We start from the raw sequence: 105,058 nt of genomic DNA, 5'->3' as shown, positions 1-105,058 counted from the left end.
CGACTACCGGCAGGAAGCCGCGCGCAGCGTGGCGCGCTTTCGCCATGACGGCCCGCTCCGGATCCTGCAGAGCCTCTACCCCGAAGGCGATGCCGTCTGCCACAACGTGCTGGTGCATCCGCCGGGCGGACTGGTCGGCGGCGACACGCTCGACATCGAGATCGATGCGGCCGATGGGAGCCACGGCCTCGTGACCACGCCCGGCGCCTCGCGCTTCTACCGCTCCGAGGGCGAGCTCGCATTGCAGCGCACGCGCATCCGGCTCGCACCGGGTGCGCGGCTCGAATGGCTGCCGCTCGAGGCGATCTGCTACAGCGGCTGCCAGGCCGAGAACCGGCTCGTCATCGAGGCCGCGCCCGGTGCCGAGATGATCGGCTGGGACGTGACCGCCCTCGGCCTGCCCAACGCCGGCCAGCCGTTCGAACGCGGCAGCTACCTGCAGCACATCGAAGTGCCCGGCGTGTGGCTCGAGCGTGGCCGAATCGACGCGGCCGACCAGCGGCTGCTGCAAAGCCCGCTGGGCTTCGGCGGCCACCGCTGCATCGCGTCGCTGTTCTTCGTCGCGGGCAAGCCGGCCGACCGCGCGCGGCGCGAGGCGCTGCTGGCGCTCGCACGCGCCGCCATCGACGCCGGCGGCCTGCAGGAGAGCGCGGGCGCGACAAGCCCGCATGCCGAAGTCGTGGTGCTGCGCGTGCTCGCGCCGGTGGTCGAGCCCGCCATGCAGCTGCTGCGGCAGGTGTGGCAGGCATGGCGCGCCGAACTCTGGCGCCTGCCCGCCAGCTCGCCGCGCATCTGGAGCACTTGAAGACGCCCCCCCCGAAGCGCCTGCGGCTGGCTATGCCGCCTTGGGCTCGGGGATGATCGCGGTCAACGCAAAGTCGATGAGGTGCAGCCAGGTCGCTTCGAGCCGCATGATGCTGTGGTGGTCGGAACCCGGCACCGTCTGCACGCAGACCGGCGTGGGCCAGGCCGCGATCAGTTTCTGCGAGCGCTCGGGCAGCACGACGTCGTCGCGTTCCGCCAGCAGGACCTGTGTCTTGGCCGCCACCTCCTTGCAGTGCGAGAGCGAGTTGAAGCGGTTGCGCAGCAGCAGCGACAGCGGCACCAGCGGAAAGCGCCGCTTGGCCACCTCGAGGATCGAGTCGTACGGCGTGACCAGCTGCAGGCTCGCGAACTGGTCCTGGTGCGCGACGAGCTGGATCGCCACGCCGGTGCCGAGGCTGCGCCCCACCACATGCAGCCGCACGCCCGGGAAGGCCTTGTGCAGGTGCCGGGCGAACTGCACCGCGTCGGCGACCGATGCGATCTCCGACGGATGGCCTTGGGAATCAGCCACGCCGCGGTAGTTGACCGCCGCAAAACCGAAGCCTTCGGGCAGCCAGTGCAGCGCCTGCGCGGTCGCGCGCACGTCTTCGCCGCGGCCCGCGAAATAGATGAACAGGTCCTTCAGCGCAGCCTCGCCCTGCGGGTGATAGACGTAGCCGCGGACCATGCCCCCGGGCACGGTGTGTGAATAGGTCGAGAACGCGTCCGACAAATGGACCACCGGGAGCTTGCGGGCGTGAAAGAGGATGTGCCCCTGCCGCGTGGCAAGCAGCGTCCAGTAGGCCGCGATGGCGCCCAGGGTAGCGGCCGAGGCCGAGAGTGCGATGCGGAAGGCTTTTTGGCGTGACAACAAGGGGGGTTTGCTCCAGAGATGCAGGGGGGGGCGCCGCCTACTTGCGGCAATCGCCACCGACCGACACCGTGCCGTCCTTGCACTCCGTCAGGATCGCTTCGTCGTTCGACGGCGATGGCGCAGCCGCTGGTGTCGACGCAGCCGCTACCGATGCACTTTCGCGCTGGTAGACGATCTTCTTGCTGCCGAGTTCGCAGCTGCCGACCACCTGGCCGGGGGCCTGCGCATCGGAATCGAGGGTGACGACCGAGAAGCGCGCCACGCCGGCCGCGGCGATCTTCGATTCGATCTGCGCGCGCAGCGCTTCGCAGCCTTCAGCGCCGTGGGCCGCGCCCGCGAAGGCGAACGCGAGTGCGAGGGAAATCGTCCAGGGTTTCATGATGGGAATGCCTCGTGGCGAACGGTTCTCACGCGGAGAGTCTAGCCCGCTCGCCGCCCGCTTTGCTGCCGGACACATCCCCGTACACCTGCCGGAAAGCGCGGCAATCCGCGCCCGGCGCCTCGATTCATTCGCAGGCGTTCCGGCCGGCCGGCGACTGACGCAGCCGATTGAGGAAGACGAGCTGCACCTTCGCGGTTTCGCTGCCCTGCGATGCGGCGCGCAGCATCCAGCTGCGCGCTTCGCAGCGGTTCGCGCGGATGCCCGGGCCATACAGCGTGGCGCCGGTGAGCAGCACCATGCCGAGCATCTCCTGCGCCTCGGCGTGGCCTTCGCCTGCCGCCTGGCGCAGTTCGCGGAGCATGGCCGTGTAGTCGCGCGCCGCCTGCGCCTCGAGCGCGAGTTGGAAGCGCTGCTCGGCATGCAGCACGACGACATCGCGCCCCGCCGGCTGCGCCGCGGACGTTGCCACGGCGCACAGCGCGGCGGAAAAAAGAAGAGGTATGCGCCAGCGCAGCGAGCGGCTTGCGATGCCGGAGATTCGGGATGCCATCGATGAGCTCCATTGTTGTGTTGTTGCAATGGCTTGCATCGTGGCAGCAGGCGCGCGCCGCGGGAAACTGGATTTCGCGCAGCCGGCCTCAGCCTCCGCCTGAGCCCATTGCGCTAACATCGCGTCCGCGGTTGCAAGCCGCGCCCGGACCCGCGGGAAGGGTGGAACCCACTTGCTTCATCTGCTTGCTGACCAGTCAGCGCCTTTGTGCAGCCGGATTGCGGGTCGTCGGCGCTTCATGCACGGAGGTTCATGTGAAACGCATTCCCGCACGGCCCGACATCGGCCATCTCAAGAAGCAAGCCAAGCAACTGCTTGCCGCCTTGCGCCAGGGCGACCCCGCCGCCTTCTCCCGCTTCCGCGGCGCATTGCCCGTCGCCGCCCGAAGAGACGACGCAGCCATTTCCGCACTCGGCCTGCGCCTGCACGACGCACAGTCGTGCCTGGCGCGCGAGTACGGCTTCGCGTCGTGGGCGGACCTGCAGGGCTTCGTGCAGGCCCGCGCCGCAGTGGCGAACGACCCCGCCCGCGCGGTGCTGCTGTGGCTGCGCACGGCCTATGCGGGCGAGATCGCGGGCGGCAACAACCTGGCCCGGCCGGCCGTGGCCGCACGGCTCGTCGACGAAAGCCCTGACCTGGTGCGCAGCAGCGATCCGTGGCTCGCCTGCACCGTCGGCAATGCCGAACTGCTGCGCGAGACGATCGCGCGCGACTCCGGCTGGGTCCGGCGGGCCGGCGGCCCGCTTGCGCTGCCGCCGCTCCATGCGGTGGCGTTCTCCAGCCTCTTGCAGTTGCCGCGCTTCCGGGACGGCCTGCGCACCTGCGCCAAGCTGCTGCTCGACGCCGGCGCCGATCCGAACCAGTCCATCGGCAGCCGCTGGCCGCCCGCCTCGCTCGCGGCACCGGCCGAAGGCATCCGGCTGTCGGCGCTGTACGGCGCGGCCGGGCTGAACCGCGACGCGGAAATCACGCGGCTGCTGCTCGAGGCCGGCGCCGATCCGAACGACGGCGAATCGCTCTACCACTCGCTCGAGGAACCCGCATGCACGCGCCTGCTGCTCGCGGCGGGCGCGCGCGTGGCCGGCACCAACGCGCTCTATCGCGTGCTCGACCTCGACCGTCTCGAATCGCTGCAACTGCTGCTCGCCCATGGCGCCGACCCGAACGAAGCGGCGCCGGGCGCACCGACCAGCGACTGGGGACGCCCCCTGCTGTGGGCGCTGCGGCGGCGGCGCTCGGCCGCGCACATAGAGGCGCTGCTCGACGCCGGCGCCGACCCCTCGGCGCGCACGCCCGAGGGCGTCGATGCGCGCACGCTCGCGCTGCGCTTCGGCCTCACCGACGTGGCGCGGCTGCTCGCGGAACGCGCGGGCGGCGATGCGCCGCTGCCGCCCGACGAGCAGTTCGTCGCGGCCTGCGCGCGCGGCGATGCGGCGACGGCACGGCGCCTGCAGGCGCAGCATCCGCAGTGGCCCGCCAGCCTCTCGCCCGCGCAGCTGCGCCTGCTGCCCGAACTGGCCGCCCAGCCCGGCTGCGGCGCGGCGGTTCAGTGCATGGTCGAACTCGGCTGGCCGATCGCCACCCCGGGCGGCGACTGGGAGGGCTCGGCGCTCAACCAGGCGGTGTTCCGCGGCGATGCGGCGCTCACGCGCTTCCTGCTCGCGCATGGCGCCAGCTGGACCGAGCGGCACGGCTTCGGCGACGACGCGAGCGGCTCGCTGTCATGGGCCTCGATCAACCGGCCGACCGACGACGGCGACTGGGCCGGCTGCGCCGAGGCGATGGTCGCGCATGGCCTGCCCGCTGCGCAGCCCGATCCCGGCGGCTCGGACGGCGTGATCATGGACGGGCGGCTCAAGTGGTTCTCGGACGAGGTGACCGAGGTGCTGCTCGCGGGGCGCTAGCAGCCGAGGGGGCGCTAGCAGCAGCGCCCCTTGCCCGCGCCGTACCGCGCCTCGAGCCGTTCGCGAAAGAACTCCTCGTAGCTCATCGGCGGCCGGTCCGGATGGGTGGCCGCCATGTGGCTCAGGTAGGCGTCGTAGTCGGGCAGGCCGACCATGAGCCGCAGCGACTGCTTGAGCGAGCGCGCGAAATAGCGTCCCGCTTCCGGCAAGGCCAGCCCCATGGCATTGCCCCTCAGCGCGCCGCAGGTGCGGCGAAGGGCTCGAACGGCGTTTCCTGCGCGGTCGGCCGGTGGGCCGCGCGCGCCGCGAGGCAGGCCTTGATGCTGTAGACCAGCACGCTGAGCACCACGAACATGAAGAGCGCGCAGAGCGCGGCGTCGAGCCGGTCGTTGAAGACGATGCGCGCCATGGCCTCGGGCGTCTTCGCGGGCGCGACCAGCACGCCGTTGGCCAGACCTTCCGTGTACTTCGCGGCATGCGAGAGGAAGCCGATCTTCGGGTCGGGCGAGAAGATCTTCTGCCACCCCGCCGTGAGCGTGCAGGCCAGCAGCCACACGGCCGGCGCGATCGCCACCCACGCATAGCGCTCGCGCTTCATGCGGAACAGCACCACCACGCCGAGCAGCAGCGCCACCGCGGCCAGCATCTGGTTCGAGATGCCGAACAGCGGCCACAGCGTGTTGATGCCGCCGAGCGGATCGACCACGCCCTGGTAGAGAAAGTAGCCCCAGGCCGCCACGCACAGCGCGGTGGCGAACAGGTTGGCCGGCAGCGAGTCGGTGCGCTTGAGCGCGGGCACGAAGCTGCCGAGCAGGTCCTGCAGCATGAAGCGGCCCGCGCGGGTTCCGGCGTCCACCGCGGTGAGGATGAAGAGCGCCTCGAACAGGATCGCGAAGTGGTACCAGAAGGCCATCATGGCCTGGCCGCCGATCACCTGGTGCAGGATGTGCGCCATGCCCACGGCCAGTGTCGGCGCGCCGCCCGCGCGGCCGAGGATCGTGGTCTCGCCCACGTCCTTCGCGGTCTGCACCAGCATCTCGGGCGTGACGACGAAGCCCCAGCTCGAGATCGTCTGCGCCGCCTGCTCGACGGTGCTGCCCACGAGCGCCACGGGGCTGTTCATCGCAAAGTAGATGCCGGGCTCGATGCACGAGGCCGCCACCAACGCCATCACCGCGACGAACGATTCGGCCAGCATGCCGCCATAGCCGATGAAGCGCGCATGCCGCTCGTTGTCGAGCATCTTGGGCGTGGTGCCCGAGGAGATCAGCGCATGGAAGCCCGACACCGCGCCGCAGGCGATGGTGATGAACAGGAACGGGAACAGGCTGCCCGACCACACCGGCCCGCCGCCGTCGGCGAACTGCGTGAGCGGCGGCATCTGCAGCGTCGGCATCACGAACACGATGCCCAGCGCCAGCGCGATGATGGTGCCGATCTTCAGGAAGGTCGACAGGTAGTCGCGCGGCGCGAGCAGCAGCCACACCGGCAGGCTCGCGGCCACGAAGCCGTAGCCCACGAGCATCCAGGTGAGCGCCTTGCCGTCGAAGGTGAAGCGCGCTGCCCAGGCCGGGTCCTGGCTCACGGCCTGGCCGCCGAAGATCGCGAGCATCAGCAGCACGAAGCCGATCAGCGACACCTCGCCGATGCGCCCCGGGCGGATGTAGCGCAGGTACACGCCCATGAAGAGCGCCACCGGCACGGTGGCCGCCACCGTGAAGGCGCCCCACGGCGATTCGGCCAGCGCCTTCACCACGATCAGCGCCAGCACCGCGAGGATGATGATCATGATCATGAAGGTGCCGAACAGCGCGATCATCCCCGGCACCACGCCCATCTCCTGCTTGACGAGGTCGCCGAGCGAGCGCCCGTCGCGGCGCGTCGAGATGAAGAGCACGATGAAGTCCTGCACCGCGCCCGCGAACACCACGCCCGCGAGCACCCACAGAAGCCCCGGCAGGTAGCCCATCTGCGCGGCGAGCACCGGGCCCACCAGCGGACCGGCGCCCGCGATGGCCGCGAAGTGGTGGCCGAACAGCACGTTCTTGTCGGTGGGCACGTAGTCGAGCCCGTCGTTGTGGCGGTGCGCCGGCGTCTTGCGCGTGGCGTCGAGGCCCAGCACCTTGTCGGCGATGAACAGGCTGTAGTAGCGGTAGGCGATCAGGTAGGTGCAGATCGCGGCGGTCACCACCCAGAGGGCGTTGACGCTTTCGCCACGCGTCAGGGCGACGGTGCCCAGCGCGAACGCGCCGACCAACGCCACGGCGAGCCACACCAGGTGGCGGCGGATGCTGTGCATGCGGATGTCTCCTCGGGAATCGAACCCGGGAGTCTTGCCGCAGCGACGCTGCCGCGCATCCGTCGGACCGCGTGGTCCGCCTGCGTGGCTTTACGTAGTGGAAAACACTTAGTCTCGGCGGGCCTCAGCGCACCGTCGACATCACCGTCGCACGGCACCGCGGCTGGTCGCGCGGCGCCAGCAGGTTGCAGTTGTCGAGCGCGCGCTGCTGCATGTCGCTGAGCCGCGGCGCCTGGCCCCGCGGGCCTTCGTCCCACTGGCGGTAGGCCGGCGGGGGCGGAGGGCCCCGACGATCGCGGCGCTCGTATTCGCGCCGCTGCTCCCGCTCGTAGGCGCGCTGCTCCCTGTCATAGGCGTGCTGCTCGCGCCGGTCCTGGCGGCGCCCCTCGCGCTCGCGCTGCGCGCGCCACATGCAGGTGTTGAAGTCCACACCCGAACGGCCGCTCGCGCAGTAGCGGCGGTCGTTCTCGTAGGCCGGGCCGCGCTGCGCAAACGCCGGAAGGATGCCGGCAAGGCCCAAAATCGCAAGGACGAGGTATTTCTTCATGGCAGTTCTCCGCGAGGTTTCGGTGGCACCGTGCAGCATGCCACACGGGTCTGACACACCCTGCGGCTCAGAGCCGGCGCACCTGCACCGGCTGGCGCGACCAGTAGACGCCGTCCATCCGGTCGAGCCGCACTTCGCCGCCCGTCGAGGGCGCATGCACGAACTGGCCATTGCCCACGTAGATCCCAGCGTGCGACGGCGTGGCGGCGCCGAACAGCACCAGATCGCCCGAGCGCATGTCGGACGCAGCCACCGGGCGGCCGAAGCCCGCGAGCCGCGCCACGGTGCGTGGCATCGCCTGGCCCGCGCTGTGGCGGTAGACATAGCCGATCAGCCCGCTGCAATCGAAGCCGCCTTCGGGTGTGTTGCCGCCGTAGCGGTAGGGGGTGCCGACCAGGCCCAGCGCATGGATCGCGACACCGTTCGATTGCTCGGCGGAAAGCGGCGAGGCCGGGTACGCAGCGGACGACGGCGGCCGCGGCGGGCTCGCGCAACCGAGCGCGAGCAGGCAGCAGGCGGTGGCCAGGAGGCGAGGTATCCAGAAGGGCATGGTCGTGCAGGGCTCGTGGACGTGGGCCCGACTGTACTAGGCGCTCGTGGCTAGTTGTCCCCGCCGAAGACGAGCAGCAGGTTGTTCGCCGGCATGGCGTGGCGCTCGCGCAGCACGAGGCCGGCGCGCTGCGCCTCGGCGGCCACGTCGCCGAGCCGCCGCAGGCCCCAGGCCGCATTGCGCGCACGCAGGTCTTCGTCGAACGCGAGGTTGCCCGGCGCGGTCGGGACGTCGTCTTCGAGGTAAGGCCCATAGGTGACCAGAACGCCGCCCGGTCGCAGGTGCCGTGCAGTGCCCTGCATCAGCCCTTCGCATGCGCTCCACGGCGCGATGTGCAGCATGTTCGCGCAGTAGATTGCATCGAAGCGTTCTTCCAGCGGCCAGTGCGGCGCGGTGACGTCGAGCCGCAGCGGCGCACGCAGGTTCGCGAGCCCGGCCGCATCGACCCGCCGCGCGAGCGCTGGCAGCATGCGCGCATCGGCCTCGGTCGGCTGCCACGTCCAGCCGGGCAAGGCGGCCGCGAACCATGCGGCATGCTGGCCGGTGCCGGACGCGATCTCGAGCGCGGTGCCCTCGCTGCCGAGGATGCGCACGAGCACATCGAGGATCGGCTGTTTGTTGCGCTCGGCGGCGGGGCTGGAAGGAAGGTCGTGGGTCATCCGCATCATTCTCCACGCTCGAACCCGCGCGCATGCTCGACCGCGTACTTGATGAGCTCGGCCTGCCCTTCGATGCCGAGGCGCCGCTTGATGCTCTGCCGATGCGCCTCCACCGTGCGCACGCTCAGGCCCAGGTCGCGCGCGATCTGCTTGCTCGATTCGCCGCGACCCAGCGCCGCGAGGATCTCGCTCTCGCGCGGAGTGAGCAGCGGGCGCGGCGCCTGGTTGCGGAACAGCTTCTTCGACACCGCCGGGCTCAAGAAGGTGCCACCGGCCGACACGGCCTCGATGGCGGCGACGATCTCGGCCGCCGGCGCGTCCTTCAGCACGTAGCCGCGCGCGCCCGCCTGCAGCGCCTTCTGCACGTACTCGGGGTTGTCGTACATGCTCAGCATCACGATGTGTGGTGCCGGTTCGCACTGCGCGAGCACCCGCTCGGCGAGCTCGATGCCGTTCATGTCCTTCATGCCGACGTCCATCAGCACCAGGTGAGGCGCGAGCGACGCGAGCTGCGCCAGCGCCTCGGCGGCGCTGCCCGCCTCGCCGATGATCGTGAGGCTCGGGATGGCACCGAGCCGCGCGCGCAGGCCGTCGCGCACCAATGGATGGTCGTCGACCAGGAACAGGCGGATCGGGGCGGCGTCTTTGTTGTTCGTCATGGGCTCTCCGCCTTTGCGCTCGCGGCCGGCACCTCGGCCACGATGGATGTCTGGCCGCGGGCCGAATCGATTTGCAGCGTGCCGCCGATCGATTCCATGCGCTCGCGCATGTTGCGCAGGCCGATGCCGCGCCTCGGATCGAGCTGCATGGCCGCCACGTCGAAGCCGATGCCGTCGTCGCCGATCGCGAGCCGCACGCCGTGCTCGGAGAAGCCCAGCGCGATGTGCACGCGCTTTGCCTGTGCATGCTTGCGCACGTTGGTCAGCGCCTCCTGCGTCACGCGGAACAGCGCGGTCTTGGCCTCTGGCGAGAGCGCGAAGGCCTCGCCCTCGATCATGATCGAGGCGTCGACCGCGCCCTCCTCCGCAAACTCGTCGCCCAGGCGTTCGAGCGCGGCCGGCAGGCCCAGTGTGTCGAGCAGCGCGGGGCGCAGCCGGTGCGAGATGCGGCGCACCTCGCGCAGCGAATCGTTGAGCCGCTGCAGGGCCTTGCCGAGCGCAGGCGGGGCCGGCCGGTGGTCGCGGTCGAGCGCATCGACCGCCGATTCGATCAGCAGCTTGGCCGACACCAGCGTCTGGCTCGTGCCGTCGTGCAGTTCGCGCGCCAGATGCCCGCGCTCTTCTTCCTGCGACTGCACCACGCGCCGCGCAAGCAGCCGCAGCTTGGCCTCGGCCACGCGGTGCTCGCTGAGGTTGAGCAGCAGCCCGGCGGCGCTCACCACGCCGAGGCCGAGCGCCGCAATGCCGGCGATCCAGAGCAACGTGGCCGTCACGTTGGCGCTCACCTGGCGGTCGAGCGCCCGCATGGTCGCATCGATGTCGTCGAGGTACAGCCCGGTGCCGAGCATCCAGTTCCAGCGCGGCAGCGCTGTGACGTAGCCGAGCTTGGCCGTCATCTGCTCGCTCGAAGGCTTGCGCCATTCGTATTCGACATAGCCGCCGCCCGCGCGCGCGCCGGCGATCAGGTCGCGGAGGGTGAAGCGCCCGCGGGCGTCGCGCAGGTCCCAGAGGTTCTGGCCCACGAGTTCGGGTTGGCGCGAATGCATGAGCGAACGGCCCTGCATGTCGTAGACGAAGAAATAGCCGTCATCGCCGTAGTCCAGCGCGGCCAGGCGGCGCAGCGCCTCGTCGCGGGTCGCTTCGTCATCGAGTCCCGCATCGTAGAGCGGCCGCACGGTGCTCACGGCCAGGTCGACGTAGCTGCGCAGTTCGCTGCGCCGCTGGTCCATGTAGCTCTTCTCGATCAGCGCGCGCTCGCGCCGTGCGAGGTCGCGCTCCTGGTGCCGCACCGCCAGCGCGACGAGCACCAGCGCCACCACCAGCGGTGCGACGGCCAGCGCGACGATCTTGGTGCGGAGGTTCATTCACCGCGCCCTCCATGCAGGCTCGTCGGATGCCCCGAGGCCACCCACGCGTCGAGCCCGCCCGTGAGCGGCCATGCGCGCCGCGCACCGCGCGCCAGCAGCACGCGTGCGGCCAGCGCCGCGGACACCTCGTTGGGGCAGTTGCAGTACACCACCACGTCGCGCTGGCCATCGAGCGGCAGGTCGAGCTGGCGCTGCTGCAGCGCCTTGAGCGTGTACGACAGCGCGCCAGGGATGCGGCGCGGATCGACCTTCAGGCCTGCGTCGCCGCGCACGTCGACCACCAGCGGCGGCGCATCGCCCGCGAGCAGCCGGTGCAGCTCGTCCACGCTGATGCGCGGCATGCGGGTGAGGAGAAGCACGGCGCGCCGGCGCCAGTAGCGCAGCACCAGCACCACGGCCAGCGCCCCCACGAGCGCCAGCGTGGCAATGCCGCCGGCCTGCGCGAGCAGGGCCAGCACCTCCTGGATCTGGTCGCGGAAGAACCAGCCCAGGCCGAGGAACACGCCGGTCCAGATCAGCGCGGCACCGGTGTCGTAGCCGATGAAGCGCGCCACCGACATGCCGAGCGCGCCCGCCATCGGCGGTGCCACCACCGAGACGCCGGGCACGAACTTGGCGGCCACGAGCGAGAGGCCGCCCCAGCGCGTGATCAGCGATTCGCCGCGCCGCACGCACGAATCGGGCGAGAGCGAGATGCGGCACAAGAGGCGCATGAAGCGGTAGCCGAAGCGGCGGCCGGCATAGAACCATGCACCGTCGCCGAGCAGGTTGGCCAGCACCGCCGCCAGCACCACGCCCGCGACCGGCACGTCGCCGGCTGCCAGCAGCGCGCCCGACACCACCAGCACCGCGGCCGCGGGCACCGGCAGGCCGAGCCGCGCGGCCAGGCTGGCGACGAACACGACCGCGATCGCGTTCTGCACCAACAGCGACATCAGCTGTGCCATGGCCGCCGCGCGAGCGCGTCGATGCAGTGATCGCTTCTTCTTCGGTGCACGGGGTCGGGGCCTACCGCGGCGCGTCGCCCTTGCGGTAGTCGGCGGTCAGTTCGTCGAGCTTTTGCTTCAGCGCGGGGTCGAGCTTGTAGTCGGCCGCAGCGAGCGTGGCGTCGAGCTGCTCGGGCCGGCTCGCACCGAGCAGCGGTGCGGTGACGAGCGGGTTGGCCATGACCCAGGCCACGGCGAGCGTGGCGAGCGGCACGCCGGCTTCGTCGGCGAGCTTGTGCAGCTGCGTCACGGTGTCGAAGCTGCGCTCGTTCCAGTAGCGGTCCTGGTACATGCCGCCGGCCGTGCCGAGCGTGAAGCGGGTGTTCTCTTCCGGCTTGGCGCCGGGCTTGTACTTGCCGGTGAGCAGGCCGCCGGCCAGCGGGTTGTAGGGAATCACGCCCAGCCCCTCTTCGCCCGCGAGCGGCAGCAACTCGCGCTCGATCTCGCGGAACAGCAGGCTGTAGCGCGGCTGCACCGACACGAAGCGCGTGAACCGGTGCAGGTCGGACTTGCCGAGGGCACGGGCCAGCCGGTAGGCCAGGAAATTCGACACGCCGATGTAGCGCGCGCGGCCCGACTTGACGATCAGGTCGAGCGCCTCGAGGCTCTCTTCGAGCGGCGTCTCGCGGTCGTCCATGTGCAGCTGGTACAGGTCGACGTGGTCCGTCTTGAGCCGCTTCAGCGAGAGGTCGATGGCATCGAGCAGGTGCTTGCGCGAGGCGCCCTGGTCCCAGGGATTGGGGCCGACCTTGTTGACGGCCTTGGTGGCGACCACGAAGCGGCGGCGACCTCCAGGCCCCTGCTTTTCGAGCCAGTTGCCGATGATCTCCTCGGTGCGCCCGGTGGTCTCGACGGTGCCGCCGAGCGGGTAGACGTCCGCGGTGTCGAGAAAGTTGATGCCGCCTTCGGCCGCCTTGTCGAGGATGCGGTGCGACACTGCTTCGTCGGTCTGCAGGCCGAAGGTCATCGTGCCGAGGGCGAGGCGCGAAACGGTCAGGCCGGTGCGGCCGAGGCGGGTGATCGGAAGGGTCATGGCGGAAGCCTCGTTCGCTGAAAGGTGAGACGCGGATGATGACGAGAACGCAAGCCGGGCATCTTAGTCATTGGCTCGAAACCGCGCAGGCGTCGGCCCAATCCGACCACTCTCTCAGGGGCCCACGTCAGGCGAACTGCGCCAGCCCGCCGCCCACCGACCAGTTCTCGGCCGGGGCATCCGCCACGCTCACGAACACATCCTCGGGCCGGATGCCGGGGCGCTCGCCGAGCAACTGCGCGATGCGCTGGTAGAGCGCCTTCTTCTGCTGCGCGGTGCGGGTCGCGAAGACGGTGATGCGGATGTAGACCAGGTCGTCGCTGCGCTCGAAGCCGTAGGCATTGCCTCGCCGGAAGTTGGCAGCCTCGTGCTCCGAAATCGTCATGAACTGGTCGTCGTCGGGCACGTCGAGCGTGTCGCGCAGGGCCATGTAGAGGCTGTCGAAGATCGCTTGGCGGTAGCTCTCGGGCTTGCCGGCGCGCATCGCGATGTGGATCAGTGGCATGGGGTTCCTTCGTCGTTTCGGAGGAACAACCTTAGGACGCAGGCCCCGCCGCGGGAAGCCGCTGGCGCTGATATCAGCAACAATGCTTCGAAATGATGGAACGCCCGCTCGATCTCGATGCCGTGCAGGCATTCGTGCGCATCGCCGAACTCGGCAGCTTCACGCGCGCCGCCGACATGATGGGAACGACCCAGGCCGCCGTGAGCTTGAAGCTGCGCCGGCTCGAGGATCGGCTGGGCTGGCGGCTCGTGGAGCGCACGCCGCGCTATGTGCGGCTTTCGGCGCGGGGCGCGGTCTTTCTCGAGCGCGCACGCGAACTCATGGCGCTGCACGACCGTGCACTGGCCGAGTTCGCGGGCGCGCGGCAGCGGCTCACGATCGGCATCAGCGACCATGTGGCGGGCCCGGAACTGCCGGCGCTGATCGCGCGCATGAACGCACACGATGCGCAGCTGCTCATCGAGATCCGCATCGCTTCGTCGGGCGACCTGCTCCAGGCCTTCGACCGGCGCGAGCTCGACACGGTGATCGTGCGCCTGCATGCGGGCCGCAGCGACGGCGAGCAACTGGCCGAGGAGCGTTTCGGCTGGTTCGCAGCACCGGACTGGAAGCACCGCCCGGGCGAGCCGCTGCCGATCGCCACCATGGCCGAGCCCTGTGGTGTGCGTGCGCTGGCGGCGCAACTGCTCGACGCGGCCGGCGAGCCCTGGACCGAGATCTTCGTCGGCGGCGGCGTCGCGGCGGTGGCCGCGGCCGTGGTGGGCGGCCTCGGCATCGCGGCGCTCGCGCCGCGCATGCTGCCGGACGACGCGGTCGATGTCGGTCCCCGACTCGGACTGCCGCCGCTGCCGCGGTTGCCGGTGCTGCTGCACACCCGAATCAAGGAGGGGCGGCCGCGCGAGGCGCTCGACGCCCTCGCGGCAGGCTTCCGCAGCGCCGTGCGCGATTGAGGCGCCGGCGCACCGGCTGGCCTCGGTCAGCCTTCGCAGGCGACGGCGCGCGCTCGCATGTCTGCCCGCGCGCTGGCCAGCGCCCAGCCGAACACGCCCAGCCCCGCGAGCGCGAGCAGCGCGCCGACCCAGCCGGTCGAGGTCCAGCCCAGGCCGGCCGAAATGGCGACGCCGCCAAGCCAGGCGCCGAGCGCATTGGCCATGTTGAAGGCCGAATGGTTGAGCGCGGCCGCGAGCGTCTGCGCGTCGCCGGCCACGTCCATCAGGCGAATCTGCAGCGCCGGGCCGATGGCGACCACGGTGCCGATCAGGAACACGTTGATCGCGGCGGTCACCACATGGTGCGCCGCGAACGAGAACGTGGCGAGCACCAGTGCCGACCACGCGAGCAGCCCGCCGATGGTGCGCATGAGCGACTTGTCGGCCAGGCGTGCGCCCACGAGGTTGCCCGTGACCATGCCCAGGCCGAACAGCGCCAGCACGAAAGGCACGCCGCCGAGCGGCAGGCCCGCCACCTCGGTCAGCGTGGGCTTGATGTAGCTGAACACTGCAAACATGCCGCCGAAGCCGATGGCGCCGATGCCGAGCGTGAGCCACACCTGCTTGCGCTTGAGCGCGCCGAGCTCGCGCCAGGGGCTGGCGCCGGCGCTCGGTGCAAGGTCGGGGATGTCACGGCGCAGCAGCACCACCGCCACCAGCGCGATCGCGCCGACGAACACGAAGGCGGCGCGCCAGCCGAACAGCTGGCCGAGCCACGCCGCGATCGGCACGCCGACCAGCGTCGCGCCCGTGAGGCCCAGCATCACGAGGCCCACCGCACGCGCCCGCCGCCCTGGCGGCGCGAGCGTGGCGGCCACGAGCGCGGCCACGCCGAAGTAGGTGCCGTGCGGCAGACCGGTCGCGAAGCGCAGCAGGTTGAGCGACAGATAGCCCGGCGCGATCGCGGTCGCGAAGTTGCCGAGGGCGAACACCGCCATCAGCGCGATCAGCAGCGCCCGTCGGCCCCATCCGGCCGCCAGCACCGCGAGCACCGGCGCGCCGACCACGACGCCGAGCGCATATGCGCTGATGACATGCCCGGCCTGCGGAATGCTGACCCCGATGTCGCCTGCAACCTCGGGCAACAGGCCCATGATCACGAACTCGCCGGTGCCGATGGCGAAGCCGCCGACGCCGAGCGCGAGCACGGCGCGCACGAAGCCCGCGGGCGATGCAGCGGAAGGAACGGAAATGTCGGGGGTGTCGGCGCCGTCTGGCGCGGTGGGGGAGGCATTCAAGGCCGGGCTCCTGGGTCGCCCGGCGGCGACGGGCAACGGTCGATTTTAGGGTAAACCCTTAAATCTCGCCGGCTGCGCCTTCAGATTGCCACGAGCTGGCGCACGCCTTGCGCTTCCATGTCCTTGCCGAGACCGCGCGCAATGACTTCGCCGCGTTCCATCACCAGGTAGTCGTCGGCCAGTTCCTGCGCGAAGTCGTAGTACTGCTCGCAGAGCACGATGGCCATGTCGCCGCGGTCGGCCAGCATGCGGATCACGCGGCCGATGTCCTTGATGATGCTGGGCTGGATGCCTTCGGTCGGCTCGTCGAGGATCAGCAGCTTGGGCCGGGGCGCCAGCGCGCGCGCAATCGCCAGTTGCTGCTGCTGCCCGCCCGAAAGGTCACCGCCCCTGCGGTGGATCATCTGCTTGAGCACGGGGAACAGTTCGAACAGTTCCGGCGGAATCGGCGTGCTGCCGCGCTTGTAGGCCAGGCCCATGCGCAGGTTCTCCTCGACCGTGAGCCGCGCGAAGATCTCGCGGCCCTGCGGCACGAAGCCGATGCCGGCGCGGGCCCGTTCGTAGGGCGTGGCCTTGTGGATCGGCCGGCCTTCGAGCGCGATGCTGCCGCTCTTGATCGGCACCAGCCCCATCAGCGACTTGAGCAGCGTGGTCTTGCCCACGCCGTTGCGGCCCAGCAGCACGGTGACCTTGCCGAGCGTGGCCTCGAAGCTCAGGTCGCGCAGGATGTGCGAGCCGCCGTAGTACTGGTGAATGTTTTTGACTATCAGCATGCGTTGGTTTCCTCAGCGGCCCAGATAGACCTCGATCACCCGCTCGTCGGCCTGCACCTCGTCGAGCGTGCCCTGCGCCAGCACCGCGCCGTCGCACAGCACGGTCACGATCTCGGAGATGGTGCGGATGAAGCTCATGTCGTGCTCCACCACCATCAGCGAGTGCTTGCCCTTGAGCGTGAGGAACAGCTCCGCGGTGCGCGCGGTTTCCTCGTCGGTCATGCCGGCCACGGGTTCGTCGAGCAGCAGCAGCTTCGGGTCCTGCATCAGCAGCATGCCGATCTCGAGCCACTGCTTCTGGCCGTGGCTCAGGTTGCCCGCGAGGCGCGACACGCTGTCGGCCAGGTGGATGGTCTGCAGCACCTCGGCGAGCCGGTCGCTCTGCGCCGAATCGAGCCTGAACAGCATCGACGCGCGCACGCCCTTGTCGGTCTTGAGCGCGAGTTCGAGGTTCTCGAACACGGTGAGATGCTCGAACACCGTCGGCTTCTGGAACTTGCGGCCGATGCCCAGTTGGGCGATGTCGGCCTCGCGGTGGCGCAGCAGGTCGATCGTGCTGCCGAAGAAGACCGTGCCCTCGTCGGGCCGCGTCTTGCCGGTGATGATGTCCATCATCGTCGTCTTGCCGGCGCCGTTCGGGCCGATGATGCAGCGCAGTTCGCCCGGCGCGATGTCGAGCGACAGCTTGTTGATCGCCTTGAAGCCGTCGAAGCTCACGCTCACGTCTTCGAGGTAGAGGATGCGGCCGTGCGTCACGTCGACCTCGCCGGGTGTGGCGATGCGGCCGAAGTCGGCGGCGCGGCCGCCCGATTCGGTCTGGCCGGTGGCCACGTGCAGGCCGGCTGCGCGCGCCGCGCGCTCGGCGCCGGCTTCCATCAGGTCGGGCGTCATGCGCGCGCTCCTTTCGCATCCACGGGCAGCGGCACCATCGCGTCGGGCTCGACGCCCTGCTCTGCCGCCACAGCGCGTCGTGCTTGCTGCACGGGCGAGTCCGCTGGCGCCTTCTCCCGCGACAGCCACCTCTTCACCAGCCCGACGATGCCGTTCGGCAGGAACAGCGTCACGGCAATGAACAGCGCGCCGAGAAAGTAGAGCCAGTACTCGGGATACGCCACCGTGAGCCAGCTCTTGGCGCCATTGACGATGAAGGCGCCGATGATCGGGCCGATCAGCGTCGCGCGCCCGCCCACCGCGGCCCAGATCGCGATCTCGATGGAGTTGGCGGCGCTCATCTCGCCCGGGTTGATGATGCCGACCTGCGGCACGTACAGCGCGCCGGCCACGCCGCACATGACGGCCGAGATGACCCAGATCGTGAGCTTGTAGGGCAGCGGGTTGTAGCCCGAGAACATCACGCGCGTCTCAGCGTCGCGGATCGCCTGCAGCACGCGGCCGAACTTGCTGGCGATGAGCCATTTGGCGAACAGGAAGAAGCCCAGCAGCGTGAGGCCCGTGAGTGCGAACAAGGTCATGCGCATCTCCTGCGTGGCGATCGGGATGCCCAGGATGCGCTTGAAGTCGGTAAAACCGTTGTTGCCCCCGAAGCCAGTCTCGTTGCGGAAGAACAGCAGCATCGCCGCGAAAGTCATGGCCTGCGTGATGATCGAAAAATACACGCCCTTGATGCGTGAGCGGAACGCGAAGAAGCCGAACACGAACGCGATCAGGCCGGGCACCGCGACGATGAGCAGCAGCGTCATCGGGAAGCTGCCGCTGAAGGTCCAGTGCCAGGGCAGCTCCTTCCAGTCGAGGAACACCATGAAGTCGGGAAGCTCGCTCTTGTAGTTGCCGTCGCGTCCGATCTGGCGCATGAGGTACATGCCCATCATGTAGCCGCCGAGCGCGAAGAACAGGCCATGGCCGAGCGACAGGATGCCGGTGTAGCCCCAGATCAGGTCCATCGCCAGCGCGGCAATCGCGTAGCACATGATCTTGCCCACCAGCGCCACGGCGTAGTCGCTCATGTGCAGCGGGCTTTCGGGCGGCACCCACATGTTGAGCACCGGCGCCACCGCGCACACCACGATCAGCGCGACGAAGAAGGCCGTCCAGCCCTTGCCGCTCAGCAGCGGCCCTTTGGTTGGCAACGTGACCTTGCTCATGCTTCTGCGCTCCGGCCCTTCATCGCGAAGATGCCCTGAGGTCTCTTTTGAATGAAGATGATGATGAAGACAAGCACCGCGATCTTCGCGAGCACCGCGCCGGCCCAGCCTTCGATGAACTTGTTGAGGATGCCCAGGCCCAGCGCCGCATACACGGTGCCCGCGAGCTGGCCGACGCCGCCCATCACGACCACCATGAAGCTGTCGACGATGTAGCTCTGGCCGAGGTCGGGGCCGACGTTGCCGATCTGGCTCAGCGCGCAGCCCGCGAGGCCCGCGATGCCCGAGCCGAGCGCGAAGGCATAGGTGTCGATGCGCGCCGTGTTCACGCCCATGCACGAGGCGATCGGCCGGTTCTGCGTGACGCCGCGCACGAACAGGCCCAGGCGCGTGCGGCCGATCAGCCAGCCCATCGCCAGCAACACCAGCACCGCGAAGACGACGATGCCGATGCGGTTCCACGGCAGCGTCACGTTACTCAGCATGGTGAAGCCACCGCTCATCCAGCCGGGGTTCTCGACGCCGACGTTCTGCGCGCCGAAGATCGAGCGCACGAGCTGCTGCAGCATCAGGCTGATGCCCCAGGTGGCCAGCAGCGTCTCGAGCGGGCGGCCGTAGAGGAAGCGGATCACGCCGCGCTCGAGCACGGCGCCGACCAGCGCCGACGCCAGGAACGACACGGGAATGGCTGCGACCAGGTACCAACCAAACGCGGCCTCGGGCAGGTAGCGCTGGAAGATGCCCTGCATCACGTAGGTGGCGTAGGCGCCGATCATCATCAGCTCGCCGTGCGCCATGTTGATGACGCCCATCAGGCCGTAGGTGATGGCCAGGCCCAGCGCCGCGAGCAGCAGCACCGAGCCCAGGCTGATGCCGCTGAACACCGCGTTGATGCGGTCGCCCCAGACGAGCGCACCGTCGATCCGTGCGATCGATGCGGTGATCGCCGCCTTCACATCGGGATCGGTTTCATCGGCCAGGCGCTGGTTCAGCAACAGCTTGGTATCGGGGCTGCTGTGGGCGCCCAGGTCCTTGGCCGCGGCAAGGCGGCGGGCCTTGTCGGCGCTGCCGAGCATGCTGGCGGCGCGCACGAGTTCGAGCTGTGCCTTGATCGCCGGGTTGACCTCCGCCGCGAGCGCCTTCTCGATCATCGGAACGCGCGATTCCTCGGGCTCCTTGAAGAGCGCCGCTGCGGCTTCGGCGCGCACCGCGTCGTCCTGGCTCGTGAGCCGGAGCGCGGCCTGCGCGGCATCGAGTGCCCCGCGCATCAGGTTGTTGTTGACCACGTCCTCGGCCGTGTCCGGCACCGGCAGTTCGGCGCCGGTCACGGGGTCGTGGCCCTTGTCGTCCTTCATCATGAAGACCTTGTCTTCGGTGTACTTGACCGCGTCTTCCGACATGGCCTGGAGAAAGGCAACCGTCTTGTCATCGGCCGTGAGCACGGCCTGGTTGAGCGCGGCGATGCGGGATTCGGAATCGCCCGAGGCGATGGCGCGGGCTTCGTCGGCGGTCAGCGCGTGGACGGCCGACGCTGCGAGGAGCATGGCGGCGAAGGCGCAGTGAAGGGATCGTCGAAGCATCATGGATTCGTGTTGCCCCCTCTCCCCTTGGGGAGAGGGTTGGGGTGAGGGCCAGCGGCCGTGCAGCGAGCGCGGCGACCAGTGGACCGCCGTTGCCCTCACCCCAACCCTCTCCCAGAGGGAGAGGGAGCAAGGCGAGGGACTTGCGACGAGTTACATCGACTTGCCGGCGGGCTGATCGGGCTTCTTGTCGTTGCCTTCGATGTACGGGCTCCACGGCTTGGCCTTCACCGGGCCCGGCGTCTTCCACACCACGCTGAACTGGCCGTCGGCCTTGATCTCGCCGATGAACACGCTCTTGTGCAGGTGATGGTTCTTCTCGTCCATCTTCGAGACGATGCCCGACGGCGCCGTGAAGGTCTGGCCGGCCATGGCGGCGATCACCTTGTCGGTGTCGGTCGACTTGGCCTTCTCGACCGCCTGCTTCCACATGTGGATGCCGATCCAGGTGGCTTCCATCGGGTCGTTGGTGAGCGGCTTGTCCTTGTGGCCCGCGATGTTCTTGGCCTTGGCGTAGTCGCCCCACTGCTTGATGAAGGCGGTGTTGGTCGGGTTCTTGATCGACATGAAGTAGTTCCATGCGGCCAGGTGGCCGACCAGCGGCTTGGTGTCCACGCCGCGCAGTTCCTCTTCACCGACCGAGAAGGCGACGACCGGCACGTCCTTGGCCTTGAGCCCCGCGTTGCCCAGTTCCTTGTAGAACGGCACGTTGGAGTCGCCGTTGATGGTCGACACCACCGCCGTCTTGCCACCGGCCGAGAACTTCTTGATGTCGGCGACGATGGTCTGGTAGTCGCTGTGGCCGAAGGGGGTGTACTTCTCGTCGATGTCGGAGTCCTTCACGCCCTTGCTCTTGAGGTAGGCGCGCAGGATCTTGTTGGTGGTGCGCGGGTACACGTAGTCGGTGCCCAGCAGCACCCAGCGCTTGGCACCGCCGCCTTCCTTGCTCATGAGGTAGTCAACGGCCGGGATCGCCTGCTGGTTGGGCGCGGCGCCGGTGTAGAACACGTTCTTCGAGAGCTCTTCGCCCTCGTACTGCACGGGGTAGAACAGGAGGCCGTTCATTTCCTCGACCACCGGCAGCACCGACTTGCGCGAGACCGAGGTCCAGCAGCCGAAGATCACCGAAACCTTGTCCTGGCCGAGCAGCTGCTTGGTCTTTTCGGCGAACAGGGGCCAGTTGGAGGCCGGGTCGACCACCACGGGCTCGAGCTGCTTGCCGAGCACGCCGCCCTTCTTGTTGATGTCGTCGATGGCCATCAGCACCGTGTCCTTCAGCACGGTTTCCGAAATGGCCATGGTGCCCGACAGCGAGTGCAGCACGCCGACCTTGATGGTGTCGGCGGCAAAGGCCGGCGCAGCGGCGATGCTGGCCAGGGCGACGGCGGCGGTGAGCGCCTTGAGGGTGAAACGACGTTGCATGTGGACTCCTGCTCCGGGGTGGTGTGGACCTGTTGCCGGCGCATGGCCGGCATGGGAGCGAGTCTGCGGAATGGGCCGCGCGGGTGAAATACGCCGGGTGGCGTACACGCGGGGCTGCTGGACCACCTGACATCGCAGGCTCAGCCATCCCGGCGTTTTTGGGATTGAGGGGTTTGGCTCTACGATCAACACCTATGTCCGGCCTGTACAGACCACTGAAGGACCTTCGAAAGGAACGCAGCGACGCGCTCCGGGCCCGCCTTCGGCCGCAAGTCGAGGGTGCGCTTCGCGTATTGCGATCGCAAGGCCTGGTCGTCACGCCGATTGGTTCGTTCGCAAAACCCGACGCCTACTTCGACCCGAACTCCGATATCGATCTGCTCGTGGAAGATTCCGCCGGCCGCAGCGATCTCGAAATTTGGCGCACGGCAAGAGATTGGATCAAGGAGGTCGAGGTCGACGTGGTGATGGCAGACGCAGTGGATGCCGAGATGCTTGAATTCATGAAGGTTGGAGTCACGAATGAGTGAGCAAGCGATTGCGGCGATCGTCAAAAGAGCATTGGGGCGCCTCGTGGCGGAACTCAATGCGATGGAAGAGGACCACCGAGTATTCGAGAAGACCCGCTTGGAAGCGTCTGCCTTCTATTCGGAGCGTGGCCACGCACTGGCAATGGCCTCGCACCTTCAGGGCATGTACTCGCAGGCAGAGAATCTGCTGAAACAAGTGACGGAGCAGCTTGGCGACGAGCTTCGCAAGACAGAGGCTTGGCACAAGCAACTGCTCGAGATTGCCGCCGTGGAGGTTCCGGGCGTACGGAGCGCCATCCTGAGCGAGGAAGCCTATTCCGGTCTCGAATCGATGCTGAGGATGCGCCATGTCATCAGATCGAACTACGCAGGAGACCTCAAGCCAGCCCGCATCCTGGAATTCTTACCCGAAGCAAGGACAGCGATCCAGCACACGATCAACGATCTCGACCTCTTCGCGACCTCACTCATCCAAGGCCCTGGCGACGCACCGGGCGCGTCTCCGCCCCGGCCTTGAACTGCGCACAGGCAAACGCCCACGCCATGCGCGTCGCATCGGGCCCCTCGGGATCGCTGAACGGCTGCTTCGATGCACCGCCGCTCCACGAGTGCCCGAGCCCCGCGATCTCGCACAGCCTGACGAGCGTGCGGCCCTTGCGCGTGAAATCGGTCAGGCGCATCGTGCGGCGCTTGCCGCGCTGCACCACGCGCGCGAGCCCGGGTTTGGCGCCGAGGGCCGTGGCCCAGACGGACGCGCTGTCGACCGCATTGCTGGGCGCCACCACCGTGTCGGCGTCGCCATGCAGCACGAGCATCGGCGGCAGGGTCGCGAACACCGCCGCGGCGCCCAGCGCCTTGCCGACGGCAGTGGCCGGCATCGGCGGCACGTTCTTGCCGCGCATGGCGCCGAGCGCCGTGGCCGACGAGGTGGCGGCGCCGGGCGCCACGCCCGAGTGCATGACGACAGCGCGGAACCGCAGCGGATAGCGCGTGGCCAGCAGCGCGGCCATGCTGGCGCCGGCCGAGAGCCCGACCAGGGCGACGCGCGCACGGTCGACGGGATAGAGCATGCAGGCCTGGTCGACCGCGGCCATCAGCGTGGCGGCTTCGGCGTCGGCCTTGCCGGAGCGGCGCTCGTACCAGTTCCAGCAGCCTTGCGGATGCGCCAGCCGGTCTTGCTCGGGATAGAGCACGAGGAAGCGGTGCCGCAGCGCCAGTGCGTTCATCCGCGTGCTGGCCGCGAAGTCGCGCCCGCTCTGCCCGCAGCCGTGCAGCATCACCATTAGCGGCAGCTTCTCGCCGGGCTGCAGCTCGAGCCCGGCCGGCCGGAACAGGTGATAGGCGCGGGCGCCGCCGGGCCCGAGCGCGATGCCGCCGATCCAGTCGCCTTTCCCGGGCGGTGGCTTGCGCCGCTCAGCCGCCGCGCGCTGGATCGGGCCCGCCACGCGCCGGCCGCTGCCGAGCGCGAGCTTCGTGAGTGCCTTGAGATTGCGCTCGTAGGCGCGGGCAAAGAAGGATGGGGCGGTGCGGCGGGCCATGACGCAGTGTGAGGGCAAAGCGCCGGCCGCCCAACCGGAGGCCGGGTCGCCCCGAGGCGGTGGGGCCTCAGTAGATCTCGGGCACGATCATGCTGGCCGGCACCGGCTGCCGAAGGTAGTCGGCGTGGCGTTCGCGTGCGGGCAGTTCCACCGGCGGATGCGGCACTTCCTGGTAGGGCAGCTGGCCCAGCAGGTGGCTGATGCAGTTGAGCCGCGCCTTCTTCTTGTCGACCGCCTGCACCACCCACCACGGCGCCTCGGGAATGTGGGTGCGCTCGAGCATGATCTCCTTCGCCTTGGTGTATTCCTCCCAGCGGCGGCGGCTCTCGAGGTCCATGGGGCTCAGCTTCCACTGCTTGAGCGGATCGTGGATGCGGCCGAGAAAGCGCATGTGCTGCTCGTCGTCCGTGATCGAGAACCAGTATTTGATGAGCTTGATGCCCGAGCGCACGAGCATCTTCTCGAACTCGGGCACGGTGCGGAAGAATTCCTCGTACTCGTCGTCGGTGCAGAAGCCCATCACGCGCTCGACGCCGGCGCGGTTGTACCAGCTGCGGTCGAACAGCACCATTTCGCCGGCCGCCGGCAGGTGGGCGGCATAGCGCTGGAAGTACCACTGGGTGCGTTCGCGGTCGTTGGGTGCCGGCAGCGCGGCCACGCGCGCCACACGGGGATTCAGGCGCTGGGTGATGCGCTTGATGACACCGCCCTTGCCTGCGGCATCGCGGCCCTCGAACAGGATCACCACCTTCTGCCGGCTGTGCTGCACCCAGTCCTGCAGCTTGACGAGCTCGCCCTGCAGCCGGAACAGTTCCTTGAAGTAGGCCTGGCGCGCAGCCTTGTCGGTGGCACCGGCGACGGCTCCGTGCTCGTCGATGTGGCGGTCCTCTATCTCCAGCTCGAGCTCTTCGTCGTAGCTGTCGATCAGCTCGCGGGCGATGCGTTGCATCAGGTCTTCGTGGTCTGGAAGTGCGCTCATGGCATCGTGGAAGGAGTGGAGGAAATGACAGGCAGGCCCCGAAGGCATGCCGCATGCTGCCCGCCGCGCATGACGTTTGCGTGACGGCCGACACGATGTTGTCATATTCGGCGAAGACGATCCAGGGACGCCCATCAACGCACAAGCACCTTGCCGGCACTCCACGACCTGGCCGCCCATTCGTACGGCGGCGACGAAGCCGGGCTGATCTGCGGCTATTTGTTCGACGCCGGGGCGCCGGAATCAGCACGGCCGATCGATTCGGCGCAGGCAGCCCTCTGGCTCGAGCAGGTTTCGCAGGGCGGCCCGAGCGCAGCGCCGGGCCGCCCCAAGCAAGCGAGCGCCCCCTCGGGGGGCAGCGAGGACACGAAGTGCCGAGCGTGGGGGCAGAATTTTGTTTGGCTGCACTTCAACTTGAGCCATGCCCAGGCCGAGCGCTGGCTGCTGCGCCATGCGGGGCTTTCCGACGCCTTCTACGAAGCGCTGCACGAGGGCTTGCCCTCCACCCGCATCGAACGCGCCGACGATTCGCTGATCGCGGTCATCAACGACGTGCACTTCGAGTTCAGCTTCGAGCCCTCGGACATTTCCACGCTCTGGATCAGCGTGGGCCCGCGCCTCGTGGTCACGGCGCGCGCCAAGCCGCTGCGCTCGGTCGACGCGCTGCGCACCGCGGTCAAGGCTGGCGACGCGCCGCGCTCGAGCACCGAACTGCTCGAGCACCTGTTGCGCGCGCAAGCCGACGTGCTGGTGAAGATCGTGCGCGGCGTGACCACGCGCATCGACCGCATCGAGGACGAGCTGCTCGCGGGCCGGCTCGACCACAAGCGTGCGCGGCTCGGCGTGCTGCGGCGGCTGCTGGTGCGGCTGCAGCGGCTGCTCGCGCCCGAGCCGGCGGCGCTGTTCCGGCTGCTGCAGGGACCGCCGGCCTGGATGGCCGAAGCCGATGCCCAGGCGCTGCGCGCCTCGACCGAGGAGTTCTCGGTGGTGCTGCGCGACATGCAGACGCTGCAGGAGCGCATCAAGCTGCTGCAGGAAGAGATCGCCGCCAACGTGAACGAGGACAACAACCGCAGCCTCTTCGTTCTGACCGTGGTGACGGTGCTCGCGCTGCCGATCAACATCCTTGCCGGCCTGTTCGGCATGAACGTCGGCGGCATTCCACTGGCCGAGCACCGGCACGGGTTCTGGATCGTGGTGGCGATCGTTGCGAGCTTCACCGCGGCGGCCGCCTGGGCGGCCTTCCGCAAGAAGCGCTGAGCCCCGCCTCGCGCGGCAGTAATGCTATTTATTTAATAGCAATCAGGACAGCATCCATGCGCCCGCGTCGGTATTCCTTAGCCCCTAGAATGCCGGTGTGTCCTCCATTCTCAACGCCGATCTGCACTGCCATTCCGTGGTTTCGGACGGCACGCTGACGCCCGAAGAGTTGGCCGCGCGCGCCGCTGCCAACGGCGTCGAGTTGTGGGCGCTCACCGACCACGACGAGGTCGGCGGCCAGCACCGCGCGGCTGCGGCGGCACGCGCCAACGGCATGCGCTACCTCACGGGCACCGAGATCTCGGTGACCTTCGCCAACGAGACGGTGCACATCGTGGGCCTGGGTTTCGATCCCGACGACGCCGCGATGACGCAGGGCCTCTACGACACGCGCGGCGGCCGCGGCAAGCGCGCGATGGAGATGGCCGAGGGCCTGGCGCGCGTGGGCATCCATGGCGCCTACGAAGGCGCGCTCAAGTTCGTCGGCAATCCCGAGCTGATCTCGCGCACGCACTTCGCGCGCTTCCTGGTCGAGCAGGGCCACTGCCGCGACACGCCCGAGGTGTTCCGCAAGTTCCTGACCGAAGGCAAGCCCGGCTACGTGCCGCACCGCTGGGCCTCGCTGAAGGATGCGGTGCACTGGATCACCGCGGCCAAGGGCCTGGCCGTGATTGCGCACCCGGGGCGCTACAAGTTCACGGCGAACGAGGAATACGCGCTGTTCCTCGAGTTCAAGGCGCATGGCGGGCGGGCGATCGAGGTCGTCACCGGCAGCCATACGACGGCCGAATACGTCGAGTACGCCGACAAGGCGCTCGAGTTCGATTTCGCCGCCTCGCGCGGCAGCGATTTCCACAGCCCCGACGAAAGCCACTGCGACCTCGGCAAGCTGCCACCGTTGCCCGGTGCGCTCACGCCGGTGTGGGAACTGCTCGGCGACCGCATCCAGCAGTGAGCGCCGCGCAGTGAGCCAGAGCCCCGGGCCCGGCACCGACGGCGCGGCGAACGCGGCGCTGGACGACGCCCGTGCCGCCGCGCGCGAGACGCGCGACCTCGAGTCGGAGCGCATCCTCGCGGGCATCGGCATGGTCATCGTGGCGGTGGCCTGCTTCGCCACGCTCGACACCGCCACCAAGACCTCGACCGCGGCCGTGCCGATCCTCATGGGCGTGTGGTTCCGCTATGCCTTCCAGGCCGTCGCCACCACGGCGGTGCTGCTGCCGCTGCACGGCACGGCGCTGCTGCGCACGCGGCATCCGCGCTACCAGCTGCTGCGCGGCGCGCTGCTGCTGGTGTCGAGCACGCTGGCCTTCCTGAGCCTGCGCTACATGCCGCTGGCCGAGTTCACCTCGATCGTGCTGATCGCGCCGCTCGTGATCACGCTGCTGGCGGCGACCACGCTCAAGGAGCGCGTCTCGGTGCTGCGCTGGACGCTGGTGGCCGGCGGCTTCATCGGCACGCTGGTCATCCTGCGTCCGGGCGGCGGCGCTTTCAGCTGGGCCGTGCTGCTGCCGATCGGGCTGGTACTGACCAACGCCTGGTTCCAGGTGCTCACGAGCAAGCTGGCGCAGACCGAGAACCCGCTCACGATGCATTTCTATACCGGCTGGGTCGGCGCGCTGATCGCCTCGCTGGCGCTGCCCTTCGTCTGGACCGCCCTGCCGTCGTGGCACTGGTGGGCGCTGCTGTGCCTCATGGGCTTCATGGGCACCGTGGGGCATTTCATCCTCATCCTCGCGTACCAGCGCGCGCCCGCCTCCACGCTCACGCCCTACCTCTATGCGCAGATCGCCTTCGCTATGCTGGGCGGCTGGCTCGTCTTCTCGCACGTGCCCGACCGCTTCTCGCTGATCGGCATGGCGATGATCGCCATCTGCGGCGCAGCGGGCGCCTGGCTTACCGTGCGCGAACGCCGCGTGCCCATCGAACCGGCGGAATCCTGATCAGGAGGTTTACCCCATGGCCCAATATTTCGAAGTCCACCCCGACAACCCGCAACAGCGCCTGCTCAAGCAGGCCGCCACACTGCTCCAGCGCGGCGAGATCGTGGCCGTGCCCACCGATTCGAGCTATGCGCTGGCCTGCCACCTCGACGACAAGGACGCGGTCGATGCGCTGCGCCGCATCCGCCAGGTCGACGAGAAGCACCATCTCACGCTGATCTGCCGCGACCTGAGCGAGCTGGCCAACTACGCGCGCGTGGACAACAAGCAGTACCGGCTGCTGAAGGCGGCCACACCGGGGCCCTACACCTTCCTGCTCGAAGCCACCAAGGAAGTGCCGCGGCGCGTGAGCCATCCGCAGCGCAAGACCATCGGGCTGCGCGTGCCCGACCACAAAGTGCTTGGCGAGCTGCTCGCGCTGCACGGCGCACCGCTGCTGGCGACCACGCTGATCCCGGCCGGCGAGACCGAGGCGATGAACGATGCCCAGGCCATCCGCGAGCGCTTCGAGAAGCAGATCGCCGCCGTCATCGACGCGGGCGCCTGCCCTTCGCAGCCGACCACCGTGGTCGACCTCACGCCCATGGGCGCGGGCGACGAGCCGGTCGTCGTGCGGCAGGGCCGCGGCGCGCTGGCGGTGCTTGGCCTCTGACGAGCGGCACCGAAGCCCGCACGCCGTCTGACACAATCGCCCAGTGGATATCTCCAACCTGATTCAGACCGTTCTCATCTACGCACTGCCCGTGGTCTTCGCGATCACGGTGCACGAGGCGGCACACGGCTATGTGGCGCGCCATTTCGGCGACAACACCGCCGAAGTGATGGGCCGAGTGACACTCAATCCGATCAAGCACATCGATCCCATCGGGACCATCCTGATGCCGTTGATGCTCTATTTCGCGACCTCGGGCGCCTTCCTGTTCGGCTATGCCAAGCCGGTGCCCGTGAACTTCGGGCGGCTGCGCCATCCGAAGCGCGACATGATCTGGGTCGCGCTCGCCGGCCCCGCATCGAACTTCGTGCAGGCCATCCTCTGGGCACTGCTCTTGGTGGTGATGCTGGCCGCGGGCGTCAATGAAACCTTTTTCATCAAGATGGCGCAGGGCGGCGTGCTGGTCAACCTCGTGATGTGGGCCTTCAATCTGTTCCCGCTGCCTCCGCTCGACGGCGGCCGCGTGCTCGCGGGCCTGCTGCCCAACGGGCCGGCACAGAACTTTCTCGCGCGCATCGAGCCCTTCGGCTTCTTCATCGTGATGGGCCTGGTGCTCGCGGGCATCGTCAGCACCTTCTGGCTGCTTCCGCTGATGGATGTCGGCTACGCCGTGCTGAACCTGCTGATTTCGCCGCTCACGGCTTTGCTGCGCTAGTTACGTTCTTTTTTCTCCATGGCCACGTCTTCCTCCGCTCGTCCCCTGCGCGTGCTCACCGGCATCACGCCCTCGGGCACGCCGCATCTCGGCAACTACGTCGGCTCGATCCGCCATTCGGTGCGCCAGAGCGTGGCGCCGGGCGTGGAGAGCTTCTTCTTCCTGGCCGACTACCACGCGCTCATCAAGGTGCAGGAGCCCGCGCTGATCCAGCGCTCCACGCTCGAGATCGCCGCGAGCTGGCTGGCCTGCGGGCTCGATCCCGAGCGCGTCACCTTCTATCGCCAGTCCGACATCGTCGAGATCACCGAGCTGACCTGGTTTCTCACCTGCGTGACCGGCAAGGGCGTGCTCAACCGCGCCCATGCCTACAAGGCGCAGCTCGACAAGAACGTCGCCAAGGGCGAAGACCCCGATGCCGACGTCACGGCCGGCCTCTTCATGTACCCGGTGCTCATGGGCGCCGACATCCTGATGTTCAACGCCCACAAGGTGCCCGTGGGGCGCGACCAGGTGCAGCACATCGAGATGGCGCGCGACATGGCGCAGCGCTTCAACCACCAGTACGGCGAGCACTTCACGCTGCCCGAGGCCGAGATCGACGATGCGGTCGCCACCCTGCCCGGCCTCGACGGCCGCAAGATGAGCAAGAGCTACGGCAACACCATCCCGATGTTCGCGCCGCGCGCCCAGCTGCAAAAGCAGATCGCGAGCATCGTGACCGACTCGCGCGCACCCGGCGAGCCCAAGGACACCGAAGGCTCGGCGCTGTTCCAGATCTATCAGGCGTTTGCAAGCGCCGACGAGACCGAGGCCCTGCGCCAGGCCTACGCCGAAGGCATCGCCTGGGGCGATGCCAAGCAGATGCTGTTCGAGCGCATCGACCGCGAAGTGGCGCCGCTGCGCGCGCGCTACGAGGCGCTGATGAACGACCCGGCCGAGATCGAGCGCGTGCTGCTCGCCGGCGCCGAGAAGGCGCGCCAGCTTTCGCGGCCGTTCATGGCCGAGCTGCGCCATGCCGTCGGGCTGCGCAATCTCGCGGCGGGCCGCGACAAGGGCGGTGCCCGCAAGGCGGCCAAGGTCGCGAAGCCGAGCTTCAAGCAATACCGCGAGCGCGACGGCCTGTTCTATTTCAAGCTGCTCGACGCGCAGGGCGTCGCCCTGCTCCAGAGCCGCGGCTTCGCGTCGCCGCAAGACGCCGGCCGCGCCATTGCCGCCCTGCAGCAGCAGCGCGCAGAGGCCCTGGCCGCGCTGGCCGAGCAGCTCGAGCCGGCCGACGCCGACGCATTGCGCGCAGCGACCGAGGCGCTGGACGCACTGGCAGAGGCCACGGCCGCTGGCAGCAGCGAAAGTTGAAAGAGATCACTCCATCGGTTCACCCGCCGAGGAGCGACCGCTAGAGAAGACGACGGGCGATCATTAAGGAAGAAAACATGAGCATTTATGTCATCGACGACCACCCCCTGATGCGCGACGCGATCGTGATGGTGTTGCGGCGCCTTCGGCCCGCCGAGAACATCGTCGAGCTCGACCGGCTCGACAAGCTCGCGGGCTCGGTCCAGCAGCGCGGTGCGCCGACCCTCTTCTGCCTCGACCTGAAGCTGCCGGACACCAACGGCGTCTCGGGCGTGGTCGCGGTCAAGCAGGTCTATCCGAACGTGCCGATCGCCGTGTATTCGGCGGCCCCGGCCGCGGACATGGAAGACGCCTGCATCGAAGCCGGCGCCGACACCTACATCGAGAAGTCGGCCAGCTCGGCCGAGCTGGCGGCCGCCCTGCGCGGCCTGCTGATGGCCGGCTCCGAAGAGGCCGACGAGCCCGCGCTCGCCAACAACAGCAAACTCTCCAAGCGCCAGACGCAACTGATCGCGATGCTCGACAAGGGCATGAGCAACCGCGACATCGCCACCGATCTCGAGATCAGCGAGCACACGGTCAAGGTGCACCTCTGGCGCCTGTTCCGGCGCCTGGGCGTCAAGAGCCGCACGCAGGCGCTGCACTACGCGCGCACCAACGGCCTGCTGTCCTCTTCCAACTGAAAGGGCCAGGCAGGCCTAAAAAGAACCGCGCACACACGGCGCGGTTTTTTTCTGCCTTGTCGCGCTTCTTCTCTCAGCCGCCGCCCGAGGCGCTGACGCGCGCCTGGGCCACGGCCTCGTCGGCATCGTGGAGCGCGACGCGAAACACGCTGCCGCTGCCGAGCCGGGAGCGCACACTGACCGGATGGCCCAGCACATGCGAGAGCCGGGCGACGATCGCCAGGCCAAGGCCGAAGCCGTCCGACGTGCCGGCGTGGTCGGCCACCTTGTAGAACTCCAGGAACACGTCGCGCAGGTGCTCGGGCGCAATCCCGATGCCGGTGTCCCACACCTCCACGCGCAGGCCGTCGCGCGTCTGCCGCGAGGCCAGCAGCACGCCGCCGTGGGTGGTGTACTTGATCGCGTTCGCGAGCAGGTTGCCGATCATCCGGCGCACGCGGATCGGATCGGTCAGGAAGCTGCCTTCGGTCACGTGCACGCGGAAGTCGAGCCCGCGGCTCTCGGCCACCGGGCGGTATTGCAGTTCGAGGTCGTGCAGCAGCTCGGCCACGTCCACCCGCTCGATGTGCAGCCGCACCTGGCCCGAGTCGATGCGCGCCAGGTCGAACATCGAGTCGAACAGCGCATTGACCGCGTGCGTCGCACGAACGATCTTCGGCGCGAGTTCGAGCACCAGCTCGGGCTCGTTGCGCAGCCAGTCGGCATACAGCGACAGGGCTAGCACCGGTTGGCGCATGTCGTGCGCGGCGCTCGCGAGAAAGCGGTTCTTCATCGCCACCGCCGACACCGCGGCCTGCCGCTGCTGCGTGAGCGACTTGATCAGGATGTGGTTGTGGAACAGCAGCTCGAGGCTGTTGCGTGCGGTCTCGTGGATGTGGCGGCCGGCGCGCAGCAGCAGAAACCAGTGCAGCATCGGCAGGATCGGCATCAGGTAGCCGTACTGGAAATGCGGATTCTCCAGCGTGATGCCGACCAGCCGGACCAGCACCGCGCCGAGCATGGTGATGAACAGCGTGTTCACATAGCGCTTGAGCAGCGGCGGATGCAGCGCGAGGCCGTTGAGCGGAAAGGTGCCGACGCCCGCCACGATGAGCCAGCTCATGAACTGGTTGACCTGCGGGATGCGCTCGAAGAACAGCAGGATCGACAGGCCCCAGACTACCGCACTTGCGCTCCAGACGAAGCCATAGCGCTCGGTGAACTGGAGCTGCGCCGCAGCGCTGCGGCCCGCGTAGCGCACGGCATAGACCCTCGCGCCCCAGGCACGGCAGGCCGTGGCCACGATGCCCGCGGCAAGCCAGGTCAGCAGTTCCCAGCGCGGTACGTAGAGCCAGCTCAGACCGACCATCGCCGGCATCAGCGCCGCCGAAACCAGGTAGGAGCCGCGCGCCGAGCGCATCAAACTGCGGATCAACTCGCCGCGTACCCACGACTCGGCTTCGTCCGCCGACCCCGGGACCGGAGTCAGGCTCGTGATCGACGCATTGGCCATGTGGCGCTGAGCCTCCTCGTTGTTGGAAATCTGGGGTCGCCCACGGGCGCCGCTGAGGCGCAGGGAGGAGGCGATCTTAACGGCGGCCGGAAGGCCGCTCGAGGGGTGTCGGCGCGATAGTTCGCCCGCACCGGCGCACCAGGTGGAGCAACGTGAACTTTCGGCTGAAGCGAGATGCTGCGGCCAAAAAAATAGCCCCTTGCGGGGCCATTTCTGGAGGAGAGGGAGGGATTCGAACCCTCGGTACTATCGCTAGTACGCCTGATTTCGAGTCCGACATGCGGGCCATGCACGGGCCGGGAACCCGCATGGCTGCTGGGTGACTGGCTGTGCATACAGTGCGCCAAACGCCTCGTTCGCGCCACGTTGGACAAAATTTCCCCCACCAATGGAAGCCGGGGAAACCGGCGTGAGCAACTGCCTTCTAAGCAGGTTGTCGGGGGTTCGATCCCCTCCGGGCAGGCCACCTCCCGTCTCTAACCAAAGCGCATTCCTCTAACTTTGCGGCATTGGCGCAGCGTCGAACACGTCGACCGGCGCCAGCTTCAGCAGCGTTTTCGCCTCGTCCACCGTGCCGGCCAGCCACAGGTCGAACTCGTGAACCTCGAGCGGGATCACTGAGCGCTTGTCCTGCTTGTCGGGGTCGAGCTTCGGATCTGGCTTGTGCATGCGGCTCATCAGCGGGTGCTCGTCGGCGTTGATCGTGAGCATGGTGTAGCTCTCGTGGATCTCGCCCGTGGCCTTGTCGGTCCAGGTGTTCCACAGCCCGGCCAGGCCCCACGGCTTGCCGTCCACGCGCTTGAACTGCCACCAGACGTTCTTCCCCGACTCCCAGTTCGGCTCGTCGAAGGCCGTCGCCGGGATGATGCAGCGCTGACCGCGCTTCCAGGGGTCTTTGTAGCTGGCCTTCGCCTCTAGCTCTTCGCTGCGGGCGTTGTTCGTCGGGTACTTGAGCTTCGGCTCCTTGGCGAACCAGGGGATCAAGGCCCACTGCCCGGTCACCAGCTCGCGCTCATAGCCGGTCACGTCCTTGGCTCGGCGGATGAACGGCCCGGGCGAGCGCGGGAAGACTGCCCTCACCCACCGCGGCGGGCTGTTCTGGCGGACATGCCAGTGGCTCTCGATCTCGTACTCGTCGGGGGCGATGTATCGGTTGCACATGGGCGGATTCTGCCGCCAAAGGATACTGTATGCTTGTACAGTGATTTGCAACGTCGTTCTGCTGCGATGGCACGGCAATTGGATGTCGCGTGCTCGGGTGGTCAGCCAGGCCGGAATCCCAGGCGTGCTGGATTTCCGCAAGGCGAATCGCGAGCACTGGGGCAACACCATGCAAGCGAGGCTCCTGGCAGTCAAGGGCGGGGGGAAGGATCTGCTGCCGGTCCTGCAACACGCGCGCGTGCTGACGATCAAGGAGGGTGGCGTGATGGTGGACGGCTTCGAGATCAGCGCCCGCGGGGCCAAGAGCAAGCCGATCAAGACGCGGCAGACCTGGTGGTGCGTAAGCGCCGCCGAGATGGAGATCGGCTTCGCGGCACTCGAGCGGATGAACCCGCGCAGCTCAACGGGATTCCATGTGAACGACGATGAGGCGGAGGAAGGCTTGCTTCCGGCGTGGCCGCGGTGATCAGCGGCTATCGAGCCCCGCGCTTGAATCGCGCGGCGAGAATGGACCGCCCGTGAAAAAGCCGCCCGGAGGGCGGCTTGGTCATGGCCATTTTGTTCGGCCTCAGATCGTTAGCCCTCCGAGCAAGTCTTGGGCCGCACTGACGCGTCCAAGTTGGAAGTGCAAGCCCAGTCGGCGTTCGAAGCGGTGTACGTGAAGGTGATGGTCTTGTTTGCCAGCTTGTCGTTCACGCCGTCGGCCTTGAAAGTTGCCACGAGCGCGCATTCTCCGGCGGTGGCGGCGTCAGCTGTGATGCCAGCCACGTACTTGCCAGTCAGGGTGAAGTTGTTAGACGTATGCAGAGCGCCGGCAGGAATCGGGGCGACCGGCGGAGTCGCCGCTGGATCACCAGGCACTGCCTCGGCGGTGCTGCAAGCCTGCGTCAGACCGTTGCTGCCGGCGATGTCCATAACCGGAGTCTTCAGGCCGGCAAGCAGGTTCATAGCTTCGGTGGTCTGAGCACGAGCCGTGTAGTTCTGGTACTGCGGCAAGGCAATTGCAGCCAAAATGCCGATGATCGCCACAACGATCATCAGTTCGATGAGGGTGAAGCCGGCTTGTGCGCGGCGAGCGAGAGTACGACCGTTCATGTGAAAAACTCCTGGTTGGAAGAAACTTGCCTGTTGTGCAGGACGTGATACTTCTTGCAATGACTGGGCCAGCGCACGAGAGCCACATACTTAGAACTTTAGGGCTGCATTCCTTCAATAGAGAGCCTAAAAACAGCGTGCCAAAATCAAATGGCACGCTTAAATGAGTGCCATGGCATGCAACTGAATGTGCCAAGACGTTACGATTGGATAATGAGAATGGACGCGATAAGCCTTGAAGCAGCCGTGGCGATGACGGGGCTCAGCCGTAGAACCCTGTGGCGCAGGGTCACGGAAGGGGCCATCGCCAAGCGTGAAGAGGATCGGGGCCGGGCGATGTTATCCCTCGCTGCCGTCGTCGACCTCATCCCCGTCCCGCTGGACGACGACGACCTTGAGATGCTTGTCCAAGCCGACGACGGTCAGCCCGATGCGCAAGCCGACGTTGGTGAGATGTTCTACACAGCGGGGGAGTTCGGTGCGGCGGTCTACTGGTTGAGCGCAGCCGCGGCTCAGGAGAATGCGGACGCGATGCATTGGCTCGGCACTTGCCATCTCGCCGGCCATGGCGTCACCAAGAGCGAAAACTTGGGCCTGAGCTGGATCGCGCGGGCAGCTGAAGCTGGGCACCTCATCGCGCAGCATCAAATCGACGCGCTTCGTCGGTCCGCATTGAAGTAGATCTACTTTCTTTCGGCCTTTAAGGTTTCCTGGCAGGCGAGGAGTTGACCCTGCTGCTTGGTGAGCCCGTCTCGAAGGGCGAAATAATCCCGTTCAGCAGAGGGAGCAAGTCGGGGGGCGGCTCCATGATCCAGGCTGCCACCGGTGGTGGCTTCGGGCACGTCACGGGTGGCGGCGGGACAGGCTGCATTGACGCGCAGCCCGCAAGTGCCGTTAGCAAGGCAAGTGCGCAGGCGGTTCGTTTCATCTTGGGCTTTCTTGAGTTCGGCTGATTCCCGGCTGTCGATGGCGGCAAGTTGCTCGGCCAAGGCATCCCGCTTGTCGTCGAGCGCACGCTGGGCGTTGAGCGCGGTTCGTGTCGCTTCGGCGACGAGCGCAGAATGTTTCGCTTCGAGGCTGGACAGCTTCGAGTCGAGCCGCCACCCGTTTATGCCCCAGCCGGCGCCGAAGCAGAGCACCGCGGCGCCCGCGGCGATGTAGACGCGCGGGTCGATCACGGCAGCCCCAGGAAGGCGCGGGCTTGCCGGTGGTAGGCATTCCACTTCGCACGCAGTGCAGCACGATCGCTCGACGAGCCCCGCGTGTAGGCGCCAGGTCGCCAGGCGCGCAGGTACAGCAGCCATGCGCCCTCCGTGTCGGCCACGCGCGGTATCGCCCCCGGCTCCGTCCAGAGAAGCAGCCGAGCCAGGATCGCGGCCAGCACGTCGTTCGTCTCGATCGCTTCCCAGACCGCCCGGCTTGTGAGTGGCACGCCGTGCTCTTGGCAGGCCGCTCGAGCGAGCTCGCGGCTAGCAGGGTGCGTCATGGTGCCGACCACCATCCCACCGCCCTGCTCGCCCTGCCAGAAGGATCGCGCCGGACCCTTCTTCGCCGGGTCGTTGAGTACCTGCCAGCGGTGGACGAACTTCGATTCCTGCAGGCCGATGGTCAGCAGCATCGCACGAGCCTCGATGCTGTTCATCTTGGGCGGGAGCCACGCAAGCGCCGGCTCAATGGCCGTGCGCGTGATTTCTTCGAGGGTCATAGTCACTCCTCCCCCAGCGGTGCCGGGCCGGTTGACGTAAAGGGTGGCCCGTGGCGCCAGTCGCGGCTTTCAATGCAGAGCTTCAAAGCGATCGCCAGCGCGAAGACGACAGATGGCCACCCGGGCAACTCCCAGAGCCACGGCGAGAATCCGTTCGCTGCCGCGCCCATGAGCAAACCGACATAGCCGATGCGCACGCGCCAGAGGACTGCCCTGTTGATCTTTCGAGCGCGGCAGATGCAGATGAACACGATGCCCGCAGAGATCAGGCCGTTGATGCCAGCAGGCAGGTAGGCGTCGTAGGTCATTGCTTCCCCCTCGCTGCGATCAGGACATCGACGAGCCTGTTCAGCTTCTTCGCCGCCCAAGGAAGGATCAGGGTCGTCCACTTGTCCGCGGAGAACGCGAGCCCCGCGGCGAACGGGCCGTAGAGCCAGTTCTCTTGCAACGGACCCCAAAGAGACGCCACGCCGATGGACAGCGGCACGGTGCCGAATAGCGCGAAGATCACCGCCGCAGCGAAGTAGACACATGCGCGCGTGAGGCTGTCGCCCTCTCGTTGCATGATCATCACGCCGGCTCCGCCCATCGAGCAGATCGCAATCACGACATAGGGCCCCACTACCATTGCGACCGACGGGCCGAAGATGATGCCGGCGATGATCGTCACCAGATGAACTGGCGTTAGGTCAGGCGATTGCATGCCGTCCTTTCAGGCAAAAGAAAACCCGCCGGAGCGGGTTGGGATGCGTCTTGGTTTACCAAATGAATACGCGGATTCCGCCGCTGATCCATGCCGTCTCGGTTAGCACCACATGGTCGGCAACATCCGCCCTGGCATGCTGATGTTGTGCGGGTCGTGGGTCATGCTCAAAGCGCCTCTTCTGTGCCAGCCGTATAAAAGCTGGTCGGCGTGTTGAGGTTCGAGTATTCGGCCGCGATCCAGGTGCTCGACAGCACCCCAGGATACAAATAGACGTAGCCCAGCCAGCCGTTCCAGATCTGAATGTGCTGCTCGTCCACAGTCCCGATGTACAGCGAATGATCCCCCCCGGTGGCCGGAATCGCCGCATTGCCGGACTGCGTCGCAACCGACGAGCCATTGACGAACAGCTCCCGCTGGGTTGTCCCGTCGTGAACCGCATTCATGCGATAGGCCGCCGACGCGCTAGGCGTCGAGGCGTCCTCAATCCATCCGTCTGTCCCATTCCAAAGGCCCCAGTGATTGGTGCTGCGATAGCCGAGCACGCCTCGGAGAGTCAGATTGCTGCTGCCTGTTACCGTGTAGCAGACTGCAACCCGAGTCGCACCGGACGACGCAGATTGAACGCTCGTCCCGATTGTCCAGGTGGTGTACCGGGAGAGCCCTGTGGCTTGGTAGTAGCCGGCGCCTTCGATGCGAGTCCCTAGCGCCGACGATGCCGCTAGGTTTGGCTGGCGAGGGAGGAGTCTCTTCACGACACCGGCGGCCGAGCCGGTCGTATCGTGAAGGACAAGGAGTGCATCGTCAGTATGGCTGAGGCCCTCGTAGTTACCCCCGGGGGTTCCCCACACCATTCCTTGGACAGAGCCATCGAGCTCAACTCGAATGGTGTTGTTCGTACTGTCGCTGTTGACCCAGAGGGCATCGCGCCAGAACGTGATGCCCTGAATCTGCGCGATGGTGCTACTCAGGATCAGTGTGCCAACATAGGTCCCGTCGAGCTGGTACTTCCACAGCCTCGAACCGTCGGCGAACGATGAGATGTAGAGCAGACCGTCGGCCGGGTTGTACGCAATACTCGAAACTTCGTGACCCTGGGCCGAGATGTCGGTTGCACTGATGAAGGCCAGAGTCTGTGCATCAAAGCGTCCGATGTTCTGATTCGACCACGTCGAGATGTTGGTATAGCTTTCGACAGGGATGTACAGCACGCCTTCATGCACATCTGGATCGCCGAGGTGGTTGGTGCCCGGGATCGAGGCGATTGGGTTGGTGTTGCTGAGTGTGTTCGTCCAGTTCGCGTCGTACTTGCGGATCGCGTTGGTGTCGGCGACGAAATAGTTCGTGCCGTCGTATGCCACACCCTGGTGCGCCGGCAGAGTCGGAGAGCTGGTCGTCCAGACCATGCCGTGCACAGACGGCGTCGCGATCAGCGCGGGGCCATGACCAGAACGATCGTCAAGCGAGTCGCCGAACAGAAACACTCGATGGTAGGCCGACCACACAGCATGCCGACCGTTCGATGCGCCGGGCGCCACTAGTGACGAGTCCGCCTGCCGTCCGTAGTGGACGTAGAACGTTGTCGATCCCGAACTCGAGAGCGTGACCTTCACGAAGAGCGTGCCAACCTTGGCCTCGGGGCTGAAGCTCACCAGGTCGAAAGGCAGATCTGATCCACTAGCATCCTTGACTCGAATGTCGGCACCGTTGCGGTAAGCGGCGTGCGTCCAGAAGGCCGCCGGCATGTCAAATAGGCGCACGAACACCGGGAACTCCGTCAGCGTCGATGCTTGAGCGCCAACCGTTACGGGCACACGATAGCCGCCAGATGCCGTCCGGCGCGCTCTGACCGCGATGGTTCCGATTGTGACGGGCTGCATCAGGCGAGGTCCCCGGTCAGAATCCATTCATCGGTGCCGCGCTTGACGATTGTTGCCATCGAATACTGCGCAGCCATCGACAGAGAGAGAGCAGCGTTCTTTCGGATCGTGACTCCTGCGCCGGCAACAAATGCCGTCAGCCCCGCACCTTCTTGCACAACAAGAATCGACGTACCAACTGGGAATGCAACGCTGCTGTTCGGCGGAATGGTCAGATTGTTTGCGCTACCCACGTTCATCGCCACGCCGTTGTTTGCGTCACCCAGAGCCAATGTGTAGCTCGCCGTCTGAGCGTTCCAGCTCAAGCCCGATCCACCACTGCCGCCCGCCGCAAGCTCATCGATAGCCGCTTGCACATCCGTCGCCGCAAGCCCGCTCGTTGCGTTGTCGTATGAGACATCTACTGCCGCACCGCCTGATGCAGTGACGGCCACGATGGGGTTTGCCGGGTCGGTCGCGTCAACTGATATGCCGGCGCCCGCGACGATGGATTCGACAACGCCTCCACCGCCCCCTCCACCTCCACCCCCCACGAACTCCCGATAGTCGGTGTAGCTCGTAACTGTAGAAGCGCCAGCGACAATCTGGTAAAGACGGAAGTAGTCGGTCTGGTTATTCCAATTTGTCGTCGCCGTGGCAACCGAGACGGCGCCACTAGACCTACTCGCCACGACATAGTTTGTCGTGCTGGCTGTCAAAGTTACGGAGCCGTTCGCGACGGTGTTGCCAAAGCCTCGACCACCGTAGTAAGCCCATGTCAGGCCGGCAGTAGCGGGTGCACGCCGCCCGTACATTCCTGCCGGAGAGACGGCATCGAAGTTCTGATTGACGACGGTATCGGCGCCAGCGCCTGCGGTGACTGTTGCAACAGTGGTCATATAGTTTCCTGCAATGCGGGGCCTCGCCCAACGATGCCGCTGAGTTGATAAACACGGACATACAGAGGTCCGGACGTGTAGCCGTCAGCGGATTGCATGGCTGCGGTGTAGATGGCGGATCGCGTGTTGGATTCGATGACCCGGCGCACGGTCGTGAATGCGGCGCTAGTGAACAACTCGAACTCGAAGCGCTCGGAGTCCTCACCCAGGGGCACGATGCCACGCAGCCAGTTCTCAGAGAGTCGCGTGCGACGGACGACAGTCAACGTGATGTCGCCACCGCTGATGTTCTTGTCGAGATTCGTTGGGCTGAATGTCTCCAGTCCTTCGGCTGTATTAGCGTATGTCTGCGTCGATGCCGATGCTGGGCTTCTGCCCTTCGTCACTGCGCGGTATGTCTTCGTCTGGCCGATAGAACCGGCGTCGAAGTTCGGGCGCAGCATGCCAGCCATCGATAGCAACACGAACGTATCGCCGACAGCATGAGTGCTACGTGCCCACTCAGTTCCGCGCTGACCGCGCATCAAGCCGGACAAGATGTAGCGGCCATCGCCAAGGCTGTCGGCAGTGCGGAATTTGATGATCTCCCATCGATCCGGCGCACCGACTGCCGCGACGTTCGAAGTTCCCGTCAACAGTGCGTCGTAGCTGATGCTTTCGAGCGTGCTGTGGCCGACGTTGACAGTGATCAAGTTGGATTCATCAACGATTCCACTTGTCCAATTTCCAAGCGCCGTCTCTGCGAATCCGATGGGGGCCTCTCGCTCGACAGTTCCGCGATCCTCGATAGAGCCGGGGTCATCCCACGTCTGTAGCGCCCCGCCAGGCCAGCCCGGACCAAACCCAGCCATGGCCGTGTAGATGCCGGCGTTGTTGTCCGAGTCTCGAAGAATCGGGATGTCCAGAATTTGCAGGCGCGTCGGAGGCGGAAGAGGCGCTACTTGCTGCCCCGTGTAGCCCGTCGCACCCGCCGCAGTCTGGGTGTAGAGCTCGGCGTCCCCTGGCTCAACGTTGAACTCGCACACGGCTCCAGTGTCCGTCGTGCTGTTGATGCGCCACAGTCGGAAGGTGCCACGCGGATACTCCACCGTCGCGCCACTCCCCGGCGAAAGGAATGCGTACTTCCGTGATGTCTTGAAGCTCCGGGTGTTCTGTGCACGCCACCTGTTGAAGAGGATCATCTGAGCCACCGCCTTTGCATGATCAGAAGTCGTGGCGATCGGCATTTCGACGACCATGTCTTCGGTCGCCTCGGTGATCTGCCTAACCTCCTTCTCGGTGGCAGTCTGATAGTCGTTCAGTGGCTCGATGTAGCTCGCAGAGACGCTGCGCGGCAGATCTATCTCCTGCGCTCGATTGAGTGGCATCGCGTCTGCAGGCTCAGTTCCATCTTCTGCCTGCCCAAGTTCGTCGTAGGAGATCGTCGCCTCCGATGTGATGTCGGAGTACTTCTTGAACTTGATCACGCCGTCTTCATCGACTATGAACAACGCGAAGGCAGTCAACAGCGGCTGAAGATTCGAGCGGGCACTTGCTGGGTTCGCTACCTTATAGCCGTGGAGCATGTCCGTGATACCGGATACGTCGAACTGATCGGGCAAAAGTCCCGATCGAATGCACTGATCCGAGATGATCAGTGAAACGCTCACCGGGTTGATAGTGAACTTCTTGAAGATAACGAGATTCACTCGACCAGCAAGCGCGGGGCCCAAGATCGCCAGACCGTTATTAACGTATATCTGTGGATGATTAACTTCCGAGGTGGCTCCTACAGATGTAATGCCCGTTGCCAGAACGTTCCAATTTCCGGCAGTCGGGACGCCGGACCCGTCAAACACGATTGGAATCTGATAGATGTTCCCTGCGGTAAGAGAGCTGTCCCTGACAAATGCATACAGTGAACTTTCAGACATATAGAGGTCTGAGTTTCCTCGGCTTATAGTAGAGAATGCAGGTCCTATCAGGACATTAGACACCTCTCCATTCGCTGCATCTATAACGTCAACCTCAAGCCTGCCGAATCGCAATGCGAGCGCGTAAACATAACCGGAGGAGAACCATATTGGTGCATGCTCCTGAATGTCAGTTTCAAACAGCTCGTAAATATCTTTATTTCGGACTATCCCAAGATTTCCGGATCCAGTAAGGATTGCAATCTGATTACTGACGGCGTCATAAGCAGAAGTCGGCTCAGAATCTGAATTAGCCGGGTCAGCCTCCCCTGTATATGCCAAAGAGATCGACCCGCGCATAAGATCAATTACGAAAACATCGTATCTCGTAATACTGAAGCGGCGAAAGTAAATAGCAGATGGTTTTGTAGCGCCAAGGAGGGTTCTAGGATTCACTTGGTCAATAAACCAGTCTGGCAAGGTTACTCTAGATAATTGCGTCGGTACTCCACCAGCCGGAGTGAATGAGATATCCATCCGACGCTGGAATATGTTTGCTTCAAACGACCAAACACCATCAGGCGATGAGACGCCGCCAGATGCCGGCGCCGGAACTGTTGCAAACGTGCTTTCACTCATCTCCGGCGCCGACGTTGTCAGCACAAAAGAGAACTGAGGCACCCGGCCACCAGGGCACTCCACTGCATTCATGCGGATGCGCACCACGCCTCGGTAGGCGGGCACCGAGCCGGGGCCGCCCATCCAAGCCTCCTCGCCAGGATCGGCCAGTTGGTCCGCATGTCCTTGGTACAGGACAAAGTAGGCGTGGGGGTTCTCTGCGCTGGCAAGCGCTGCCCCGACTGGGATGCCGCTGCGTGCGTCGTAGATCAGTTTGCCGTCTTGGAAGATCTGGGCGATGGAGACGGTAGAACCATCGCGCGGCGTCTCGCACAGGACAATGCCCATGTGCACGTAGTAGCGGTAGCTCGTGTGCTCCGGCCCTTCACCTTTCCCTGCAGATTCTGTCGTTGCAACTTCAAGCTTGGGGGTCGACCACACCACATTGCCGCCCACCCGCTCGGTGCCGTAGAGGATCGGGATGCCGGCGCCATAGGTTGACACCTGCACCTTGAGATCATCGACGCGCGGGCCTTCCGTCTTCTCGCCAGGGGTGAGCAATCCGCCCACGAGCGAGCCGACGACGAAGCCCAGTTGCGGATAGCCGAAGAACGACCCAACGACACCGCCAACGACGCCGAGAATTTGCTGCGTGCTCAAACGACCACCTCAGGAAAGCGGAAGCAGCCGCGGACCGTCGCCAAAAAAACATCATCGAGACGGCACTCGACGACCTTCTTGTTTGGGAGGTGGGCATGGATGATCGACAGGCCGCCGCCGGGGTAGTCTCCGACAATGGCCATATGGCGCGTTAAGCCCCGCATGCAGACGAGCAAGTCGCCGGGCTGGAGATGGTTGCGCCGCACCTCCTGCATGTGAGCCCGGCAGAAGGTGAGCATCTCGCTATCGGTAGTGCGTCGGGCGTACCCGTCAACGTCAAGCGCGGTCAGGCCCAGCTCTGCGCGCACGAGCACTGGTAGCCCAATGCAGTCCACGCCCTCACGGCTGCGGCCCTGGTGGCGGTAGCGGCATCCAATGAAAGACCGGGCCACGCGCACGATGTCGGCCCCAGAAACAGCAACGGCGCCCATGGGCGCCGCTGCTTGAATGATGACCGTCATAGGTTCGTGCCCTCTGTGCCGCCCAGACCCAGCACCTTGTCGCTGCCCGGAACCTGCGGGAAGCCGCCAAAGTTGTTGGTGTTGGCCCACTTGTTGCGGCAGTCTTCGGTGAAGCGCTTGCGGCAGCCAGGCGTCGCGGTGTACGTGTCGCCCACAGCGACCGCATAGGGCAGCGGAAGATGCAAGACGAACTGGCCCGCTTCAAACGAGTAGATTTCCATCTGCATGCCCGCGCTTTCACCGCTGGTGATCGTCATCAGGCCGGCGCCGAAGTAGTCGGCCACTTCGACGCGCCCGCCATCGGTCATGGCGCGCAAGTCAGTGACCGCCGTGAAGGAGCCTGCCACCGTAAGCGGATCCAAGTCCACGTTGCAGGCCGGAACGTAGGCCGAACCGATCGAACCAAAAACCCAAGGGCAGCCAGCGGTGTAGACGCGGCCCACAATCTTCTGGAGACGCTCTGTGAGGCCGCGCACCTCGGCGGTGAATGCGGTTCGACCCGCCTTCACGTCGCCAATGTTCCCGCTTTGCAGATGCATCGCACCCATCGACAGGTCGCGATAGTTCACCTCGAAGACCGAGACGAACGCGCCATCCCAAAGCCCTGCGAACAACTCCGTTTCGTTGACGCTCTCTGCCGCCATGGCTCCGGTCACTTCGGAATTTGCGACGGCGGCGGTGGCCTCCTGTGCCACCGCCGTAGGGTTGAGCCCCTCTTTCGAGCGGTACACCTCGCCGTTGATCAGCAAGTCGCGCGCGCAGGTGGTGACCGTCACAACGTGACCGTCGCGGCGCTCGAAGCGCCAGCAGCGCGCAATGGTGTTGGTGCCCTTGGCGTACTCCGCCTTCAGGGCAATAGAGACTGCCTTGCTCATGCTTCGCGCACCTCCGCCAGCGGGATGCTGGGTCCGGCAATGAGGCGGTCCTCTACGTGGCCGGGACGAGCGAGCTCCCAATCCATGTCGTCATTCGTGAAGTGGACCGGGACGTAGAAGCGGCCAGACCACGTCAGCGATTCATCGGGCTGGGGATACTTCCGTCCGTTGCCCGCCGCCGTTATCGCCTTACCGGCCGTGTTGGTCGCGAGCGTGTAGACATTGCCAGCGATGGCGATGATCTCGTGGCTCAGATTGTTCAACAGCGAGGCGTCGACCCCTTGAAGGCCGTCGAGCCAGAGCCTTCCGTCGACCGCCAACCCGGGTATAGCGCTGTCCAGCGTCACCTGCGTCGAGGTGCCAACTGCAACCGCAGTCACCGTCCGGGAAGCGTCAGCCACGAACGTGACATATGACGGCCCAGCACTGATCGCAGCCTGACCTGGTGCAACCCCGAGAGTGACTGGCGATCCCCCGCGCGACAGCGTTGGCGTTCCTTTCGGCCGAGTCACAATGCGCGCTCGCTTCCGGGTCGTACCGTGCGCCGTATAGAGCTTTCGGAAGCCGTAGCGTGGTGTGCCGTTGCCGAAGCCTGCGGCTCCATACTCCACGCCGGCCATGTAGCCCTGCAGAGCGCCCTGTGCGGCGGTCGCCTGTGCATCCGTTGGGTCCTCCAGCAGCATGCCGTAGGCTCCGGCATCGGTGGCCTCGTAGATTCCCATGATGGCTTCCCAGGCAGTCAGCGGCATGGACTTGATGCCGAGGGTGTACTCGCGCATGGTCACGTCCCGCACGACGTTGACGGTCGCATACCCGCCTTGGTTGACCGTGCGGTCATTCCGACGTGTGGTGCGCCCAGCGACGCCCGCAAGGATGACGCTCTTGGGCACGATGACATCGGACAGAACGACGATGCCGCTCATCCGTTCCTCCGCTGGAAGCTGGAAAGCTGTTCGGCGAGCGCGCGCCCGTTCTGCGCCGCCGTCTGGCGGCTCTCGCCTGGCTGGGCTTGGTAGTAGATGTTCATGGAACTGGCGCCCCCCAGCTTGTTGTTCGGAGTGATGCGCGCGCTGCGGCCGCCGTTCATCAGGTACTGCTTTCCGTTCACGTCCAGCAGTTCCGGGCCCTGCTCATTCACCCGGTGCATCCCGAAGGGCGCCACGCTGCCGCCTGCGGCTTTGCCGCCGCCAAACAGGCCGGAGAGCAGGCTTCCAAAATCGAAACCCACACCGCCCGTGCCCGAGCCGCCGCCGCTGAAGAGCTGTTTGAACAGGTCTTTGACGATGAGGCCCGTGAGTTCACGAAAGATCGTGTCGGTGAAGCTCTTGAAAGCCTCCTTCGCGGTCTTCGTGCCGTTGATGAAGTCCGTGAACGCCGAGCCCGCGGCATCTGCGAACAGGGTGTTGAACTTGTCCGCCAGAGGATCTGCAGTGGCCGCGAGCTTTTCGAGCTCGAGGCGAGCGCGTTCCGCGTTCTGGATCAGGGCGGGATTGCCCGAAGCCCGCGCGATGGCCTCTTGCGCAGCGACCATCGCCTGCATCTGGGCGACGGCTGCTTTCCTCGACTCCCCGAGCTTGGCCAAGGATTCGAGTTCGCCAGTGGTGCCAAGCTGCCGCGCGAGCGCGATGCGCTCCTCCTCGATTCGAAGCCCTTCCGTGATTCGTCCGACGGTCTCCGACTGCTGCCCATAGTCGGCTTGCGCCTGCTTGAGTTGCTTGAGCCGGTCGACCTGAGCCAGCCCCATGCTGTCGCCGTTGGCCGCCAGGCGCTTGCTGATGTCGCCGAACTGATCCTCGAGGCGAATGCGTGTCGCTGCACTGAGGTTGCCCGTCAACTCGAGCACCTCAGCATTGACGCTGTTCATCTGCTTCGCCAGGTCGTCGAGAGCCTTGCGCTCACGAAATCCCCACTCGATCGCGGTCTCGCCGGCTTCGCGGGTGAGGCGCTTCTTCTTCTCGATCAGGTCGTTGATCTTGCCCTGCGCCGCTTCGCGCTCGGTCTGCTTCCCGGCGGACGCTTGGTACTTCTGCAGCGCGGCGATCTCTTGGTCGTACAGCGCGAGCTGCGACGACACGGCCGCAGACTGAGCAGCCCGCTTCCCTTCGAAGTACGCCTGCGTGGAGATCAGGTTCTCGCCGTTGTACAGATCGAGCATGCGATTGCGTGACCGGAGGATCTCCTCCTCCTCCTTGGCCGCGTTCTCGAGCGCCTTGAGCTCGTTATCGAGGAGCTTCTTCGTCGGGTCGTCCTTCGCACCGCCCGCGCCCTTCTTCGTGGCCCCGCCGAAATTCAGCCTGGGTCGAGTCGTTCCCGTGGCCGCGGCCGTGGCTCCAGATGCTGCGACTGCCTTCTGTTCGGCAAGGCGTCGAGCCAGCGTTTGACTGAAGAGCGGCTTATCCATGATCGCCTGAATGTCGGCGCCGCTGGCTTTCGCAATATCGACTGCAGCGCGGAAATCCCCCTTGATCAAAGAAACCTGCGCCGCGCCTGCCGCCCCGATCGCGGTTCCGATGCCTTGGAACGTGCGGATGACGCCGTCTCCAGCGTCCACGATGAATCCGAGGGCTCGGACGGCCGCTTCTGCAAACTCGGCGACCCCGTTGTTGTTCTTGAGGTCAGTTGTCTTTCCGTTCAGGCCCAGCATTTCGGAAGCCGTGTCCACCAGAGCCCCGGCGAACGCGGTGAGCGCCGGCAACGCTTGGACGGCGATGACCTGAGCGTAGGCCGACAGTTCGGCCTTGAGCTGCGCCTGCTTGTCGGCGTATTCGTCGGCTTGCGCTATCTGCTCGGCCGTCAGGATGACCTGTCGGCCGCCCTGCTCTTCCAGTGCCTTCAGGAAGGGCAGAAGCTCGGCGCCCGACTTGCCGAGCAATGCTGTGGCAACGGCAGTCTTGCCGGCGCCATCTTCGAACCCTGCCAGGGCCTTCGAGATGGAGGAAATCTGGTCCTCAGGTGCGAGCGCCTTGAAGTCCTTGAGGTTCAGGCCAAGCGCGGCGATGGCTGCCCCAGCCGCTTTGGACTCATCGTCTACGCCCGTGAGATTCTTCGTCAACTTGATCGAAGCCTGAGCGATGGCTTCAACGGAGATCCCCGCAGTCCCGGCGGCGATGCTGAAGGATGCGAGTCCCTCGGCGCTGGCGCCGGTCATCTCGGCCAAGTCCTGGAAGTCGCCAGCCTTCTTTATCAGCGAATCGAAGGCGAGGACGGCCCCGCTCGCAGAGATGCCCAGCGATGCGAGCGCGCCTGCAGCCAGCCCCGCGGCACTACGAATGCCCGAGCCGATGGCTTCACCGAACTGGCGAGCCTGGTACTCGGCCTTCGTCAGGCCGCGGGTGTACTCGGCTGCATCCAGCCCGAGCGAGACGACAAGTGATCCTGCTGCTGCAGCCATTACTTGCGCCCCTGCCCGAGCTTGCGCACGCCAGCGCCGGCAAGCATGCCGATGTCATGGGCGGCGTTGTCGAGTTCTGCTTCGCGATTGCGTTGGAACATGTCGAAGTCACTCATGCGGGTTTTGTTGCCGTTCACCTGGGCCAGGATGTTCGTCATCTGGATCAGCAGCAGCTCTTGCCGACGAGGCCAGAGCGGGCCGCGAACCATCCACAAGGACAGCTCGCGTTCGGTGAGCGCATTGACCGCGGAGAGCGGCCAGCCCATCGCTTCAGCCAGGTCTAGCTTGAAGCGGTCCCGGGGGGTGAGACGTTTCCCAGGTCCACCGCTGCGGCGTTGCTCGTGGCGTTCACTTCTTCCATGGCTTCATGGATCTTGTTCAGCGACGAGGCGCGCAGCCGGTTGATGGCGAAGAGGTCTTCGGCGCTGTTCGGGTCGAAGAGCAGTTCGCCGTTCTGGTCGCACAGCATCCGGGCCACGCCGCGGGCCGTTTGCAGCTTCGGATCGGTGTCCGAAGACATGGTCTCGATCTCGCCGACGAGCAGCGGCTTGACGTAGACATCGCCCCACTCCGGCACGTTGACCGGAACGGGCTTCGGGCTGGCGGTGGCGAGGATCTTGGCTCGCAGTTCTTCGCGGTTCATGCTGCGAGGACGAAGATTTCGCCGGAGAGCTTGAGGGTGGTGGAGCCGGTCCAGACGCCCGACACCGCGCCGCTGAAGCTCGACTGCTGGACCGAGCCAGTCATCACGATCGTGCCGCCGCTGTTCGGGAAGGTGATGCGAACCGCGACTTGCTCACCGGCGAGCTTTGCAGCGCGGATCGCAGCCTGGACACCGGTGTTCGGGGCGAAGTTGTAGTTCATCGTCAGCGTGCCGCTGTCCGACAGGCCGGTCTCGAACTCCTTGGCCGTCGAGCAGATGGTGGTTACCTCGGTCTCGTCGGTCGTGCCGTCCTGTTGGTCGACGCCGGTGACCTCGCAGAAAGCGCTGAATACCAAGGGCGCGAAGGTGCCGCCGCTGGTGTACGGCGTGTAGCCGGTGGCATCGACGCCAGCAAGCTCAAAGTCGTCGGCGTCGGGGTTGTCGACGACATACAGGTTGCCGTTGAGTTCGGTCATGCCGACCACGCCCTCGATGCGGCCGACGGCGCCAAGCGCGAGGCCGTGCGCGACAGACGTGACGAGCGCCGGGTCGGTCTCGCTGATGTCGGTGATCGCTTTGGTTGCGGCCACGCCCGTGCTGACTTGCAACGAGGAGCCTTGGAACTTGAGACGTTTGCCTGCTGCCATGGTGGACCTTCTTTCTTACTGACGTACTGACAAAGAAAAAGGCCGCTCGATGGCGGCCTTGGCTTGAGAAACTGGTGAGCGGCTAGGTGCTGCTCGGGTAGGTGATGAAGTCGAGACTGACGCGGTGTAGCTTCAGGTCCGGCTCATAGGTCGAGAACCCGCCAGCCGCGCGCGTCGGCGGAGAGATGGCGGCCATTGCGGCCAAGACCTGCAGGCGCAGCGAGCGCGTTGAGTCGAAGTCGGTCGAATAGATGTCGATCTGAGTGCGGGTGTTGGCGGTCTGCGCCGTGTCATCGCCGCAGATGTCGTCGATCACCTCGTCGCTGATGAATGTGAAAAGGATGGCCGGCGTGAGCGGGACAGCGGGCAGTTGAGGGAACGTGCTTGCATGGACACGGCCACCAGGAACCAGAGGCGCCAGCGTGCTAAAGATGGTCTGCTCGAGGCTCATACGCCCGCCTTGTCCAGCCGCTTCGAGATTCGATCCTTGATCGCCTGCACGGCCTTCTCCTTGTTCTGGTCGTAGGCGGGCCGCAGGAAGGGTTGCGCCGCCATCTTGGCGGTGCCGTATTCCACAAGCACGCCGTACCAGGCGTCAGACAGCCCCTTCTCCCGCTGCTTCTTCGTGAGCTTGCCTTTCCGCACGGTGACGATGTGCTCGCTCGTGAGGGTCGACTCTCCCTTGGGCAAGCGCTTGACGATGATGTTTTTCTTCAAGTTGCCCGTATCGACCGGGGCCTTCTGCTGCGCGGCATTCCGAATCACCACAGCGCCGGCCGCGGTCGCCGCCCGGGCGATACGGTTGTTCATGTCGCTGGACAGGCCCTTCATGCGCTCACCAAGTTCGCGTAGCCCTCCGACTTTGACCGTGACCGAACTAGCCATCGTTCTGCCCCTTTTCGCAGACCAGATCGACGTACTCACGACCGATCTCATCCTCGATCACCGCCTTGATGTCGTAGATGAATGCCCCGTAGAGCGCTCTGCAGGTTGCGTCCACATCGCTCCTGAAGCGGATCCTGATGCTGGCCTTGACCGAACTGACAGGGAAGTCGCTGCGGTTCACCTCGGCGCCGGACTGGTGCTTGATGTTCGCCCAGACCGTCGCCACGTCCGTCCACGCGATAGTTGAGCCACCGGTGCCGGTCGGCATCTCCACCAGGCGCTGCAGCTTGATTCGGCGATTGAGGGTTCCTGCTGCGAGCGTCATGCGAGTGCCGGGTCACGGAGTGGATAGAGGAGCGCCGTCACTGGCCGCGGCAGAAAGCCCTGCTCGTACTCGTGATCCTTGTCGTTGTCCCGGTCCTTGTAGAGGTATCCGACCATGAGCAGAACGGCCGCCTTGACTTCAAACAGAACCTCGGTGGTGTAGACGGGCTTTCCGTCCTCATCGAACACCGGATTCCCGTCGCCGTCGACCTCTTGGACGAAGCGGTTTGCACCTTTGAGGTAGTTCAGGACTGCGCCGGAGGCCGCGTGGATCTTGAGAGTCAGGTCAGCGTCGCCGTCGACCGTATCAGAGCGGATGTGCTCCTTGGCCTGCTCGAGCGTGACAAGCATTGTCATTTAGGAGCCTCCAGGCTTGCTGGCGTCTTGGCATCCCTGCCCTTTTTCACGGCAAGCCGCCATTCGGCATTGCCGATCTCTGGCTTCGTGCGGGTGGTCGACTGAGCGATCCAGTAGCTGCCGCCGAACGTGACGCCGTCGCCCTTCTCGAATGCATCGCCTTCGCGGTAGTAGCCGCGGTCCAACACCACCGGCACGACGAAAGAGAATTCCTTGACTCGGTCGCCAGCAGCAAACTTGATCGTGAAGCCGCGCTCCCCATCGTGCTCCACCTGCAGATCATCGAAGCCAAGGGCATCGACTCCGTCGCGGCCGTCTCTGCCGTGCGCGCCATCCTTCGGCGCCGGGATGCGGTCGATTGAGCGCTGGAGCACGTCCTGAGCGCGGCGCTCGAAGTCCAAGGCCCAGCGCGCGATCTCGGGCTCAAGCAGCGCCTTTGCATCATCGATCGTGAAGCTCTTCCCGTCGTGGCCGTCCTTGCCCGGAGCGCCATCTTTACCGGCTGCGGGCGGTGGCACTTGCGCCAGCACTGCAGCCACTACGGCGTCAGCGTCGAGCGGGGGCGCATCCTTGCCATCCTGCCCATCTTTCCCGTCGACGCCGTCTTTCGGCGTCGGCAGCGCCGCGAGCTTTTGCTCGAGCGAGTCCAGGCGGCCGGACAACGACAGCACCGCCTGGCTGACATAGCCCTTGACGATCTCGACCAGTCCATCGGCGAGTGCCTTCATGTCACGCCGCATGGGTGAGCCCCTTTCGGATGTAGTCGAGCAGTTCGCGCGCTTCTTCTTCGGCTTCCTCTTCAGGATCGGCGACGGGGGCCGGCGCGGGCGCAGCCACCGGTGGAGGCGGCGCAACCGCCAGGGGATTGGTCTTGTCGCGTTCGTCGAGCGCGCTCAAGCTGTAGTTCTGCTGCTGCAGGTACACCGTGTCGCCACCGGTGATCGGCTTGAGGTTCATGCGCTTGCGGGCCTCGTTCGGGGCCATGATGGCGCCACCCACCGCCGCGGCAAGCGTCGTGACTTGGGTGGCCTCGTCCATGCGAAGCAGGACGTCGAGGTCCAGTGCCGTGCCGTACTGCGCCGGCAGGGCCAGGCCCTCGTCCATGCACAGCTCGAACTCCTCGATCAGCACATGCAGGCATTCGTCGTAGTAGTCTTGCTTCAGCTCGCCCGGCTTCTTGCCACTGGGCACTGGAGCCACACCGACCAGGTAGGCTGGCATGTGGAACACGGCGCAGATGTACTCGTCCAGCGACTTCGAACGCTCGGTGGTCTGTGCATCGACCGCGGTCATCCGCATGGGCTCGTACTTCAGGCCATCGCCCATCACCGCCACTTTGCCGGCGTTCTCGCCGGTGTAGTTGGCAGTCCACTTCTCCTGCAAGCGCTTGGCGGTCTCGTCGCTGATGGAGCCCGGCGCGGTCAAGACGCCGCCGGGGTTCGCGCCATTCGCGAAGAACGTCAGCGAGTCGTTCATGATCTTCAGGCCGAGGTTTGCGGCAAGCCCGCCAGCGAACAGCGGGGATACGCCCATGAGCGGATGGAAAATGGGGTTCATGCGGTCGTGGATGACCTCGCTCGCCGGGACCGTGATGCCGTCCGAGTCCTGCACGCCAGTCAGGTTGTCCTGCCCGAAGCGGTAGAAGATCGATCCATCAGGGCTGACCAGCACTTCGGTGCGGCACGGATCCATGATGTAGAGCGCCGTGACCACGCCGCGGTTGTCGCGCTGCTTGAGCGCGTAGGTGTTCCCTCGGCTTAGCTTGGACATGATCCACCACTGCTTGAACTGGATGTGGCTCTGGTAGCGGTTCGGCTTCTTCAGCACTGGCGAGAAGGCCGCGCTGGCTGCCTCGTTCCAGATTCCCGAGGAGTCGAGCTCGAGCAGTTTGGTGCGCAGCTTGCCGATGTCGTTCGAGATCTGCGTGATGCAGGCGAAGACGATCGGATGCGACAGCACAGTGTCGACCGACCACTCGTCGTTCTTCTGCCAGGCGCCGGTGTAGGGCTCACTGACCCACGGGAACCAGCCCCGGCTGCCGACAGGCGACAGCGGAGCGCGCTTGGCTACCGCTGCCCGCGTCACCTCGAGGCCGAACAGCCGCATCTCAGTCCTTCGCCTTCATGTCGCGGCGCTGGTACGTGCGCTTGGACTCGGCGGCCGGGGCCTTTTCTTCCTTGGCAGGCTTCACCACCTTCTCCACCGTTTCCATCTTCTTGACGGGCGGGGCGGGCTCTGCCTGCGGCGCCGGGGCTGGCGGCGCTGGCTTCTCCACCTTCGCGGCAGCCTTCTTGGCCCAGCCAAGCGCAATCAGGATGGCCGATTCGTCGGTCGTCGCCTCGTACTCTTCGCCGGCCTCGCGCTCACCGGTCCCGAAGGGATGCCTGCGAAGGGCGACCATCTTGATTGAGCTCATGTTTCTCTCCTAAATGAAAAGGGCGCCCACGCGATGCGGGCGCCCTTGGTCTCAGTCCGCCGGGATTACGGCGTCACAGGGGGAGCGACGCCGTTCCAGCTCACGCCGGACAGGTACTGAACGGAGGCGGCACGCGCCTTCATCCAGTTGACGTAGCGCTCGGCGCGGATCGCCAGCAGGTTGTTCTGCCAGAGGCTGACCATCACGGTCGTGGCAGTCGCCGGGTTGTCCGGTGCGCTGTCCATCTGCAGCGAGGCCTCGCGGCTCGCGTCGATGGAGACCTGGCCGTCGTCAGCGAGCAGGATGTCCTGCGCGTTGGCGAGCACCACGATGTTGCCGACAGCCTCGGACACCACCACGGGCATGCCGTAGAAGGTGCCGCCGGCCATGTTCACATCGGGGAAGGCGCGCTGGCCGAGCGCGTTCTTCATCAGCGAGAGGCCGAGAGCGTTGGTCGCCGACATGATCCACACCGCATTCGTCGGTGCCAGGTTCGCAGCGATGAACGGTGCGAACAGCCCCTGAATGTCGGCGTTGACCGATGCCTCGTCACCGCCAGCGGACACGACCGGGGTCACGCCGTTGGTGATGGAGGCCGGCTTGACGTTCGCGGTGCCGGCGTTTGCCGGGTTCACGAAGTCGGCATCCATCTGCTGGATCACCGCGGCAGCGAGCTGATCGCGCAGGATCGTTTCGGCCGACGGCTGCGAGAAGCGAGCCAGTTCTTCCGAGATCACGGCGATCGTCGCCAGCTTCGTCCAGCGCAGCGTGACCTGGTCGAATGCCAGGGCGGTCAGCGGCTTGGGAGCGCCCTCACCGACCCAGTACGCCGCACCGCCGGCCGTTTGACGCGGCATGCTGATGTTGAACGGCACACGGCGCAGGTTCGGGATGCGGCCGACGATGGTCTGCGGGCGCAGGAACTCGATGAACTCGTTCGCCATCTGGTTGTACTGCACCAGCGGCGCAGCCCAGGTGGTGTCCGTGGTCGTGCCGACGGCGACTGCGGCCTTGGTCACGTCCTCGAAGTTGTGCTGCGAGAACATCTTGATGATGCCCTGCATGCCCTTGTCTTCGGGGAAGCGGTTGGAGGCGAAGTCCATGGCGTCCCGCATGTTGCCCTTGGTGTGCGCCATCACGCCGGCCAGACGGGCGAAGGCCACGCCGGGCGCGAGCTTCCGCTCGACGACAACGATGTTGCTGCCGCCGCGGGAGGCAGCAGCGGCCGCGGTGCCGTTGTCGGTCTTGCCCGGCGTCACGGACGGGACCGGGGTGGCCTTGGTGACGTTGATGGCTTCCAGATCGCGCAGGTCGGCGAGTTCTTGGTCGATCGACTTGATCTCGTCCTTGAGCGTGGTGAATTCCTCGCTCTCACCCGCGTCCTTCGTGCGGTTCTCGCCGAGGGTCTTGTTGGTGATCTCGGTCATGCGGCCGGCCTTGGCGCCGCGGGTGGATTCGAGATCGGCGATCTGTTCGCTGATGGTCTTGACGTTGCCCATGAACGGAACGGCGCCGAGCGCACCGAGGGCCGCCAGCAGGTCGTGCGGCAGGAAGTCGGTCAGGGGCTGGCCGGCGAAAGCCGCGCCGCAGGCGATCGCCAGAACGGCGAACAGGCCAACCTTGGCCAGGGTGAAAGTCTTCTTCATGATTACCTCTTGGTGATGGTGATGTTTCCGCGCTTGGCGGTGCTGGTGAGTGCCACCGCTTTCGCGGCCGACGGTGCAACCCGATCACCAGCGCGGCCAGCGGAGGCCAGGTGTTCGTGGTCGATGCTCTTGACGGCGGTGATGACCGCCTGTGAATTTGCAGGGATCGTCACAAGAGAAAGCTCATGCCAATCCCACTCGAGGAATCGCAGGCCACCCGTCTTGAGACGCTCAATCTTTCCTTCGACTGCGCTGAAGCCGATCGACACAGCGGCCACCAGCTGGTACTTCAGGGAGTGGATGGCCTCGTCGACTCGGTCCTTCAGGCGACCGGCCTCCTTGACGATCGGTAGTACAGCTTCGAACGGGATGCCCTTGGCAGTCGGACTGGCAAAGGTGACGTTGCCCACGGGCTGGTCGTGGTTGTGCTGCCAGAGCAGCGGCATCGGCGTCTTGAACTTCGCGCCCATAGGCTCCACGATGTCGCCCATTCGGTCGGTGGTCGGTGTTGACGCAATGCCGCGGATCGTCACAAAGTCCGCCCCTTCATCGATCGACTTCGTCTCCAACACGCTGTAAGCACGATCCATTCGGACCTCCAATGCAGAAAGCCCGCACTCGGCGGGCTTCGGTTGTGTGGTTCGCCTCTCAGGCGAAGAAAACTTGGTACTGCTTCGGCGGCTCTTGCTCGACTTGGCCAGCACCGACACCCATCAATAGGGCGCAGAAATCATCAATCTTTTCCGGCGCCTTCTTCTTGTCCGGCGCGTTGTTGAGATTCGCATCCTGGCGAGCGATCACGTTCGATGCGTTCCAGTTCAAGACCGGGTCATTTCCATGTGCAAAGCGGCCGTTCAGGTAGGCCACCTCGAGCGCTTGCATGGCTGGGTGATAGCTGCGCGGGCCCTGGATGAACTGCTGCATCTTCACGCCGGCAGCATTCAGTCGCTGCACCGTCTGCGATGCGTTCCACCCGTCGTAACCGACGGCGCAGAGATTGAAGTTCTCGTTCGCCCAAATGATCTTCTGCTCAATCGGTGCGTAGTCGATGGCCTCGACGCCGGACTCGATCAGCAGACCCTTCAGCACCCAACCAGCGTAGGGGATCAGGCCGCGCTGCGTGCGCTTGCGGACAGCCATTGCCGGCACGAACCGCCATCCATGCGTGTAGATGAACCCGTCGATGTCCCACACCAGTCGGAACGATGCCAGGTCGGTGGTGCTCGATAGGTCCAGACCACCAGTGCACGGGTACTTCCGCAGGTACTCCAGATCGATGGCGCCTTTGCACTCGCGCCACTTCGTGATGTTCACCCAGCCCTGAGCAACCGAAGACGGCCGATTCAGTCGCTTGATCTTGAACTCGGCGTGCTGGCCCGGCTTGTCCTTCGCCTCGATGGCGGCTTTTCGGATCTCGTCGAGCAGCAGCGGATTCACGTCCATTAGCGGATTCGCTTTCCGCCACGCGCTCTCGTCGAAATCGTCATCGGCTTCCGTGCCGAGGTCGTCGTCCTTCTCGTCGACTGCGTAGTAGACCGCCAGGTAGTGGTCGGCCTCGATCAGGCCGCGCAGCACCTTCTTCGCAAACTCGCGCTCTTCCTCCCACGGGCCCGGATTCGCGTAGCCCTCAGTCGTCAGATACAGGAACAGCGGATTCCGCCTCGCCCCTGCCGCAGACTTCAGCACGTTCAGCAGGTCGTGGTTCTTGTGCGCGTGGATCTCGTCCAGGATCGTGCAGCTCGGGTTCAGGCCGTCCTGCGTACTCGCCTTGGCGTTGATCGGCTTGTAGGTTCCGCCGTTGTTGTAGCTAGCGATGGCGTTCGCAAAGGCCTCGAGCCCGAACGCCGATCGCAGGTCCGCGGTCTTCTCGACCATGGTCTTTGCGACCTTGAACACGATGCGGGCCTGCTGCCCCGTCGTCGCGCCGGTGATGACCTGCGGCCCGTTCTCTCCTTCGCAGTTCTGGCAGTACAGGCCGATGATCGCGGCCAAGGTGCTCTTGGCGTTCTTGCGAGCAATGGCGAAGAGCGCCGTCGTGAACCGCCGCGTGCCGTCCTGCTTCCGGAAGCCGAACAACTGCACCAGGAAGAAGACGTGCGACTCGTGCAGGACGATCGTGGGCGTATCCCATGTCCCTTCAACGTGCGGCAGATCCTCGGCGAACAGGCAAACATCGTTCGCATGCCACTCGTCAAAGTAGAACGGGACGCCCTTGGCCTTCTTCGCGCGCTTCAGGTCGTCCAGGAAGCGCTGGCCGGCCAGGCGCATCCAGATGCCGAACTGTTTTCGGTTCTTCGGGTTCGCTGCCCTCTTCGCGTAGTCCTTTGCTATCGCGACGAAATCACGCGGCTCGTTTGCCACGTTGAGAGAACTTGTTTCCTGCCGGCTCTTCGCCCACCGGCTTGACCTTGCCCTGCGACACGGGGGTCAGGCCAAAGTCGTTGATCAGGTTCCGGTACTGCGCCACCATCGACGCGACCGGCGCCTCGCCCGCGGCCCACAGTTGCACCAGCTTTCCATGCAGTGCGCACAGTTGCCCGAAGGCACCGAGACCCGCCTCGGTCAGCAGCTTGTTGGCAACCAGAATGGGGGCCAACCGGTTCCACTCCTTGATGGCGTGCGAGTTGGGCATCCAATCCGGCGGCTCCGGCACATCCGAGACAGGCGGCATCTCAACTGACGCCTTTTCATCGCGGCTCGGCTGCACCGTTCCCGAAACCACTTTCAGCGCTCGCGGTTTTTTCGGGTTGGCCATGGATACCTCGACTGGTCAAAAAACCAAATTTCTCAACTGCACGCGTGAATAAAAGGCTGAGCGCCCGGTTTCCGAAGGGAGGTCACTTTTTCGGCCGACCACCCCCCGACCCTTTTTGCACCTCCTTGGTGCGTGTCGCGTACTTGCCGCAGCCGATGAGAGGGGTTCTCATTCCGGGAAGCCATCGAGCCCGATCTTCTCGGGGGCCACATAGCCCATGTCCTTGGCCGTCTTCTTGGCGTGGCACCCGGTCTCGCCAGCACACAGCACCTGACAGTTGGCCTCGGTGTCTGGGCCACCCTTGAACACGGGCACCTTGTGATCCAGCTGGAAGCCGCGGCCGGGCTTGTCGTTGAACTCGCACAGCTTGCGGCACATGGCGCATCGTGGGTCTTTGCTCCACACCTTGAGGCGCCTGGCCTGTAGTGCGCGGCCTCGGATGCGGCCGTCACGGTTGTCGAACTTGGCTGTCACGAGGTGCTGTGCGTCTTGGCTGTTGCCAACCTGGGCTTCAGGGTTGCGAGTGCCATGTCTTGCCATCCCATCGGGCTACGCCACCAGGGCGCTGGGTGCTGCCGTTCGCCCTACCCGCCATTGCGATAGGGCAGTCGCTGGAATCCGCTGGCGTTGCGGGTGGTGTAAAGAAGCCCGCACGAGGCGGGCAAAGGGTGGCAACTGCCTTGCTACCCGGAGACAACTGTTGCCCGCGCGGACGCGATCTGCGGCTTGAATGCTGTGTGCAGCGAGGACCGGCGGGCGAACGAAAAAGCCGCCTGCTCGATTGAGAGGCGGCTTGCAATGGCTAAGAGCAAATTCTGAAGGCGGGTTTCCAACGAGTGTTGGGCCGCTATTGTTATCTGTGCAACTCACACAGTGTGTACAGGCGCGCGGACTGTAGCACGAGAAAAACGCCGCGTCTACGGTTATTTATCCAGTGCAGGGACGGGCGCCCAAGGCGTTTTATGCATGAAGTGGTACTCCAGCGACGGGGCATTGAGTTGCTTCACCAAGAGCCAGCCGGTTGCAAGGAGCTGAAAGTCTGGATCTCGTCTGATCCCGAGCTGAACGGGTCGATGCCCGTTGATAGCGGTCTTCACGAAGTGGTGCCATTTCGCCGTTTCTTGACCAGAGAACACAGACCAATGACCGTTCTTCGAATGCCTGTACGACACCTCTAAGACAGGGAACTCCACATAGACACCCACTGGATCGTCAAGAAATCGGCCATACAGGTGAAGCTGTGGCGGGAAGGAAATCGGCTTTTTCTTCTTCATGGCGCACATTCTCCTGTCAGAAGTCCAACTTCGGCGCGATCCACTTCATCGCCTCGGGCCCGGCCTTGGCCTGCTCACGCTCCATCTCAGCCACCAACCAGCGGGCCAATTCTTGCCGCTCGAAGGCGAACTGCTTCTCGAAAAGGATCGTTCCCTCGCCCTTGCAGACGCCGCACTTCTGGCCGCCGAGCGTCTTGGTGCCAGGCATCACCAGAACACCGTGACCGCCGCAGGGCTTGCACTTGTTGTCCCGGTGCCATGCGAGGCACTTCTGCGCCATGTCTCGCGCGTCGCCGATCGGCAGCCTCACGCGGGTGGTGCGCGCCCTCTTCCATGCCATCTGCTCGAGCACCGAGACGATCACCTTGGCCTGGCGGTTGTCGCCCAGGAACAGGCGCTCCAGTGCGACGGCGAGCGGCGCCTTGGGGATGCTGCGGCCGGCGAAGTCGACGCCCCGACTCAGCGCGCGGTCGGCGCAGCCCATGCCACCCAACACGTCCGTATCGCTGAAAGTCGTCCGCTTGTCCACCGTCAGGCAAGACGAGTGGATTGCGGAGGCGTAGCGGTCAGCGATTGTCATGCGCTCTCCTTTTCCGGCAGCAGGGATTCGTCGATCTTGGGCAGCGGCACAGGCGGGAGCCATGCCTTGCTCTCGTCTACTGCGTCGTCTCCGGGGTTGCGGATGGGTCGGAGCCACCGATCGCCGATCGGACCTCCGTTCACCATCACGGTCCGGCCGAAAGGGTCTTCCCCTTCGAGCCGGCCCTCGACGGCCCAGTATCCCGAGTGCGGGGTCGCGCAGAACACGATTCCGTTGAGCTTCATCTCTTCTCCCTTTAAGAGCAGGCGGATGCACCGAACGAACCGACCAAGGTTCGGCGTAGTGGCCGGACCCACGATGCAGGCGAGGTCTCCAGGTTTGCAGTTCATTCCGCCTCCTTCTGCCCCTTGGGCGTCACTTCAATGGTCATGAAGCCTGCTCCGGGCTTCGTCGTGCCCTGCGCGTAGACCCACTGGATGCTCGGATCGGCATCGTCACGGCCGAGCCATGCAGCGACGGCGTCGCGCGACGCCTTCATGCTGCCTTGAAGGTTGTCGCCGTCGAGCCCCTTGCCTGCCTTCATCCGGGTCAGCGTGACGCGCACGAGCCCCGCAGGAGGGCGCTGTGCACGCAGGCTCCAGCCAACGATCTCCTTCTCGCGCTTCACTCGACGTGCGCGCTGTTGCCAGTGCTCGCGGTCGTTCTGGCCTCGGCCCAACTTGAGATTGATGGTGAAGATCACAGTTTTCCGCCCTTCAGGAGAAAGCAGGCCGTCCAGTGCTCGCCCTCTTCGCTGGCGAAGGGGTACGGGCAGGCGTCGTTTCGCGTGGAACAATCTCGCGCGGCTCGGTTGGCTTCGAGTTCGATCCGATAGCGAGCGGTCGCGGAGAGCGTGCGGCGAACCACCGGATGCGCTCCTCTACCTTGGCCGGCGCCAGCGGCGAGTGCTTCTCGCACGTTGCTTCGGAGCTCTTGAAGCGCCAAGGCGTCAGCAACTGGCACGGCGCGAATCCCTGCCTCGCCATGTCCTTGGCATCCTTCAGTCGCCAGTTCTTGCAGTCGATGCATGGCATGGCTCATCTCCTTGCCCCGAGGCCGTCGAACGGCGATGGCTCGGCCCAGGACTTGCCCAGGCGAACCAGGCTGATCAACTGCGGCGTCACGGCGTAGCGCTCCGCCAGCGCCTTGCAGGTCTCTGCGCTCGCGCGGATCTCGCGGGCCTTCTCCATCGACAGCTTGCCATGGTGCTCGCGCATGTAGCGAACTTGGCTGGCATGTTGTCCGCGTCCGAGGCGACGAGCCGCGATCAACGCGCGGCGCTTTGACGCTGTGACTTGTTCGAGGTGCTCAGGCGCGACGCAGCGCAGCGTCTTGCAGTTGTGGACCACTTCGAACCCGTCGCGCACCGGGCCGATGGCAAGCTCGAAAACAACCCGGCGGACCGGGCGCGGGGAGCCATCGACGTTGATGATCGGGGTGTTGATGTTGCAGTACCGGTCCCACACCAGACAGTCGCCATCCTCGTGGCTGTATGAGCAGATCCGCTGCAGCATGTAGGCGCCATCGTTGCCGACATCCTTGAGCGCACGACGTGAGGCGGCCATCAGTGCAGCCCTCCGCGCGATTGCTGCTCTGCGTCCTGAGCGTTGCGGACCCGGGCCCGGTACGAGGGGAACTGCTCGACACCGGACCACTTGCCGAGGCCAAGCCGAACGCCCTCCGCCTCCACCGCCGGCTGCGAGTCCGGGTCGACGGGCTTCTCGGCCGATGGCAGCGCTTCGACAGCCGCATCCCGTCGCCGGCCCTCTGCCGTCGACAGGGCATAGGCGAACGGCTTCTGGCGCTTCACGGCCTCGGCCGCAGCGTCGACAAGTTCGGATTTCGTCATGCCGGCGGCGATGAGGTTGACGAGCTTCGGGTGCGATGGACTCACGCCGGCAAGTCCGGTCTCCCGCATCGCTTTGCAAATCTCGCCCGCGCTCGCGCTCGCGCCATCCGAACGAAGTGAGGATGTCTCCTCTTCTCTCCTCTCCTCTCCTCTAGGCGTTTCCTGGCGTTCCGTGGCGTTGCTTGGCGTTTCATGGCGTTGCTTCTGACGTAACGCCTTGACTCGTTCGGTGCTGTTGTCGTCGGGGCGCTCGCGCTTCGGCTGGCGCTTCTCCCATGCAGCAATGCGGCACTCGGTGCCATCGAGCAGGTCACGCGCATGCATGGCATCGACGATCTTCGGCATGAGGCCGTCTGCGAGGCCCAGGGACAGCTCGATCGCCTCGTAATCGGGCTTCCCCGCTGTTCCGCGCTCCTCGGCGGTGCTGGCGGCTTCCAGCAGGCATGCCCAAACCGCGATGACTTCGGCGACGCTGGCGCCTGAGCGCTTGGCGACGAGCTGGAACTTAGGATCTGTCACAGACCCGTGATGCCAGCGAAACCAATCCATTCCTGCCATTTCGTCCTCAGGCGGTTGCGGCGGCATCGAGACGTGCAGCGATGTCGGTCTGAGGGATTCCGGACAGGTGCGCCAGCATGGCAACCAGCGGGCCACGGTCTCCCGTGGCAAGGTTGGAGCTGATCCAGGTAGCACCTTCCGCCACCAGGTCGCGCTGCGGCGCCAGCACGGCTGCCGTGACCTTCTTCTTGCCACGCGCCCTTGCAGCTTCGAACTTCTGCTCGAGCACCTCCGCGGTGCCGGCGCCGTGCTTCTTCAGTAGGCGGATCGCGTTGGTGCCGCTGACCTTCTTGTCCTCGACCATCTGAAGCACGCGGCGGCTGGCGCCGGCCAGCACCAGCCAATCGGTGATCTGCGCCTTGGTCTTCCCCAGGCGCCTGGCTATCTCTTCCACATCGCAGCCGTAGCCTATGAGGCGCTTGCAGCTCGTGGCCCAGTCCTGCGGGGTCAGCGGCAACTTCTCGGCTGCGGTCATGGTCATGCCGACGGTGACGTCGATCATGCTGGTGCCGGCAGGCGAGACGATCACGGGCAGGAACTCGATGGGATCTCCCTCGTCGAGCAACTCGCGCACGGCCGTCAGGCGGTGCTGGCCATCCCACACGTTGATGACGTGCTCCCCGTCGCCCTCCTTCGACACGAAGCCCTTGAGCGCTTCGCCGCGGTTGTAGCCGTTGGCCTTGATGGCGGACTTCAGGCTCGCGACGTGTGCTGCGTTGATGGGGCGGATGTTGAGCCCTTGCACGAGCCGCAGGCTGGCGACGGGCACCATCCACAGATCGGCGGACTTCGCGTCGGCGTCACGCATGGCGGCCTTCACGTTGCCCGGGGTCAGGTCGATTTCGGCAGTTACTGTCATGTCTCGCTTTCTGGTGTGAGATCAGTTGGGAAATTCCACCGGGTCGGTGTTGGTGCCAGGCGCGTAGAGCTTCCCGCCCGATGTGCCATGACCGCGCACGCGCGGGCAGTAGCCGACCACGCGGATGAAGTTGTTGCGCAGCGCCTTTGCGTAGATGGCGCCGAAGGCGCGGTCTCCTTTGCGCGAGCGGATGCCCGCGGCGGTCGCGGCGAGAGTCACGCTTTCGCCGGGCACTCGGCCTTTCGCGCGGACGTGGTTGACGATGAACGCGAATGCACGAGCCCCGAACAGGGGATCGTCTTGCTCTGCTGCACGCAGGGCGCCTTCCGCGGCTGCGAGCCCCCGCGAACGAGCGGAAGCGACCATCGAGCCGGCCACCTCGTCCATATCGGCGACTTGTTCGTCGGTGAGTGCGGGGAGCATCTCGAGCCTTTCAGAATGGGCAGGCCGCGACGACGCGCCCTGGGGTGAGAAGGGAGATCTCGAGTGCAATTTCGGTCACCTCTTCGTCGGAGGCGCCGTATCGGCTCGCGAGCAGGGCCGCGCTCATCGGGTTGCGCTCGCAATACGGCGAACCCGGGCGGTGCTCGTAGTGGTATCCGCCGCACCGGCACAGGCGATGGCCGGTTTCGCGCAGATGCTGCGTGAACAAGCCATGACTGCGGCGCCGCGTGCGGCACTCCGGGCAGCGGAAGAGGAAAGCCATCACGCAGCCCTCAGGTGAGCCGGCTTCCCGGCCTCGTGGATCTGGGCGAGCGTGGTCCGCACACGCTGAGCGCAGCCGATCAACTCTGACAACTCGCGATCCACGTCGCGCAGTTCGTTCACGGACACCTTGCCGTCCTCCGTGGCTTTCGCTGCTACCGAGACGAACTGCGCAAACTCGATGGCCGCGGCCGAGAGGTCTTGCAGCGTGGCGCCGCCGGTCTGGTACATACCGGGCAGCGGCAGGACCATCGCGCCGCAGTTGGACGCGAAGGCGTTGAGGATCTGCAGCGGGTCTGCGACCTTCTGCTCGATGGCCCATTGCGTGAGAAGCTCGGCGTCCTGCAGGCCGAGCTTGTATGCGTCGGACCCGGCAAACTCGTGGCGCACAGTGCTCGGGGACTTGCCGAAGCGCATTGCCACGGCTTCGATGCCGCCCTGGAAGCGCCTGGCTAAGTGCCGCGATGCGTCGATGAGGTTCATAGCAGCGTGTCTCCTTGTTGGTTATGGATGTGACCGGCCAGACTCTGCGCAGGGACACTCACGGCCATGGAAGAGAAGAACCCTGAACAATTCGAGGCCGTCGAGCCCCTCGCCTTCGTGCACGGCACCTGCTTGCACGAGTCGTCGCACACACAGATGTCCGCCAATGCCGAGGACGGCGAGCGGTCTGTGCTGGTGGTGTCGTCACGCATGGCGATGCACGTCGTCGACGGAGCGCTGCAGGTGCGCTTCGCACGGCATGCGTTCCTGCATCCGCGGCTGGCGGTGCAGGTGCGGAGGTGATCGCGAATGGGTGCGGGGTCGTAGCCGAGAAGCGAGAGCAACCCGCCCGAAAGAGCCGCAGCGCCGATCAGCAGAATCACGGCGCCGAGCCAAACCGGAATCGTCTCCATGGCTCAAGCCCCCTTCCCTTGCTGGTCTCGGGCCTTCTGCAAGGCGCGGGCAGCGTGGAACTCCTGCACGAACATCTGGCCGGCAGCGGTGCCGATCGGCCAAGGGCTAGTGGCGTGGGGGCAGTCCTGGCGCTGGGCTGCTTTCGCGGCCTGCTCGCGGACGAGCCCCAAAGGAATGATTTCGCCGTCCATGGGTTAGGCCGCTTTTGCTTCTGCGAGCTCAGGCCAGATGGCAGCCCAGTCTTTACGCATTTCTTGCCGGGTGACGGCGCCGCCAGATTCACGTTCGATCACGACGCAAAGCGCTGGGCTGGGCTCTCGCCCGTCAAGCCCTGCGGCAAGCTGAGAAAGGTAGACTGGGCCCACGCCGACGCTGGACGCAAACTCGGAAACGCCCCCATGAGGGAGGCTGTCGAGGAAGTGGCGGAGGTTCATGATTGATATGCAAAGTGCGCAACGGTGCGCCAAGCATAGTGCATATCGTTTTGCTATGCAAGCCGCATACGCTCGCGGTATGCGTAAAGATGAAAAATCAGAGAGCCCCAGGCGCGCCCGACGCCGAGCGCGGCTTGCGCAGTTGCTTGAAGAGAACGGCGGGCCGCTCCAGGTCGCTCGAGAGATTGGTACGCCGGGCAGCTACCTGAGCGCGATCACAGGCGGTGCGCGCGGGCTGGGAGATGAGTTGGCCGCCAAGTTGGAAAAGGCCTATGCGAAGCCCGAAGGCTGGTTCGACCTCATTGATGAACCGGAGCCCGTCGACCTCGATGCGCATCCTGACCTTGCGCCGATACGCAAGGTCAAGCTACGTCTCCAGGCGGGGGTGAGCGGATTCGCCGTGGAAGCTGAGGAGGGTGACGGCGAGCCGATCTTCTTCAGAAATAGCTGGCTGCAGGAACGAGGCTTCAAGGCCTACAAGCTGGTAGCAGTGAAGGTTCGAGGTCAGAGCATGGAGACCACGTTGTTCGAGAACGATGTCGTGGTCATCAATACCGCCGACACCGAACCTAAGGACGGGCGGGTATTTGCCGTCAACTACGAGGGCGAAGCGGTGATCAAGCGCCTTGTGCGAGACGGCGGCGTCTGGTGGCTTTCATCGGACAATCCGGACCAGAGACGATTCCCGAGGAAGGAATGCACTGAAGGGGCGTGCATCATCGTCGGACAGGTAATCCACAAACAGAGCGAGCAGATCTAGGCTTTGACATGCAGCAGCGCTCATTCAGCTATTGGTTCGGCAGCCAGTTAGGCAGATTGCCTCCGGCGGCTCGCGCAGTTCTGGCGATCAGCCTCATCGTAGGTGCTGGTGTGCTCTTGCTGTACTGGGTGGGCCCGAACCCTGCAGGTGGCCCAACGACGCTTCCCCCGCAAACCGTCGCCTCCGCAACGCCGGCCGCCACTTCCTCGGCTCAACCGCCCACCACCCTCACCCCTCCTCCCCCCGCAGCCCAACCCGCCCCCGCCCCAGCCAAGGTGGTCGACCCGAACGCCATCCCAGAGACCTGGTGGGATTTTCGAGCGTCCAAGAGGAAAGATGACCAGCAAGCGGTTGCCGCCATTGAGAAAGCCAAGTGGTGGGAGAACTGCGCCAGATGGGGCATTGAGGCTCGGAAGAAGAATGCGACCAGGCGCATGTGGGCACTGCAGTCTTACCTGCAGTCCAGCTCGCTCATCAACGGCGTTGACCTCGGAAACGTGAAGGGCAAGGTTCCCGAAGTCGGCATGACGACCTGTGGAGCCTTTGCCGTGATGGGTCAGCCGGACGACGTGAACCGCACCAAGAATGCGAGCGGCGAGCGAGTCCAGATGGTGTGGCGCGACCCCCGTGTCTATGCCTACACGTACACGTCGACAGGCGATGGCAACGCCGCGATCAACTCCGTGCAGTACTAGCCCGGGTGCTGGCCTGGATGAAGAACGGCTGACGGAGGCTGTACCACCCTGAGGGGGTATTTGGTAGATACCGCCTTGAAGTGATAAGCGGCCCAGCCATGCATTAATGACCCGAGGGTCAGAAATAGTGCAGGTCTCAAGCTCAGCCTTTTGGGCTACTGTATAGAACTTCAGCTTAAGATGAGCGGGCAAAAAAATACCGACCTCTATGGCCGGTACTTTTTGCTTCGCGTGATTCCCTGTCCTGCCAGACTTTCCGGGTTTCACTTTGCTTAACGCGACACGGAGTCTACCAACTAATTGACGGTACCGTCAATAAGCCAAGTAGTGCCGAGTGGCGCAGGGTCTTAAGGTCTTTCCCCTATGCCTTCGCAACATCAATTCTCTCTAACGCTCATCCCACACAAGGTGGCCGAATCGGTCATCGATCAACGCGCGGCTGACGGCTACATCAACGCTACAGCCATGTGCAAGGCGGCGGGGAAGCAGTTCAATGAGTACACCTCAAAGAGCAGCACCACCGCCTTTCTGGATGAGCTGGCTGCCGAAACGGGAATTTCCGTTTCGGGACTGGTACAGGTGGTCAAAGGTGGAACTCCGACGTTCCAGGGGTCGTGGGTCCATCCTCAGGTGGCTATTCACCTGGCACAGTGGGTCTCTCCGAAGTTCGCGGTACAGGTCTCCAAGTGGGTGTTCGACTGGATGTCGGGGAAAGGGCAGCCCATCAAGCTGCCCTTCCATCTCGAACGCCACATGATCAACCTTCACAAGATCCCGAGGGGCTATTTTTCGGCGCTGCAGGAGATGACGAACTTCATGGTCGGCCCAATGGAGGTCAACGGCTACCGCCTGAGCGAAAAGCTGATGCCAGATATTTCGCAGGCGAAGATGCTCTGCAAGTACCTTCGCGAGATCATGGACGTTGATACCCGCCAGCTCCCCAAGTACACCCACACGTTTCCTGATGGGCGCGAAGTGGAGGCCAATCTCTACCCGGACACCTACTTGGCGACATTCCGGCGGCTGATGGCTGAAAAGTGGATGCCCCTGCATGCGCCAACCTATTTCAAGCAGCGCGATCCCACCGCGCTGGCCGCTCTGGACAGAGTGCTCATGGTGGCCGCCAACAAGCCCCAAGCCCGACTGCCCCGGCCGGCCGCCCCACGCTGATCCGTGCTACTCAACCAAGCCGCCCTCGAGGCGGCTTTTTCATGGGCGCTTCGCGAGCCCCGTACCGTGAAGTGTGGCGCGGCATCGTTGAGCGCCTGCTCAACGCCCTTGGCGCCTGTTACAAAAAAGATGCACGGCGATATGCAATGTGCTTGCGTATTTGATATGCGTCTTGCATACTTCACTCCAAGGCAGCACCCCGCTGCAAACGGAGATGAAGATGGACTCCCTGCTCCCCCTGGATACCCGGCTCTTCGTCGAGTCGTGCGAGGTCGAGATCCTCGAAGGCGAAGACGCTCAGCAAGCCGTGGCCGCATGCCTGGTCGGCGATGAACTTTCGCTGGAGGTCCAGTCGTGACCTTTGGCGCCCCCAACTTCGCAGCGGTACGCCGCGCACCAGGGGCCGCGGGCAAGCGCTACCGCTGCTTCTATTCGCCCCTCGATCGTGATGGCTGGCCCGTTGCGATGGAGACCGGTGTCCTGCCCTTCGTCGACTTGAAGGCTGATGGTGCGGAAGACGCACAGCGCAAGGCGTTCAAGAAGCTGGGCTACCCGGTTGCGGGTGTGGAACGGCTCGAGGGGCGTGCATCGTGAGCGCGCAGCAAACGGCCGTCGTGCATGGCCTGTCATTGACCGACCCTCGCTGTGCGGAAGTGCTGGAAGCGCTTCCGGGTCTGGCGCCTGTGAGCGGGCAGCACACGCTGACTGCGGCCGGCCTCAGCAAGGGCCAGAGCAGCATCCTGCTGTATGCAGAGAGCTGCTTGGTTGACCGTGGCGGCCTCCTTGATGGCGTTCGCATGAATGCCGCAGATCACGCCGACCTCAAGGCTTTCGCGGCGGCCGGTCTTCTGGAGTTTGGCCGTATCCCCGCTTCGCTGCTCAAGGGCGGCAACGCGCACAACCCGAGCCCAACGAACTGGGTGAAATTCTCCGACGAAGCGTGGGAGCTGGCTGCCGCTTGCCGCAAGTTGCGCGCTCAGCAGCGCGGCCCCTACGCGATGAGCGTGTTTGCTGAGGTCGAGTCTCGCGCTGCCATCGCCAAGGCCACCGGGAGCCGGTCATGAAGCGCAAGCCGTCGCCCGCGCGACTCGCTAAAGGCTTGGAGCGTGCAGCACATGAAGCCGAACGATACGCGAACAAGCTGTACGAACTCGACCTCGGCGATGCCGCACGAGGCGTCGCGATGGCGGCGCGCCAACTTTCCTATGCAGCCGACAAGGCGCAGGACAAGGCCACCGGGAGCGCATCGTGAAAGCGCGCATCTGGTTCGAAGCGCTTGGCCGCTCCGCGCATTCACGCGGCCTTCCACTCAACTCCGGCCGCGCCGGCCGCCTGAACTGGCCGGCCTGGGCGCGCAGCGCGTGGGCGCGCGGATGGCTCTCGCAAGGCCCGTGCGGCAGAAGGAGTGCATCGTGAGCGCGGCAAAGAAAGCGCCTCTGCGCCACCCTCCCCTCGAACAGGTCTTCGCGGCTGCCGACGCAGTGTCGACAGCATGGGTGGACGCCGGGCGGCCGAACGACTTTCGCAGCTTCCGTCTGGGCTATGACGCGGGAGTCAGGGCAGCGCAAGCGCGGGCGACCGCCGGCCCCGTGGAGCTCGTCACCGAGTTGCGTGTTGCCGGGCAGTTGCTCTACATCGCGCACAAGCAGATGAGCTTTCAGCAGAAGGCCGCCTACGCACGCAACGCGCACAACAACGGCTTGATCAGCGACGACGAGCTGCGCGACAGCGAGCGTGCCGCCGTGCTGCAACGTTTTGGAGGTGCCGCATGAGCACGCGTCGATTCAACGAAGCCGAAGTGGCGGCTCGATTCCCGGGGGATGTCGCAAAGCACCAGATGACGATCCTGCGCGATGACGGCGTCGATCGTCATCTCAGATTCAAGCGGCCCGATAGCGGCATCTACTGGTTCGATGTCATCACCTGGGGAGGTCGCCTGTACATCGGCGGGGACTGCGGGACCTACGTGTTCGCTCGGCTCGACGACATGTTCGAGTTCTTTCGCGGGCATGAGATCAATCCCCAGTACTGGGCCGAGAAGGTGCAATCCGTCGACAAAAACTCGGGTGTCGAGGCTTTCTCCGACGAGGTCTTCAAGGAGACGCTGAGGCATCACGTCGAAAACCACGCCGAGAGCGAAGAGTGGAGCGAGGCGCAGCGCGCGACTCTCTGGGCCGCCGTCGAAGATCGGGTGTTCGGGTACGACACCGACGAGCACACGCTGTGGCGTGCCGCCGAAGCCTTCGAGCAGGACGGCTTCCGGTTCACCGACTTGTGGGACTACGGCCGCCAGACCGCATACGACTACCACTACTTGTGGTGCCTGAACGCAATTGTCTGGGCGATCAAGCGCTATGACGCGCACAAGGACGCGCTCGCTTCCGAGTTGCCGAAGGAGCCTGCATGAGCGCCGCCCAAGCCGTGGAGGTCTGCTTCCGCACGAAAGGCACGCGCCGCCAGGCGTTCGTGCGCCCTCTGGGCGAGACGCGCTGGCGCAACTGGTCGGTGCCCCGCGCCGACGTGGCCGTGAAGCGCGGCTCCATCACGTTCGAGCACCTGGTCGACGCGCCCGTCGTCACCCGCGCATCACTGGAGGCAACTCCATGAACCCGGCAACGCTCGCCCAGCAGTCGCTCGACGCCTTTCTGCGCGTGATGGCGGTCGTCATCGTGATCGCCCTCTATGCCGCCGTTTCCGACGGCCCCACCGAGACCGACGCCTTGCAGCTGTCGGCCGAAATCTTCAACGACATCGCCGCCGAGAACGCGGCACAACACGCCCTTGCGGCGTCGAAGGATCAACCGTGACCCACATGATCACCGCGTCGGGCGCGGAATACCACCTGGCCGGCCCCGGCTCCCTTGCTGCCGATGCGCGCCCCGTGTGCATCGAAGACATCGCGCACCACCTGTCGCTCATCAACCGCTTCACGGGCGCCACTTCGCGACCCTACAGCGTCGCCGAGCACAGCCTGCTCTGTGCCGACATCGCCCAACGCATGAATCTCTCGCCAAGCGTGCAGTTGTGCATGCTCATGCACGATGCCCACGAGGCCTACACCACCGACCTGAGCAGCCCGGCCAAGATCGCCGTCAACTGCTACGGCTTGGGCGCAGGCGGGGTCGAGGCCTGGGGGATGTTCGAAGACGATCACATGAGGACCGTTCGCCGCCATTTCGGCATGCAGTCGGCGTTCGCGGGGCACAAGGCACTCATCCGCGAGATCGACCTGCAGGCGCTCGCCACCGAGCGGCACTTCCTGACGGCCTACAACGCCAAGAAAAACGGCCCGTGGGCGATCCTGGGCGATGGCGCCCGCACGCCGGTGCCGATCGCCACCTGGGCGCGGCTGGATGCCGAATGGCGCGAGGCGACGCCGTGGAAGAAGTGGCGCCAGGACTTTCTGGAACGGTTCCATGCCCTGCGCCTGGAGGCCGATGAAGCCCTCACGAGCCGCATGTCGGTTGCGAGGGCAGTGTGCTGAAGCGCAGCGGCTTCAAGCGGCTGGTGGTGGTGCACATGCCACCCACGCCGGCAAAGCGCCTGGAGCGGCCCGTGGTGCTCGCGGACTGCAGCGGCATGGCAAGGCCGATGGAGAAGCCCGAGCCCCAGCGCAACGCGCATCTTCTGTCGATGGCCCGCGGCCGGCCGTGCCTGCTGCGCACGCGGCTCTGCAACTTCGACGCGAGCACGACGGTGGCGGCGCACTCGAATCTCCTGATCCACGGCAAGGGCCGCGGGCGGAAGGCCGACGACTGCTATTCGGTCTGGGCTTGCTCGCGCTGCCACTCGTGGCTCGACAGCAGCTATGACGCCGACTTCGAAGAGAAGGAAGCCGCGTTCATGTGCGCGCTGCTGGCGCAGGTGTCGGAGTGGAAGGCGATCGCCGACGGCTCGGGCTCGAGCCCCAAAGACCGCGCGGCGGCGCTGTGGGCTCTCCAGCGGCTCCAGCAAGCCCCGCAGGAGGTCGCGTGATGTCAGTAGTCGTCGAGCTCGTACTGCATCTGCAGTTGCCGAATGATTCTGGCGATGTCCGGGCGGTGAGTGCCCCGATCGGTCTGGATCGGGATCGTCCAGTTCGGGCCGCCCTCCCCGTCACCGCCCGTGCCGACCACGTTGCCGCGGTGAACGTCCGTCACCTGGCCGCGCAGGTCCGGTATCGCCTCGATGCGCTCCAGAACCATCTGCTTCAACTGATCGGCGGTTCGGGTGGGCTTAGCCACGGCCTACTTCTTGGCCTTCTTCAACTCGGCCTCGACCTTCGGGCGCGAGTTGCCGACCTTCTTGATCGCGGCCTTCACCGCGGCTTTGGGTACGCCGGCTTTCTTGGCCGCATACGCGACTTCGTAGTCCTGTTTGCTGGCGACCAGTTTGCGGTCGGCTTTTCCAGTCTTCGACTTGTTGTCTGCCATTGCTCGCTCCTTCTAGGGAACGCGAAGTATCAGCGGCAACAGGGCTGGAGCGCAACTCACCCATATCGCACAACCTGAGACCCACCATGAACACCGCCCAACTCACTCCCCGCGCTCTGGACGTGATCGCCGATTCCGACGAATGCACCGCTCCCATCTTCCGCGATCCGGCTGACCAGAAGCGCTGCCAGTGCGGCCATCCGATGCCCTGCGTAGACAAGGTGCCCGTGACGTTGTGCCGTGCCCACGCGCGGTATAGCCCCGTGGCTGTCGGAGAGCCAGCATGAGCGCCGAACTCCTGCTCGGCTGGAAGCGCTACGAAAAAGCCCGCAAGTTGACTCCGCGTCAATGGTCGGAACTGCACATGCGCAACGTAGACGGCGAAAACTTCGACGAGATGATCGACGCGCTGCCTGAGCCATCGACTCCCACCCCTCCCGCTGTGGTGCCAGCAGTGCCGAGCGATGCGGTGAACGAGCGCGCAGCGTTTGAGGCGTGGGCCGGCACGATGGAATCGTGGGTGCCGAATGTGCTGCGCTTTTCCCCGTCTGGCCCCTACAAGTCGCTGGTGACCGCTTCCGCCTGGAGCGCATGGCAAGCCCGTGCCGCCCTCGCGCCTCCCGCCGCTACACCGGCCGCCCCGAGCGAGCAGCAGGAAGCACTGCGCCACGCAGTGCTCGCGATGACGCACGCGCAGCGAGGCGACAAAGGCGGCCTCGCGGAAGCGATCGGCGAATGTCTTGCCGCCCTCGCCCAGCCCGCTCCCGTGGCAGCGCCTGCAGAAAGCGGGCCGGCATTGCAGATCAACGCAATGCAGCTTCGATCAGCGCTGGAACTGGCCGCCCCGGACTTCGAGACCGATGAAGACCAGCGAGAGCAGGAAGTGGTTATCCAGCGTTTTCCCGCGCGCACATCGACCGAGGGTGAGCCCATGGAGGCCGGGCTGTACTGCTGGCTGGCAGACTACCCCGAAGAGGGCTGCATCCCGCTGCGCGAGCACGAAGAATTTTCGGCATCGGTGGCAGCGCCTGCGCCAATCGACATAGTGCTGCATTGCCCGAAGTGCGGCCTACAGCACATCGATGCGCCTGACGAACGCACCCCCGACTGGAAGAACGAGCCGCACCGCTCGCACCTTTGCCACGGCTGCAATCACATCTGGCGCCCTGCCGACGTGCCTACCAACGGCGTAGAGGCCGTGAGGACGAAGGGAAAGAACGACAGCCCCATCGCAGCGCCTGCGCCAGCTTCGGAAGCGGTGGCGTGGGAGTGCCGCAAGCGAGTGCCGAACAACCCCAAATGGAGCGAGTGGTCGTCGTGCTCTGAACGCGACCATGCAGCCATCCAAGCCAAGGCATTGCACTGGGGCATGGTGTACCAATCTCGCGCCCTCTACCTGGCCGCGCCCCCGCAGGCTGGAGCGGGCAATCAGGGGGAGGCCTCGCAGCCTGTCGATGGCGTACAGGGAGGCGAGGGATGACCGCCTACTACAACGAGATCGACCCCTATGCGGCCCAGTGGCTGCGCAAGTTGATCGCCGCGAACCTAATCGCACCTGGCGATGTTGACGAACGGAGCATTACCGATGTGGCAGCAGATGACCTTGCCGGATATACCCAGTGCCACTTCTTCGCAGGCATCGGCGGATGGAGCCTTGCACTACGTCTGGCTGGATGGCCCGATGATCGCCCGGCGTGGAGCGGAAGCTGCCCCTGCCAGCCCTACTCCGTCGCTTCAGTCGCTCATGGCGGCGCGCAAGGGCAAAGCGATGAGCGCCATCTTTGGCCGCCATTTCGCAGTCTCATCAGCGAGCGTAGACCTCCAACGGTCTTTGGAGAGCAGGTTGCAAGCGCAATCAACTGGGGATGGTGGGATGAGGTCGCGTTGGACCTTGAAGCCGAAGACTACGCCTGCGGGGCGGTTGTACTCAGAGCAAGTGCCATCGGAGCGAAGCACCAGAGAAAGCGGCTATGTTTTGTGGCCGACGCCCGCGGCGCGCGACGGGAAGGACATCAGCAGATCCAACGCGTTTTTATCCCAGCGCGGAAGGCATTCCCCGAGCATGGCGACCCGCTTGCTGGAGCAAGGCGCGCATTGGACGGTGATTACAGCGGTCTATTGCCTTGCGATGGGCTATCCATCCAGCTGGAACGCCTCGCGACCCACGGCTATGGAAATGCCATCGTCCCGCAGGTCGCCAAAGTGTTCATCGAAGCCGTGATGGAGACCACCGCATGACGAACCCCACAGAAGAAGTGAAGCTGCCCGAGATGGAGGCTCGCCCGAACAATGCCGTGCTCGTTCCTGCGTCGGAGTTGCGCAAGCTGCAGGAGGATGCGGCTCGGTACGAGTTCCTCCGCAATGAAGCCTACGAGGCAGTCATTCCTCACGGCAACAAGCTCAACGGAAAGCGAACGGCCTGGATCACAAAGCTTCACGCCGGCGAGACGTTTGACGCCGCAATCGATGCAGCCCGACAGACAACAAGGGAGCAGCCATGAGCACACTACACCCAGAGCTTGAGGCGCTGATGCCGGAGCCGGCCGCACATCGATACCGCACGTTCGGTCACGGGCCGCGCTGGCAACTCGCCGGCAAGGCAGTGCCGCCAGAAGCCGAGCCTCTCTTCACCGCCGACCAAATGCGCGAGGCGATCAAAGGCGCGACGGAGCGCGCCGCAAAGCTCGCGTCTACCCTGGCCTATGACGCTGCGATCAACTACGCCAACGGCCATGCGGTCGATTGGGACAAGGCTGTTGGCGAGGCCATCAGGGGTGGAGATGGGGGTGGGCGATGACTGACCGCGAACTACTCGAGGCGGCTGCGAAGGCTGCGGACCTTCCTGTGGAATTTGACGAAGGGACGTGCGACGGTTGGTGGCCTTGCGGACGGACTGAAACGGGCGATGTTGATGAATGGTGGAACCCGCTCACCGACGACGGCGACGCGCTGCGGCTGGCGGTAGCTTTGGACATCTGTATTGAGTTCGGGTACTGCGAAGATGACGCGCCGGTCGTTTATTGCGGGCCAGTCTCCCAGCGCCGCGACTGGCCCCGTTATGCGAACTTCCCAGACCCTGGGGCCGCCACTCGTCGAGCAATCGTCCGCGCTGCTGCCGCCATTGGGCGCTCTTACGAAGGAGAGGGGAAATGAGCGAGCTTCTCACCGCGGCAGAGGTCGCAAGCAAATTGGGCGTCTCGGCGCGCCAAGTCTATGATCTGGCCGCTTCTGGCACCCTGCCCGGCTACCGTTTCGGGCGCTCCCTGCGCTTTGAGCCTACAGACATCACGGAGTACAAGACAAAATGTCGATCACAAGGGATAAGGCGCGCGGTCAGTTCGTCTTTGAGTTTGACCGTTGGATCGGCGGAGCCCGGATCCGCGCTCGAAAGCGCCTTCCTCGCGCTTGGAATCAGGCCCAGGCAGACGAATTCGACCGGAAGGAGAGCGCACGGCTCTACGCGACGGCCAACGGGGTCGGTGGTGAACATCACCTCATCGAAGACGCCATCACCCACTACCTGAAAGACCGCATCCCGAAGCTCAAACAAGGGATGAACGTCGCCCGCGAACTGGCCCTGATCGCACCCTTCTACGCCGGCCGGCCGCTCAGCGCGTTGCCGGACGTGTGCAAGGCGCTTCGCCTCAAGTCGATGTCGGTGCCGAAGAAAGAGGGGGACAAGCCACGGCCCCTCTCGGACGCCACGATTCGGCTGCGCATCCGATACCTCACGGCGGCGTGCCGCTGGGCATGGAAGCATCACAGCTTCGGCGAGTTCGATCCTGCCGCAAAAGTCGTCGTGCCAGAGGTCAAGAACGAGCGCCACATCTACATCGACCGCGCGCAGATGCTGTTGGTCGCCCGGAACACCAAGAACCGAAATGCGCGGATGGTGGTCCGCATGGCGTTCTACAGCGGCATGCGCCTCTCAGAAATCCTACGGGCCGTGGCAATCGGCGACCGCTGGCACCTGGCGAAGACCAAGAACGAGGAGCCGCGGATTGTCCCGATTCACCCTCGGGTGGCGGTGTGTGTTCGGAATTTCCAGAAGATCGCGCGCATCACGGTGCAGAAGAACGTGAAGGCCGCGTGCGTGGCCGCTGGCATGCCTTGGCTGCACTTTCACGACCTGAGGCATAGCACGGCCTCAGAGATGGTGAACGCTGGCGTAGACCTGTTTGTGATCGGCGCCGTGCTCGGCCACAAGGATCCGAGAAGCACCGCACGTTATGCCCATCTCTCAACCGACAAGCAGGCAGATGCTATCGGCAGGGTTGGACAAAAATCCCCCACCACGAACCTGCGGCGGGTGGCTTGATGCTATGAATGGCATAGCAGCAAAGCCTTATGCACTGGAGGAGAGGGAGGGATTCGAACCCTCGGTACTATCGCTAGTACGCCTGATTTCGAGTCAGGTACATTCGACCACTCTGCCACCTCTCCGGTGTTTTGTCGAGCCAGCGATTCTAGCAGAGAAATCGCGGGCTTTTTCAAGCCCTGGCCGTTCAGGCCCGCAGCACCTCGCCCCCGCCCAGGTACGGCCGCAGCGCCGCGGGCACGCGGACCGAGCCGTCCTCGTTCTGGTGGTTCTCGAGCACCGCGACCAGCGTCCGCCCGACCGCGAGGCCCGAGCCGTTGAGCGTGTGGACGAGTTCGTTCTTGCCCTGCGCGTTCTTGAAGCGGGCCTGCAGGCGCCGCGCCTGGAAGGCCTCGCAGTTCGAGATCGAGCTGATCTCGCGGTAGGTGTCCTGCGCGGGCAGCCAGACCTCGAGGTCATAGGTCTTGGTGGCGCCGAAGCCCATGTCGCCGGTGCACAGCAGCACCACGCGGTACGGCAGCTCGAGCGCCTGCAGCACGGCCTCGGCATGGCCCGTCATCTGCTCGAGCGCCTCGTAGCTCTTCTCGGGATGGACGATCTGCACCATCTCGACCTTGTCGAATTGGTGCTGGCGGATCATGCCTCGGGTGTCGCGCCCCGCGCTGCCGGCCTCGGAGCGGAAGCACGGCGTATGGGCGGTGAGCCTGATCGGCAGTTGCGACTCGGCCACGACCTCGTCGCGCACGAAGTTGGTCAGCGGCACTTCGCTGGTGGGAATGAGATAGAGCGCCGAATGGTCGGGGGCGGGCTCGCCCTCCTGGCCGCCCTTCTTGGCGGCGAACAGGTCGCCCTCGAACTTGGGCAGCTGGCCGGTGCCGCTGAGCGTGGCGGCGTTGACGATGTAGGGCACGTAGCACTCGGTGTAGCCGTGCTTGTCGGTTTGCGTGTCGAGCATGAACTGCGCGAGCGCGCGGTGCAGCCGGGCGATCGGGCCCTTCATGACCGTGAAGCGCGAGCCGGCGAGCTTGGCGCCGGTTTCGAAGTCGAGCCCGAGCGGCGCGCCCAGGTCGACGTGGTCCTTGGGCGCGAACGGCAGCGGCGTGGCCGATGCACCGGCGCCGCCTTGCGGACTCCAGCGGCGCTGCTCGACGTTGCCGCTCTCGTCCTCGCCCACCGGCACGCTGGCATGCGGCAGGTTCGGCACCGCCAGCAACAGCGCCTGCAGTTCGGGCTGGATCTCGTCGAGCCGCTTCGACTGCGATTCCTGCTCGGCCTTGAGCGCGTTGACCTCGGTCATCAGCGCATCGACCGATTCGCCCTTGGCCTTCAGCGGGCCGATCTGCTTGTTCAGCGCGTTGCGCCGGGCCTGGATTTCCTCGGTGCGGGTCTGCAGGGTCTTGCGCTCGGCCTCGAGCGCGGTGAAAGCCGCCACGTCGAGGTAGGGCTGGTTCTTCTTGCGTTTTTCGAGACCGGCGACGGCGGAGGCCAGGTCTTTGCGGAGCAGGGTGATGTCGAGCATCGGGCGATTTTAGGTGGCCCCGCCGGCCGGTCGCCCTCGCCCGCGCAGAGTCAGGCGAGCGACGCGGGATCGACGTTCGCGCCGCAGACGATCAGGCAGACCTTCTCGCCTTCGCGCGGCAGGTACGCGCCGGTCTGCAGCGCCGCGAGCGGCAGTGCGGCGGCGGGTTCCACCGCGAGCTTCATTTCCTTCCAGAGCCACCGCTGTGCGGCACGGATGGCATCGTCGGAAACGAGCAGCGCGTCCTGTACGAATTGCTGGGTGATGTCCCAGGAAATGGCGCCGATGCGGCGCGCGCCGAGCGAATCGGCGGCAATGCCGCCCACGTCGACATCGACCGGCTCGCCAGCTTGCCGCGCGCGGTACAGCGTGGGCGCCTTTTCGGGCTCGAGTGCCACCACGCGGGCGCGCTTCTCGAACCAGCCGGCGAGGCCGCCGATCAGGCCGCCGCCGCCCACGCTCACGAGCACGGCATCGGGCAGGCCGCCCTGGGCCTCGATCTCGTGGCCGAGGGTGCCGGCGCCGGCCACGACCTCGGGCTGGTCGTAGGCGTGGGTCAGCAGCGCTCCGGTCTCCTGCTGCCGCGCGAGGCAGGCCGCCAGCGCGTCGGGATAGAGTTCGCCGACCACGACCACTTCGGCGCCGAGCGCCCTCAGGCGGGCACGCTTGGCTTCGGGCGAGACGCCCGGCAGGAACACCTGGCAGCGCACGCCGAGCGCTTTGGCTGCCGCGGCGGTGGCGATGCCGGCATTGCCGCCCGAGGCCACGACCACGCCGCTGTCGGGAATGTCGTTGGCCAGCAGCCGGTTCATCATGCCGCGCGCCTTGAAGCTGCCGCTCACCTGCAGGTGCTCGAGCTTGAGCCAGACCTCGGCACCGGGGGCTTCAATGCCCAGCGCCGAGGCCGGCAGCTTCCACAGCGGGGTTTCGCGCAGGAAGCCGGCGGGGCCGGCGCGCAGCCGGCTGACGGCGGCTTCGGTTTCGAGGCGCCAGTTGGTTGTCGTTGTTGCTTGCATGTTCAGGAGATGTGCCCCGGCGGCGGGATGTCGTCGAGCTTGAGTCCCTTGGGGAGCGGGAACTTGATGGTTTCCTCGATGCCGTCCATCTTGCGCACCGACACCGCGCCGAACGCGCGCACGCGATCGATCACGTCGCGCACCAGCACCTCGGGTGCCGAGGCGCCGGCCGTGAGGCCGATGCGCGTCTTGCCCTCGAACCATTCTGGCTTCAGCTCGTCGGCCGAGTCGACCATGTAGCTCTCAGTGCCGAGCCGCTGGGCGAGTTCGCGCAGGCGGTTGCTGTTCGAGCTGGTGGGGCTGCCGACCACGATCACAAGCTCGACCTGCGGGCTCATGATCTTGACCGCGTCCTGGCGGTTCTGCGTGGCGTAGCAGATGTCCTGCTGCTTGGGCTCGCGCACGTTCGGAAAGCGCGCGCGCACGGCCGCCGCGATCTCGGCCGCGTCGTCCACGCTGAGCGTGGTCTGCGTCACCACCGCGAGCTTTTCGGCCTGGCCGGGCGACACGCGCGCCACGTCGGCCACGTCCTCGACCAGGTGGATGCCGCTCGAGAGCTGGCCCATCGTGCCCTCGACCTCGGGATGCCCCTTGTGGCCGATCATGATGAACTCGTAACCCTCCTTCGCGAGCTTGGCCACTTCGACGTGCACCTTGGTCACGAGGGGGCACGTGGCATCGAAGATCTCGAAGCCGCGGTCGCGCGCCTCCTGCTGCACCGCCTTGCTCACGCCGTGGGCGCTGAACACCAGCGTGGCGCCCGGCGGCACTTCGGCCAGGTCTTCGATGAAGATCGCGCCCTTGGCCTTGAGCTCGTTGACGACGTAGGTGTTGTGCACGATCTCGTGGCGCACGTAGATCGGCGCGCCGAACTTGGCGATCGCGCGCTCGACGATCTCGATCGCGCGGTCGACGCCGGCGCAGAAGCCGCGCGGCTCGGCGAGGAGGACTTCCGAGATGGCTGGCACTGCGCTCATAGCACCCCGATCAGCTTCACTTCGAAGGTCACGGGCTGGCCGGCCAGCGGATGGTTGAAATCGAAGCGCACCGCAGTGTCGTTCGATTCGACCACCGCGCCCGCGTAGCTGCCGACGCCGTCGGGCGTGGGGAACTGCACCACGTCGCCGACCGCGTACTGCTCATCGGGGTCGCCCATCTGCGCGAGCAGCTTTCTCGCCACCCACTGCTGCATCTCGGGGTTGCGCTCGCCGAAGGCTTCGCCGGCCGGCAGCTCGAAGGTGGCGTGCGTGCCCTCCTCGAGGCCGATCAGCCGCTGCTCGACGGCTGGCGAGAGCTCGCCGGTGCCGAGCGAGAGCGTGGCGGGCTTGTCGGCGAAGGTGTTGATGATGTCGCCTGCCGGACCCGAGAGGCGGTAGTGCAGGGTCAGGAAAGAGGCGGAAGTCACGACATGGGACATGGGTGCGGCGGAGGTGGGCAAAGACAAGGTGGGTGTCCCGATAAACTGGACCGCATTTTAAGGAGCCGGGGCTTCCACCCGCTCTTCGAAGGTTTCCCAAGGTTTCACCCGATTTTCCCGATGGCATTCAAGGACCTCCCCGCCCACGCCCGCCCGCGCGAGAAGCTCATCGCGCGCGGTGCTGCGGCGCTGGCCGATGCCGAGCTGCTGGCGCTGCTGCTGCGCACCGGGATGGCCGGCAAGAACGTGCTCCAGCTCGCCCAGGAACTGCTCGAACGCTTCGGCGGGCTTTCGGGCCTGCTCCAGACCGGGGCCGCAGACCTCAAGGTCGTGAAGGGCATGGGCGGCGACAGCAAACGCGCCGAGCTGATCGCGGTGCTCGAACTCGCGCGCCGCGCCATGGCCGAGCGCCTCAAGGAGCGCACCGTGTTCGATTCACCCGACAGCGTGAAGCAGTACCTGCAGATGCACATCGGATCGCGGCCCTACGAGGTGTTCGCCGTGCTGTTCCTCGACGCGCAGCACCGGCTGATCGTGCTCGAGGAGCTGTTCCGCGGCACGCTGACCCAGACCAGCGTCTATCCGCGCGAAGTGGTGGTGCGCGCGCTGCACCACCAGGCGGCCGCCGTGGTGCTGTCGCACAACCACCCGAGCGGCAGCATCGAGCCATCGCGGGCCGACGAGGCGCTCACCCAGACGCTGCGCGCCGCACTCGCGCTGGTCGACGTGCGCGTGCTCGACCATGTGATCGTCAGCACCGGCCAGGGCTTCTCGATGGCCGAGGCGGGGGTGCTCTGATGGCGTCGCGCAAGCCGCCGGGCCAGGCGCCGATCAAGGACCTCTCCGACCTGAAGCAGGTTCAGCGCGCGCTGGCGGAAACCCGCGAGCGCGAGGCCGCCGAGGCGGCTGCGCAGGCCGCGGCGGAGCGCCGGCGCGCGGCCGAGAAAGACCTGTTCACGCGCGCCATCGGCGCGACCGAGCCTCTCAAGCGCAAGGCCGCGGTGCCGCTCATGCCCGAGCCGCCCGCGCCGATCCCCGTGCAGCACCAGCTCGACGAGCAGCGCGTGCTGCGCGAATCGCTGTCCGACGAGTTCGACGTGACGACCCTGCTCGACGTCGACGACGCGATGAGCTTTCGCCGCCCCGGCATCGGCACCGACGTGACGGCGCGGCTGCGCAAGGGCGACTGGAGCATCCAGGCGCAGATCGACCTGCACGGCCTGCGCAGCGACGAAGCGCGCGAGGCGCTCGGCGGCTTCATCCGCAGTTCGTACAAGAAGGGGCTGCGCTGCGTGCGCGTGGTGCACGGCAAGGGGCTCGGCTCGCCGGGCCGGCAGCCGGTGCTCAAGACCAAGACGCAGCGCTGGCTGATCCAGAAGAACGAGGTGCTGGCCTTCGTGCAGGCCAAGCCGGCCGAAGGCGGCGCCGGCGCGCTGGTGGTGCTGCTGGCCCCCGCGCGCCGCTGAGCCTCAGGCCAGGTGGTTCTTGAGCGGCACGGCCGCATCGGCCACCGCGTCGGGCGCCGGGCTGCGGCCGGCCTCGAGCAGCTTGCGGCTCATCATGTGGTCGACCGGGGCGTTGACCGATTCGACGCACACCAGCTGGCCGTCGACGTAATGGAACAGCGAGAACGCCTCGGGCTTGGGCCCCGCGCGGCGCACGCTCGCGAGCCCCGGCGTGCCTTCGGCGGGCATCAGGCCGGCCATCTGCAGGCGCAGCGCGCCCTGGTCGGACCAGAACCACGCCACCGCGTCGTGCGGGCGCGGCGCGCCGGTGAGCGTGGTCACCGCCGTGCGCGCCTGGTCGTTGGCGTTCTGCACCGATTCGAGCCGCAGCGCGCGGCCCGCGCGGCGGTCGGGAAAGCGCGTGCAGTCGCCCACCGCGAGCACGCCGGGCGCGCTGGTCTGCATGTGGCCGTCGACCACGATGCCGTCGGCGCATTCGATGCCGGCCGCCTGCGCCAGTGCGGTCTCGGGCACCGCGCCGATGCCGAGCAGCAGCAGGTCCACCGGCTGCCGTTCGCCGTTGACCTGGACCGACAGCAGCCGGTCGCCTTCGACCTCGAACGCCCCGGTGCGCGCGCCGAGCACGATCTCGATGCCGGCCGCGCGGTGCGTCGCGAGCACGTGGGCCGAGAGCTCGGGAGACACCGCGCGGCCGAGCAGCCGCGGCGCGCTTTCGATCACCCGCACCTGCTTGCCGAGCGCGCGGGCCGTCGCGGCCACCTCGAGCCCGATGAAGCCGCCGCCGAGGACGGTGACCCGCTCGGCATCGGCCAGGCACGCGCGCAGGCGATGCGCCTCGTCGGCCGCGCGCAGGCTGACCACGTTCTCGAGGCCCGGCTGCAGGTCGGGCATCTGGCGCGCGCGCGTGCCGGTCGCCAGCACCAGGTGTTCCCAGGGCAGCACCGCGCCCGAGCGCAGCCCGACGGTGCGCGCCTCGCGGTCGATGGCCACGGCCGCGTCGCCCAGGTGCAGCGTGATGCCGGCGTCGCGGTACCAGTCGAGCGCCTTGTGCGGCTGGGTGGTTTCCTCGTGGCTCTTGAGAAAGGCCTTGGACAGCGGCGGGCGGTGGTAGGGCTCGCAAGCCTCTTCGCAGACCAGGTGCACGCGTGCGCCCTGCCCCGCTTCGGCGAGTCCGGCGCAGAGCTGGGCCGCGGCATGGCCGCCGCCGATGATGACGATGGAATTCATTGGACGAAGGTCTTTCTTCGGAAGTGGTTGTCTCGTTTCAGCCGCCGCGGTTGCGCATCCAGTCGGCTGTCTGGAAGAAGGAGTCGCGCAGCCTGGCACGCAGGCCCTCGGGCACGCCGGTCTCGCCCATCGCCTGGTCCATGCAGGCGAGCCACTGGTCGCGCTCCTTGATGCCGATGGTGTGGCCGCCGATGCTTTGCGGCAGGTGCCGCGCGCGCAGCATCGGATGGCCGAAGCGGTCGGTGTAGTGCTGCGGCCCGCCGAGCCATCCGCAGAGGAACCAGAACAGGCGCTGGCGGGCGTTGTCGAGGTGGGTGCCATGCACCGCGCGCAATTCGACGTATGCGGGTTCGAGCTCCATGAGGTCGTAGAAGCGGTCGACCAGCGCCTGCACCTTGGGTTCGCCGCCGATCCACTCGAACGGGGTGTCGAAGGGGGGCTTTTCGTGAATCTGCATGGCGGGGAGTATCCCTCCTCGCCTATTCCGGCATCCGGGCCATGGGATGCGGAAACCAACGCGGCAGGTGCGCCATCGCGCCATGCAGCGAGTCGAGCACATGCAGGGCCTGGTCGAGGATGGCCGCCGGCGGATGCTTGAGGTCGGGCACGATCACGACGCGCAGGCCCGCGGCCAAGGCGGCCCGAGCGCCGTTCTCGCTGTCCTCGAAGGCCACGCATTGCGCCGGTTCGACGCCCAGGCGTGCGGCCGCGAGCAGGTAGAGCGCGGGGTCGGGCTTGGCGCGCGCCACCTCGTCCCCGCCGGCGAAAGCGTCGAAATGGTCGAGCACGCCGAGACTGCCGAGGCAGGCCTGGATCTGCGCGCTGGTCGACGACGACGCCACGGCGCAGCGCGTGCCCTGCTCGCGCAGCGCGCCCAGGAATTCGGCCGCGCCGGGCTTGATGGGAAAAAGCGGAACGCCGTCCGCGCGCTCCAGCTGCAGGCACTTGCGGACATGGTCGATGGCGTGCAGGTAGGCCTCGTCGCCGCCGAGCAGCGTGCGCAGGATCAGCTGCGACTCTGCCGTGGCCAGTCCCACGCACTGGAGGTAGTGACTCTGCGAAAGCTCGATGTCGAGCGTGCGGGCGGCCTCGATCCAGGCGGCCATGATGGGCCGCTCCGAATCGATCAGCAGCCCATCCATGTCGAAGATGGCGGCGGCGAACATGGCCGCATCTTAGGGCCCTGCCGGCCCGCCGTCAGTCGCGCGCCAGCGCCCGGTCGAGCCCCAGCGCGGCCAGCGTGCCGACCGCGCCCGACAGCAGGTAGACGCTGACGTAGGCGAGCCCGAAGTTGGCCGACAGGCCCAGCGCCACGAGCGGCGCGAAGGCCGCACCGATGAGCCATGCGAGGTCGGCCGTGAGCGCTGCGCCGGTGTAGCGGTACCTCGGCGCGAAGTTCGAGTTCACGGCGCCGGCCGCTTGGCCGTACGACAGGCCCAGCAGCACGAAGCCCAGCAGGATGAAGATGTCCTGCCCGATCCGGCCGCCGTCGAGCAGGGTGGGCGCGAAGCCGCTGAACACCGCGATCAGCGCGGCCAGTCCGCCGAGCGTGAAGCGCCGGCCCACACGGTCGGCGATCAGGCCCGATGCCACGATGCCGGCGGCGCCGAGCACCGCGCCGATCATCTGCACCACGAGGAATTCGGTGATCGACTGGTCGGAATACAGCGTGATCCACGACAGCGGGAACACCGTGATCAGGTGGAACAGCGCGTAGCTCGCGAGCGCCGCGAAGGCGCCGATCAGCAGGTTGGTACCCTGCGACGAGCGCAGCAGTTCCATCACCCCAGTGGGCTCGAGCTCGCGCTCCTCGAGCTGGCGCGAATACTCGTCGGCGGCCACGAGCCGCAGCCGCGCAAACAGCGCCACGACGTTGATCGCGAAGGCCACGTAGAAGGTGTAGCGCCAGCCCCAGTCGAGGAAGTCCTTGTGCGAGAGGTTGCCGTACAGAAAAGCGAACAGTGCGCTGGCCACGAAGAAGCCGAGCGGCGCGCCGAGCTGGCCCAGCATCGCGTACCAGCCGCGGCGGTTCTTCGGTGCATTGAGCGCGAGCAGTGACGGCAGCCCGTCCCAGGAACCGCCGAGCGCGAGGCCCTGGGCAAAGCGGAAGATCGAGAGCAGCACGATCGCGGTGAAGCCGATGCTCGCGTAACCCGGCAGGAAGGCGATGCCGGCCGTGGAGGTGCCGAGCATGAACAGCGCGATGGTCAGCTTGGCCTCGCGCCCGAAGCGCCGCTGGATCGCCATCGAGATGATGGTGCCGAACGGCCGTGCGATGAACGCGAAAGAAAAGACCACGAAGGCGTAGAGAGTTCCCTCGAGGCGCGCCTCGAACGGGAAGAACACCGCCGGGAACACCAGCACGGAGGCGATGCCGTAGACGAAGAAGTCGAAGTACTCCGACGCCCGGCCGATGACCACGCCCACGGCGATCTCGCCAGGCGCGATATGTGAATGCCCATCACCCTGCGGGGCATCGTTTACAGACGTGTTCGGCGCGGGCTGCGCCCCGTGCGGACGGATGCTGGACGTCGTCGTCATTGCGTTCTTTATTCGGGTGTGTCACGGACAGTGACAGGGATAGACCATGGAACCAAGGCGCCAAGCGTCGCACCGAACGGACATTCCCGCCATAGGACAAAACGTCCAATGGCCGGCCGCCGCCTTTGGTCGTAGATTGTGGGTTCCTTGCGCAGCCCACGCACTACCTTCTTTCGGCATGCCTACCTCCAAATCCCTTCGCCGATGGCTCCTGTTGCTCCCGCTGGCCCTGCTCGCGGGCTGCAACACGGTGCTGCTGAACCCGTCCGGCGACATCGCCAACCAGCAGGGCCGACTCATCGTCGTGTCCACCGTGCTGATGCTGATCATCATCGTCCCGGTGATCGCGCTGACGCTCTACTTCGCCTGGCGCTATCGCCAGTCGAGCAAGGAGGCCGAGGCCGAGTACGCGCCCGACTGGGACCACTCGACGCAGCTCGAGCTCGCGATCTGGGCCGCGCCGCTCCTGATCATCATCGCGCTCGGCGCGATCACCTGGATCAGCACCCACACGCTCGACCCCTACCGCCCGCTCGACCGCATTGAGGCCGGGCGCCCGGTGCCCGCCGACGTCAAGCCGCTCGAGGTGCAGGTGGTGGCGCTCGACTGGAAGTGGCTCTTCATCTATCCCGAGCAGGGCATCGCCACGGTCAACGAGATGGCGGCCCCGGTCGACCGGCCGATCAGCTTCAAGCTCACCGCCTCCACCGTGATGAATTCGTTCTTCATCCCGGCGCTGGCGGGCCAGATCTACGCCATGCCGGGCATGGAAACCAAGCTGCATGCGGTCATCAACAAGCCCGGCGAGTTCGAGGGCTTCTCTGCCAACTACAGCGGCGCGGGCTTCTCGGGCATGCGCTTCAAGTTCCACGGACTCAGCGACGAAGGCTTCGACCAGTGGGTGCAGAAGGTCAAGGCCGGCAAGGACGGCGAGCTCGACCGCGAGAAATACCAGCAGACGCTCGAGCGCCCGACCGAGCGCGAGCCGGTGCGCCATTACGGCAGCGTCGCGCCCGACCTGTATGGCGCCATCCTCAACCTGTGCGTCGACCGCAACAAGATGTGCATGCACGAAATGATGGCCATCGATGCGAGCGGCGGCCTCGGCAAGCCCGGCGCATTCAACGTCGCCACCAAAGCGGCCTGGCAGGCCGATGACCTTCTCACCGCGGCGCCCCGGCGCAAGTACGTCACCGCGATGTGCACCACCGAAGAATGACGATGTTCGAGAACCTTGACCTGACGAAGCTGATCTTCGGCCGCCTCAGCTGGGAGGCGATTCCCCTGCACGAGCCCATCCTGCTCGCCACCTTCGCGGCCGTGGTGCTGGGCGGGCTCGCCATCGTGGCGGCGCTCACCTACTTCAAGCTCTGGGGCACGCTGTGGCGCGACTGGTTCACCAGCATCGACCACAAGAAGATCGGCATCATGTACATCGTGCTGGGCCTGGTGATGCTGCTGCGCGGCTTTGCCGACGCCCTGATGATGCGGGCGCAGCAGGCCGTGGCCTTTGGCGACAACATGGGCTATTTGCCGCCGCACCACTACGACCAGATCTTCACCGCGCACGGCGTGATCATGATCTTCTTCGTGGCGATGCCGCTGGTGACGGGCCTCATGAACTTCGTGGTGCCGCTGCAGATCGGCGCGCGCGACGTGGCGTTCCCGTTCCTCAACAACTTCAGCTTCTGGATGACCACCTTCGGCGCCGGCCTCGTGATGGCGTCGCTGTTCGTCGGCGAGTTCGCCAAGACCGGCTGGCTCGCCTACCCGCCGCTGTCGGGCATCCTCTACAGCCCCGACGTGGGGGTCGACTACTACATCTGGTCATTGCAGATCGCGGGCGTCGGCACATTGCTCTCGGGGGTGAACCTGCTGGTCACCATCGTGAAGATGCGCGCGCCCGGCATGACGATGATGAAGATGCCGGTCTTCACCTGGACGTCGCTGTGCACCAACGTGCTCATCGTGGCCGCCTTCCCGGTGCTGACCGCCGTGCTGGCCCTGCTGTCGCTCGACCGCTATGTCGGCACTAACTTCTTCACGAACGACCTCGGCGGCAACGCCATGATGTACGTGAACCTGATCTGGATCTGGGGCCACCCCGAGGTGTACATCCTGATCCTGCCGGCCTTCGGCATCTTCTCGGAAGTGGTCTCCACCTTTTCGGGCAAGCGCCTGTTCGGCTATGCCTCGATGGTGTACGCCACGGTGGTGATCACCATCCTGTCGTACCTCGTCTGGCTGCACCATTTCTTCACCATGGGCTCGGGCGCCAGCGTGAACTCGTTCTTCGGCATCACGACGATGATCATCTCGATTCCGACGGGCGCGAAGATCTTCAACTGGCTCTTCACCATGTACCGCGGCCGCATCCGCTACGAGCTGCCGATGATGTGGACCATCGGCTTCATGGTCACCTTCGTGGTGGGCGGCATGACGGGCGTGCTGCTCGCGGTGCCGCCGGCCGACTTCGTGCTGCACAACAGCCTGTTCCTGATTGCCCACTTCCACAACGTAATCATCGGCGGCGTGCTGTTCGGCATGCTGGCCGGCATCACCTACTGGTTCCCGAAGGCCTTCGGCTACAAGCTCGATGCGTTCTGGGGCAAGTGCTCGTTCTGGTTCTGGCTGGTGGGCTTCTGGGTCGCGTTCATGCCGCTGTACGTGCTCGGCCTGATGGGCGTCACTCGCCGCATGAGCCACTTCGAGGACACCTCGCTGCAGATCTGGTTCCAGGTCGCCGCCTTCGGCGCGGTGCTGATCGCGCTGGGCATCGCCTGCTTCCTGATCCAACTGGTGGTGAGCTTCATCCGCCGCGAGTCGCTGCGCGACACCACCGGCGACCCGTGGAACGGCCGCACGCTCGAGTGGTCGACCTCGTCGCCCCCGCCGGCCTACAACTTCGCGTTCACGCCGCGCATCCATGACAACGATGCCTGGACCGACATGAAGCGCCGCGGCTATGCGCGCCCGCTCGAAGGCTACACGCCGATCCACATGCCGAAGAACACCAGCGCCGGCTTCATCGTCGCGGCCCTGTCCGCGGCCTGCGGTTTCGGGCTGATCTGGCAGATGTGGCTCTTTGCCGGCGTGGCGTTCGTCGCCCTGGTGGCCGCCGTGATCGTCCATACCTTCAACTACAAGCGCGACTACTACATCCCCGCGGAAGACGTCGTCCGCACCGAGACCGAACGCACGCGCCTGCTGGCCACCGCCCATGTCTGACACCACCGCACTCCACGCCCACAGCGACCAGACGGGCAAGCCGCCCGTGTTCGAGCTGTTCCACGTCGGCAACGACCACCATCCGGAGAACGCAACCCTGCTCGGGTTCTGGATCTACCTGATGAGCGACTGCCTGATCTTCGCCTGCCTGTTCGCGGTGTACGGCGTGCTGGGCCGCAGCTATGCGGCCGGGCCTTCGGGCGCCGACCTGTTCGACCTTCAGCTGGTGGCGGTCAATACCGCGCTGCTGCTGCTGTCGTCGATCACCTACGGGTTCGCCGTGCTCGAGATGCAGAAAAAGCGCATGCGCGGCACGCTCGCCTGGCTCGCCGTGACCGGCCTGCTCGGCGCGGGCTTCATCGGCCTGGAGCTCTACGAATTCGCGCACCTGATCCACGAAGGCGCGGGCCCGCAGCGCAGCGCCTTCCTGTCGGCCTTCTTCGCGCTGGTCGGTACCCATGGGCTGCACGTGAGCTTCGGCCTCATCTGGCTCGTGGTGCTGCTGTTCCAGCTGCCGAAGCACGGCTTCAGCGCCGCCAACCGCCGCCGCGTGATGTGCCTGTCGATGTTCTGGCACTTCCTGGACGTCATCTGGATCGGCGTCTTCACCTTTGTGTACCTGATGGGATCGATGGCATGACGACAGCCTCCGCACACGACGACCACCACGACGACGACGACGGCCCGGCGAGCCACAGCACCTTCAAGGGCTACATGACCGGCTTCGTGCTGGCCGTGATCCTGACCGCGATCCCGTTCTGGCTCGTCATGGGCAACGTGCTCGGCAAGCCCAGCACCACCTCGTTCGTGATCCTCGGCCTGGCCGCGGTGCAGATCGTGGTCCACATGGTCTACTTCCTGCACATGGACGCCAAGTCCGAGAGCGGCTGGAACATGCTGGCGCTGATCTTCACGATCGTGCTCGTCGTGATCACGCTGGCCGGATCGCTCTGGGTCATGTACCACATGAACGCCAACATGATGCCGATGTCGGTGCACGACATGAAGAACATGCCCTGACGCCGATGCCGTGACCGCCACGCCGCCAGACCGCCCCACCCCCGCCGCCATGCCGGCCGGCCGCCAGCGCCCTGCGGCCACGCGGATCGTCGCCATGGTGTTCGCGGCGCTGGCATTCGCGGGCTTCGTGGCGCTCGGCAACTGGCAAGTCGAGCGCCGCGCCTGGAAGCTCGATCTCATCGCACGCGTCGAGGCGCGCGTGCATGCCCCGGCCGCGCCGCCGCCTGCGCGCAGCCAGTGGCCGCAAGTGAATACGGCCAACGACGAATACCGGCATGTGCGCATCGCCGGCACCTTTCTCCACGACAAGGAGACGCTGGTGCAGGCCAGCACCCGGCTCGGCGCCGGCTTCTGGGTGCTGACGCCGCTCGCGACCGCCGACGGCGTGGTGCTGGTGAACCGCGGCTTCGTACCGCCCGAGGCCCGCACGCGCGCCGCCCGCGCCGCGAGCGAGCCGCGCGGCGAAACCCGCGTGACCGGCCTGCTGCGCATCACCGAGCCCGGCGGCGGCTTCCTGCGCCGCAACGATCCCGCCGCCGACCGCTGGTTCTCGCGCGACGTGCAGGCCATCGCCGCGGCGCGCGGTCTCTCCGACGTGGCGCCCTATTTCGTCGATGCCGCGGCGGCAGAGGCCCCGCCCGGCGCTGCGGCCGGCTGGCCCGCCGGCGGCCTGACGGTCGTCGCCTTTCCGAACAGCCATCTGGTCTACGCGATCACCTGGTACGGCCTGGCGCTGATGGTGGCGGGCGCGGCGTGGTTCGTCTGGCGCGACGACCGGCGGCGCGGCCGGGGCCTGCCGGCCGCGAACGGTGAAAATGCGGCCCATGCCGCCGACCCCAGCGCCCGCCCCGGAGCCCCCGATGCCCCCCGCGACTGAAGCGACGACCAGCGCGGTGGCCGGCGAGCTGCACCCGCTGCGCGCGGGCGTCGCGAGCCTGGACAACGCCACCGGCCACCAGAACATGCAGCAGCTGATCCAGCTGCGCTGGTTCGCGGTGGTGGGACAGGTCGTCACGATCCTCGTAGTGCACTACGGCTTCGGCATCCGGCTGCCGCTCGACCAGATGCTGCTGGTGCTGACCTGCCTGGCGCTCTTCAACGGCGTGAGCCTGCTGCGCTCGCGCCAGATCCGCCGCGTGACCAACGGCGAGCTGTTCCTCGCGCTGCTGGTCGACGTCGCCACGCTCACCGCGCAGCTCTACCTGAGCGGCGGCGCCACCAACCCCTTCGTCTTCCTGTACCTGCTGCAGGTCATCCTGGGCGCGGTGCTGCTCAAGGCCTGGTCCACCTGGACCATCGTCGTGGTCACCGGTGCCTGCTTCGCGGGCCTGGCGCTGTTCTCGCGCCCGCTCGCGCTGCCGCTCGACCACGACCGCGGCCTCTGGAGCCCGTATGTCCAGGGCATGCTCGTGTGCTTTGCGCTCAATGCGGCGCTGCTGGTGGTGTTCATCACGCGCATCAGCCGCAACCTGCGCGCCCGCGACCAGCGGCTGGCCGACCTGCGCCAGCGCGCCGCCGAAGAAGAGCACATCGTGCGCATGGGGCTCCTGGCCTCGGGCGCCGCGCACGAGCTGGGCACGCCGCTTGCCACGCTCGCGGTGATCCTCGGAGACTGGCGGCGACTGCCGCATTTCAGCTCCGACCCCGAACTCCTGACCGAGGTGGCCGAGATGGAACTCCAGATCCAGCGCTGCAAGAGCATCGTGAGCGGCATCCTGCTGTCGGCTGGCGAGACGCGCGGCGAATCGTCCGAAGAAACCACGGTGAGCACCTTCCTCGACGAGCTGGTCGATGAATGGCGCACCACGCGCCCGGTGGAAGCCTTCGAGTACGACAACCGCTTCGGCCAGGACCTGCCCATGGTCTCCGACTCGGCCCTCAAGCAGATGGTCTGCAACGTGCTCGACAATGCCCTCGAAGCCTCGCCGCACTGGCTGCGCCTCGAAGTGGCGCACGATGCCGATGCGCTGATCCTCACGGTCACCGACACGGGGCCGGGTTTCCTGCCGGCGATCCTGAAGGAGTTCGGCAAGCCCTACCAGTCGAGCAAGAACCGGCCCGGCGGCGGGCTCGGACTGTTCTTGGTCGCGAACGTCGCGCGCACACTGGGCGGCCGCGTCGCGGCGCGCAACCGGGCCGAAGGCGGCGCGGTCGTGACCATCACGCTGCCGCTCGCGGCCGTGGTGCTCGACGAAGAGGACGACGCCACGCTCGAACACGCCATCGCCGCCAGCGGCGCTAAGACCCCATGACCGACGAAGACACCGCCGCCGACGCCGGCCGCCGCCTGCTGATCGTCGAGGACGACGCGGCCTTCGCCCGAACACTGGGCCGTTCGTTCGAGCGCCGCGGCTATTCGGTGGCGCTGGCCAGCAGTCTCGAAGACGTCGAACAGCTGCTGCTGCAGGGCGATGCATCGGGCTACGGCTATGCGGTGGTCGACCTCAAGCTCAACGGCGAAGCCTCGGGCCTGGCGTGCGTGGAGCGGCTGCACCGGCACGCTCCCGAGATGCTCATCGTCGTGCTCACGGGCTTCGCGAGCATCGCCACCGCCGTCGAGGCGATCAAGCTCGGCGCCTGCCACTACCTCGCCAAACCCTCGAACACCGACGACATCGAGGCCGCGTTCGGTCGCGCCGCCGGCACCACGGAGGTCGAGCTGACGAACCGCTCGACCTCGATCAAGACGCTCGAGTGGGAACGCATCCACGAGACGCTCGCCGAGACCGGCTTCAACATCTCCGAGACCGCGCGGCGGCTCGGCATGCACCGGCGCACGCTCGCGCGCAAGCTCGGCAAGCAGCAGGTCAAGTAGCGCGACGCCGTCGCGTCAGTAGGTTCCGGGGTACGCGCCGCCGTCCGCGAGCACGTTCTGTCCGGTGACGTAGCCTGCCTGCATGCTGCAGAGGAACGCGCAGATCGCGCCGAACTCGGCGGGTGTGCCGAAGCGCTTCGCCGGAATGTTCTTCTTGCGGGCTTCCCAGACGGTGTCGAAGTCCTGGCCGGTCTTTTGCGCCGTGCCGGCCATGGTGCCCTTGAGGCGATCGGTGTCGAACGAGCCCGGCAGCAGGTTGTTGATCGTCACGCCCTTGGCCGCGATGGCGGTGCGCGCCACGCCCGCCACAAAGCCGGTCAGGCCGCTGCGTGCGCCGTTCGACAGGCCGAGGATGTCGATCGGCGACTTCACCGAGCTCGAGGTGATGTTGACGATGCGCCCGAACCCGCGGCTGGCCATGCCGTCCACCGTGGCCTTGATGAGTTCGATCGGCGTGAGCATGTTGGCATCGACCGCCTTGATCCAGGCCTCGCGGTCCCAGTTGCGGAAGTCGCCGGGCGGCGGTCCGCCGGCGTTGGTCACCACGATGTCGAAGTCGTGGCCGAGCGCGAACACCGCGGCGCGGCCGGCCTCGGTGGTGATGTCGGCCGCCACCTGCTTGACGAACGCGCCACCCGCGCCCTTGGCCGCATCGAGCTTCTTCGCGGCCGCTTCCAGCGCCTCGGCGCCGCGCGCCACGATCACCACGTTGACGCCTTCGCGCACCAGCGCCTCGGCGCAGCCGTAGCCCAATCCCTTGCTCGCGCCGCACACCAGTGCGGTCTTGCCTGCAATACCCAGATCCATGTCGTTGCTCCTGAACTGCAGGGACGCCGAACCTAGCGCCCCTTGCGTGTGAAAACGAAGATGCCCGCGATCACGAGCACCGTGCCGGCCGCGATCCACGCGGTGAACGGCTCGTCGAGTATGACCACGCCCATGAGGATGGTGGACAAGGGCCCGATCATGCCCGTTTGCGCGGCCATGGCGGGGCCGATGCGCTCGATGGCCATCATCACCATCAGCACCGGCACCGCGGTGCACAGCGTGGCATTGAGCACCGACAGCCAGATGACCTCGGGCGCCAGTTGCATCGCCACGCTGACTGGCCGCATGAGCACGAACTGCACGATGCACAACACGCACGCCACGGTGGTGGCCAGGCCCACGAGCCGCAGCGATCCGAGCCGCTTGACGAATTCGCCGCTGTAGACGAGGTAGCCCGCATAGCTCACCGCGCTCAGGAACACCAGGAACGCGCCCCATGCCGCCGCGCCGCCGCCCTTGCCGTCGCCGCCGCTCCAGAGTTCGTGGCCGAACACCAGCAGCACGCCCGCATAGCTCACGACCATGCCGAGCACCTGCGGCCGCGTCGCGCGCCGGCGGTACAAGAGCCAGCCGAACAGCAGCACCAGCGTCGGGTTGAGGTACAGGATCAACCGCTCGAAGCTGGCGGAGATGTAGGCGAGCCCCGCGAAGTCGAGAAAACTCGCGAGGTAGTAGCCCGAGAAGCCAAGCCCGATCACGCCGAGCCAATCTCGCAGCGTGAGCGCGGGCTTGCCACGTCCGGCCCACCACGCCATCACCGCGAAGAGCGGCAGCGCGAACAGCATGCGCAGCATGATCAGCGTGACCGCGTCGACGCCGTAGCGGTACGCGAGCTTGACGATGATGGCCTTGCCGCTGAACGCGATCGCGCCGAGCGACGCGAGGATGAGGCCCGGAACGAGGCTCTTTTGAGTGGTGGTGTTCAATGGTTCGTGCGGGAAACACCGCGGAACCGGCTTTGCCGGGCCGCTGGTGTTGCCCCCTTGAGGGGGAGGCGGCTACACGAAGTGAGACGCATCGGGGGTGGGCTAATACCCGGCAGCCACGCCGTCGCGGCGCGCGTCACTCGCGGCCACGTAACCCTCCACGGACGGGTCACCCGCACGCCAGATGAACTGGCCGGCGCCGAAGTCCTGGTAGGAGTCGTTGATCACGTCGAGCTGGTGCCCGAGGCCGCGCAGGCCCTGCACGGTGTCCGCGTTCATTGCCGCCTCGACGTTGATCTCGAGCCCGGCGTTGAAGCGCCAGCGCGGCGCGTCGCAGGCCGCCTGGGGGCTCTGGCGGTAGTCGAGCATGCGCACCAGCGTCTGCATGTGGCCTTGGGGCTGCATGTTGCCGCCCATCACGCCGAAGCTCATCACGGGCTGGCCGTCCTTCGTGAGGAAGGCCGGGATGATGGTGTGGAACGGCCGCTTGCCGGGCGCCACCACGTTGGGGCTCTCGGCATTCAGGCTGAAGCCGTGGCCGCGGTTCTGCAGGCTGATGCCGAATTCGGGCTCGACGCAGCCGGAGCCGAAGCCCATGAAGTTGCTCTGGATGAAGCTCACCATCATGCCGCGCTCATCGGCGGCCGTGAGATAGATGGTGCCGCCCTTTACGGGGTTGCCGGCCTTGAAATCCTGTGCCTTCTTCACGTCGATGAGTCTCGCACGCGAGGCGAGGTACGCGTCATCGAGCATTTGCTCGGGGGTCACCGTCATCGACGATGGCTCGGAGACATAGCGGTACACGTCGGCGAAGGCCAGCTTCATGGCCTCGATCTGCAGATGCTGCGAGGCCACCGAATCGACGGGTAGCGAGGCGATGTCGAACTTCTCGAGGATGCCGAGCGCGATCAGCGCCGCGATGCCCTGCCCGTTCGGCGGGATCTCGTGCAGCGTGTGGCCGCGATAGTCGCGCGAGATCGGCTTGACCCATTCGGGCTGGTAGGCCGCAAGGTCGGCCACGGTGAGCGCGCCGCCCTGCGCCTTCGAGAACTTGGCGAGCGCCTCGGCGATCTCGCCGTTGTAGTAGGCCTCGCCCTTGGTGCGTGCAATGGCCTTGAGCGCGCGTGCCGCGGCCGCGAAGCGGAACAGCTCGCCCACCTCGGGCGCACGGCCGCGCGGCATGAAGGCCTGCGCGAAACCCGCCTGGCCTTCCAGCACCGGCGTGGCGGCCGCCCACTTCTGCTGCACCACCGGCGGCACGAGGTAGCCCCGCTCGGCAATGTCGATGGCTGGCGCCAGCAGGTCGGCGAACGGCAGCTTGCCGAAGCGCTCGGAGAGCGCCACCCAGCCGCGCACCGCGCCGGGCACGCTGACCGAGTCGATGCCGCGCATCGGCGGCGTGGTGGCGTCGGCGCCGTACTTGGCCTTGAAGTACTCGGGCGTCCAGGCCTTGGGCGCGGGCCCCGATGCATTGAGGCCGTGCAGTTCCTTGCCATCCCAGAGGATGCAGAAGGCATCGCTGCCGAGGCCGTTGCTCACCGGCTCGACCAGCGTCATGACCGCCGCCGTGGCGATGGCCGCATCGACCGCGTTGCCACCCTGCTGCAGCATGCGCAGGCCGGCCTGCGACGCGAGCGGATGCGAGGTCGACACCACGTTGCGCGCGAAGACGGGGATGCGGGTGGTGAGGTAGGGGTTCGCGTAATCGAATTGCATGATGTGCCTTCTGGGGGGACGAACGGTTGGGGAGCGAGGCTGTCAGTCGTTGGAAATCTTGCGATCGACGACGATCTTCTTCCACTTGGCCGCATCGCCCGCGACCAGCTTCGAGAACTGCTCGGGCGTGCCGGGCGCGGCGGGCGAAATGCCCAGGCGCGAGAGCTTCTCTTTCAGTTCGGGATCGGCGAGGGCCTCGTTGGCCGCCTTGTTGATGCGCGCCACCAGGTCGGCCGGCAGCCCCTTCGGCCCGTACAAGCCGAACCAGGTGTTCGACTCGAAGCCCGGCAGCGTGTCCGCGATGGGGGGCAGCTCGGGGGCGAGCGGGCTTCGCTGGAGCGAAGTTACGCCGAGCGCGCGGAGCCGTCCGTCGCGCACGTGCGGCATGCCCGTGGGCAGCGAATCGAAGAGCACGTCGACACTGCCGGTGATCAGGTCGGGAATGGCGAGCGCCGTGCCCTTGTAGGGGATGTGCGTCACGAACACGCCGGCCTGCGACTTGAAGAGTTCCGCGGTCAGCTGGACGATCGTGCCGTTGCCGCTCGATGCATAGTTGAGCTGGCCGGGGTTCTTCTTGGCATGGTCGATCCACTCGCGCACGTTCTTCGCGGGCGAGTCGACCGGCACCAGCATGATGCTCGGCGCGTCGCCCACGTGCGCAATGGGCGTGAAGTCGCGCACCGTGTCGTAGGGCAGCTTGCGGGTGATGGCGGGGCCGATCGCGTGCGTGCTGGTGGTGGCCAGCAGCAGCGTGTAGCCGTCGGCCGGCGCCTTCGCGGCCAGGTCGGAGCCAATGGCGCCGCCGGCGCCGGGCTTGTTGTCGACGACCAGCGTGGTGCCGAGCTTTTCGCCCAGCTTCTGGCCGAGCGTGCGCGCGAAGAGGTCGGTGGCACCGGCCGCGGGGAACGGCACGATCAGCCGCACCGGCTTGGCCGGGTAAGCCTGTGCCAGGGCCGCCGTCGGAGCGGCCATGCAGAACGCAGCAGTTGCAGCAAGGGCTTGGAGGAACTGGATTCTTTTCATGGGCGGATTCTGGCGCGTTGAGGAAAACCTCCCATGCTATGCAGCCGCCACGCATCAAGCCAGATAATCCTGGTTATTCGACTATGAGCTGAACTAATGACACGATCCGCCACCGAAGCCGTTTCGCTGCAGCAGCTGCGGGCGCTCGCGGCCGTGGCCGAATCGGGCAGCTTCACGCGCGCGGCCGAGCGCCTGCAGCTCACGCAGCCCGCGATCAGCCACCTGGTGAAGCGCATCGAGGAAGAACTCGGGCAGCCGCTGGTGGTGCGCGGGCGGCGGCTGCAGCTCACGGGCGCAGGCCAGCTCATGGCCGAGACCGCGGTGCGCGCGCTGCGGCTGGTCGACGAATCGGTCGAGGCCTGCCGTTCGCAATCGCAACTGCGCGAAGGCCGCGTGGTGCTGGCGGTCGGCCACCTGACCGCGGGCGCGTTGCTGCCGCCGCTGCTCGAGCGCTTCTCGCGCGCGCACCCGACGCTGGCGGCCACGCTGCTCGACAGCACGGCAGAGCAGATGATCTCGCGCATCCTCTCGCAGGAGGCCGACCTCGGCTTCGGCTCCGACATTGGGCAGAAGCATTCGGAGCTCGCAACCGAGCCCCTGTTCACCGAGCGCATGGCGCTCTTCGTGCGCGACGACCATCCGCTCGCGCAGCGCGTGGTGGTCGATGCGCGGCACCTGGAGTCGCTGCCGTTCATCCACGTGAACCCCGACGCCAACGTATGGCGCGCCGTGAGCAGCCAGCTCTCGAGCATGGCCAACGTGTACCCGCGCGTGGTGCACCACGTCTCGATGCTCTCGACCGCCTTCGGCCTGGTGCAGGCCGGTGCAGGCGTCGCCCTGCTGCCGCGCTATGTCGAGGTGCTGATGCCCGGCAACCTGCGCGCCGTCGCCGTCACACGGCCGGTGCTCGAATACCCGGTCGTCGCGATCCGGCTCGCCAAGCATCCGCTCACGCCTGCGGCGATGGCCTTCCTGGCGATGGCAAGGCAGCACATGAAGCCCCCGAGGGCGAACAAGCCCTGAAATGGCAACGGCGCCCGAAGGCGCCGTTGCATGTTCGCGAACACCGCGGAACCGGCTTTACCGGGCCGCAGGTGTTGCCCCCCTCGAGGGGGAGGCGGCGACACGAAGTGCGCCGCTTCGGAGGTGGGTCAATCCTCGACGAAAGCTTCTTCGCGTTTCGCCTTCACGGCCGGCAGCAGCACGATCACCAGCAGCAGCAGCGCAGCGAGCAGCAGGCCGAGCGAGATCGGGCGCGTGACGAACACGCTCCAGTCGCCGCGCGACAGCAGCAGCGAGCGGCGCAGGTTCTCTTCCATCATCGGCCCCAGGATGAAGCCCAGCAGCAGCGGCGCAGGCTCGCAACCCAGCTTGAAGAAGGTGTAGCCCACGAAGCCGAAGATGCCGACCATCCAGATGTCCCAGGTGTTGTTGTTCGTGGAGTACACGCCGATGGCGCAGAACAGCACGATCGCCGGGAACAGGAACTTGTACGGCACCGTGAGCAGCTTGATCCACAGGCCGATCAGCGGCAGGTTCAGGATCACGAGCATCGCGTTGCCGATCCACATCGAGGCGATCAGGCCCCAGAACAGCTCGGGGTTGCTGGTCATCACCTGCGGGCCCGGCTGGATGTTGTGGATCGTCATCGCGCCCACCATCAGCGCCATCACGGCGTTGGGCGGAATGCCCAGCGTCAAGAGCGGGATGAAGGAGGTCTGCGCACCGGCGTTGTTGGCTGCCTCGGGGGCTGCCACGCCGCGGATGTTGCCCTTGCCGAAAGGCACTTCGCCCGGCTTCAGCTTGGTCTTCTTCTCGATCGTGTAGGCCGCAAAGGCCGACAGCAGCGCGCCGCCACCCGGCAGGATGCCGAGCGAGGAACCGAGCGCCGTGCCACGCAGGATTGCGGGAACCATGCGCTTGAAGTCTTCCTTGGTCGGGAACAGGCCCGAGACCTTGGCGGTGAACACCTCGCGGTCCTCGTCGGGGCGCGAGAGGTTGGCGATGATTTCGCCGTAGCCGAACACGCCCATGGCGATCGCCACGAAGCCGATGCCGTCGGTGAGTTCGGGGATGTCGAAGCTGAAGCGCGCGACGCCCGAGTTGACGTCGGTGCCGACGAGGCCGAGCAGCAGGCCCAGCACGATCATGCCGATGGCCTTGAGCAGCGAACCCGAAGCCAGCACCACAGCACCGATCAGGCCCAGCACCATCAGCGAGAAGTACTCGGCCGGGCCGAACTTGAAGGCCAGCTCGGTCAGCGGGGGCGCGAAGGCCGCGAGGATCAGCGTGCCCACGCAGCCTGCGAAGAACGAGCCCAGGCCGGCGGCGGCGAGCGCCGGACCGGCGCGGCCCTTGCGCGCCATCTGGTAGCCGTCGATCACGGTCACCACCGAGGACGATTCGCCCGGCAGGTTCACGAGAATCGCGGTGGTCGAGCCGCCGTACTGTGCACCGTAGTAGATGCCGGCCAGCATGATGAGCGCCGACACGGGCGGCAGCGCATAGGTGGCGGGCAGCAGCATCGCGATGGTCGCGACGGGCCCGATGCCCGGCAGCACGCCGATCAGCGTGCCGAGAATACAGCCGCCGAGGCAGTACAGCAGGTTGGTGAAGGTAAAGGCAACGCCAAAACCCATCGAGAGGTGGTCAAACAATTCCATGAGCGCAGCTTTCGTCTCAACCGGTGATGAAGGTCGGCCAGACCTGGATCTGGAGCTTCAGCGCCCAGATGAAGGCCACGTAACTGCCGACAGCCAGCACGGTGGCCAGGATCAGCACGGTGGGCAGCTTGTACTCGTGGCCCGCGAGGCTCGCGATGAGCACGAGCGCGTAGATCGCGATGATCATGCCCATGGCCGGAACGCCGAAGGTCGGCAGGCCGCCGAGCAGCACGCCGAAGGCGAGGTTGGCGCCCAGGATGAACACCACCTGCTTCCAGGCCCACTTGCCGATCGGCTCGCCGTCGGTGGTTTCGACGGTCATGCCGCTGAACATGATCCCCAGGCCGATGACGGCCATCAGGATGCCCAGCATCAGCGGGAAGTAGCCGGGTCCCATGCGGGCGCCGGTGCCTACGCTGTAGGTGGTGGCGCCCCATGCGAACGCCAGACCCACGACCGTAAACATCACACCCGAGAAAAAGTCTTTCTGACTCTTGATTTTCACGAACAGTCTCCTCGAACAGATTTCGATGCGGGATTGTCGAGTCCGCCGGAGACCGGCTCGATGTGGATTCCACTAACGAAAGTGCTAGGGATAACCCGAGATCACCAATGCGGGCTCCCTCGCGGGAAACACCGCGGAACCGGCTTTTCCGGGCCGCTGGTGTTGCCCCCTCGAGGGGGGAGTCGAGCTACACGAAGTGAGCGAGGGACGGGGGTGGGCCTACTCCAGCGGTGGCGTCGCGCTCAGCACTTCCTCGATGGTGGTGACGCCTTCGGCCACGCGCAGCGCGCCCGCGAGGCGCAGCGGGCGCATGCCGTCGACGACGGCCTGGCGGCGCAGGCCCGAGAGGTTGGGCTCCTTGGTGACCAGGCCCTTGAACTCTTCGCTGACGCTCAGCAGTTCGTACAGCCCCATGCGCCCCATGTAGCCGGTCATGCGGCAGTCGACGCAGCCCACGGGCTTGTAGGCGCGCACCGAGCCGGTGATCTGCCACGGCTTCACGATGGCTTCGAGCTTCTCGCGCGTGATGCCTTCGTCGGGCTGCTTGCAATGGGGGCACAACGTGCGCACGAGCCGCTGGGCCAGCACGCCGAGCATCACGGCATTGATGAGGTACGAGGGCACGCCGAGCTCCATCAGCCGCGTGATCGCGCTCGGCGCATCGTTGGTGTGCAGCGTGCTGAAGACGAGGTGCCCGGTGAGCGCGGCCTGCACCGCCATCTCGGCCGTGGCAAGGTCGCGGATCTCGCCCACCATGATGATGTCCGGGTCCTGCCGCATCAGCGCGCGCAGGCCCTCGGTAAAGCCGAAGTCGAGCTGGGGTTGCACCTGCGTCTGGTTGAACGCGGGCTCGATCATCTCGATCGGGTCCTCGACCGTGCTCACGTTCACCTCTTCGGTCGCCACCCGCTTGAGCGTCGAGTAGAGCGTGGTGGTCTTGCCCGAGCCGGTCGGCCCCGTCACGAGGACGATGCCGTTGGGCCGCGTGACGAGCTGCTCCCAGCGGTGCGCGTCATGCTGCGAGAAGCCGAGCGCGTCGAGGTCCTTGACCGCCGTGTCGGGGTCGAAGATCCGCATCACCATCTTCTCGCCGAAGGCGGTCGGCAGGGTCGACAGCCGCATCTCGACCTCGTCGCCGCGCATGTTGCGCGTCTTGATGCGGCCGTCGAGCGGCCGGCGCTTCTCGACCACGTCCATGCGGCCCAGCAGCTTGATGCGCGCCACCATCGCGTTCATCACGCCCATCGGCATCTGGTAGGCCGGATGCAGGATGCCGTCGATGCGGAAGCGGATCACGCCCTGCTCGCGGCGCGGCTCCAGGTGGATGTCGCTGGCGCGCTGGTCGAAGGCGTACTGCCAGAGCCAGTCGACCACCTGCACCACGCTCTGGTCGTTGGCGTCGAGCTGCCGGGTGCTCTTGCCGAGCTCCACCAACTGCTCGAAGCTCGCACCGCCCGTGTTGCCGCCGGCCTTCTGCGCGGCGCGCACCGACTTGGCGAGCGCGAAGAACTCGGCCGTGTAACGCTGGATGTCGGCCGGGTTGGCCACCACGCGGCGCACCGAACGGCGTGCCTGGCGCTCGACCTCGGCGATCCAGTCGGTCAGGAAAGGCTCGGCCGTGGCCACGACCACCTCGTTGGGCAGCACCTGCACCGGCAGCACCTTGTGGCGCTCGGCGTAGGCGGCGCTCATGGTGTCGGCGACCTTGCCGACGTCGACCTTGAGCGGATCGATGCGCAGGTAGGCCAGGCCCGCGCGGCCCGCGAGCCACTGCGTGAGCATTTCCAGGTCGAGCGGCTTGCCGTCGCTCTCGCGCGTCATGGCCACGTTGGCGAGCCGCACCAGCGGCGCTTGCCGGCTTTCGGCCTGTGCGCAGCGCGCGATGGTGCGCTTGGCCTCCACGGCCGAGATCACGCCATCGGCGGCCAGCCACTCGATCAGGCGGCGCAGGTCGAGCGGGCCTTCGTGGCGCACGGAAACGGCAGCGGGAACGGCAGGGACAGCACTCATGAACCGGAAGAACGCGTGAGGGTGGGATGGAGCGGCTTGAACACCCGCAGCCACTTCGGCGCAGGCAGGTCCCAGCGAGTCTGGATCGTTTGTGCGCGCTCGGCAAGCGCCTCGCGCTTCGGCCGGGCGGGCGCGCGCTGTGCCAGCACCACCGTGTTGCCTTCGCGCGTCGGCTTGAAGGCCCACACCGCGTCCGCGCCGAAGGCAGCCGCGATCTTCTCGAGGCTGCGCTCGTAGCTCGACGACCGGCCGAACAGGTTCACCGTCATGCAGCCGGTGTCGGTGAGTAGCGCGCGGCAGTCGGCATAAAAGTCTTCGCTGTCGAGCACTGGCGCCGCCGCCTCGTGGTCGTACAGGTCGACCTGCAGCGCATCGACCGTGCCCTGCCACTCGGCCTTGCGGATCTCGGCCGCGGCATCGGCCACCACCACGCGCAGCTTCGCATCGTCGGCCGGCAGCTTGAACCAGCCGCGGCAGGCCGACACCACCTGCGGGTTCAGCTCGATGGCCGTGGTGCGCATGCGCAGCGTCTTGCGGCTGAACTTGGTGAGCGTGGCCGCACCCAGGCCGAGCTGCATGGCGTGCAGGTTCGCCACCTCCTTCGGCTCGGCGAACAGCAGCCAGGCCATCATGCGCTGCACGTACTCGAGCTCGATCTCGAACGGCGCGTCGATCTTCATCGATCCCTGGACCCATTCGGTGCCCAGGTGCAGGTAGCGGATGTCGCCCCAGTCCGAGAAATTGACTTCGGGAAGCACGGGGGTTTTGCTTTTCTTGCTGGTGGCCATCAAAGAAGGTGGTGGGCGGCGAAGACCTCGCGCCAGGCAGCGAGCTTGCGCTCGAAGCGCCAGGACGCGTTGGCGGGACTGGTGGAAGGCAGCGGGTAGACCGGCACGCCCAGGGTGCGCGTGTGGCGCGCATGCTTGAAGCTCTCGCCGCCGTTGTGGGCGATGGCGGCGAGCTTCGGCAGGTGCAGCGCCGCAATGTCGTTCACCACGGGCGCGCGGATCGCGGTGTCGAGGCTGCCCTCGCGCTCGCAGGCGCCATAGACGTCCCACACGCCCAGCCCGCGTTCGAGCAGCCAGGCCTTCTTCTGCAGGTAGCTGTCCACGCCCATCGGGAGCGGGTGGTCGGGCCAGATGGCTTGCAAGATCTTCCAGAACTGGTTTTGGGGATGCGCATAGTACTGCTGGAGCTCGAGCGAGCGCACGCCGGGGAAGCTGCCGAGGATCATTACGACGGTGGCCGACGAGACCACCGGGGCCAGGCCGGTGAGCACCGGGCCGGGTTTGCCGCTGGCGCGGCCGGTTCGGGCGGATGGAGTCATGTGCGCGATCTTGGCATTGCCGGAGCCCAACGAAAAAACCCGCCGAAGCGGGTCTTGTCGCGAAGCGGGCCGGCGCTTATTTCTTGGCGGCGTCGTGCTCGGCGGTGCCGGGCACCTTCTCGCCGATGGCGCTGCCGGCGCTGCGCATGCCGTCGGCCGTCTTGTGGCCAGCATTCTCGACGGCATCGCCGGTCTTCGCAGCGACGTTCTTCGTTGCGCTGGTGGCCTTCTTGGTCGTGTTCTTGGTGGCGTCCCACGCCTTTTCGGTGCCGCTTTCGGTGGCGTTCACGGCCTTCTTGGTGGTTCGCTTGGTCGCGTCCCAGGCCTTCTCGGCGCCGTTCTCGGTGGCGTTGGCCGCCTTCTTGGAGGTGCGCTTGGTGGCGTCCCACGCCTTCTCGGCACCGTTCTCGGTGGCATTCACCGCCTTCTTGGTGGTGCGCTTGGTGGCGTCCACCGCATCGCTGCCGGCCTCCTTCGCCCTTTCGGTCACGGTGGGCTCGGCGGTGGTCGTGGCCGGGGCGGTGGTCTGCGCCACGGCCGAGATGCCGATCGAGGCGAGCGCCAGTGCGAGCACGGCGGGCAGGGTGCGAATCGAAGATGTGGTCATGTGAAGACTCCTTTTTTGAATCAGGTGTTGGAGTGGCGGAGTTGCCACTCATCGGCAACGCCACTTCGAACCCGGAGGATGACAGCAAAAAAATGGCTTTCACCGGCGTGGCCCCAAGTCGGGGCACCGGCCTACGGGCTGGGCGGCCCGCCTTCCGACAGTGCGAGTAGGCCGTGGAGCCGCGGCATGGCGTCGAGCGCATTTCGCGTCGTGGCTTCGGCCAGTTCGTCGACCCCGATGCCGCGCAGCTGCGCCACCACTTCGGCAATGCGCGGCAGCTCGCCGGGCTCGTTGCGGCCCTGCGCCTCGCCGGCCGCGCGCTGCGCCTGCGTGCGGTAGATCCAGTGCGGCTGGATGTCGGGCGCGTCGGTTTCCATCACCATCGATTCGAGCGGCAACGATGCCGCCAGGCGCCGCAGCTGCAACGCGCGCTCGAAGGTTACGGCGCCGCCGAAACCCAGCTTGAGCCCGAGTTCGATGCAGGCCCGGGCCTGCTGCTCGCTGCCGTTGAAGGCGTGGGCAATGCCGCGCCACGGCCGCCCGCCCGCCGTCTGCCGCAGGTGCTTGAGCACCTTGTCGACCGAGCGGCGCACATGGATGAGCACCGGCAGATCGTGCTTGCGCGCAAGTTGCAACTGAGTGTGAAAGAAGTGCTGCTGCTTGTCGCTGTCGAGCCCCTCGACGAAATAGTCGAGGCCGATCTCGCCGACGGCAACGAGCCGCGGATCGTCATGGCGTGCCGACAGCTCGGCGTCGAGGGTCTCGAGGTCGGCCTCCTCGGCATCGCCGGTGCACAGCGGATGAATGCCGAGCGCATAAGCGTCGCCCTGCACCCGCGCAAGCTCACGCACGGTGGCGAAGTTGAAGACGCCCACGGCCGGAATGACGCACAGCGCGACGCCGCGCTCGGCCGCGCGCGCCCGGACGACGGGCATTTCCGCACCGAATTCGGGCGCGTCGAGATGGCAGTGGGTATCGATCAAGACAGCCATCGCCCGATGATGCCCGAAGGGATGCAAGGCCGCGGAAAGCGTGCTACTGTGAACCCCTCTCCCGTCGTTCCTTTGCCGGAGGTGCTTCGATGCGCAGGCCCGCCTTCTACAGCCGTTCGCCCCGCACGCTGCCTGGTGCGGCCGACGAGGCCGCCTCGCCTTTGCCAGAAGCCGCCGGCGGCGCATCCGGCGGCACCCCTTCCCCGGCCGTCCCTCCGGGCAAGGCCGGTTGGCAGCCCGGCCGACGCAGCTTCGCACTGGTCGTGCTGCTGAGCGCCGCGCTTGTTGCCGGCACCGCCTGGTGGCCGCGCCAGGGCGCCAGGGCGCTCACGCAGAAA

At 66.1% G+C, this 105,058-nt stretch carries 127 protein-coding genes, 1 tRNA gene and 1 pseudogene (2 of these 129 only partly in view); 46 read left to right on the top strand and 83 right to left on the bottom strand.

Features of this window, described 5'->3' with window-relative positions:
* A protein-coding gene (locus AC3A6J_RS08725) for an urease accessory protein UreD (RefSeq protein ID WP_487859534.1) crosses the window boundary here: on the top strand, positions 1 to 805 show its 3' portion. 26 nt of this gene lie to the left of the window's left edge; only the last 805 of its 831 coding nucleotides appear in the window; its start codon lies off the left edge, out of view; its stop codon occupies positions 803 to 805.
* Positions 806 to 835: 30 nt separating this feature from the next.
* Here AC3A6J_RS08725 and AC3A6J_RS08720 read toward each other — a convergent pair whose 3' ends face one another.
* From AC3A6J_RS08720 to AC3A6J_RS08710, 3 genes are all read right to left on the bottom strand, one after another.
* Entirely contained in the window at positions 836 to 1,678 is an 843-nt protein-coding gene (locus tag AC3A6J_RS08720) for an alpha/beta hydrolase (protein ID WP_487859533.1), read from the bottom strand.
* 37 nt (positions 1,679 to 1,715) lie between these two features.
* On the bottom strand, positions 1,716 to 2,057 hold the full coding sequence (locus AC3A6J_RS08715; protein WP_487859532.1) for a DUF1161 domain-containing protein: 342 nt from the start codon (positions 2,055 to 2,057) through the stop codon (positions 1,716 to 1,718).
* 127 nt (positions 2,058 to 2,184) lie between these two features.
* Complete coding sequence (locus tag AC3A6J_RS08710) at positions 2,185 to 2,610, bottom strand: sel1 repeat family protein (RefSeq protein ID WP_487859531.1); 426 nt, start codon at positions 2,608 to 2,610, stop codon at positions 2,185 to 2,187.
* Positions 2,611 to 2,864: 254 nt separating this feature from the next.
* Here AC3A6J_RS08710 and AC3A6J_RS08705 point away from each other — a divergent pair, with 254 nt between their 5' ends.
* Positions 2,865 to 4,514 (top strand): ankyrin repeat domain-containing protein, encoded by a 1,650-nt coding sequence (locus AC3A6J_RS08705; protein WP_487859530.1) that lies wholly within the window; start codon positions 2,865 to 2,867, stop codon positions 4,512 to 4,514.
* 14 nt (positions 4,515 to 4,528) lie between these two features.
* Here AC3A6J_RS08705 and AC3A6J_RS08700 read toward each other — a convergent pair whose 3' ends face one another.
* From AC3A6J_RS08700 to AC3A6J_RS08655, 10 genes are all read right to left on the bottom strand, one after another.
* Entirely contained in the window at positions 4,529 to 4,735 is a 207-nt protein-coding gene (locus AC3A6J_RS08700; RefSeq protein ID WP_487859529.1) for a YbdD/YjiX family protein, read from the bottom strand.
* Positions 4,736 to 4,746: 11 nt separating this feature from the next.
* Positions 4,747 to 6,813 (bottom strand): carbon starvation CstA family protein, encoded by a 2,067-nt coding sequence (locus tag AC3A6J_RS08695; protein WP_487859528.1) that lies wholly within the window; start codon positions 6,811 to 6,813, stop codon positions 4,747 to 4,749.
* 124 nt (positions 6,814 to 6,937) lie between these two features.
* Positions 6,938 to 7,360 (bottom strand): hypothetical protein, encoded by a 423-nt coding sequence (locus AC3A6J_RS08690; protein WP_487859527.1) that lies wholly within the window; start codon positions 7,358 to 7,360, stop codon positions 6,938 to 6,940.
* A gap of 67 nt (positions 7,361 to 7,427) precedes the next feature.
* Complete coding sequence (locus tag AC3A6J_RS08685; RefSeq protein ID WP_487859526.1) at positions 7,428 to 7,910, bottom strand: C40 family peptidase; 483 nt, start codon at positions 7,908 to 7,910, stop codon at positions 7,428 to 7,430.
* A gap of 50 nt (positions 7,911 to 7,960) precedes the next feature.
* Complete coding sequence (locus AC3A6J_RS08680; RefSeq protein ID WP_487859525.1) at positions 7,961 to 8,569, bottom strand: DUF938 domain-containing protein; 609 nt, start codon at positions 8,567 to 8,569, stop codon at positions 7,961 to 7,963.
* Between the two features lie 5 nt (positions 8,570 to 8,574).
* On the bottom strand, positions 8,575 to 9,228 hold the full coding sequence (locus tag AC3A6J_RS08675) for a response regulator (protein ID WP_487859524.1): 654 nt from the start codon (positions 9,226 to 9,228) through the stop codon (positions 8,575 to 8,577).
* The gene (locus AC3A6J_RS08670; RefSeq protein WP_487859523.1) at positions 9,225 to 10,592 is read right to left on the bottom strand and encodes a cache domain-containing protein; all 1,368 of its coding nucleotides are present in this window, start codon (positions 10,590 to 10,592) and stop codon (positions 9,225 to 9,227) included. Before AC3A6J_RS08670 ends, AC3A6J_RS08675 begins: the two co-directional genes overlap by 4 nt.
* Positions 10,589 to 11,542, bottom strand: a complete 954-nt coding sequence (locus AC3A6J_RS08665) for a VTT domain-containing protein (RefSeq protein WP_487859522.1) — start codon at positions 11,540 to 11,542, stop codon at positions 10,589 to 10,591. The genes AC3A6J_RS08670 and AC3A6J_RS08665 overlap by 4 nt, the downstream gene beginning before the upstream one ends.
* A 61-nt stretch (positions 11,543 to 11,603) precedes the next feature.
* Positions 11,604 to 12,614, bottom strand: a complete 1,011-nt coding sequence (locus AC3A6J_RS08660) for an aldo/keto reductase (RefSeq protein WP_487859521.1) — start codon at positions 12,612 to 12,614, stop codon at positions 11,604 to 11,606.
* A 127-nt stretch (positions 12,615 to 12,741) separates the two neighbouring features.
* Entirely contained in the window at positions 12,742 to 13,119 is a 378-nt protein-coding gene (locus tag AC3A6J_RS08655; protein WP_487859520.1) for a tautomerase family protein, read from the bottom strand.
* Between the two features lie 92 nt (positions 13,120 to 13,211).
* Between AC3A6J_RS08655 and AC3A6J_RS08650 the strand changes: the two genes are divergently transcribed.
* The gene (locus AC3A6J_RS08650; protein WP_487859519.1) at positions 13,212 to 14,069 is read left to right on the top strand and encodes a LysR family transcriptional regulator; all 858 of its coding nucleotides are present in this window, start codon (positions 13,212 to 13,214) and stop codon (positions 14,067 to 14,069) included.
* Positions 14,070 to 14,095: 26 nt separating this feature from the next.
* On the opposite strand, the gene AC3A6J_RS08645 is transcribed toward AC3A6J_RS08650, so the two are convergent.
* From AC3A6J_RS08645 to urtA, 6 genes are all read right to left on the bottom strand, one after another.
* Positions 14,096 to 15,346: an MFS transporter gene (locus AC3A6J_RS08645; RefSeq protein ID WP_487859518.1), complete on the bottom strand. Its 1,251-nt coding sequence runs from the start codon at positions 15,344 to 15,346 to the stop codon at positions 14,096 to 14,098.
* An 80-nt stretch (positions 15,347 to 15,426) separates the two neighbouring features.
* Positions 15,427 to 16,119 carry an urea ABC transporter ATP-binding subunit UrtE gene (gene urtE / locus AC3A6J_RS08640; protein ID WP_487859517.1) on the bottom strand — a complete coding sequence of 231 codons (693 nt, stop codon included), beginning with the start codon at positions 16,117 to 16,119 and terminating at the stop codon, positions 15,427 to 15,429.
* 12 nt (positions 16,120 to 16,131) lie between these two features.
* Positions 16,132 to 17,010: an urea ABC transporter ATP-binding protein UrtD gene (urtD, locus tag AC3A6J_RS08635; RefSeq protein WP_487859516.1), complete on the bottom strand. Its 879-nt coding sequence runs from the start codon at positions 17,008 to 17,010 to the stop codon at positions 16,132 to 16,134.
* Positions 17,007 to 18,221, bottom strand: a complete 1,215-nt coding sequence (gene urtC / locus AC3A6J_RS08630; RefSeq protein WP_487859515.1) for an urea ABC transporter permease subunit UrtC — start codon at positions 18,219 to 18,221, stop codon at positions 17,007 to 17,009. Before urtC ends, urtD begins: the two co-directional genes overlap by 4 nt.
* The gene (urtB, locus tag AC3A6J_RS08625) at positions 18,218 to 19,765 is read right to left on the bottom strand and encodes an urea ABC transporter permease subunit UrtB (protein WP_487859514.1); all 1,548 of its coding nucleotides are present in this window, start codon (positions 19,763 to 19,765) and stop codon (positions 18,218 to 18,220) included. Before urtB ends, urtC begins: the two co-directional genes overlap by 4 nt.
* A 189-nt stretch (positions 19,766 to 19,954) precedes the next feature.
* Positions 19,955 to 21,223, bottom strand: coding sequence for an urea ABC transporter substrate-binding protein (gene urtA, locus AC3A6J_RS08620; protein WP_487859513.1), 1,269 nt, complete (start codon positions 21,221 to 21,223; stop codon positions 19,955 to 19,957).
* A 194-nt stretch (positions 21,224 to 21,417) separates the two neighbouring features.
* Here urtA and AC3A6J_RS08615 point away from each other — a divergent pair, with 194 nt between their 5' ends.
* Both AC3A6J_RS08615 and AC3A6J_RS08610 read left to right on the top strand, forming a co-directional pair.
* On the top strand, positions 21,418 to 21,753 hold the full coding sequence (locus AC3A6J_RS08615; RefSeq protein ID WP_487859512.1) for a hypothetical protein: 336 nt from the start codon (positions 21,418 to 21,420) through the stop codon (positions 21,751 to 21,753).
* On the top strand, positions 21,746 to 22,270 hold the full coding sequence (locus tag AC3A6J_RS08610; RefSeq protein WP_487859511.1) for a ribonuclease toxin HepT-like protein: 525 nt from the start codon (positions 21,746 to 21,748) through the stop codon (positions 22,268 to 22,270). The genes AC3A6J_RS08615 and AC3A6J_RS08610 overlap by 8 nt, the downstream gene beginning before the upstream one ends.
* On the opposite strand, the gene AC3A6J_RS08605 is transcribed toward AC3A6J_RS08610, so the two are convergent.
* Complete coding sequence (locus AC3A6J_RS08605) at positions 22,221 to 23,291, bottom strand: extracellular catalytic domain type 1 short-chain-length polyhydroxyalkanoate depolymerase (RefSeq protein ID WP_487859510.1); 1,071 nt, start codon at positions 23,289 to 23,291, stop codon at positions 22,221 to 22,223. The genes AC3A6J_RS08610 and AC3A6J_RS08605 overlap by 50 nt on opposite strands.
* Positions 23,292 to 23,358: 67 nt before the next feature.
* On the bottom strand, positions 23,359 to 24,270 hold the full coding sequence (gene ppk2 / locus AC3A6J_RS08600; protein WP_487859509.1) for a polyphosphate kinase 2: 912 nt from the start codon (positions 24,268 to 24,270) through the stop codon (positions 23,359 to 23,361).
* Positions 24,271 to 24,420: 150 nt separating this feature from the next.
* Between ppk2 and AC3A6J_RS08595 the strand changes: the two genes are divergently transcribed.
* The 7 genes from AC3A6J_RS08595 (at position 24,421) to AC3A6J_RS08565 (ending at position 30,879) form a co-directional block, all read left to right on the top strand.
* Positions 24,421 to 25,530, top strand: a complete 1,110-nt coding sequence (locus AC3A6J_RS08595) for a transporter (protein ID WP_487859508.1) — start codon at positions 24,421 to 24,423, stop codon at positions 25,528 to 25,530.
* A gap of 97 nt (positions 25,531 to 25,627) precedes the next feature.
* Positions 25,628 to 26,485, top strand: coding sequence for a 3',5'-nucleoside bisphosphate phosphatase (locus AC3A6J_RS08590; protein ID WP_487859507.1), 858 nt, complete (start codon positions 25,628 to 25,630; stop codon positions 26,483 to 26,485).
* Between the two features lie 10 nt (positions 26,486 to 26,495).
* Positions 26,496 to 27,473, top strand: coding sequence for a DMT family transporter (locus AC3A6J_RS08585; RefSeq protein WP_487859506.1), 978 nt, complete (start codon positions 26,496 to 26,498; stop codon positions 27,471 to 27,473).
* Between the two features lie 16 nt (positions 27,474 to 27,489).
* A complete protein-coding gene (locus AC3A6J_RS08580) occupies positions 27,490 to 28,125 on the top strand; it encodes an L-threonylcarbamoyladenylate synthase (RefSeq protein WP_487859505.1) in 636 nt (211 codons plus the stop codon).
* A gap of 43 nt (positions 28,126 to 28,168) precedes the next feature.
* Entirely contained in the window at positions 28,169 to 28,840 is a 672-nt protein-coding gene (locus AC3A6J_RS08575; protein ID WP_487859504.1) for a site-2 protease family protein, read from the top strand.
* 18 nt (positions 28,841 to 28,858) lie between these two features.
* A complete protein-coding gene (locus tag AC3A6J_RS08570) occupies positions 28,859 to 30,196 on the top strand; it encodes a tryptophan--tRNA ligase (protein WP_487859503.1) in 1,338 nt (445 codons plus the stop codon).
* A 77-nt stretch (positions 30,197 to 30,273) separates the two neighbouring features.
* Positions 30,274 to 30,879 (top strand): response regulator transcription factor, encoded by a 606-nt coding sequence (locus AC3A6J_RS08565; protein ID WP_487859502.1) that lies wholly within the window; start codon positions 30,274 to 30,276, stop codon positions 30,877 to 30,879.
* 73 nt (positions 30,880 to 30,952) lie between these two features.
* On the opposite strand, the gene shkS is transcribed toward AC3A6J_RS08565, so the two are convergent.
* Both shkS and AC3A6J_RS08555 read right to left on the bottom strand, forming a co-directional pair.
* Entirely contained in the window at positions 30,953 to 32,371 is a 1,419-nt protein-coding gene (gene shkS / locus AC3A6J_RS08560) for a surface-behavior sensor histidine kinase ShkS (protein ID WP_487859501.1), read from the bottom strand.
* 495 nt (positions 32,372 to 32,866) lie between these two features.
* Positions 32,867 to 33,532, bottom strand: coding sequence for an SOS response-associated peptidase (locus AC3A6J_RS08555; protein ID WP_487859500.1), 666 nt, complete (start codon positions 33,530 to 33,532; stop codon positions 32,867 to 32,869).
* A gap of 124 nt (positions 33,533 to 33,656) precedes the next feature.
* On the opposite strand from AC3A6J_RS08555, the gene AC3A6J_RS08550 reads away from it, so the two are divergent.
* Positions 33,657 to 33,998, top strand: coding sequence for a hypothetical protein (locus AC3A6J_RS08550; protein ID WP_487859499.1), 342 nt, complete (start codon positions 33,657 to 33,659; stop codon positions 33,996 to 33,998).
* Between the two features lie 110 nt (positions 33,999 to 34,108).
* On the opposite strand, the gene AC3A6J_RS08545 is transcribed toward AC3A6J_RS08550, so the two are convergent.
* Positions 34,109 to 34,627, bottom strand: coding sequence for a pilin (locus AC3A6J_RS08545; RefSeq protein WP_487859498.1), 519 nt, complete (start codon positions 34,625 to 34,627; stop codon positions 34,109 to 34,111).
* A gap of 177 nt (positions 34,628 to 34,804) precedes the next feature.
* Between AC3A6J_RS08545 and AC3A6J_RS08540 the strand changes: the two genes are divergently transcribed.
* A complete protein-coding gene (locus tag AC3A6J_RS08540) occupies positions 34,805 to 35,308 on the top strand; it encodes an SEL1-like repeat protein (protein WP_487859497.1) in 504 nt (167 codons plus the stop codon).
* Positions 35,309 to 35,310: 2 nt separating this feature from the next.
* On the opposite strand, the gene AC3A6J_RS08535 is transcribed toward AC3A6J_RS08540, so the two are convergent.
* The 36 genes from AC3A6J_RS08535 to AC3A6J_RS08360 all read right to left on the bottom strand — a co-directional run bounded on the left by AC3A6J_RS08535 (position 35,311) and on the right by AC3A6J_RS08360 (position 63,671).
* Positions 35,311 to 35,805 (bottom strand): lysis protein, encoded by a 495-nt coding sequence (locus AC3A6J_RS08535; protein WP_487859496.1) that lies wholly within the window; start codon positions 35,803 to 35,805, stop codon positions 35,311 to 35,313.
* Positions 35,802 to 36,332 (bottom strand): hypothetical protein, encoded by a 531-nt coding sequence (locus AC3A6J_RS08530; protein ID WP_487859495.1) that lies wholly within the window; start codon positions 36,330 to 36,332, stop codon positions 35,802 to 35,804. Before AC3A6J_RS08530 ends, AC3A6J_RS08535 begins: the two co-directional genes overlap by 4 nt.
* A 2-nt stretch (positions 36,333 to 36,334) precedes the next feature.
* Positions 36,335 to 36,640, bottom strand: a complete 306-nt coding sequence (locus AC3A6J_RS08525) for a hypothetical protein (protein ID WP_487859494.1) — start codon at positions 36,638 to 36,640, stop codon at positions 36,335 to 36,337.
* Positions 36,637 to 37,002, bottom strand: a complete 366-nt coding sequence (locus AC3A6J_RS08520; RefSeq protein ID WP_487859493.1) for a hypothetical protein — start codon at positions 37,000 to 37,002, stop codon at positions 36,637 to 36,639. The genes AC3A6J_RS08525 and AC3A6J_RS08520 overlap by 4 nt, the downstream gene beginning before the upstream one ends.
* 200 nt (positions 37,003 to 37,202) lie before the next feature.
* Entirely contained in the window at positions 37,203 to 38,915 is a 1,713-nt protein-coding gene (locus AC3A6J_RS08515) for a hypothetical protein (protein WP_487859492.1), read from the bottom strand.
* Positions 38,915 to 39,793 carry a hypothetical protein gene (locus AC3A6J_RS08510; RefSeq protein WP_487859491.1) on the bottom strand — a complete coding sequence of 293 codons (879 nt, stop codon included), beginning with the start codon at positions 39,791 to 39,793 and terminating at the stop codon, positions 38,915 to 38,917. The genes AC3A6J_RS08515 and AC3A6J_RS08510 overlap by 1 nt, the downstream gene beginning before the upstream one ends.
* The gene (locus AC3A6J_RS08505) at positions 39,790 to 42,963 is read right to left on the bottom strand and encodes a phage tail protein (protein ID WP_487859490.1); all 3,174 of its coding nucleotides are present in this window, start codon (positions 42,961 to 42,963) and stop codon (positions 39,790 to 39,792) included. Before AC3A6J_RS08505 ends, AC3A6J_RS08510 begins: the two co-directional genes overlap by 4 nt.
* Positions 42,960 to 43,424 carry a C40 family peptidase gene (locus tag AC3A6J_RS08500; RefSeq protein ID WP_487859489.1) on the bottom strand — a complete coding sequence of 155 codons (465 nt, stop codon included), beginning with the start codon at positions 43,422 to 43,424 and terminating at the stop codon, positions 42,960 to 42,962. Before AC3A6J_RS08500 ends, AC3A6J_RS08505 begins: the two co-directional genes overlap by 4 nt.
* Positions 43,421 to 44,299, bottom strand: a complete 879-nt coding sequence (locus AC3A6J_RS08495; protein WP_487859488.1) for a DUF2163 domain-containing protein — start codon at positions 44,297 to 44,299, stop codon at positions 43,421 to 43,423. The genes AC3A6J_RS08500 and AC3A6J_RS08495 overlap by 4 nt, the downstream gene beginning before the upstream one ends.
* Positions 44,296 to 45,222, bottom strand: coding sequence for a hypothetical protein (locus AC3A6J_RS08490; protein WP_487859487.1), 927 nt, complete (start codon positions 45,220 to 45,222; stop codon positions 44,296 to 44,298). Before AC3A6J_RS08490 ends, AC3A6J_RS08495 begins: the two co-directional genes overlap by 4 nt.
* Positions 45,219 to 47,690, bottom strand: a complete 2,472-nt coding sequence (locus AC3A6J_RS08485; RefSeq protein WP_487859486.1) for a hypothetical protein — start codon at positions 47,688 to 47,690, stop codon at positions 45,219 to 45,221. The genes AC3A6J_RS08490 and AC3A6J_RS08485 overlap by 4 nt, the downstream gene beginning before the upstream one ends.
* Positions 47,690 to 47,956, bottom strand: a complete 267-nt coding sequence (locus AC3A6J_RS08480) for a hypothetical protein (RefSeq protein WP_487859485.1) — start codon at positions 47,954 to 47,956, stop codon at positions 47,690 to 47,692. Before AC3A6J_RS08480 ends, AC3A6J_RS08485 begins: the two co-directional genes overlap by 1 nt.
* A 14-nt stretch (positions 47,957 to 47,970) precedes the next feature.
* The gene (locus AC3A6J_RS08475) at positions 47,971 to 48,333 is read right to left on the bottom strand and encodes a hypothetical protein (RefSeq protein WP_487859484.1); all 363 of its coding nucleotides are present in this window, start codon (positions 48,331 to 48,333) and stop codon (positions 47,971 to 47,973) included.
* The gene (locus AC3A6J_RS08470) at positions 48,330 to 48,980 is read right to left on the bottom strand and encodes a phage tail tube protein (RefSeq protein ID WP_487859483.1); all 651 of its coding nucleotides are present in this window, start codon (positions 48,978 to 48,980) and stop codon (positions 48,330 to 48,332) included. Before AC3A6J_RS08470 ends, AC3A6J_RS08475 begins: the two co-directional genes overlap by 4 nt.
* Before the next feature lie 82 nt (positions 48,981 to 49,062).
* On the bottom strand, positions 49,063 to 49,431 hold the full coding sequence (gene gp17 / locus AC3A6J_RS08465) for a tail completion protein gp17 (protein WP_487859482.1): 369 nt from the start codon (positions 49,429 to 49,431) through the stop codon (positions 49,063 to 49,065).
* A complete protein-coding gene (locus tag AC3A6J_RS08460) occupies positions 49,428 to 49,865 on the bottom strand; it encodes an HK97-gp10 family putative phage morphogenesis protein (RefSeq protein WP_487859481.1) in 438 nt (145 codons plus the stop codon). Before AC3A6J_RS08460 ends, gp17 begins: the two co-directional genes overlap by 4 nt.
* Positions 49,858 to 50,190: a phage head closure protein gene (locus AC3A6J_RS08455; RefSeq protein WP_487859480.1), complete on the bottom strand. Its 333-nt coding sequence runs from the start codon at positions 50,188 to 50,190 to the stop codon at positions 49,858 to 49,860. Before AC3A6J_RS08455 ends, AC3A6J_RS08460 begins: the two co-directional genes overlap by 8 nt.
* A complete protein-coding gene (locus tag AC3A6J_RS08450) occupies positions 50,187 to 50,546 on the bottom strand; it encodes a head-tail connector protein (RefSeq protein ID WP_487859479.1) in 360 nt (119 codons plus the stop codon). Before AC3A6J_RS08450 ends, AC3A6J_RS08455 begins: the two co-directional genes overlap by 4 nt.
* Positions 50,543 to 51,274, bottom strand: coding sequence for a hypothetical protein (locus AC3A6J_RS08445; protein ID WP_487859478.1), 732 nt, complete (start codon positions 51,272 to 51,274; stop codon positions 50,543 to 50,545). Before AC3A6J_RS08445 ends, AC3A6J_RS08450 begins: the two co-directional genes overlap by 4 nt.
* Before the next feature lies 1 nt (position 51,275).
* Positions 51,276 to 52,652 carry a phage portal protein gene (locus AC3A6J_RS08440; RefSeq protein WP_487859477.1) on the bottom strand — a complete coding sequence of 459 codons (1,377 nt, stop codon included), beginning with the start codon at positions 52,650 to 52,652 and terminating at the stop codon, positions 51,276 to 51,278.
* A gap of 1 nt (position 52,653) precedes the next feature.
* Complete coding sequence (locus tag AC3A6J_RS08435) at positions 52,654 to 52,962, bottom strand: hypothetical protein (RefSeq protein ID WP_487859476.1); 309 nt, start codon at positions 52,960 to 52,962, stop codon at positions 52,654 to 52,656.
* 65 nt (positions 52,963 to 53,027) lie between these two features.
* The gene (locus tag AC3A6J_RS08430) at positions 53,028 to 54,608 is read right to left on the bottom strand and encodes a phage major capsid protein (RefSeq protein WP_487859475.1); all 1,581 of its coding nucleotides are present in this window, start codon (positions 54,606 to 54,608) and stop codon (positions 53,028 to 53,030) included.
* A 2-nt stretch (positions 54,609 to 54,610) separates the two neighbouring features.
* Positions 54,611 to 55,198 carry an HK97 family phage prohead protease gene (locus AC3A6J_RS08425; RefSeq protein WP_487859474.1) on the bottom strand — a complete coding sequence of 196 codons (588 nt, stop codon included), beginning with the start codon at positions 55,196 to 55,198 and terminating at the stop codon, positions 54,611 to 54,613.
* A gap of 58 nt (positions 55,199 to 55,256) precedes the next feature.
* The gene (locus AC3A6J_RS08420) at positions 55,257 to 56,969 is read right to left on the bottom strand and encodes a terminase large subunit (RefSeq protein ID WP_487859473.1); all 1,713 of its coding nucleotides are present in this window, start codon (positions 56,967 to 56,969) and stop codon (positions 55,257 to 55,259) included.
* Positions 56,950 to 57,363 carry a hypothetical protein gene (locus AC3A6J_RS08415; protein WP_487859472.1) on the bottom strand — a complete coding sequence of 138 codons (414 nt, stop codon included), beginning with the start codon at positions 57,361 to 57,363 and terminating at the stop codon, positions 56,950 to 56,952. Before AC3A6J_RS08415 ends, AC3A6J_RS08420 begins: the two co-directional genes overlap by 20 nt.
* A 168-nt stretch (positions 57,364 to 57,531) precedes the next feature.
* Complete coding sequence (locus AC3A6J_RS08410; protein ID WP_487859471.1) at positions 57,532 to 57,837, bottom strand: HNH endonuclease signature motif containing protein; 306 nt, start codon at positions 57,835 to 57,837, stop codon at positions 57,532 to 57,534.
* Between the two features lie 449 nt (positions 57,838 to 58,286).
* Positions 58,287 to 58,637, bottom strand: coding sequence for a hypothetical protein (locus AC3A6J_RS08405; RefSeq protein WP_487859470.1), 351 nt, complete (start codon positions 58,635 to 58,637; stop codon positions 58,287 to 58,289).
* A 16-nt stretch (positions 58,638 to 58,653) separates the two neighbouring features.
* Positions 58,654 to 59,217, bottom strand: a complete 564-nt coding sequence (locus AC3A6J_RS08400; RefSeq protein ID WP_487859469.1) for a hypothetical protein — start codon at positions 59,215 to 59,217, stop codon at positions 58,654 to 58,656.
* On the bottom strand, positions 59,214 to 59,462 hold the full coding sequence (locus AC3A6J_RS08395) for a hypothetical protein (RefSeq protein WP_487859468.1): 249 nt from the start codon (positions 59,460 to 59,462) through the stop codon (positions 59,214 to 59,216). The genes AC3A6J_RS08400 and AC3A6J_RS08395 overlap by 4 nt, the downstream gene beginning before the upstream one ends.
* 101 nt (positions 59,463 to 59,563) lie before the next feature.
* Positions 59,564 to 59,920 carry a hypothetical protein gene (locus AC3A6J_RS08390; protein WP_487859467.1) on the bottom strand — a complete coding sequence of 119 codons (357 nt, stop codon included), beginning with the start codon at positions 59,918 to 59,920 and terminating at the stop codon, positions 59,564 to 59,566.
* 334 nt (positions 59,921 to 60,254) lie between these two features.
* Complete coding sequence (locus AC3A6J_RS08385; RefSeq protein ID WP_487859466.1) at positions 60,255 to 60,782, bottom strand: HNH endonuclease; 528 nt, start codon at positions 60,780 to 60,782, stop codon at positions 60,255 to 60,257.
* Entirely contained in the window at positions 60,782 to 61,615 is an 834-nt protein-coding gene (locus tag AC3A6J_RS08380; protein ID WP_487859465.1) for a hypothetical protein, read from the bottom strand. Before AC3A6J_RS08380 ends, AC3A6J_RS08385 begins: the two co-directional genes overlap by 1 nt.
* 16 nt (positions 61,616 to 61,631) lie before the next feature.
* Positions 61,632 to 62,483, bottom strand: a complete 852-nt coding sequence (locus AC3A6J_RS08375) for a hypothetical protein (protein ID WP_487859464.1) — start codon at positions 62,481 to 62,483, stop codon at positions 61,632 to 61,634.
* Positions 62,484 to 62,504: 21 nt separating this feature from the next.
* Positions 62,505 to 62,906 carry a hypothetical protein gene (locus AC3A6J_RS08370; protein ID WP_487859463.1) on the bottom strand — a complete coding sequence of 134 codons (402 nt, stop codon included), beginning with the start codon at positions 62,904 to 62,906 and terminating at the stop codon, positions 62,505 to 62,507.
* A gap of 10 nt (positions 62,907 to 62,916) precedes the next feature.
* Positions 62,917 to 63,189 (bottom strand): hypothetical protein, encoded by a 273-nt coding sequence (locus AC3A6J_RS08365; RefSeq protein WP_487859462.1) that lies wholly within the window; start codon positions 63,187 to 63,189, stop codon positions 62,917 to 62,919.
* Positions 63,189 to 63,671, bottom strand: coding sequence for a phage regulatory CII family protein (locus AC3A6J_RS08360; RefSeq protein WP_487859461.1), 483 nt, complete (start codon positions 63,669 to 63,671; stop codon positions 63,189 to 63,191). Before AC3A6J_RS08360 ends, AC3A6J_RS08365 begins: the two co-directional genes overlap by 1 nt.
* 66 nt (positions 63,672 to 63,737) lie before the next feature.
* Between AC3A6J_RS08360 and AC3A6J_RS08355 the strand changes: the two genes are divergently transcribed.
* Complete coding sequence (locus tag AC3A6J_RS08355; protein ID WP_487859460.1) at positions 63,738 to 63,974, top strand: hypothetical protein; 237 nt, start codon at positions 63,738 to 63,740, stop codon at positions 63,972 to 63,974.
* A gap of 113 nt (positions 63,975 to 64,087) precedes the next feature.
* Here the strand turns inward: AC3A6J_RS08355 and AC3A6J_RS08350 are convergent, their stop codons facing one another.
* Positions 64,088 to 64,276, bottom strand: coding sequence for a hypothetical protein (locus AC3A6J_RS08350; protein WP_487859459.1), 189 nt, complete (start codon positions 64,274 to 64,276; stop codon positions 64,088 to 64,090).
* A gap of 241 nt (positions 64,277 to 64,517) precedes the next feature.
* Between AC3A6J_RS08350 and AC3A6J_RS08345 the strand changes: the two genes are divergently transcribed.
* From AC3A6J_RS08345 to AC3A6J_RS08285, 13 genes are all read left to right on the top strand, one after another.
* A complete protein-coding gene (locus AC3A6J_RS08345; protein ID WP_487859458.1) occupies positions 64,518 to 65,279 on the top strand; it encodes a LexA family transcriptional regulator in 762 nt (253 codons plus the stop codon).
* 8 nt (positions 65,280 to 65,287) lie between these two features.
* Positions 65,288 to 65,974: a hypothetical protein gene (locus tag AC3A6J_RS08340; RefSeq protein WP_487859457.1), complete on the top strand. Its 687-nt coding sequence runs from the start codon at positions 65,288 to 65,290 to the stop codon at positions 65,972 to 65,974.
* A 408-nt stretch (positions 65,975 to 66,382) separates the two neighbouring features.
* Positions 66,383 to 67,144, top strand: a complete 762-nt coding sequence (locus tag AC3A6J_RS08335; protein ID WP_487859456.1) for a KilA-N domain-containing protein — start codon at positions 66,383 to 66,385, stop codon at positions 67,142 to 67,144.
* A 220-nt stretch (positions 67,145 to 67,364) separates the two neighbouring features.
* A complete protein-coding gene (locus AC3A6J_RS08330) occupies positions 67,365 to 67,502 on the top strand; it encodes a hypothetical protein (RefSeq protein WP_487859455.1) in 138 nt (45 codons plus the stop codon).
* A complete protein-coding gene (locus tag AC3A6J_RS08325; protein ID WP_487859454.1) occupies positions 67,499 to 67,738 on the top strand; it encodes a hypothetical protein in 240 nt (79 codons plus the stop codon). The genes AC3A6J_RS08330 and AC3A6J_RS08325 overlap by 4 nt, the downstream gene beginning before the upstream one ends.
* On the top strand, positions 67,735 to 68,208 hold the full coding sequence (locus tag AC3A6J_RS08320) for a hypothetical protein (RefSeq protein WP_487859453.1): 474 nt from the start codon (positions 67,735 to 67,737) through the stop codon (positions 68,206 to 68,208). The genes AC3A6J_RS08325 and AC3A6J_RS08320 overlap by 4 nt, the downstream gene beginning before the upstream one ends.
* Positions 68,205 to 68,396: a hypothetical protein gene (locus AC3A6J_RS08315; protein WP_487859452.1), complete on the top strand. Its 192-nt coding sequence runs from the start codon at positions 68,205 to 68,207 to the stop codon at positions 68,394 to 68,396. Before AC3A6J_RS08320 ends, AC3A6J_RS08315 begins: the two co-directional genes overlap by 4 nt.
* 160 nt (positions 68,397 to 68,556) lie before the next feature.
* Positions 68,557 to 68,916 carry a hypothetical protein gene (locus tag AC3A6J_RS08310; RefSeq protein WP_487859451.1) on the top strand — a complete coding sequence of 120 codons (360 nt, stop codon included), beginning with the start codon at positions 68,557 to 68,559 and terminating at the stop codon, positions 68,914 to 68,916.
* On the top strand, positions 68,913 to 69,551 hold the full coding sequence (locus tag AC3A6J_RS08305; RefSeq protein WP_487859450.1) for a hypothetical protein: 639 nt from the start codon (positions 68,913 to 68,915) through the stop codon (positions 69,549 to 69,551). Before AC3A6J_RS08310 ends, AC3A6J_RS08305 begins: the two co-directional genes overlap by 4 nt.
* The gene (locus AC3A6J_RS08300) at positions 69,548 to 69,751 is read left to right on the top strand and encodes a hypothetical protein (protein WP_487859449.1); all 204 of its coding nucleotides are present in this window, start codon (positions 69,548 to 69,550) and stop codon (positions 69,749 to 69,751) included. The genes AC3A6J_RS08305 and AC3A6J_RS08300 overlap by 4 nt, the downstream gene beginning before the upstream one ends.
* The gene (locus AC3A6J_RS08295; protein WP_487859448.1) at positions 69,748 to 69,951 is read left to right on the top strand and encodes a hypothetical protein; all 204 of its coding nucleotides are present in this window, start codon (positions 69,748 to 69,750) and stop codon (positions 69,949 to 69,951) included. The genes AC3A6J_RS08300 and AC3A6J_RS08295 overlap by 4 nt, the downstream gene beginning before the upstream one ends.
* A 5-nt stretch (positions 69,952 to 69,956) precedes the next feature.
* Positions 69,957 to 70,628, top strand: coding sequence for a hypothetical protein (locus tag AC3A6J_RS08290; protein ID WP_487860042.1), 672 nt, complete (start codon positions 69,957 to 69,959; stop codon positions 70,626 to 70,628).
* Complete coding sequence (locus AC3A6J_RS08285) at positions 70,622 to 71,119, top strand: nuclease domain-containing protein (RefSeq protein WP_487859447.1); 498 nt, start codon at positions 70,622 to 70,624, stop codon at positions 71,117 to 71,119. Before AC3A6J_RS08290 ends, AC3A6J_RS08285 begins: the two co-directional genes overlap by 7 nt.
* Before the next feature lie 2 nt (positions 71,120 to 71,121).
* Here the strand turns inward: AC3A6J_RS08285 and AC3A6J_RS08280 are convergent, their stop codons facing one another.
* Together AC3A6J_RS08280 and AC3A6J_RS08275 are read right to left on the bottom strand one after the other, a co-directional pair.
* Complete coding sequence (locus AC3A6J_RS08280; RefSeq protein ID WP_487859446.1) at positions 71,122 to 71,367, bottom strand: hypothetical protein; 246 nt, start codon at positions 71,365 to 71,367, stop codon at positions 71,122 to 71,124.
* Positions 71,368 to 71,370: 3 nt separating this feature from the next.
* Complete coding sequence (locus tag AC3A6J_RS08275; protein WP_487859445.1) at positions 71,371 to 71,556, bottom strand: DUF3606 domain-containing protein; 186 nt, start codon at positions 71,554 to 71,556, stop codon at positions 71,371 to 71,373.
* A gap of 86 nt (positions 71,557 to 71,642) precedes the next feature.
* Here AC3A6J_RS08275 and AC3A6J_RS08270 point away from each other — a divergent pair, with 86 nt between their 5' ends.
* From AC3A6J_RS08270 to AC3A6J_RS08240, 7 genes and pseudogenes are all read left to right on the top strand, one after another.
* Positions 71,643 to 71,843 carry a hypothetical protein gene (locus AC3A6J_RS08270; RefSeq protein WP_487859444.1) on the top strand — a complete coding sequence of 67 codons (201 nt, stop codon included), beginning with the start codon at positions 71,643 to 71,645 and terminating at the stop codon, positions 71,841 to 71,843.
* The gene (locus tag AC3A6J_RS08265) at positions 71,840 to 73,036 is read left to right on the top strand and encodes a hypothetical protein (RefSeq protein WP_487859443.1); all 1,197 of its coding nucleotides are present in this window, start codon (positions 71,840 to 71,842) and stop codon (positions 73,034 to 73,036) included. The genes AC3A6J_RS08270 and AC3A6J_RS08265 overlap by 4 nt, the downstream gene beginning before the upstream one ends.
* Positions 73,033 to 73,794 (top strand): DNA cytosine methyltransferase, encoded by a 762-nt coding sequence (locus AC3A6J_RS08260; protein WP_487859442.1) that lies wholly within the window; start codon positions 73,033 to 73,035, stop codon positions 73,792 to 73,794. The genes AC3A6J_RS08265 and AC3A6J_RS08260 overlap by 4 nt, the downstream gene beginning before the upstream one ends.
* The gene (locus AC3A6J_RS08255) at positions 73,791 to 74,057 is read left to right on the top strand and encodes a hypothetical protein (RefSeq protein WP_487859441.1); all 267 of its coding nucleotides are present in this window, start codon (positions 73,791 to 73,793) and stop codon (positions 74,055 to 74,057) included. The genes AC3A6J_RS08260 and AC3A6J_RS08255 overlap by 4 nt, the downstream gene beginning before the upstream one ends.
* Positions 74,054 to 74,353: a hypothetical protein gene (locus AC3A6J_RS08250; RefSeq protein WP_487859440.1), complete on the top strand. Its 300-nt coding sequence runs from the start codon at positions 74,054 to 74,056 to the stop codon at positions 74,351 to 74,353. Before AC3A6J_RS08255 ends, AC3A6J_RS08250 begins: the two co-directional genes overlap by 4 nt.
* A gap of 352 nt (positions 74,354 to 74,705) precedes the next feature.
* Positions 74,706 to 74,846, top strand: a pseudogene (locus AC3A6J_RS08245) (helix-turn-helix domain-containing protein); the annotation flags it as partial.
* A 14-nt stretch (positions 74,847 to 74,860) separates the two neighbouring features.
* Positions 74,861 to 75,874 carry a tyrosine-type recombinase/integrase gene (locus AC3A6J_RS08240; protein WP_487859439.1) on the top strand — a complete coding sequence of 338 codons (1,014 nt, stop codon included), beginning with the start codon at positions 74,861 to 74,863 and terminating at the stop codon, positions 75,872 to 75,874.
* A 35-nt stretch (positions 75,875 to 75,909) separates the two neighbouring features.
* Here AC3A6J_RS08240 and AC3A6J_RS08235 read toward each other — a convergent pair.
* The 5 genes from AC3A6J_RS08235 to AC3A6J_RS08215 form a co-directional block, all read right to left on the bottom strand.
* Positions 75,910 to 75,999: transfer RNA gene (locus tag AC3A6J_RS08235), tRNA-Ser, on the bottom strand.
* A gap of 62 nt (positions 76,000 to 76,061) precedes the next feature.
* Positions 76,062 to 77,393, bottom strand: coding sequence for a serine--tRNA ligase (gene serS / locus AC3A6J_RS08230; RefSeq protein WP_487859438.1), 1,332 nt, complete (start codon positions 77,391 to 77,393; stop codon positions 76,062 to 76,064).
* A gap of 50 nt (positions 77,394 to 77,443) precedes the next feature.
* Positions 77,444 to 78,409, bottom strand: a complete 966-nt coding sequence (locus AC3A6J_RS08225) for a threonine/serine dehydratase (protein ID WP_487859437.1) — start codon at positions 78,407 to 78,409, stop codon at positions 77,444 to 77,446.
* Positions 78,410 to 78,411: 2 nt separating this feature from the next.
* Positions 78,412 to 79,386, bottom strand: coding sequence for a 4-hydroxy-3-methylbut-2-enyl diphosphate reductase (ispH, locus tag AC3A6J_RS08220; RefSeq protein WP_487859436.1), 975 nt, complete (start codon positions 79,384 to 79,386; stop codon positions 78,412 to 78,414).
* Positions 79,383 to 79,826, bottom strand: coding sequence for an FKBP-type peptidyl-prolyl cis-trans isomerase (locus AC3A6J_RS08215; protein ID WP_487859435.1), 444 nt, complete (start codon positions 79,824 to 79,826; stop codon positions 79,383 to 79,385). The genes ispH and AC3A6J_RS08215 overlap by 4 nt, the downstream gene beginning before the upstream one ends.
* A 120-nt stretch (positions 79,827 to 79,946) precedes the next feature.
* On the opposite strand from AC3A6J_RS08215, the gene radC reads away from it, so the two are divergent.
* Together radC and AC3A6J_RS08205 are read left to right on the top strand one after the other, a co-directional pair.
* The gene (gene radC / locus AC3A6J_RS08210) at positions 79,947 to 80,624 is read left to right on the top strand and encodes a RadC family protein (protein WP_487859434.1); all 678 of its coding nucleotides are present in this window, start codon (positions 79,947 to 79,949) and stop codon (positions 80,622 to 80,624) included.
* The gene (locus AC3A6J_RS08205; protein ID WP_487859433.1) at positions 80,624 to 81,292 is read left to right on the top strand and encodes a Smr/MutS family protein; all 669 of its coding nucleotides are present in this window, start codon (positions 80,624 to 80,626) and stop codon (positions 81,290 to 81,292) included. Before radC ends, AC3A6J_RS08205 begins: the two co-directional genes overlap by 1 nt.
* A 3-nt stretch (positions 81,293 to 81,295) precedes the next feature.
* Here AC3A6J_RS08205 and AC3A6J_RS08200 read toward each other — a convergent pair whose 3' ends face one another.
* Genes AC3A6J_RS08200 through AC3A6J_RS08185 form a run of 4 tightly spaced genes read right to left on the bottom strand, consistent with a single transcriptional unit; the run spans position 81,296 to position 85,060 of the window.
* A complete protein-coding gene (locus tag AC3A6J_RS08200; RefSeq protein ID WP_487859432.1) occupies positions 81,296 to 82,519 on the bottom strand; it encodes an NAD(P)/FAD-dependent oxidoreductase in 1,224 nt (407 codons plus the stop codon).
* A gap of 37 nt (positions 82,520 to 82,556) precedes the next feature.
* Positions 82,557 to 82,976, bottom strand: coding sequence for a group II truncated hemoglobin (locus tag AC3A6J_RS08195; protein WP_487859431.1), 420 nt, complete (start codon positions 82,974 to 82,976; stop codon positions 82,557 to 82,559).
* Positions 82,977 to 82,998: 22 nt separating this feature from the next.
* Positions 82,999 to 83,685, bottom strand: a complete 687-nt coding sequence (locus tag AC3A6J_RS08190) for an HAD family hydrolase (protein ID WP_487859430.1) — start codon at positions 83,683 to 83,685, stop codon at positions 82,999 to 83,001.
* Between the two features lie 31 nt (positions 83,686 to 83,716).
* Positions 83,717 to 85,060, bottom strand: a complete 1,344-nt coding sequence (locus tag AC3A6J_RS08185) for an MFS transporter (protein WP_487859429.1) — start codon at positions 85,058 to 85,060, stop codon at positions 83,717 to 83,719.
* A gap of 178 nt (positions 85,061 to 85,238) precedes the next feature.
* Here AC3A6J_RS08185 and cyoA point away from each other — a divergent pair, with 178 nt between their 5' ends.
* From cyoA to AC3A6J_RS08150, 7 genes are read left to right on the top strand one after another with little or no spacing between them, the layout of a single operon-like run.
* On the top strand, positions 85,239 to 86,279 hold the full coding sequence (gene cyoA / locus AC3A6J_RS08180; RefSeq protein ID WP_487859428.1) for a ubiquinol oxidase subunit II: 1,041 nt from the start codon (positions 85,239 to 85,241) through the stop codon (positions 86,277 to 86,279).
* 2 nt (positions 86,280 to 86,281) lie between these two features.
* Positions 86,282 to 88,288 (top strand): cytochrome o ubiquinol oxidase subunit I, encoded by a 2,007-nt coding sequence (gene cyoB / locus AC3A6J_RS08175; protein ID WP_487859427.1) that lies wholly within the window; start codon positions 86,282 to 86,284, stop codon positions 88,286 to 88,288.
* Positions 88,281 to 88,928 carry a cytochrome o ubiquinol oxidase subunit III gene (gene cyoC, locus AC3A6J_RS08170; protein WP_487859426.1) on the top strand — a complete coding sequence of 216 codons (648 nt, stop codon included), beginning with the start codon at positions 88,281 to 88,283 and terminating at the stop codon, positions 88,926 to 88,928. Before cyoB ends, cyoC begins: the two co-directional genes overlap by 8 nt.
* Entirely contained in the window at positions 88,925 to 89,308 is a 384-nt protein-coding gene (gene cyoD / locus AC3A6J_RS08165; protein ID WP_487859425.1) for a cytochrome o ubiquinol oxidase subunit IV, read from the top strand. Before cyoC ends, cyoD begins: the two co-directional genes overlap by 4 nt.
* A 10-nt stretch (positions 89,309 to 89,318) precedes the next feature.
* Positions 89,319 to 90,185, top strand: a complete 867-nt coding sequence (locus tag AC3A6J_RS08160; protein WP_487859424.1) for an SURF1 family protein — start codon at positions 89,319 to 89,321, stop codon at positions 90,183 to 90,185.
* Complete coding sequence (locus AC3A6J_RS08155) at positions 90,169 to 91,560, top strand: ATP-binding protein (RefSeq protein WP_487859423.1); 1,392 nt, start codon at positions 90,169 to 90,171, stop codon at positions 91,558 to 91,560. Before AC3A6J_RS08160 ends, AC3A6J_RS08155 begins: the two co-directional genes overlap by 17 nt.
* Entirely contained in the window at positions 91,557 to 92,123 is a 567-nt protein-coding gene (locus tag AC3A6J_RS08150; protein ID WP_487859422.1) for a response regulator transcription factor, read from the top strand. Before AC3A6J_RS08155 ends, AC3A6J_RS08150 begins: the two co-directional genes overlap by 4 nt.
* Positions 92,124 to 92,138: 15 nt before the next feature.
* Here the strand turns inward: AC3A6J_RS08150 and AC3A6J_RS08145 are convergent, their stop codons facing one another.
* From AC3A6J_RS08145 to AC3A6J_RS08130, 4 genes are all read right to left on the bottom strand, one after another.
* The gene (locus AC3A6J_RS08145) at positions 92,139 to 92,930 is read right to left on the bottom strand and encodes an SDR family oxidoreductase (protein ID WP_487859421.1); all 792 of its coding nucleotides are present in this window, start codon (positions 92,928 to 92,930) and stop codon (positions 92,139 to 92,141) included.
* Positions 92,931 to 92,962: 32 nt separating this feature from the next.
* Positions 92,963 to 93,877 (bottom strand): DMT family transporter, encoded by a 915-nt coding sequence (locus AC3A6J_RS08140; RefSeq protein WP_487859420.1) that lies wholly within the window; start codon positions 93,875 to 93,877, stop codon positions 92,963 to 92,965.
* A 102-nt stretch (positions 93,878 to 93,979) separates the two neighbouring features.
* Positions 93,980 to 95,593, bottom strand: a complete 1,614-nt coding sequence (locus tag AC3A6J_RS08135; RefSeq protein ID WP_487859419.1) for a gamma-glutamyltransferase family protein — start codon at positions 95,591 to 95,593, stop codon at positions 93,980 to 93,982.
* 42 nt (positions 95,594 to 95,635) lie between these two features.
* Positions 95,636 to 96,616, bottom strand: coding sequence for a tripartite tricarboxylate transporter substrate binding protein (locus AC3A6J_RS08130; protein ID WP_487859418.1), 981 nt, complete (start codon positions 96,614 to 96,616; stop codon positions 95,636 to 95,638).
* A 96-nt stretch (positions 96,617 to 96,712) separates the two neighbouring features.
* Between AC3A6J_RS08130 and AC3A6J_RS08125 the strand changes: the two genes are divergently transcribed.
* Positions 96,713 to 97,639 carry a LysR family transcriptional regulator gene (locus AC3A6J_RS08125; RefSeq protein WP_487859417.1) on the top strand — a complete coding sequence of 309 codons (927 nt, stop codon included), beginning with the start codon at positions 96,713 to 96,715 and terminating at the stop codon, positions 97,637 to 97,639.
* A gap of 128 nt (positions 97,640 to 97,767) precedes the next feature.
* Here AC3A6J_RS08125 and AC3A6J_RS08120 read toward each other — a convergent pair whose 3' ends face one another.
* The 7 genes from AC3A6J_RS08120 to AC3A6J_RS08090 all read right to left on the bottom strand — a co-directional run bounded on the left by AC3A6J_RS08120 (position 97,768) and on the right by AC3A6J_RS08090 (position 104,720).
* Complete coding sequence (locus AC3A6J_RS08120; RefSeq protein ID WP_487859416.1) at positions 97,768 to 99,279, bottom strand: tripartite tricarboxylate transporter permease; 1,512 nt, start codon at positions 99,277 to 99,279, stop codon at positions 97,768 to 97,770.
* A 16-nt stretch (positions 99,280 to 99,295) separates the two neighbouring features.
* The gene (locus AC3A6J_RS08115) at positions 99,296 to 99,784 is read right to left on the bottom strand and encodes a tripartite tricarboxylate transporter TctB family protein (RefSeq protein ID WP_487859415.1); all 489 of its coding nucleotides are present in this window, start codon (positions 99,782 to 99,784) and stop codon (positions 99,296 to 99,298) included.
* 219 nt (positions 99,785 to 100,003) lie between these two features.
* Positions 100,004 to 101,794 carry a type IV pilus assembly ATPase TfpB gene (tfpB, locus tag AC3A6J_RS08110; RefSeq protein WP_487859414.1) on the bottom strand — a complete coding sequence of 597 codons (1,791 nt, stop codon included), beginning with the start codon at positions 101,792 to 101,794 and terminating at the stop codon, positions 100,004 to 100,006.
* Complete coding sequence (locus tag AC3A6J_RS08105) at positions 101,791 to 102,582, bottom strand: class I SAM-dependent methyltransferase (RefSeq protein WP_487859413.1); 792 nt, start codon at positions 102,580 to 102,582, stop codon at positions 101,791 to 101,793. The genes tfpB and AC3A6J_RS08105 overlap by 4 nt, the downstream gene beginning before the upstream one ends.
* Positions 102,582 to 103,121: a DNA-deoxyinosine glycosylase gene (locus AC3A6J_RS08100; protein WP_487859412.1), complete on the bottom strand. Its 540-nt coding sequence runs from the start codon at positions 103,119 to 103,121 to the stop codon at positions 102,582 to 102,584. The genes AC3A6J_RS08105 and AC3A6J_RS08100 overlap by 1 nt, the downstream gene beginning before the upstream one ends.
* A gap of 76 nt (positions 103,122 to 103,197) precedes the next feature.
* Positions 103,198 to 103,728 (bottom strand): hypothetical protein, encoded by a 531-nt coding sequence (locus AC3A6J_RS08095; protein WP_487859411.1) that lies wholly within the window; start codon positions 103,726 to 103,728, stop codon positions 103,198 to 103,200.
* Positions 103,729 to 103,859: 131 nt separating this feature from the next.
* Positions 103,860 to 104,720 (bottom strand): TatD family hydrolase, encoded by an 861-nt coding sequence (locus AC3A6J_RS08090; protein ID WP_487859410.1) that lies wholly within the window; start codon positions 104,718 to 104,720, stop codon positions 103,860 to 103,862.
* A gap of 89 nt (positions 104,721 to 104,809) precedes the next feature.
* Here AC3A6J_RS08090 and AC3A6J_RS08085 point away from each other — a divergent pair, with 89 nt between their 5' ends.
* Positions 104,810 to 105,058, top strand: partial view of a S1C family serine protease gene (locus AC3A6J_RS08085; RefSeq protein ID WP_487859409.1) — the 5' portion only. It continues 744 nt past the right edge of the window; the window shows 249 of its 993 coding nt (coding positions 1–249); its start codon is at positions 104,810 to 104,812; its stop codon lies beyond the right edge, outside the window.

This window comes from Variovorax sp. Soil_C_39 (assembly GCF_057656815.1).
Note: the sequence above shows the minus strand (reverse complement) of the source record. Positions and strands in the feature narration are given on the sequence as shown.

What these genes read in the sequence shown, in the direction of transcription:
- AC3A6J_RS08715 (WP_487859532.1), bottom strand. Translation starts at nt 2,057, where the DNA reads ATGAAACCCTGGACGATTTCCCTCGCACTCGCGTTCGCCTTCGCGGGC.
- AC3A6J_RS08710 (WP_487859531.1), bottom strand. Translation starts at nt 2,610, where the DNA reads ATGGCATCCCGAATCTCCGGCATCGCAAGCCGCTCGCTGCGCTGGCGC.
- AC3A6J_RS08700 (WP_487859529.1), bottom strand. Translation starts at nt 4,735, where the DNA reads ATGGGGCTGGCCTTGCCGGAAGCGGGACGCTATTTCGCGCGCTCGCTC.
- AC3A6J_RS08695 (WP_487859528.1), bottom strand. Translation starts at nt 6,813, where the DNA reads ATGCACAGCATCCGCCGCCACCTGGTGTGGCTCGCCGTGGCGTTGGTC.
- AC3A6J_RS08690 (WP_487859527.1), bottom strand. Translation starts at nt 7,360, where the DNA reads ATGAAGAAATACCTCGTCCTTGCGATTTTGGGCCTTGCCGGCATCCTT.
- AC3A6J_RS08685 (WP_487859526.1), bottom strand. Translation starts at nt 7,910, where the DNA reads ATGCCCTTCTGGATACCTCGCCTCCTGGCCACCGCCTGCTGCCTGCTC.
- AC3A6J_RS08680 (WP_487859525.1), bottom strand. Translation starts at nt 8,569, where the DNA reads ATGACCCACGACCTTCCTTCCAGCCCCGCCGCCGAGCGCAACAAACAG.
- AC3A6J_RS08675 (WP_487859524.1), bottom strand. Translation starts at nt 9,228, where the DNA reads ATGACGAACAACAAAGACGCCGCCCCGATCCGCCTGTTCCTGGTCGAC.
- AC3A6J_RS08670 (WP_487859523.1), bottom strand. Translation starts at nt 10,592, where the DNA reads ATGAACCTCCGCACCAAGATCGTCGCGCTGGCCGTCGCACCGCTGGTG.
- AC3A6J_RS08665 (WP_487859522.1), bottom strand. Translation starts at nt 11,542, where the DNA reads ATGGCACAGCTGATGTCGCTGTTGGTGCAGAACGCGATCGCGGTCGTG.
- AC3A6J_RS08660 (WP_487859521.1), bottom strand. Translation starts at nt 12,614, where the DNA reads ATGACCCTTCCGATCACCCGCCTCGGCCGCACCGGCCTGACCGTTTCG.
- AC3A6J_RS08655 (WP_487859520.1), bottom strand. Translation starts at nt 13,119, where the DNA reads ATGCCACTGATCCACATCGCGATGCGCGCCGGCAAGCCCGAGAGCTAC.
- AC3A6J_RS08650 (WP_487859519.1), top strand. Translation starts at nt 13,212, where the DNA reads ATGATGGAACGCCCGCTCGATCTCGATGCCGTGCAGGCATTCGTGCGC.
- urtE (WP_487859517.1), bottom strand. Translation starts at nt 16,119, where the DNA reads ATGCTGATAGTCAAAAACATTCACCAGTACTACGGCGGCTCGCACATC.
- urtD (WP_487859516.1), bottom strand. Translation starts at nt 17,010, where the DNA reads ATGACGCCCGACCTGATGGAAGCCGGCGCCGAGCGCGCGGCGCGCGCA.
- urtC (WP_487859515.1), bottom strand. Translation starts at nt 18,221, where the DNA reads ATGAGCAAGGTCACGTTGCCAACCAAAGGGCCGCTGCTGAGCGGCAAG.
- urtB (WP_487859514.1), bottom strand. Translation starts at nt 19,765, where the DNA reads ATGCTCCTCGCAGCGTCGGCCGTCCACGCGCTGACCGCCGACGAAGCC.
- urtA (WP_487859513.1), bottom strand. Translation starts at nt 21,223, where the DNA reads ATGCAACGTCGTTTCACCCTCAAGGCGCTCACCGCCGCCGTCGCCCTG.
- AC3A6J_RS08615 (WP_487859512.1), top strand. Translation starts at nt 21,418, where the DNA reads ATGTCCGGCCTGTACAGACCACTGAAGGACCTTCGAAAGGAACGCAGC.
- AC3A6J_RS08610 (WP_487859511.1), top strand. Translation starts at nt 21,746, where the DNA reads ATGAGTGAGCAAGCGATTGCGGCGATCGTCAAAAGAGCATTGGGGCGC.
- AC3A6J_RS08605 (WP_487859510.1), bottom strand. Translation starts at nt 23,291, where the DNA reads ATGGCCCGCCGCACCGCCCCATCCTTCTTTGCCCGCGCCTACGAGCGC.
- ppk2 (WP_487859509.1), bottom strand. Translation starts at nt 24,270, where the DNA reads ATGAGCGCACTTCCAGACCACGAAGACCTGATGCAACGCATCGCCCGC.
- AC3A6J_RS08580 (WP_487859505.1), top strand. Translation starts at nt 27,490, where the DNA reads ATGGCCCAATATTTCGAAGTCCACCCCGACAACCCGCAACAGCGCCTG.
- AC3A6J_RS08570 (WP_487859503.1), top strand. Translation starts at nt 28,859, where the DNA reads ATGGCCACGTCTTCCTCCGCTCGTCCCCTGCGCGTGCTCACCGGCATC.
- AC3A6J_RS08565 (WP_487859502.1), top strand. Translation starts at nt 30,274, where the DNA reads ATGAGCATTTATGTCATCGACGACCACCCCCTGATGCGCGACGCGATC.
- shkS (WP_487859501.1), bottom strand. Translation starts at nt 32,371, where the DNA reads ATGGCCAATGCGTCGATCACGAGCCTGACTCCGGTCCCGGGGTCGGCG.
- AC3A6J_RS08555 (WP_487859500.1), bottom strand. Translation starts at nt 33,532, where the DNA reads ATGTGCAACCGATACATCGCCCCCGACGAGTACGAGATCGAGAGCCAC.
- AC3A6J_RS08545 (WP_487859498.1), bottom strand. Translation starts at nt 34,627, where the DNA reads ATGAACGGTCGTACTCTCGCTCGCCGCGCACAAGCCGGCTTCACCCTC.
- AC3A6J_RS08540 (WP_487859497.1), top strand. Translation starts at nt 34,805, where the DNA reads ATGCAACTGAATGTGCCAAGACGTTACGATTGGATAATGAGAATGGAC.
- AC3A6J_RS08530 (WP_487859495.1), bottom strand. Translation starts at nt 36,332, where the DNA reads ATGACCCTCGAAGAAATCACGCGCACGGCCATTGAGCCGGCGCTTGCG.
- AC3A6J_RS08525 (WP_487859494.1), bottom strand. Translation starts at nt 36,640, where the DNA reads ATGACCTACGACGCCTACCTGCCTGCTGGCATCAACGGCCTGATCTCT.
- AC3A6J_RS08515 (WP_487859492.1), bottom strand. Translation starts at nt 38,915, where the DNA reads ATGCAGCCCGTCACAATCGGAACCATCGCGGTCAGAGCGCGCCGGACG.
- AC3A6J_RS08510 (WP_487859491.1), bottom strand. Translation starts at nt 39,793, where the DNA reads ATGACCACTGTTGCAACAGTCACCGCAGGCGCTGGCGCCGATACCGTC.
- AC3A6J_RS08500 (WP_487859489.1), bottom strand. Translation starts at nt 43,424, where the DNA reads ATGACGGTCATCATTCAAGCAGCGGCGCCCATGGGCGCCGTTGCTGTT.
- AC3A6J_RS08495 (WP_487859488.1), bottom strand. Translation starts at nt 44,299, where the DNA reads ATGAGCAAGGCAGTCTCTATTGCCCTGAAGGCGGAGTACGCCAAGGGC.
- AC3A6J_RS08490 (WP_487859487.1), bottom strand. Translation starts at nt 45,222, where the DNA reads ATGAGCGGCATCGTCGTTCTGTCCGATGTCATCGTGCCCAAGAGCGTC.
- AC3A6J_RS08485 (WP_487859486.1), bottom strand. Translation starts at nt 47,690, where the DNA reads ATGGCTGCAGCAGCAGGATCACTTGTCGTCTCGCTCGGGCTGGATGCA.
- AC3A6J_RS08480 (WP_487859485.1), bottom strand. Translation starts at nt 47,956, where the DNA reads ATGGGCTGGCCGCTCTCCGCGGTCAATGCGCTCACCGAACGCGAGCTG.
- AC3A6J_RS08475 (WP_487859484.1), bottom strand. Translation starts at nt 48,333, where the DNA reads ATGAACCGCGAAGAACTGCGAGCCAAGATCCTCGCCACCGCCAGCCCG.
- AC3A6J_RS08470 (WP_487859483.1), bottom strand. Translation starts at nt 48,980, where the DNA reads ATGGCAGCAGGCAAACGTCTCAAGTTCCAAGGCTCCTCGTTGCAAGTC.
- gp17 (WP_487859482.1), bottom strand. Translation starts at nt 49,431, where the DNA reads ATGAGCCTCGAGCAGACCATCTTTAGCACGCTGGCGCCTCTGGTTCCT.
- AC3A6J_RS08460 (WP_487859481.1), bottom strand. Translation starts at nt 49,865, where the DNA reads ATGGCTAGTTCGGTCACGGTCAAAGTCGGAGGGCTACGCGAACTTGGT.
- AC3A6J_RS08455 (WP_487859480.1), bottom strand. Translation starts at nt 50,190, where the DNA reads ATGACGCTCGCAGCAGGAACCCTCAATCGCCGAATCAAGCTGCAGCGC.
- AC3A6J_RS08450 (WP_487859479.1), bottom strand. Translation starts at nt 50,546, where the DNA reads ATGACAATGCTTGTCACGCTCGAGCAGGCCAAGGAGCACATCCGCTCT.
- AC3A6J_RS08445 (WP_487859478.1), bottom strand. Translation starts at nt 51,274, where the DNA reads ATGAAGGCACTCGCCGATGGACTGGTCGAGATCGTCAAGGGCTATGTC.
- AC3A6J_RS08440 (WP_487859477.1), bottom strand. Translation starts at nt 52,652, where the DNA reads ATGCGGCTGTTCGGCCTCGAGGTGACGCGGGCAGCGGTAGCCAAGCGC.
- AC3A6J_RS08435 (WP_487859476.1), bottom strand. Translation starts at nt 52,962, where the DNA reads ATGAGCTCAATCAAGATGGTCGCCCTTCGCAGGCATCCCTTCGGGACC.
- AC3A6J_RS08430 (WP_487859475.1), bottom strand. Translation starts at nt 54,608, where the DNA reads ATGAAGAAGACTTTCACCCTGGCCAAGGTTGGCCTGTTCGCCGTTCTG.
- AC3A6J_RS08425 (WP_487859474.1), bottom strand. Translation starts at nt 55,198, where the DNA reads ATGGATCGTGCTTACAGCGTGTTGGAGACGAAGTCGATCGATGAAGGG.
- AC3A6J_RS08415 (WP_487859472.1), bottom strand. Translation starts at nt 57,363, where the DNA reads ATGGCCAACCCGAAAAAACCGCGAGCGCTGAAAGTGGTTTCGGGAACG.
- AC3A6J_RS08405 (WP_487859470.1), bottom strand. Translation starts at nt 58,637, where the DNA reads ATGAAGAAGAAAAAGCCGATTTCCTTCCCGCCACAGCTTCACCTGTAT.
- AC3A6J_RS08400 (WP_487859469.1), bottom strand. Translation starts at nt 59,217, where the DNA reads ATGACAATCGCTGACCGCTACGCCTCCGCAATCCACTCGTCTTGCCTG.
- AC3A6J_RS08395 (WP_487859468.1), bottom strand. Translation starts at nt 59,462, where the DNA reads ATGAAGCTCAACGGAATCGTGTTCTGCGCGACCCCGCACTCGGGATAC.
- AC3A6J_RS08385 (WP_487859466.1), bottom strand. Translation starts at nt 60,782, where the DNA reads ATGGCCGCCTCACGTCGTGCGCTCAAGGATGTCGGCAACGATGGCGCC.
- AC3A6J_RS08380 (WP_487859465.1), bottom strand. Translation starts at nt 61,615, where the DNA reads ATGGATTGGTTTCGCTGGCATCACGGGTCTGTGACAGATCCTAAGTTC.
- AC3A6J_RS08375 (WP_487859464.1), bottom strand. Translation starts at nt 62,483, where the DNA reads ATGACAGTAACTGCCGAAATCGACCTGACCCCGGGCAACGTGAAGGCC.
- AC3A6J_RS08370 (WP_487859463.1), bottom strand. Translation starts at nt 62,906, where the DNA reads ATGCTCCCCGCACTCACCGACGAACAAGTCGCCGATATGGACGAGGTG.
- AC3A6J_RS08365 (WP_487859462.1), bottom strand. Translation starts at nt 63,189, where the DNA reads ATGGCTTTCCTCTTCCGCTGCCCGGAGTGCCGCACGCGGCGCCGCAGT.
- AC3A6J_RS08360 (WP_487859461.1), bottom strand. Translation starts at nt 63,671, where the DNA reads ATGAACCTCATCGACGCATCGCGGCACTTAGCCAGGCGCTTCCAGGGC.
- AC3A6J_RS08355 (WP_487859460.1), top strand. Translation starts at nt 63,738, where the DNA reads ATGGAAGAGAAGAACCCTGAACAATTCGAGGCCGTCGAGCCCCTCGCC.
- AC3A6J_RS08350 (WP_487859459.1), bottom strand. Translation starts at nt 64,276, where the DNA reads ATGGACGGCGAAATCATTCCTTTGGGGCTCGTCCGCGAGCAGGCCGCG.
- AC3A6J_RS08345 (WP_487859458.1), top strand. Translation starts at nt 64,518, where the DNA reads ATGATTGATATGCAAAGTGCGCAACGGTGCGCCAAGCATAGTGCATAT.
- AC3A6J_RS08340 (WP_487859457.1), top strand. Translation starts at nt 65,288, where the DNA reads ATGCAGCAGCGCTCATTCAGCTATTGGTTCGGCAGCCAGTTAGGCAGA.
- AC3A6J_RS08330 (WP_487859455.1), top strand. Translation starts at nt 67,365, where the DNA reads ATGGACTCCCTGCTCCCCCTGGATACCCGGCTCTTCGTCGAGTCGTGC.
- AC3A6J_RS08315 (WP_487859452.1), top strand. Translation starts at nt 68,205, where the DNA reads ATGAAGCGCAAGCCGTCGCCCGCGCGACTCGCTAAAGGCTTGGAGCGT.
- AC3A6J_RS08305 (WP_487859450.1), top strand. Translation starts at nt 68,913, where the DNA reads ATGAGCACGCGTCGATTCAACGAAGCCGAAGTGGCGGCTCGATTCCCG.
- AC3A6J_RS08300 (WP_487859449.1), top strand. Translation starts at nt 69,548, where the DNA reads ATGAGCGCCGCCCAAGCCGTGGAGGTCTGCTTCCGCACGAAAGGCACG.
- AC3A6J_RS08295 (WP_487859448.1), top strand. Translation starts at nt 69,748, where the DNA reads ATGAACCCGGCAACGCTCGCCCAGCAGTCGCTCGACGCCTTTCTGCGC.
- AC3A6J_RS08290 (WP_487860042.1), top strand. Translation starts at nt 69,957, where the DNA reads ATGATCACCGCGTCGGGCGCGGAATACCACCTGGCCGGCCCCGGCTCC.
- AC3A6J_RS08275 (WP_487859445.1), bottom strand. Translation starts at nt 71,556, where the DNA reads ATGGCAGACAACAAGTCGAAGACTGGAAAAGCCGACCGCAAACTGGTC.
- AC3A6J_RS08270 (WP_487859444.1), top strand. Translation starts at nt 71,643, where the DNA reads ATGAACACCGCCCAACTCACTCCCCGCGCTCTGGACGTGATCGCCGAT.
- AC3A6J_RS08265 (WP_487859443.1), top strand. Translation starts at nt 71,840, where the DNA reads ATGAGCGCCGAACTCCTGCTCGGCTGGAAGCGCTACGAAAAAGCCCGC.
- AC3A6J_RS08260 (WP_487859442.1), top strand. Translation starts at nt 73,033, where the DNA reads ATGACCGCCTACTACAACGAGATCGACCCCTATGCGGCCCAGTGGCTG.
- AC3A6J_RS08255 (WP_487859441.1), top strand. Translation starts at nt 73,791, where the DNA reads ATGACGAACCCCACAGAAGAAGTGAAGCTGCCCGAGATGGAGGCTCGC.
- AC3A6J_RS08250 (WP_487859440.1), top strand. Translation starts at nt 74,054, where the DNA reads ATGAGCACACTACACCCAGAGCTTGAGGCGCTGATGCCGGAGCCGGCC.
- AC3A6J_RS08240 (WP_487859439.1), top strand. Translation starts at nt 74,861, where the DNA reads ATGTCGATCACAAGGGATAAGGCGCGCGGTCAGTTCGTCTTTGAGTTT.
- serS (WP_487859438.1), bottom strand. Translation starts at nt 77,393, where the DNA reads ATGCTCGACATCACCCTGCTCCGCAAAGACCTGGCCTCCGCCGTCGCC.
- AC3A6J_RS08225 (WP_487859437.1), bottom strand. Translation starts at nt 78,409, where the DNA reads ATGCAAGCAACAACGACAACCAACTGGCGCCTCGAAACCGAAGCCGCC.
- ispH (WP_487859436.1), bottom strand. Translation starts at nt 79,386, where the DNA reads ATGAGCGCAGTGCCAGCCATCTCGGAAGTCCTCCTCGCCGAGCCGCGC.
- AC3A6J_RS08215 (WP_487859435.1), bottom strand. Translation starts at nt 79,826, where the DNA reads ATGTCCCATGTCGTGACTTCCGCCTCTTTCCTGACCCTGCACTACCGC.
- radC (WP_487859434.1), top strand. Translation starts at nt 79,947, where the DNA reads ATGGCATTCAAGGACCTCCCCGCCCACGCCCGCCCGCGCGAGAAGCTC.
- AC3A6J_RS08205 (WP_487859433.1), top strand. Translation starts at nt 80,624, where the DNA reads ATGGCGTCGCGCAAGCCGCCGGGCCAGGCGCCGATCAAGGACCTCTCC.
- AC3A6J_RS08200 (WP_487859432.1), bottom strand. Translation starts at nt 82,519, where the DNA reads ATGAATTCCATCGTCATCATCGGCGGCGGCCATGCCGCGGCCCAGCTC.
- AC3A6J_RS08195 (WP_487859431.1), bottom strand. Translation starts at nt 82,976, where the DNA reads ATGCAGATTCACGAAAAGCCCCCCTTCGACACCCCGTTCGAGTGGATC.
- AC3A6J_RS08190 (WP_487859430.1), bottom strand. Translation starts at nt 83,685, where the DNA reads ATGTTCGCCGCCGCCATCTTCGACATGGATGGGCTGCTGATCGATTCG.
- AC3A6J_RS08185 (WP_487859429.1), bottom strand. Translation starts at nt 85,060, where the DNA reads ATGACGACGACGTCCAGCATCCGTCCGCACGGGGCGCAGCCCGCGCCG.
- cyoA (WP_487859428.1), top strand. Translation starts at nt 85,239, where the DNA reads ATGCCTACCTCCAAATCCCTTCGCCGATGGCTCCTGTTGCTCCCGCTG.
- cyoB (WP_487859427.1), top strand. Translation starts at nt 86,282, where the DNA reads ATGTTCGAGAACCTTGACCTGACGAAGCTGATCTTCGGCCGCCTCAGC.
- cyoC (WP_487859426.1), top strand. Translation starts at nt 88,281, where the DNA reads ATGTCTGACACCACCGCACTCCACGCCCACAGCGACCAGACGGGCAAG.
- cyoD (WP_487859425.1), top strand. Translation starts at nt 88,925, where the DNA reads ATGACGACAGCCTCCGCACACGACGACCACCACGACGACGACGACGGC.
- AC3A6J_RS08155 (WP_487859423.1), top strand. Translation starts at nt 90,169, where the DNA reads ATGCCCCCCGCGACTGAAGCGACGACCAGCGCGGTGGCCGGCGAGCTG.
- AC3A6J_RS08150 (WP_487859422.1), top strand. Translation starts at nt 91,557, where the DNA reads ATGACCGACGAAGACACCGCCGCCGACGCCGGCCGCCGCCTGCTGATC.
- AC3A6J_RS08145 (WP_487859421.1), bottom strand. Translation starts at nt 92,930, where the DNA reads ATGGATCTGGGTATTGCAGGCAAGACCGCACTGGTGTGCGGCGCGAGC.
- AC3A6J_RS08135 (WP_487859419.1), bottom strand. Translation starts at nt 95,593, where the DNA reads ATGCAATTCGATTACGCGAACCCCTACCTCACCACCCGCATCCCCGTC.
- AC3A6J_RS08130 (WP_487859418.1), bottom strand. Translation starts at nt 96,616, where the DNA reads ATGAAAAGAATCCAGTTCCTCCAAGCCCTTGCTGCAACTGCTGCGTTC.
- AC3A6J_RS08125 (WP_487859417.1), top strand. Translation starts at nt 96,713, where the DNA reads ATGACACGATCCGCCACCGAAGCCGTTTCGCTGCAGCAGCTGCGGGCG.
- AC3A6J_RS08120 (WP_487859416.1), bottom strand. Translation starts at nt 99,279, where the DNA reads ATGGAATTGTTTGACCACCTCTCGATGGGTTTTGGCGTTGCCTTTACC.
- tfpB (WP_487859414.1), bottom strand. Translation starts at nt 101,794, where the DNA reads ATGAGTGCTGTCCCTGCCGTTCCCGCTGCCGTTTCCGTGCGCCACGAA.
- AC3A6J_RS08105 (WP_487859413.1), bottom strand. Translation starts at nt 102,582, where the DNA reads ATGGCCACCAGCAAGAAAAGCAAAACCCCCGTGCTTCCCGAAGTCAAT.
- AC3A6J_RS08100 (WP_487859412.1), bottom strand. Translation starts at nt 103,121, where the DNA reads ATGACTCCATCCGCCCGAACCGGCCGCGCCAGCGGCAAACCCGGCCCG.
- AC3A6J_RS08095 (WP_487859411.1), bottom strand. Translation starts at nt 103,728, where the DNA reads ATGACCACATCTTCGATTCGCACCCTGCCCGCCGTGCTCGCACTGGCG.
- AC3A6J_RS08090 (WP_487859410.1), bottom strand. Translation starts at nt 104,720, where the DNA reads ATGGCTGTCTTGATCGATACCCACTGCCATCTCGACGCGCCCGAATTC.